The organism is Janthinobacterium kumbetense, assembly GCF_023703445.1.
Lineage (GTDB): Bacteria > Pseudomonadota > Gammaproteobacteria > Burkholderiales > Burkholderiaceae_D > Janthinobacterium > Janthinobacterium kumbetense.
In genome coordinates this window covers 56,891-169,205 of record NZ_JAMQGR010000009.1, presented here as the reverse complement: position 1 = coordinate 169,205, position 112,315 = coordinate 56,891, and the positions used below count along the sequence as shown (strand labels likewise).

Annotated in this window: 107 protein-coding genes and 2 tRNA genes (2 of these 109 cut by a window edge); 57 read left to right on the top strand and 52 right to left on the bottom strand. The window is 64.8% G+C overall.

Annotated elements, in window-relative coordinates; all coding sequences use genetic code 11:
• Positions 1-49, top strand: partial view of a hypothetical protein gene (locus NCG91_RS22250; protein ID WP_099664484.1) — the end only. It extends 164 nt beyond the left edge of the window; 49 of the gene's 213 nt are visible here — the last part of the coding sequence; the start codon falls outside the window, past its left edge; the stop codon is at positions 47-49.
• A 63-nt stretch (positions 50-112) separates the two neighbouring features.
• Here the strand turns inward: NCG91_RS22250 and cydX are convergent, their stop codons facing one another.
• From cydX to cydD, 5 genes are all read right to left on the bottom strand, one after another.
• Positions 113-238 (bottom strand): cytochrome bd-I oxidase subunit CydX, encoded by a 126-nt coding sequence (cydX, locus tag NCG91_RS22245; RefSeq protein ID WP_077402854.1) that lies wholly within the window; start codon positions 236-238, stop codon positions 113-115.
• A gap of 22 nt (positions 239-260) precedes the next feature.
• Entirely contained in the window at positions 261-1,415 is a 1,155-nt protein-coding gene (cydB, locus tag NCG91_RS22240) for a cytochrome d ubiquinol oxidase subunit II (protein ID WP_099664485.1), read from the bottom strand.
• Between the two features lie 13 nt (positions 1,416-1,428).
• Positions 1,429-3,006: a cytochrome ubiquinol oxidase subunit I gene (locus tag NCG91_RS22235; protein ID WP_099664486.1), complete on the bottom strand. Its 1,578-nt coding sequence runs from the start codon at positions 3,004-3,006 to the stop codon at positions 1,429-1,431.
• Between the two features lie 114 nt (positions 3,007-3,120).
• A complete protein-coding gene (locus NCG91_RS22230; RefSeq protein ID WP_251351230.1) occupies positions 3,121-4,803 on the bottom strand; it encodes an amino acid ABC transporter ATP-binding/permease protein in 1,683 nt (560 codons plus the stop codon).
• Positions 4,800-6,488 carry a thiol reductant ABC exporter subunit CydD gene (gene cydD, locus NCG91_RS22225; RefSeq protein ID WP_251351229.1) on the bottom strand — a complete coding sequence of 563 codons (1,689 nt, stop codon included), beginning with the start codon at positions 6,486-6,488 and terminating at the stop codon, positions 4,800-4,802. The genes NCG91_RS22230 and cydD overlap by 4 nt, the downstream gene beginning before the upstream one ends.
• 138 nt (positions 6,489-6,626) lie before the next feature.
• Here cydD and NCG91_RS22220 point away from each other — a divergent pair, with 138 nt between their 5' ends.
• The 3 genes from NCG91_RS22220 to NCG91_RS22210 all read left to right on the top strand — a co-directional run bounded on the left by NCG91_RS22220 (position 6,627) and on the right by NCG91_RS22210 (position 8,359).
• On the top strand, positions 6,627-7,178 hold the full coding sequence (locus NCG91_RS22220; RefSeq protein WP_170909696.1) for a GbsR/MarR family transcriptional regulator: 552 nt from the start codon (positions 6,627-6,629) through the stop codon (positions 7,176-7,178).
• A gap of 289 nt (positions 7,179-7,467) precedes the next feature.
• Positions 7,468-8,034, top strand: a complete 567-nt coding sequence (locus NCG91_RS22215; protein ID WP_251351228.1) for a PEP-CTERM sorting domain-containing protein — start codon at positions 7,468-7,470, stop codon at positions 8,032-8,034.
• Between the two features lie 145 nt (positions 8,035-8,179).
• Positions 8,180-8,359 carry a hypothetical protein gene (locus tag NCG91_RS22210; RefSeq protein ID WP_251351227.1) on the top strand — a complete coding sequence of 60 codons (180 nt, stop codon included), beginning with the start codon at positions 8,180-8,182 and terminating at the stop codon, positions 8,357-8,359.
• A gap of 89 nt (positions 8,360-8,448) precedes the next feature.
• On the opposite strand, the gene NCG91_RS22205 is transcribed toward NCG91_RS22210, so the two are convergent.
• The 6 genes from NCG91_RS22205 to NCG91_RS22180 form a co-directional block, all read right to left on the bottom strand.
• Positions 8,449-8,523: transfer RNA gene (locus NCG91_RS22205), tRNA-Arg, on the bottom strand.
• 94 nt (positions 8,524-8,617) lie between these two features.
• Positions 8,618-8,694 (bottom strand) — tRNA-Pro (locus NCG91_RS22200).
• 81 nt (positions 8,695-8,775) lie between these two features.
• Positions 8,776-10,113 carry a phosphoglucosamine mutase gene (gene glmM, locus NCG91_RS22195; protein ID WP_099664491.1) on the bottom strand — a complete coding sequence of 446 codons (1,338 nt, stop codon included), beginning with the start codon at positions 10,111-10,113 and terminating at the stop codon, positions 8,776-8,778.
• 40 nt (positions 10,114-10,153) lie between these two features.
• Positions 10,154-10,987: a dihydropteroate synthase gene (gene folP, locus NCG91_RS22190; protein ID WP_251351226.1), complete on the bottom strand. Its 834-nt coding sequence runs from the start codon at positions 10,985-10,987 to the stop codon at positions 10,154-10,156.
• Between the two features lie 105 nt (positions 10,988-11,092).
• Positions 11,093-12,973, bottom strand: a complete 1,881-nt coding sequence (ftsH, locus tag NCG91_RS22185) for an ATP-dependent zinc metalloprotease FtsH (protein ID WP_035817778.1) — start codon at positions 12,971-12,973, stop codon at positions 11,093-11,095.
• Positions 12,974-13,175: 202 nt separating this feature from the next.
• A complete protein-coding gene (locus tag NCG91_RS22180) occupies positions 13,176-13,859 on the bottom strand; it encodes an RlmE family RNA methyltransferase (RefSeq protein ID WP_034757436.1) in 684 nt (227 codons plus the stop codon).
• A gap of 42 nt (positions 13,860-13,901) precedes the next feature.
• On the opposite strand from NCG91_RS22180, the gene NCG91_RS22175 reads away from it, so the two are divergent.
• A complete protein-coding gene (locus NCG91_RS22175; RefSeq protein WP_010397237.1) occupies positions 13,902-14,372 on the top strand; it encodes a YhbY family RNA-binding protein in 471 nt (156 codons plus the stop codon).
• Positions 14,373-14,470: 98 nt separating this feature from the next.
• On the opposite strand, the gene NCG91_RS22170 is transcribed toward NCG91_RS22175, so the two are convergent.
• The 6 genes from NCG91_RS22170 to NCG91_RS22145 all read right to left on the bottom strand — a co-directional run bounded on the left by NCG91_RS22170 (position 14,471) and on the right by NCG91_RS22145 (position 21,630).
• Positions 14,471-14,914 (bottom strand): DUF4149 domain-containing protein, encoded by a 444-nt coding sequence (locus NCG91_RS22170; RefSeq protein ID WP_251351225.1) that lies wholly within the window; start codon positions 14,912-14,914, stop codon positions 14,471-14,473.
• Positions 14,914-15,390, bottom strand: a complete 477-nt coding sequence (greA, locus tag NCG91_RS22165) for a transcription elongation factor GreA (protein WP_034757428.1) — start codon at positions 15,388-15,390, stop codon at positions 14,914-14,916. Before greA ends, NCG91_RS22170 begins: the two co-directional genes overlap by 1 nt.
• A 163-nt stretch (positions 15,391-15,553) precedes the next feature.
• Complete coding sequence (carB, locus tag NCG91_RS22160) at positions 15,554-18,784, bottom strand: carbamoyl-phosphate synthase large subunit (protein ID WP_034786033.1); 3,231 nt, start codon at positions 18,782-18,784, stop codon at positions 15,554-15,556.
• On the bottom strand, positions 18,777-19,955 hold the full coding sequence (gene carA, locus NCG91_RS22155) for a glutamine-hydrolyzing carbamoyl-phosphate synthase small subunit (protein ID WP_251351224.1): 1,179 nt from the start codon (positions 19,953-19,955) through the stop codon (positions 18,777-18,779). Before carA ends, carB begins: the two co-directional genes overlap by 8 nt.
• Before the next feature lie 295 nt (positions 19,956-20,250).
• Positions 20,251-20,658, bottom strand: a complete 408-nt coding sequence (locus NCG91_RS22150) for a GlcG/HbpS family heme-binding protein (RefSeq protein ID WP_034786036.1) — start codon at positions 20,656-20,658, stop codon at positions 20,251-20,253.
• 60 nt (positions 20,659-20,718) lie between these two features.
• Entirely contained in the window at positions 20,719-21,630 is a 912-nt protein-coding gene (locus tag NCG91_RS22145; RefSeq protein WP_251351223.1) for a patatin-like phospholipase family protein, read from the bottom strand.
• Between the two features lie 238 nt (positions 21,631-21,868).
• On the opposite strand from NCG91_RS22145, the gene NCG91_RS22140 reads away from it, so the two are divergent.
• The 5 genes from NCG91_RS22140 (at position 21,869) to NCG91_RS22120 (ending at position 27,206) form a co-directional block, all read left to right on the top strand.
• Positions 21,869-22,312: a hypothetical protein gene (locus NCG91_RS22140; protein WP_251351222.1), complete on the top strand. Its 444-nt coding sequence runs from the start codon at positions 21,869-21,871 to the stop codon at positions 22,310-22,312.
• 119 nt (positions 22,313-22,431) lie between these two features.
• Positions 22,432-23,094 carry a hypothetical protein gene (locus NCG91_RS22135; RefSeq protein ID WP_251351221.1) on the top strand — a complete coding sequence of 221 codons (663 nt, stop codon included), beginning with the start codon at positions 22,432-22,434 and terminating at the stop codon, positions 23,092-23,094.
• Positions 23,095-23,108: 14 nt separating this feature from the next.
• A complete protein-coding gene (locus tag NCG91_RS22130; protein ID WP_251351220.1) occupies positions 23,109-23,378 on the top strand; it encodes a barstar family protein in 270 nt (89 codons plus the stop codon).
• Positions 23,379-23,730: 352 nt separating this feature from the next.
• Positions 23,731-25,437: a 2-isopropylmalate synthase gene (gene leuA / locus NCG91_RS22125; RefSeq protein ID WP_099664506.1), complete on the top strand. Its 1,707-nt coding sequence runs from the start codon at positions 23,731-23,733 to the stop codon at positions 25,435-25,437.
• A gap of 167 nt (positions 25,438-25,604) precedes the next feature.
• Positions 25,605-27,206, top strand: coding sequence for a methyl-accepting chemotaxis protein (locus tag NCG91_RS22120; RefSeq protein ID WP_251351219.1), 1,602 nt, complete (start codon positions 25,605-25,607; stop codon positions 27,204-27,206).
• Between the two features lie 5 nt (positions 27,207-27,211).
• Here NCG91_RS22120 and egtB read toward each other — a convergent pair whose 3' ends face one another.
• Both egtB and egtD read right to left on the bottom strand, forming a co-directional pair.
• A complete protein-coding gene (gene egtB, locus NCG91_RS22115; protein ID WP_251351218.1) occupies positions 27,212-28,453 on the bottom strand; it encodes an ergothioneine biosynthesis protein EgtB in 1,242 nt (413 codons plus the stop codon).
• Between the two features lie 9 nt (positions 28,454-28,462).
• A complete protein-coding gene (gene egtD, locus NCG91_RS22110; protein WP_251351217.1) occupies positions 28,463-29,455 on the bottom strand; it encodes an L-histidine N(alpha)-methyltransferase in 993 nt (330 codons plus the stop codon).
• A 322-nt stretch (positions 29,456-29,777) separates the two neighbouring features.
• On the opposite strand from egtD, the gene NCG91_RS22105 reads away from it, so the two are divergent.
• The 3 genes from NCG91_RS22105 to NCG91_RS28065 all read left to right on the top strand — a co-directional run bounded on the left by NCG91_RS22105 (position 29,778) and on the right by NCG91_RS28065 (position 36,663).
• Positions 29,778-30,470 (top strand): ABC transporter ATP-binding protein, encoded by a 693-nt coding sequence (locus NCG91_RS22105; protein WP_034757401.1) that lies wholly within the window; start codon positions 29,778-29,780, stop codon positions 30,468-30,470.
• Positions 30,471-30,651: 181 nt separating this feature from the next.
• Positions 30,652-30,939, top strand: coding sequence for a hypothetical protein (locus tag NCG91_RS22100; protein WP_034786045.1), 288 nt, complete (start codon positions 30,652-30,654; stop codon positions 30,937-30,939).
• Positions 30,940-31,200: 261 nt separating this feature from the next.
• Positions 31,201-36,663, top strand: coding sequence for a CHAT domain-containing protein (locus NCG91_RS28065; protein WP_285817202.1), 5,463 nt, complete (start codon positions 31,201-31,203; stop codon positions 36,661-36,663).
• Here the strand turns inward: NCG91_RS28065 and NCG91_RS22090 are convergent.
• Positions 36,596-37,357: a GNAT family N-acetyltransferase gene (locus NCG91_RS22090; RefSeq protein ID WP_099664512.1), complete on the bottom strand. Its 762-nt coding sequence runs from the start codon at positions 37,355-37,357 to the stop codon at positions 36,596-36,598. The genes NCG91_RS28065 and NCG91_RS22090 overlap by 68 nt on opposite strands.
• A gap of 145 nt (positions 37,358-37,502) precedes the next feature.
• Here NCG91_RS22090 and NCG91_RS22085 point away from each other — a divergent pair, with 145 nt between their 5' ends.
• Complete coding sequence (locus tag NCG91_RS22085) at positions 37,503-39,827, top strand: FdhF/YdeP family oxidoreductase (protein WP_251351216.1); 2,325 nt, start codon at positions 37,503-37,505, stop codon at positions 39,825-39,827.
• Here NCG91_RS22085 and fdhD read toward each other — a convergent pair.
• The 4 genes from fdhD to NCG91_RS22065 all read right to left on the bottom strand — a co-directional run bounded on the left by fdhD (position 39,803) and on the right by NCG91_RS22065 (position 44,173).
• Positions 39,803-40,630, bottom strand: coding sequence for a formate dehydrogenase accessory sulfurtransferase FdhD (gene fdhD, locus NCG91_RS22080; RefSeq protein ID WP_251351215.1), 828 nt, complete (start codon positions 40,628-40,630; stop codon positions 39,803-39,805). The two genes, NCG91_RS22085 and fdhD, sit on opposite strands and share 25 nt — an antisense overlap.
• A 67-nt stretch (positions 40,631-40,697) precedes the next feature.
• Entirely contained in the window at positions 40,698-41,375 is a 678-nt protein-coding gene (locus tag NCG91_RS22075) for a hypothetical protein (RefSeq protein WP_251351214.1), read from the bottom strand.
• Positions 41,376-41,468: 93 nt separating this feature from the next.
• Positions 41,469-42,926, bottom strand: coding sequence for a Ppx/GppA phosphatase family protein (locus NCG91_RS22070; protein ID WP_251351278.1), 1,458 nt, complete (start codon positions 42,924-42,926; stop codon positions 41,469-41,471).
• 164 nt (positions 42,927-43,090) lie between these two features.
• On the bottom strand, positions 43,091-44,173 hold the full coding sequence (locus tag NCG91_RS22065) for a calcium:cation antiporter (protein ID WP_099664517.1): 1,083 nt from the start codon (positions 44,171-44,173) through the stop codon (positions 43,091-43,093).
• 295 nt (positions 44,174-44,468) lie between these two features.
• On the opposite strand from NCG91_RS22065, the gene NCG91_RS22060 reads away from it, so the two are divergent.
• Positions 44,469-44,798 carry a hypothetical protein gene (locus NCG91_RS22060; protein WP_251351213.1) on the top strand — a complete coding sequence of 110 codons (330 nt, stop codon included), beginning with the start codon at positions 44,469-44,471 and terminating at the stop codon, positions 44,796-44,798.
• Between the two features lie 6 nt (positions 44,799-44,804).
• Here NCG91_RS22060 and NCG91_RS22055 read toward each other — a convergent pair whose 3' ends face one another.
• Both NCG91_RS22055 and NCG91_RS22050 read right to left on the bottom strand, forming a co-directional pair.
• The gene (locus NCG91_RS22055; RefSeq protein WP_251351212.1) at positions 44,805-45,956 is read right to left on the bottom strand and encodes a GGDEF domain-containing protein; all 1,152 of its coding nucleotides are present in this window, start codon (positions 45,954-45,956) and stop codon (positions 44,805-44,807) included.
• Between the two features lie 37 nt (positions 45,957-45,993).
• The gene (locus NCG91_RS22050; protein WP_034757372.1) at positions 45,994-46,269 is read right to left on the bottom strand and encodes a hypothetical protein; all 276 of its coding nucleotides are present in this window, start codon (positions 46,267-46,269) and stop codon (positions 45,994-45,996) included.
• A gap of 154 nt (positions 46,270-46,423) precedes the next feature.
• Between NCG91_RS22050 and NCG91_RS22045 the strand changes: the two genes are divergently transcribed.
• Positions 46,424-47,194 carry a spermine/spermidine synthase domain-containing protein gene (locus tag NCG91_RS22045; protein ID WP_251351211.1) on the top strand — a complete coding sequence of 257 codons (771 nt, stop codon included), beginning with the start codon at positions 46,424-46,426 and terminating at the stop codon, positions 47,192-47,194.
• Between the two features lie 154 nt (positions 47,195-47,348).
• Positions 47,349-50,228 (top strand): bifunctional diguanylate cyclase/phosphodiesterase, encoded by a 2,880-nt coding sequence (locus NCG91_RS22040; protein WP_251351210.1) that lies wholly within the window; start codon positions 47,349-47,351, stop codon positions 50,226-50,228.
• On the opposite strand, the gene NCG91_RS22035 is transcribed toward NCG91_RS22040, so the two are convergent.
• From NCG91_RS22035 to NCG91_RS22015, 5 genes are all read right to left on the bottom strand, one after another.
• Complete coding sequence (locus tag NCG91_RS22035; protein ID WP_251351209.1) at positions 50,218-50,466, bottom strand: hypothetical protein; 249 nt, start codon at positions 50,464-50,466, stop codon at positions 50,218-50,220. The two genes, NCG91_RS22040 and NCG91_RS22035, sit on opposite strands and share 11 nt — an antisense overlap.
• A gap of 9 nt (positions 50,467-50,475) precedes the next feature.
• Positions 50,476-51,357: a LysR family transcriptional regulator gene (locus NCG91_RS22030; RefSeq protein ID WP_251351208.1), complete on the bottom strand. Its 882-nt coding sequence runs from the start codon at positions 51,355-51,357 to the stop codon at positions 50,476-50,478.
• A gap of 91 nt (positions 51,358-51,448) precedes the next feature.
• On the bottom strand, positions 51,449-52,066 hold the full coding sequence (trhA, locus tag NCG91_RS22025; RefSeq protein ID WP_251351207.1) for a PAQR family membrane homeostasis protein TrhA: 618 nt from the start codon (positions 52,064-52,066) through the stop codon (positions 51,449-51,451).
• A gap of 135 nt (positions 52,067-52,201) precedes the next feature.
• The gene (locus NCG91_RS22020; protein ID WP_251351206.1) at positions 52,202-53,713 is read right to left on the bottom strand and encodes an NYN domain-containing protein; all 1,512 of its coding nucleotides are present in this window, start codon (positions 53,711-53,713) and stop codon (positions 52,202-52,204) included.
• Positions 53,714-53,824: 111 nt separating this feature from the next.
• Entirely contained in the window at positions 53,825-55,012 is a 1,188-nt protein-coding gene (locus tag NCG91_RS22015; RefSeq protein ID WP_251351205.1) for a dienelactone hydrolase family protein, read from the bottom strand.
• A 168-nt stretch (positions 55,013-55,180) separates the two neighbouring features.
• On the opposite strand from NCG91_RS22015, the gene NCG91_RS22010 reads away from it, so the two are divergent.
• The gene (locus NCG91_RS22010; RefSeq protein WP_251351204.1) at positions 55,181-55,552 is read left to right on the top strand and encodes a flagellar basal body protein; all 372 of its coding nucleotides are present in this window, start codon (positions 55,181-55,183) and stop codon (positions 55,550-55,552) included.
• Between the two features lie 37 nt (positions 55,553-55,589).
• Here the strand turns inward: NCG91_RS22010 and NCG91_RS22005 are convergent, their stop codons facing one another.
• A complete protein-coding gene (locus tag NCG91_RS22005; RefSeq protein ID WP_099668135.1) occupies positions 55,590-56,189 on the bottom strand; it encodes a TetR/AcrR family transcriptional regulator in 600 nt (199 codons plus the stop codon).
• 139 nt (positions 56,190-56,328) lie between these two features.
• On the opposite strand from NCG91_RS22005, the gene NCG91_RS22000 reads away from it, so the two are divergent.
• Genes NCG91_RS22000 through NCG91_RS21990 form a run of 3 tightly spaced genes read left to right on the top strand, consistent with a single transcriptional unit; the run spans position 56,329 to position 59,224 of the window.
• Positions 56,329-57,390, top strand: a complete 1,062-nt coding sequence (locus NCG91_RS22000) for a sugar phosphate isomerase/epimerase family protein (protein ID WP_099664526.1) — start codon at positions 56,329-56,331, stop codon at positions 57,388-57,390.
• Between the two features lie 41 nt (positions 57,391-57,431).
• Positions 57,432-58,298, top strand: a complete 867-nt coding sequence (locus tag NCG91_RS21995; protein WP_251351203.1) for an alpha/beta fold hydrolase — start codon at positions 57,432-57,434, stop codon at positions 58,296-58,298.
• Positions 58,295-59,224, top strand: coding sequence for an alpha/beta hydrolase (locus tag NCG91_RS21990; protein WP_251351202.1), 930 nt, complete (start codon positions 58,295-58,297; stop codon positions 59,222-59,224). Before NCG91_RS21995 ends, NCG91_RS21990 begins: the two co-directional genes overlap by 4 nt.
• Positions 59,225-59,275: 51 nt before the next feature.
• On the opposite strand, the gene NCG91_RS21985 is transcribed toward NCG91_RS21990, so the two are convergent.
• Together NCG91_RS21985 and NCG91_RS21980 are read right to left on the bottom strand one after the other, a co-directional pair.
• Positions 59,276-59,815, bottom strand: coding sequence for a molybdopterin-dependent oxidoreductase (locus NCG91_RS21985; RefSeq protein ID WP_251351201.1), 540 nt, complete (start codon positions 59,813-59,815; stop codon positions 59,276-59,278).
• Positions 59,816-59,845: 30 nt separating this feature from the next.
• Positions 59,846-61,843 (bottom strand): TonB-dependent receptor plug domain-containing protein, encoded by a 1,998-nt coding sequence (locus NCG91_RS21980; RefSeq protein WP_251351200.1) that lies wholly within the window; start codon positions 61,841-61,843, stop codon positions 59,846-59,848.
• A 289-nt stretch (positions 61,844-62,132) separates the two neighbouring features.
• On the opposite strand from NCG91_RS21980, the gene NCG91_RS21975 reads away from it, so the two are divergent.
• The 8 genes from NCG91_RS21975 to NCG91_RS21940 all read left to right on the top strand — a co-directional run bounded on the left by NCG91_RS21975 (position 62,133) and on the right by NCG91_RS21940 (position 70,268).
• Complete coding sequence (locus NCG91_RS21975; protein ID WP_251351199.1) at positions 62,133-62,957, top strand: IclR family transcriptional regulator; 825 nt, start codon at positions 62,133-62,135, stop codon at positions 62,955-62,957.
• A gap of 39 nt (positions 62,958-62,996) precedes the next feature.
• A complete protein-coding gene (locus NCG91_RS21970; RefSeq protein ID WP_251351198.1) occupies positions 62,997-64,151 on the top strand; it encodes an acyl-CoA dehydrogenase family protein in 1,155 nt (384 codons plus the stop codon).
• A gap of 11 nt (positions 64,152-64,162) precedes the next feature.
• Positions 64,163-65,704, top strand: coding sequence for a class I adenylate-forming enzyme family protein (locus tag NCG91_RS21965; RefSeq protein WP_251351197.1), 1,542 nt, complete (start codon positions 64,163-64,165; stop codon positions 65,702-65,704).
• 60 nt (positions 65,705-65,764) lie between these two features.
• A complete protein-coding gene (locus NCG91_RS21960) occupies positions 65,765-66,931 on the top strand; it encodes an ABC transporter substrate-binding protein (RefSeq protein WP_251351196.1) in 1,167 nt (388 codons plus the stop codon).
• 105 nt (positions 66,932-67,036) lie between these two features.
• Positions 67,037-67,909 (top strand): branched-chain amino acid ABC transporter permease, encoded by an 873-nt coding sequence (locus NCG91_RS21955; protein WP_035817692.1) that lies wholly within the window; start codon positions 67,037-67,039, stop codon positions 67,907-67,909.
• Positions 67,906-68,868, top strand: a complete 963-nt coding sequence (locus NCG91_RS21950; protein ID WP_251351195.1) for a branched-chain amino acid ABC transporter permease — start codon at positions 67,906-67,908, stop codon at positions 68,866-68,868. Before NCG91_RS21955 ends, NCG91_RS21950 begins: the two co-directional genes overlap by 4 nt.
• On the top strand, positions 68,861-69,574 hold the full coding sequence (locus tag NCG91_RS21945) for an ABC transporter ATP-binding protein (protein WP_251351194.1): 714 nt from the start codon (positions 68,861-68,863) through the stop codon (positions 69,572-69,574). The genes NCG91_RS21950 and NCG91_RS21945 overlap by 8 nt, the downstream gene beginning before the upstream one ends.
• Positions 69,567-70,268 carry an ABC transporter ATP-binding protein gene (locus NCG91_RS21940; protein WP_251351193.1) on the top strand — a complete coding sequence of 234 codons (702 nt, stop codon included), beginning with the start codon at positions 69,567-69,569 and terminating at the stop codon, positions 70,266-70,268. Before NCG91_RS21945 ends, NCG91_RS21940 begins: the two co-directional genes overlap by 8 nt.
• Here the strand turns inward: NCG91_RS21940 and NCG91_RS21935 are convergent.
• Together NCG91_RS21935 and NCG91_RS21930 are read right to left on the bottom strand one after the other, a co-directional pair.
• Positions 70,265-71,533 (bottom strand): alpha/beta hydrolase, encoded by a 1,269-nt coding sequence (locus NCG91_RS21935; protein ID WP_251351192.1) that lies wholly within the window; start codon positions 71,531-71,533, stop codon positions 70,265-70,267. The two genes, NCG91_RS21940 and NCG91_RS21935, sit on opposite strands and share 4 nt — an antisense overlap.
• A gap of 300 nt (positions 71,534-71,833) precedes the next feature.
• Positions 71,834-72,751, bottom strand: coding sequence for an HDOD domain-containing protein (locus NCG91_RS21930; protein ID WP_251351191.1), 918 nt, complete (start codon positions 72,749-72,751; stop codon positions 71,834-71,836).
• Between the two features lie 236 nt (positions 72,752-72,987).
• Here NCG91_RS21930 and NCG91_RS21925 point away from each other — a divergent pair, with 236 nt between their 5' ends.
• Positions 72,988-73,572: a DinB family protein gene (locus tag NCG91_RS21925; RefSeq protein ID WP_251351190.1), complete on the top strand. Its 585-nt coding sequence runs from the start codon at positions 72,988-72,990 to the stop codon at positions 73,570-73,572.
• A gap of 213 nt (positions 73,573-73,785) precedes the next feature.
• On the opposite strand, the gene NCG91_RS21920 is transcribed toward NCG91_RS21925, so the two are convergent.
• Positions 73,786-74,388 (bottom strand): DUF5710 domain-containing protein, encoded by a 603-nt coding sequence (locus NCG91_RS21920; RefSeq protein ID WP_251351189.1) that lies wholly within the window; start codon positions 74,386-74,388, stop codon positions 73,786-73,788.
• A gap of 415 nt (positions 74,389-74,803) precedes the next feature.
• Positions 74,804-75,196, bottom strand: a complete 393-nt coding sequence (locus tag NCG91_RS21915; RefSeq protein ID WP_251351188.1) for a VOC family protein — start codon at positions 75,194-75,196, stop codon at positions 74,804-74,806.
• Between the two features lie 81 nt (positions 75,197-75,277).
• On the opposite strand from NCG91_RS21915, the gene NCG91_RS21910 reads away from it, so the two are divergent.
• The 8 genes from NCG91_RS21910 (at position 75,278) to fghA (ending at position 81,377) form a co-directional block, all read left to right on the top strand.
• Entirely contained in the window at positions 75,278-75,817 is a 540-nt protein-coding gene (locus NCG91_RS21910; RefSeq protein WP_180278577.1) for a GNAT family N-acetyltransferase, read from the top strand.
• Between the two features lie 80 nt (positions 75,818-75,897).
• Complete coding sequence (locus NCG91_RS21905) at positions 75,898-77,526, top strand: oleate hydratase (protein WP_354004633.1); 1,629 nt, start codon at positions 75,898-75,900, stop codon at positions 77,524-77,526.
• Positions 77,527-77,652: 126 nt separating this feature from the next.
• Positions 77,653-77,907, top strand: coding sequence for a hypothetical protein (locus NCG91_RS21900; RefSeq protein WP_251351186.1), 255 nt, complete (start codon positions 77,653-77,655; stop codon positions 77,905-77,907).
• A complete protein-coding gene (locus NCG91_RS21895; protein ID WP_251351185.1) occupies positions 77,904-78,149 on the top strand; it encodes a hypothetical protein in 246 nt (81 codons plus the stop codon). The genes NCG91_RS21900 and NCG91_RS21895 overlap by 4 nt, the downstream gene beginning before the upstream one ends.
• Positions 78,150-78,309: 160 nt before the next feature.
• A complete protein-coding gene (gene lepB, locus NCG91_RS21890) occupies positions 78,310-78,981 on the top strand; it encodes a signal peptidase I (RefSeq protein ID WP_251351184.1) in 672 nt (223 codons plus the stop codon).
• A gap of 48 nt (positions 78,982-79,029) precedes the next feature.
• Entirely contained in the window at positions 79,030-79,893 is an 864-nt protein-coding gene (locus tag NCG91_RS21885; protein ID WP_251351183.1) for an NAD-dependent protein deacetylase, read from the top strand.
• 35 nt (positions 79,894-79,928) lie between these two features.
• Positions 79,929-80,438, top strand: coding sequence for a hypothetical protein (locus NCG91_RS21880; protein WP_251351182.1), 510 nt, complete (start codon positions 79,929-79,931; stop codon positions 80,436-80,438).
• A 72-nt stretch (positions 80,439-80,510) separates the two neighbouring features.
• Positions 80,511-81,377, top strand: coding sequence for an S-formylglutathione hydrolase (gene fghA, locus NCG91_RS21875; RefSeq protein ID WP_285817200.1), 867 nt, complete (start codon positions 80,511-80,513; stop codon positions 81,375-81,377).
• A gap of 9 nt (positions 81,378-81,386) precedes the next feature.
• Here fghA and NCG91_RS21870 read toward each other — a convergent pair whose 3' ends face one another.
• The 4 genes from NCG91_RS21870 to NCG91_RS21855 form a co-directional block, all read right to left on the bottom strand.
• Positions 81,387-82,052: a dienelactone hydrolase family protein gene (locus tag NCG91_RS21870; protein WP_077402643.1), complete on the bottom strand. Its 666-nt coding sequence runs from the start codon at positions 82,050-82,052 to the stop codon at positions 81,387-81,389.
• 177 nt (positions 82,053-82,229) lie between these two features.
• Entirely contained in the window at positions 82,230-84,548 is a 2,319-nt protein-coding gene (locus NCG91_RS21865; RefSeq protein WP_251351181.1) for a xanthine dehydrogenase family protein molybdopterin-binding subunit, read from the bottom strand.
• A complete protein-coding gene (locus NCG91_RS21860; RefSeq protein WP_034782880.1) occupies positions 84,541-85,008 on the bottom strand; it encodes a (2Fe-2S)-binding protein in 468 nt (155 codons plus the stop codon). The genes NCG91_RS21865 and NCG91_RS21860 overlap by 8 nt, the downstream gene beginning before the upstream one ends.
• Positions 85,009-85,024: 16 nt before the next feature.
• The gene (locus NCG91_RS21855) at positions 85,025-86,323 is read right to left on the bottom strand and encodes a cytochrome c (RefSeq protein WP_251351180.1); all 1,299 of its coding nucleotides are present in this window, start codon (positions 86,321-86,323) and stop codon (positions 85,025-85,027) included.
• Between the two features lie 194 nt (positions 86,324-86,517).
• On the opposite strand from NCG91_RS21855, the gene NCG91_RS21850 reads away from it, so the two are divergent.
• The 9 genes from NCG91_RS21850 to NCG91_RS21810 all read left to right on the top strand — a co-directional run bounded on the left by NCG91_RS21850 (position 86,518) and on the right by NCG91_RS21810 (position 93,365).
• Positions 86,518-88,170 carry a Na+/H+ antiporter gene (locus NCG91_RS21850; RefSeq protein WP_077402630.1) on the top strand — a complete coding sequence of 551 codons (1,653 nt, stop codon included), beginning with the start codon at positions 86,518-86,520 and terminating at the stop codon, positions 88,168-88,170.
• Between the two features lie 195 nt (positions 88,171-88,365).
• Positions 88,366-88,947, top strand: a complete 582-nt coding sequence (gene yfiR, locus NCG91_RS21845; protein ID WP_251351179.1) for a regulatory sequestration protein YfiR — start codon at positions 88,366-88,368, stop codon at positions 88,945-88,947.
• 8 nt (positions 88,948-88,955) lie between these two features.
• The gene (gene dgcN, locus NCG91_RS21840) at positions 88,956-90,215 is read left to right on the top strand and encodes a diguanylate cyclase DgcN/YfiN (RefSeq protein WP_251351178.1); all 1,260 of its coding nucleotides are present in this window, start codon (positions 88,956-88,958) and stop codon (positions 90,213-90,215) included.
• Positions 90,216-90,231: 16 nt separating this feature from the next.
• Complete coding sequence (gene yfiB, locus NCG91_RS21835) at positions 90,232-90,735, top strand: outer membrane lipoprotein YfiB (protein ID WP_251351177.1); 504 nt, start codon at positions 90,232-90,234, stop codon at positions 90,733-90,735.
• A gap of 38 nt (positions 90,736-90,773) precedes the next feature.
• The gene (locus tag NCG91_RS21830; protein WP_251351276.1) at positions 90,774-91,244 is read left to right on the top strand and encodes a gluconokinase; all 471 of its coding nucleotides are present in this window, start codon (positions 90,774-90,776) and stop codon (positions 91,242-91,244) included.
• Positions 91,245-91,315: 71 nt separating this feature from the next.
• Complete coding sequence (locus NCG91_RS21825) at positions 91,316-91,633, top strand: DUF3144 domain-containing protein (protein WP_092712778.1); 318 nt, start codon at positions 91,316-91,318, stop codon at positions 91,631-91,633.
• Positions 91,633-92,553: an acyl-CoA desaturase gene (locus NCG91_RS21820; protein ID WP_251351176.1), complete on the top strand. Its 921-nt coding sequence runs from the start codon at positions 91,633-91,635 to the stop codon at positions 92,551-92,553. The genes NCG91_RS21825 and NCG91_RS21820 overlap by 1 nt, the downstream gene beginning before the upstream one ends.
• 75 nt (positions 92,554-92,628) lie before the next feature.
• Positions 92,629-93,024 carry a helix-turn-helix domain-containing protein gene (locus tag NCG91_RS21815; RefSeq protein WP_251351175.1) on the top strand — a complete coding sequence of 132 codons (396 nt, stop codon included), beginning with the start codon at positions 92,629-92,631 and terminating at the stop codon, positions 93,022-93,024.
• Positions 93,006-93,365, top strand: coding sequence for a hypothetical protein (locus tag NCG91_RS21810; protein WP_251351174.1), 360 nt, complete (start codon positions 93,006-93,008; stop codon positions 93,363-93,365). Before NCG91_RS21815 ends, NCG91_RS21810 begins: the two co-directional genes overlap by 19 nt.
• Positions 93,366-93,369: 4 nt before the next feature.
• On the opposite strand, the gene NCG91_RS21805 is transcribed toward NCG91_RS21810, so the two are convergent.
• The 5 genes from NCG91_RS21805 to NCG91_RS21785 form a co-directional block, all read right to left on the bottom strand.
• Positions 93,370-93,909 carry a gamma carbonic anhydrase family protein gene (locus NCG91_RS21805; RefSeq protein WP_251351173.1) on the bottom strand — a complete coding sequence of 180 codons (540 nt, stop codon included), beginning with the start codon at positions 93,907-93,909 and terminating at the stop codon, positions 93,370-93,372.
• Between the two features lie 35 nt (positions 93,910-93,944).
• Complete coding sequence (locus tag NCG91_RS21800) at positions 93,945-94,676, bottom strand: CPBP family intramembrane glutamic endopeptidase (RefSeq protein ID WP_251351172.1); 732 nt, start codon at positions 94,674-94,676, stop codon at positions 93,945-93,947.
• A gap of 99 nt (positions 94,677-94,775) precedes the next feature.
• Positions 94,776-95,912: a benzoate/H(+) symporter BenE family transporter gene (locus NCG91_RS21795; RefSeq protein WP_251351275.1), complete on the bottom strand. Its 1,137-nt coding sequence runs from the start codon at positions 95,910-95,912 to the stop codon at positions 94,776-94,778.
• Positions 95,913-96,089: 177 nt separating this feature from the next.
• On the bottom strand, positions 96,090-97,565 hold the full coding sequence (pdxR, locus tag NCG91_RS21790; protein ID WP_251351171.1) for a MocR-like pyridoxine biosynthesis transcription factor PdxR: 1,476 nt from the start codon (positions 97,563-97,565) through the stop codon (positions 96,090-96,092).
• Entirely contained in the window at positions 97,562-98,512 is a 951-nt protein-coding gene (locus tag NCG91_RS21785) for a hypothetical protein (protein WP_251351170.1), read from the bottom strand. Before NCG91_RS21785 ends, pdxR begins: the two co-directional genes overlap by 4 nt.
• A 150-nt stretch (positions 98,513-98,662) precedes the next feature.
• Here NCG91_RS21785 and NCG91_RS21780 point away from each other — a divergent pair, with 150 nt between their 5' ends.
• Both NCG91_RS21780 and NCG91_RS21775 read left to right on the top strand, forming a co-directional pair.
• Positions 98,663-99,118 (top strand): META domain-containing protein, encoded by a 456-nt coding sequence (locus tag NCG91_RS21780; RefSeq protein WP_099664560.1) that lies wholly within the window; start codon positions 98,663-98,665, stop codon positions 99,116-99,118.
• A gap of 55 nt (positions 99,119-99,173) precedes the next feature.
• Positions 99,174-99,896 carry an HAD-IA family hydrolase gene (locus NCG91_RS21775; protein ID WP_251351169.1) on the top strand — a complete coding sequence of 241 codons (723 nt, stop codon included), beginning with the start codon at positions 99,174-99,176 and terminating at the stop codon, positions 99,894-99,896.
• On the opposite strand, the gene NCG91_RS21770 is transcribed toward NCG91_RS21775, so the two are convergent.
• Genes NCG91_RS21770 through ssuE form a run of 5 tightly spaced genes read right to left on the bottom strand, consistent with a single transcriptional unit; the run spans position 99,841 to position 104,322 of the window.
• A complete protein-coding gene (locus NCG91_RS21770) occupies positions 99,841-100,683 on the bottom strand; it encodes an ATP-binding cassette domain-containing protein (RefSeq protein WP_251351168.1) in 843 nt (280 codons plus the stop codon). The genes NCG91_RS21775 and NCG91_RS21770 overlap by 56 nt on opposite strands.
• 25 nt (positions 100,684-100,708) lie before the next feature.
• A complete protein-coding gene (gene ssuC / locus NCG91_RS21765; protein ID WP_251351167.1) occupies positions 100,709-101,500 on the bottom strand; it encodes an aliphatic sulfonate ABC transporter permease SsuC in 792 nt (263 codons plus the stop codon).
• A gap of 1 nt (position 101,501) precedes the next feature.
• The gene (gene ssuD / locus NCG91_RS21760; protein ID WP_251351166.1) at positions 101,502-102,662 is read right to left on the bottom strand and encodes an FMNH2-dependent alkanesulfonate monooxygenase; all 1,161 of its coding nucleotides are present in this window, start codon (positions 102,660-102,662) and stop codon (positions 101,502-101,504) included.
• Positions 102,663-102,678: 16 nt separating this feature from the next.
• Positions 102,679-103,677 (bottom strand): sulfonate ABC transporter substrate-binding protein, encoded by a 999-nt coding sequence (locus NCG91_RS21755; protein WP_251351165.1) that lies wholly within the window; start codon positions 103,675-103,677, stop codon positions 102,679-102,681.
• 24 nt (positions 103,678-103,701) lie between these two features.
• A complete protein-coding gene (gene ssuE, locus NCG91_RS21750; protein ID WP_099664566.1) occupies positions 103,702-104,322 on the bottom strand; it encodes an NADPH-dependent FMN reductase in 621 nt (206 codons plus the stop codon).
• A 253-nt stretch (positions 104,323-104,575) separates the two neighbouring features.
• On the opposite strand from ssuE, the gene NCG91_RS21745 reads away from it, so the two are divergent.
• The 8 genes from NCG91_RS21745 to bla all read left to right on the top strand — a co-directional run.
• Positions 104,576-105,790, top strand: coding sequence for an acyl-CoA dehydrogenase family protein (locus NCG91_RS21745; protein ID WP_251351164.1), 1,215 nt, complete (start codon positions 104,576-104,578; stop codon positions 105,788-105,790).
• Positions 105,791-105,898: 108 nt separating this feature from the next.
• Positions 105,899-106,726: a MetQ/NlpA family ABC transporter substrate-binding protein gene (locus NCG91_RS21740; protein ID WP_251351163.1), complete on the top strand. Its 828-nt coding sequence runs from the start codon at positions 105,899-105,901 to the stop codon at positions 106,724-106,726.
• Between the two features lie 3 nt (positions 106,727-106,729).
• Positions 106,730-108,121, top strand: a complete 1,392-nt coding sequence (locus NCG91_RS21735) for an LLM class flavin-dependent oxidoreductase (RefSeq protein ID WP_251351162.1) — start codon at positions 106,730-106,732, stop codon at positions 108,119-108,121.
• Between the two features lie 28 nt (positions 108,122-108,149).
• A complete protein-coding gene (locus NCG91_RS21730; protein ID WP_251351161.1) occupies positions 108,150-109,139 on the top strand; it encodes an aliphatic sulfonate ABC transporter substrate-binding protein in 990 nt (329 codons plus the stop codon).
• A gap of 6 nt (positions 109,140-109,145) precedes the next feature.
• The gene (locus tag NCG91_RS21725) at positions 109,146-109,976 is read left to right on the top strand and encodes an ABC transporter permease (protein ID WP_251351160.1); all 831 of its coding nucleotides are present in this window, start codon (positions 109,146-109,148) and stop codon (positions 109,974-109,976) included.
• Positions 109,977-109,991: 15 nt separating this feature from the next.
• Entirely contained in the window at positions 109,992-110,726 is a 735-nt protein-coding gene (locus NCG91_RS21720) for an ABC transporter ATP-binding protein (RefSeq protein WP_251351159.1), read from the top strand.
• A 76-nt stretch (positions 110,727-110,802) separates the two neighbouring features.
• Positions 110,803-111,588 (top strand): hypothetical protein, encoded by a 786-nt coding sequence (locus NCG91_RS21715; RefSeq protein WP_251351158.1) that lies wholly within the window; start codon positions 110,803-110,805, stop codon positions 111,586-111,588.
• Between the two features lie 64 nt (positions 111,589-111,652).
• Positions 111,653-112,315 carry the 5' portion of a subclass B3 metallo-beta-lactamase gene (gene bla / locus NCG91_RS21710; protein ID WP_251351157.1) on the top strand. The gene runs 243 nt beyond the window's last position, so 663 of the gene's 906 nt are visible here — the first part of the coding sequence; its start codon is at positions 111,653-111,655; the stop codon falls past the right edge of the window.

The following is a 112,315-nucleotide window of genomic DNA, read 5'->3' as shown; positions in this document are numbered from 1 at the left end:
GCCGCGCGGCATGAAGCTGCGCATCCGCGGCGAATTCATCCTGCTTTGATCCAAAACAAAAGCCCCGCCCGGTGCATGCGCACGGGGCGGGGCCAGTCAAGCCGACACCTTCCTAATCGGACGTGTCGCGGTACTGCTCGGGCGTCGTGTCGCCATCGGCGACTTCATACCACATCGCATTGAGCACGGCGAAGGTCGCCGCCAGCGGAAGACCCAGTATCCAGGCGAAATACCACATAGTTATATCCTTTCGTTGATTCTTAGTAGGCGTGACCGCTGTCATCCTTGATTGCTTTTGCATCAACCTTGCCCCACAGCACTTTATACACCCACGTCGTGTACGCCACGATGAGGGGAATGAAGACGGCCGTGACGACCAGCATGATGAACAGGGTCATGTGGCTGGACGAGGAATCCCACACCGTCAGGCTGGCGCGCGGGTCGATCGACGATGGCAGGATGAACGGGAACATGGCCGCGCCCACGCCGAGGATGATGCCGGCGATGCCGGCCGCGCTGGCCAGCAAGGCGGGCACTTCGCGGCGCGCGCGCTGGAAGGCAAAGGCCAGCAGCGGGCAAAGCAGGCCCAGCGCAGGGGCGATCCAGGTCCAGGGATGGGCGGCAAAGTTGAGGAACCAGGCGCCCACGTGCACTTCCGCCGTTTTCAGCATCGGGTTCGACGGACCGTCGACCACCACCGTGCTGCTGATGCGGTAGCCATCGACCCACAGCCACAGGGCCACGCCGGCCAGCGCATACAGCACGACGGTGGCAAGCGCCGCCACGCTGCCGTAGCGGCGCGCCCGTTCGGCAACCGGGCCGTCCGTTTTCAGCTGCAGCCAGGTGGCGCCGTGCATCACCAGCATGGCCACCGAGACAAGGCCGCACAGCAGCGCGAACGGGTTGAGCAGCGCAAAGAAGCTGCCGTCATAGAAGATGTGCATGTCTGGCGAGAAACGGAACGGCACGCCCTGCAGCACGTTGCCGATGGCCACGCCGCAAATCAGGGCCGGCACGAAGCCGCCCACGAACAGGGCCGCATCCCAGCGGGCGCGCCAGCGCGGGTCTTCGCGCTTGCTGCGGAACTTGAAGGCCACGGGGCGCACGATCAGCGCCACGAGGATGACGAACATGGCCAGGTAAAAGCCCGAGAATGACACGGCGTACAGCTGCGGCCAGGCGGCAAAGATGGCGCCGCCGCCGAGGATCAGCCACACCTGGTTGCCTTCCCACACGGGACCGATACTGTTGATGACGACCCTGCGCTCGAGGTCCGTCTTGCCGACGAAAGGCAGCAGGATACCCGTGCCCAGGTCGAAGCCGTCCGTGATGGCAAAGCCCACCAGCAAGATGCCGATCAGCAGCCACCAGATCAGGCGCAGTGTTTCGTAAGAAATCATTTCATGCAAAATCATGGTCTGGCCCTCCTTAGGCGCGTTGAGTCTGAATGGCAGCGGGGGCTGGCACGGGGGCCGGCGCCTTCTCTTCCGGCCCCTTGCGGATGGCCTTGAGCATGAGCTTCATTTCAATCATCAACAGCACCGTGTAGATGGCGGCAAAGCCGGCAATCGTGATCAGGAGGGTCGAAGCGCCCAGATTCGAGACGGCCACGGCCGTCGGCAGCACGCCTTCGATGACCCACGGCTGGCGGCCCACTTCGGCCACGATCCAGCCCGCTTCAATGGCCACCCACGGCAGCGGGATGGCGAACACGGCCAGCTTCAGCAGCCAGCGGTGCTTGTCCAGGGTGCGGCGCGTCGACAGCAGGAAGAACGTGCCGGTCAGCAAGATAAAGAACATGCCCAGGCCCACCATCACGCGGAAGGACCAGAACAGGGGCGCCACGGGCGGCACGGTATCGAGCGCGGCCTTGCGAATTTGCTCGGGCGTGGCCTGGCGCGGGTCGTCGACATAGCGTTTCAGCAGCAAGGCATAGCCCATGGACTGGCCTTTCGACTCGAACATGTCCTTCGCGTCCTGCGGCACGGGGCTGCCCGGCGCCACGCTGCGGATGGTTTGCAGCGCGTCATACGCCTTGATGCCATCCTTGATCAGCAGTTCGCCGCGGTCGACCAATTGCTCGATGCCGGGGATTTCCGTCGTCAGCGAGCGCGTGCCGATCAAGCCCATCACCATCGGAATGTGCACGGCGTAATGCGTCTCGCGCGCTTTCGCGTCGGGGAAGCCGAAGGCCGTGAAGGCGGCCGGGGCCGGCTCCGTGGTCCACATGGCCTCGATCGCGGCCAGCTTCATCTTTTGGTGTTCCGACGACAGGTAGCCGCTTTCATCGCCCAGTACCACCACCGACAGCGAGGCGGCCAGGCCGAACGACGCGGCGACCGTCATCGAGCGCTTGGCCAGCTGCACGTGGCGGCCCTTCAGCAGATACCAGGCGGAAATACCCAGCACGAACACGGCTGCGGCCGTATAGCCGGCCGACACCGTGTGCACGAATTTCGCCTGTGCCACGGGATTCGTCAGCACGGCGCCGAAATCCGTCACTTCCATGCGCATGGTTTGCGGATTGAAGGCCGCGCCGACGGGATTTTGCATCCAGCCGTTGGCGATCAGGATCCACAGGGCCGAGAAGTTCGAACCGATGGCCACCAGCCAGGTCGTGACCAGGTGGCCACGCTTCGACAGCTTGTCCCAGCCGAAGAAGAACAGGCCGACGAAGGTCGCTTCCAGGAAGAAGGCCATCAAGCCCTCGATGGCCAGCGGTGCGCCGAAAATGTCGCCCACATAATGGCTGTAGTAGCTCCAGTTCATGCCGAACTGGAATTCCATGACGATGCCCGTCGCCACGCCCATGGCGAAGTTGATGCCGAACAAGACACCCCAGAACTTGGTCATGTCGCGCCAGATGGGGCGGTTCGTCATCACGTAAACCGTCTCCATGATGGCGAGGATCACTGACAGGCCTATCGTCAGCGGAACGAATATAAAGTGGTACAGGGCTGTCAGCGCAAACTGCAGTCTGGATAAAGCGACAATATCGAAGTCCATATGATTTCCTTGGTGTTTCCCTACTGTAATTGTAAACTTGGTATCTATCTGATGCGATTCGATTGGTTCCGCCGCCTTCGGGCTGGCGTGCGGCACCGCCTGTCTCCGTTCTTGTCAATCCCCCCGCAAACCCGCCAGGGCCGCTTCGAAGCCATCCGTGCCGCGCCGCAGCTCTTCGACGATGCGGCCGTCGCGGATGCGCAGCAGCCGGTCCGCCAGCGCCGCTTCGCGCCGCAAGTGGGTTGCGATCAGCAAGCTGCGCCCTTCGCAGCGCGCGCGCAAACGCTGCAGGACGTCGCTTGCCGTCCCCGCATTCAGCGCTTCCGTCGCTTCGTCGAGCAGCCACAAGGTCGATTCGTGCAGAAACAGCCGCGCCAGCGCCAAACGCCGCGCCTGGCCGCCCGACAAGCCCAGGCCGCCCTCGCCCAGCATGGTGTCGAGGCCGCCCGCCAGGGCGCGCACCTCGTCGTCCAGGCCGGCCGCCTGCAGCGCCGCCCACAGCTGCGCATCGCTGGCGGCGGGGTCGGCCAGGCGCAGGTTGTCGCGCAAGCTGTCCTGGAACAATTCCGTCTTCTGCGTGAACAGGCAGGCGCGCGGCGCGCTCACCTTGCCCGACAATGGCACCAGCTCGCGCGCGGCCAGGGCCAGCAAGGTGGACTTGCCCGCGCCGCTGGGGCCGATCAAGGCCACGCGCTCGCCGGCGGCGATGTGCAGCGATACGTCATGCAGGATGGCCACATGGCTGCCCGCATGCGCGGCGCTGACGCGTTCCAGGCGCAAGCCCGGTGCGGCATCCAGGGGCAGCGTGGCGACATCCTGCTGCTCCAGGCGCGGCGCCAGGCGGCGCATCGCCAGCAGCATGCGCCCCGCTTCCAGCGCGCCGCGGCGCAATCCCGCAAACGGTTCCACGGCCGTCAGGGCGATCAGCAGGGCCAGCGCCGCGGCCGGCACGCTCAGCGCCTGCTGCTGCACCAGCGCGGCGACGGCCAGCAGCACCCCGGCCAGGGTCGCGCTGCCGGCCACGCCATATGCGGCGCCCGCCGCCGTTTCCAGGCGCAGCAGGGCGAAATCGGCTTGCGCCAGCGAGCGGTCGATCCGCGCCAGCGCCGCGCACTGGGCGTCGATGCGGCCCGCCATCACCAGGTCCGTCTGGCCGGCCACCAGGTCGATGGCGCCGGAACGCAGTTTTTCGATGGCGCGCGAGCGCAGGATGGCCGGGCGGCGGGCGCGGCGCGCCACGCTCCAGCTGATGCCGCCGCCGGCGGCCAGCAGCCACGCGGCCAGTCCCAGGCCCAGCTGCCACTGCATCACGCCCAGCGCCACGCCCGCCAGCAAGGCCGCGCACAGGGCCGTGAAGGCGGGCACCAGCAGGCGCAGGTACAGCGATTCGAGCGCATCGATATCGGCCGTCAGGCGGAACAGCAGCTTGGCAGGCTGGCGCAGCAGCCGGCTGGCCGCTTCCGGGCGCGACCAGCCGCGAAACAGTTGCACGCGGATGCTGGCCAGCGCGGCGAACGTGGCGTCGTGCGTGACGAGGCGCTCCGCATAGCGCGAACCCGTGCGGCCGATGGCCAGCAGGCGGATGCCGGCCGACGGGCCGAACACGTCGAACAGGATGGCCGTCGAGGCGTGCAGGCCGGCAATCGAGGTGGCCGTGATGAACCAGCCGGACAAGCCCAATAAGGCCATGCCGGACACCGCCGTCAGGGCCGCCAGCAAGGCGCCCCCGATCAGCTTGCCTGGTTGGGCCAGCAGCAATTGCCGCAGGACGGGATTCGAGATCAATGTGGTGTTCATGCGCGCAACTCCTGTGCCTGCGCCCGGGCATCGACCTGCACCGTGCGCTGCAGGCGCCCGGCCAGCACGGGGTCGTGCGTGGCGACGATCATCGTCTTGCCTTTCGCCAATTCCAGCAAGGTGTCCGTCACGCGCTCCGCCGTTTCGCTGTCCAGGTGGGCCGTCGGTTCATCGACCAGCAGCAAGTCCGCGTGCGGATGCAGGGCCACGCGGGCCAAGGCCAGGCGCACGGCTTCGCCGCCGGACAAGCCCTGCCCGCCATCGCTGAGCATGACGGCCGGCTGCGCCTGCGCCACGGCAGCCAGGTCGGCCAGGTGCAGCGCCTGCGTCACTTGCGCGGCATGCGCGCCCACGCGGCCCAGGGTCACGTTCTGGCTGACGGAGGCGGCAAACACGTGGGGACGCTGGCCCATCCACGCCATGCGTTGGCGCAAGGTATTCACGGTGCCGTCGTTCAGGCGCACGCCGCCGATGCGGATCTCGCCGCCGCTGGCGGGCAGCAAGCCGGCCAGCAAGGACAGCAAGGTGGTCTTGCCGGCGCCGCTGGCGCCCAGCAGGGCGACATGTTCGCCGGCGCGCACGGTCAGGTCGAAGCCGTCGAAGACGGGCGCCTCGCCGGGATGGGCAAAGCGCAGTTGATGGATTTCGATAGCGGGCGGCGGCGCCACGGCCATGGCGGCGGCGGAGACGGCAGCGGCTGCCACGCCGGCGCCGGGCAGGGGCACGCCCTCCCCCGCCAGGTCGTGCAGGCCGGCCAGGCCCGCTTCGCCGGCCGCCTTGTCATGCCAGACGGCGGCCAGTTCGCGCAAGGGTTCGAAAAACGCGGGCGCCAGCAGCAGGATGAACAAGCCCTGCCCCAGGCTCAGTTCGCGGCCCCAGGTGCCGAAATTGATGCTGCCCAGCAAGGAGAAACCGATAAACGCGGCCACCATGGCGACACCGAGCGCGGAAAACAGTTCCAGCACGGCGGACGACAGGAAGGCGATACGCAGCACCACCATCGTGCGCCGGCGCACGGATTGCGACGAGGCATCCAGGCGTTCGGCCGTGGCATCGACGGCGTCGAGCGCGCGCAGGGTAGCCAGGCCGCGCAGGCGGTCCAGCAGAAACGCGTTCATGCTGCCCATTTCCACCATCTGCGCGCGGCTGGCCGCTTGCGCGCCCATGCCCACGAGGGCCATGAAGACGGGAATCAGGGGCGCGGCGATGAGCAGGATCAGGGCGGCGATCCACGACAGGGGCGTCACCACGGCGAGGATCACGAGCGGCACGAGCATGACTTTCCAGCGCGCGGGCTTGTAGCGCACCAGGTAGGGCACGATGGCTTCGGCCTGTTCGGCGATGACGCTGGCCGCCTGCCCCGACTGGGCGCGCTGGCGGTCCAGCGGCGAACGGTGCGCCAGCGCTTGCGCCACTTGCGCGCGCAAGGTGGACAGGTGGTCGCGCGCCGCCGCATACATGCGCCGCGCGCCCCACGCTTCGCCGCCGGCGCGCAGCACGCCCAGCAGCAGCACGCCGGCGGCCGGCAACAGGGCCGCGCGCCACGGTGCGCCGGCCAGCATGGCTTGCACGGCCCAGGCCAGCAAGGCCGCTTGTGGCAGCCACAGCAAGGCGGCGCCGCCCTGCGCCAGGCTGGCGGCACGGGGAAGGATAAAGCGGGGCAAGGACAGCGGCGTGGTAGGCATATCTATACTTTTTGAGTTTTCAGAATTTTCTGTAAATTCGATATTTTGTATAATACTGCGAAACATGACATATATCAATTGACCCTGCGGGTGTGGCGTGAAAAAATTCAGATAATTATGAAAACTCAACATATCCAAATGACGCCGCTGATCCTGACCTTCGTCAGCCATTTCGGCGAGATGGGCAGCCGCTGGGGCTTTAACCGGACAGTGGGGCAAGTGTACGCCTTGTTGTTTGTCGCAGAGCATCCTTTACACGCGGATGAAATCGCGGAACACCTGAGTTTTTCACGCTCGAACGTGAGCATCGGCTTGAAGGAATTGCAGGGCTGGGGCTTGATCCGCCAGTCGCGCATCCCCGGCGACCGGCGCGAGTATTTTTCCTCGCTGGGCGATGTGTGGCAAATCTTCCGCGTGGTGGCCGCCGAGCGCCGCCGCCGCGAGGTGGCGCCCACCTTGACGGTGCTGCGCGAATCGCTGCTGGCGCCGGCCACGGAACCCGTCGACCAGTATGCGCAGGAGCGCATGCGCGAAATGTATGAACTGGTCGACCTGGCCAACACCTGGTTCGACGACTTGCAGCGCCTGTCGCCCGAATCGATGGCGCAGCTGATGAAAATGGGCGCCAAAGTACAAAAATTGCTCAACGCCAAGGATCGCCTGTTCGGCGTCAGCAATAACAGCGACTGAAACCCGCCTCCCCTCCCCCTAATCAAGGCATTGCTAGCACAAGCTGGCATGCCTTGTCACGCCATTTCCGCTCGCCGTGCAGGCATTCGCCAGCACAGCCATACATAGCCGTATGCGATGTTGTCAAGCATGCCAATAGCATTATTTAAATTGTATTAATTTACATCAAGACTAAGCTTGCATATGCGTACTCACGCAAAGGCGACCGGGCGACAAGTCGACCTCCCTGACCGGATGGCGCGCACCCTGAAGCAGTGAAATGTCTGCAATAAAATAAAAGGGGATTTTCATGAAAAGCATAACAAGCATTGCCATACGGGCATCCATGCTGGCCGCCCTGACGGCCTGCATGGGTGTGGCACAGGCTGCCACATGGGTCGATGTGGGACCGGCCAGCGGTTTCAGCATCGAAGGCAGCACCGTCACTTACTCGCCGTCACCTGCCCTCATGGTGAAATACTATGACGACAATCTCGTGCCGCAGAGTCCCACCGACATCCAGGGCTATATCAACGGCGTTTTCGGCACCAGCCTGGGTGCGGCCGTCTCGTTTTGCGACAATGCCACCTCAGGCTGCACCGCGGGCACCACGGCAGGCGCCAGCGGCGGGGTGAATTCCTTCACGAGTGCGGCGGACTATGATTACCTGGCCATCCATTTCGGCCAGGGCGAACTGGTCTTCCACTGGGCAGCGCCCGTCGCAGCCGGCACGACCTTCACGGTGGAAGGCTTGCCCAAGGACCTGAGCAATTACCGCGCCTACGTTTCCGCCATCCCTGAACCGGAAACCTATGCCATGCTGCTCGCCGGCCTGGGCCTGCTCGGCGTCCTGGCGCGCCGCCGCCAGGCAAAATAAGAGCATCGGGCAAGACCCGCAACACGGCGCCGGCGCACCCATGTTTACAGCGCGCTTGCGCCGCGCCGCTCACTCTTTACACCGTCTTTATGCCCCTCCCGCTATGCTGACCGGCATCTTCAGTCATCGTTGCGAGGGAGCCCACATGCATGAATCCCCATTCCAGCCGCGCGCGCGCCATGCGCTGCGCCAGCACTTGCCCGTGCGCGAACGGCTGCGCCTGGCACGCCTGGCCAGCAAGAAAGTGCTGTCGCTGTGTTCCGCGCTGCTGTGCGCGGCGCCGCTGCTGTATTTGCTGAGCTTAGTGCTGGGCGCGCAGCCCTGAACAGCTGCGCGAAAACCGGATGTGGGGGAAAGATGGGGTGCGTAGCGTTGCGGCAGCTTGGCGCCGCATGATCGTGGCCAGTATGAAACTGGTCCGCCCAGAGGGAATCGAACCCCCATTCACGGTTTAGAAGACCGTTGTCCTATCCGTTGAACGATGGGCGGAGAGGTGCAGTATTTTAATCCATGCGCGCCAGCAATGAAATGCCAGCGCGGAATAGAAAACGGGCTGTCATTTCTGACAGCCCGCTTATGACTTTGGTCGGAGTACAAGGATTCGAACCTTGGACCCCCTGGTCCCAAACCAGGTGCGCTACCGGGCTGCGCCACACTCCGAAGACAAGATAATAACGCCCCCACCCAATTTCGTCAATTGCCATAGACGAATTAGATGGAAATAACTATCGGCGCCTGCCTTTACACAGCCACTTTATCCGCAATGCGGCGCGCCATCGACTCGGCCTTTTCCTTATCTTTCGCCTCGACCATCACGCGGATCAGCGGCTCGGTGCCGGAAGCGCGGATCAGCACGCGGCCCGTGTCGCCCAGCTCGGCCTCGACCAGTTCTTTCTCGGCCACCATGGCGGCATTTTTTTGCCAGTCGAAACCGGGCGCCACGCGCAGGTTGATCAGGGTTTGCGGGAACAGCACCAGTTCGGCCAGGCATTGCTGCAGGCTCTGGCCGCTGCGCTTGAGGGCGGACAATACTTGCAGCGCGGAAACGATGCCGTCGCCCGTCGTGTGCTTGTCCAGGCACAGCAGATGGCCGGAACCTTCGCCACCCAGTATCCAGCCCTTTTCCTTCATGACTTCCAGCACGTAGCGGTCGCCCACCTTGGCGCGCGCAAAGCCGATGCCCTGCTGCTTGAACAACACTTCCAGCGCCATATTCGTCATCAGGGTACCGACGGCGCCGGCCACGGGGCCTGTCGCCAGGCGGTCCTTGACCATGACGTACAACAACTCGTCGCCGTTATACAGGCGGCCCGTGGCATCGCACATGATCAGGCGGTCGGCGTCGCCATCGAGGGCGATGCCCAGGTCGGCGCCGTGCTCGACGACGGCTTCGGCCATGGCCTTGGTTGCCGTGGCGCCGAAGCCAGCATTGATGTTGAAACCGTCCGGCTTGTTGCCGATGGCGATGACTTCCGCGCCCAGCTCATGGAACACGTGCGGCGCGATATGGTAGGCGGCGCCATGCGCGCAATCGACGACGATCTTCAGGCCGCGCAAGTCCAGCTCGTTCGGGAAGGTGCCCTTGCAAAATTCGATGTAGCGGCCCTGGGCATCGTCCAGGCGCTTGGCGCGGCCCAGCTTGTCCGACGGCACGCAAGCCATGGGCTCGTCGAGTGCCGCCTCGATTTCCAGTTCCACGCTGTCGGGCAGCTTGGTGCCCTGGCCGGAAAAGAACTTGATGCCATTGTCGTGGTACGGGTTGTGCGAAGCGGAAATGACGACGCCGGCCGACAGGCGCAGCGCCCGCGTCAGGTAGGCGATTGCCGGGGTCGGCATGGGGCCGGCCAGCATCACATCCACGCCGGCGGCCGACAGGCCCGCTTCCAGCGCCGCTTCCAGCATGTAGCCGGAAATGCGCGTGTCCTTGCCGATCAGCACCGTCGGTCGCGTCTTGCCGCCTTGCGACTTGGCCAGCACCTTGCCGGCAGCATAGCCGAGGCGCATGACGAAGTCGGGGGTGATCGGAGCCGTGCCCACCAGGCCGCGGATGCCATCCGTGCCAAAATATTTACGCGTCATAGTATTTCTCTTTTTGTTGTTTATGATAAATCTTACAGGCTCAGTGTGCCATGCGCCAGACCTTCAGTGCATCGACGGTTTCAGCTACATCATGCACACGGATAATTTCCGCACCTTGCGCTACCGCAGCAAGTGCACCGGCGACACTGCCGGCCAGGCGCTGCTCGACGGGACGCCCCGTGACGGCGCCGATCATCGACTTGCGCGACAGCCCGGCCAGCACAGGCAGGCCCAGTTCGCTGCGCAACTGGCGCGTGGCGCGCAATAAGGCGTAGTTCTGCTCCACCGTCTTGCCGAAGCCAAAGCCAGGATCGACGCACAGGCGCTCGCGGGCGATGCCGGCCGCCGTCATCGTGTCGATGCGCTCGCGCAGGAAGTCGATGACTTCGCGCACCACGTCTTCGTACTGCGGCTGGGCTTGCATAGTTTCCGGCACGTTTTGCATGTGCATGATGCACAACGCGCAATCGCTGTCCCGCACGGCGTCGATGGCGCCCGGCGCGCGGAAACCGTTGATATCGTTGATCATGTCTGCGCCCGCCAGGATGGCTTCGCGCATCACTTCCGGCTTGTAGGTGTCGACGGACAGGGGCTTGCCGCAGTCGCGCAAGGCGTACAGCACCGGCATGACGCGCTGCAACTCATCTTGCAGCGGCAGCGGCGGCGCGCCGGGACGGCTCGATTCGCCGCCGATGTCGATGATGTCGACACCGTCCATGATCATCTGCTCGGCGCGGGAAATGGCAAATTCCAGGTGCTGGTACTGGCCCGCATCGGAAAACGAGTCGGGCGTGATGTTCAGGATGCCCATCACCAGCGCCTGCGTGCCCTGCAGGTTGAAGCCGAAACGGCCGAATTGCAAATAGTGTCGCATGTGAATCTTTGTAGTCGTCAGGAAAAAACTGCTGCGGCAACGAAAAAGGGCAAGGATTGCTCCTTACCCTTCTCTTGCATGCCACTAATCAGGCAGTGGTCGCTATCAGGCTGGCGCCGTCACGTTAGGCGAGATGCCGCCCGTGCCGCTGTCGCCCGCATTGCGGCGTGGCGGGATGACTTTCGGTGGACGCGGCTCCAGGCCGGCCATGATGTCATTGATTTGCTCTGCATCAATGGTTTCCCATTCCAGCAAGGCTTTGGTCATCATTTCGACCTTGTCGCGGTTGCCTTCCAGCAAGGTGCGCGCCAAAGCATATTGCTTGTCGAGAATGTTGCGGATTTCAGCATCGACCTTTTGCTGCGTCGCTTCCGAGATCGTCTTCGTGGCGCCACCGAAGAAACCTTCGTTTTCGCTGTCTTCGTAGACCATCACGCCCATGCTGTCGGACATGCCGAAGCGGGTCACCATGGAACGGGCCAGCTTGGTGGCACGCGAAAAGTCGTTCGACGCACCCGTGGACATTTGTCCCACGAAAATCTCTTCGGCGATACGGCCACCGAACAGGATGGAAATTTCTTCCAGCATCTTGTCCTTGTAGGCGGACAGATTGTCGTGTTCCGGCAACTGCCACGTCAGGCCCAGGGCCCAGCCGCGCGGCATGATCGTTACCTTGTGCACGGGATCGGCCTTCGGCAGCAGCTTGGCGACGACGGCGTGACCGGACTCATGGTAAGCCGTATTGCGACGCTCTTCCTCGCGGATGATCATCGATTTACGCTCGGGACCCATGTAGATCTTGTCTTTCGCATCTTCGAAGTCCGCCATTTCCACCAGGCGCTTGCTGCGGCGCGCGGCGAACAGGGCTGCCTCGTTGACCAGGTTGGCCAGGTCCGCGCCCGAGAAACCGGGGGTGCCGCGGGCCAGGATATCGGCTTTCACGTCGGTACCGATAGGCACTTTGCGCATGTGCACGTTCAAGATCTGCTCGCGGCCGCGGATATCGGGCAAGCCGACGGACACCTGGCGGTCGAAACGCCCCGGACGCAGCAGCGCTTTGTCGAGCACGTCGGCGCGGTTGGTGGCGGCCACGACGATCACGCCGGAGTTCGCTTCAAAACCGTCCATCTCGACCAGCAACTGGTTCAGGGTCTGTTCGCGCTCGTCATTGCCGCCGCCCATGCCGGCGCCGCGGTGACGGCCGACAGCGTCGATCTCGTCGATGAAGATGATGCATGGCGAATGCTTTTTCGCGTTTTCGAACATGTCGCGCACGCGGCTGGCGCCGACGCCGACGAACATTTCCACGAAGTCGGAACCGGAAATTGAGAAGAACGGCACCTTGGCTTCGCCGGCGATGGCGCGCGCCAGCAGGGTTTTACCCGTGCCCGGAGGACCGACCATCAGCACGCCGCGGGGAATGCGGCCGCCCAGTTTCTGGAATTTGCTCGGATCCTTGAGGAAGTCGACCACTTCGTTGACTTCTTCTTTCGCTTCGTCGCAACCGGCGACATCGGCGAAGGTGACGGTGTTGCTGGCTTCATCCATCATGCGCGCCTTCGACTTGCCGAACGAGAATGCCCCGCCCTTGCCGCCGCCTTGCATCTGACGCATGAAGAAGACCCAGACGCCGATCAACAGCAGCATGGGGAACCAGGAAACAAAAATAGTTTGCAGGAAAGACGCTTCCTCGGGCGGACGCACATCGAAATGCACGCCATTATCGCGCAAGTCGCCGATCAAGCCCTTGTCGAGGCTGGTGGCGGTGGTACGCACCTTAGTGTCGTCCATCAGCTTGGCGGTGATCGACGAACCTTCGATCACGACATCCTTGACGCGCTTGGCTTTGACTTCATCCAGCAAATCGGAATAAGCGATGGCCTTGCTGCCGCCTGTGGCGCCATGACTGTCGAATTGCTTGAACAGCATGAACAACAGCAGCAATACGACTACCCAGATGGCAGATTTGGAAAACATGTTATTCACGAAGACTCCTTGGATGCAGTGCGCATCTCTTTACCTATAGCTAGAAACACGATTTTACTCGCAATAAGCGGGCCGTGCCAAAGCCCGCCGATCCGTGCGCGCGAAAAAATCGCGTTCACGCAAAAAAATGCAGTATAAACAATTTAGGCTTTTATGCCATCAGACGCTACTGCACTTCTCGTTCCCATGTGCGGATTCCCTCTTAAATATCAAGGGCGGAATCATCTTCTTCCACGGCATTTTTCAGCGGATTCTTGATTCCACGGCCCATCAGGAAGATTTCCGACGATTTATCGCGGCTGGCCTTGGGCTTTTTCTGCACGACGACCTTGAATTCGGCGCGGAATTTCTCCACGATCTGACTGAAACCCATGTCCTTGAAGCATTTCACCAGCAGCACGCCAGACGGCTTCAGGTGCAATTGCGAGAATTCGATGGCCAGGTCGATCAAGTGTTCCATGCGCGCGGCATCCGCCGTGGCGATGCCCGACAGGTTGGGCGCCATGTCCGACAGGACCAGGTCGACCTTGCGGCCCTGCAACACCACTTCCAGCTGGCGCAGCACGCGCGCTTCGCGGAAGTCGCCCTGGATGAAGTGGAAATCGGCAATCGGCTCCATTTCCAGCATGTCCAGGCCAATCAGGGTACCATTGACCCCGCCGCCGTCCTTGCCAGCCAGCTTGCGCCGCGTGTACTGGGCCCAGCTGCCAGGAGTGCAACCCAGGTCGACGATCACCTGGCCAGGTTTGATCAGTTTCTCGTCTTCATCGATTTCTTTCAGCTTGTATGCTGCCCGGGCGCGGTAGCCCTCTTTTTGCGCCAACTTCACATAAGGATCATTTATGTGGTCGTGCAACCAGTTTTTGTTTAATTTCTTCTTTGCCATTCGCGTAGAATACTGCTTTTAAGGGAATTACTAAATATTATTATGCTAAAACTTACACCCGTAGAGCGCAGCGCACTGCGCGCCGAAGCACACGCGCTGAAGCCTATCGTCATTATTGGCGAAGCGGGCTTGACACCTGCTGTCCTCAAAGAGATCGACCTTGGCCTGGATTCGCACGGTCTGATTAAAGTCCGCGTGTTCGGCGACGACCGCGAAGCCCGCGTCGGAATGTACGATACGATTTGCGGCAATCTCGGCGCCGCCCCGGTACAACATATTGGCAAACTGCTGGTAATCTACCGTCCGAAAAAAGAAGTGGTTAAGGAGAAGGTCAGCGCCGGCAAAGGCATGCGCGAAGTGACCATCGTCAAGGCCAGCGCCAGCGGCACCAAGCGCCCGAGCGTGACGAAAGTCATGATCAAGGGCAATGAGCGCGTTACCGAAGGCGGTTCCATCAAGCGTGCCAAGCCACGTCAGAAAAGCGCCAAGAAAAGCGCACTGGGCAGCAAGTAAGCCTGTTCACCCGGCCACCGCAAGGCGGCCGGGCTTGAAACAAGAAGCGGAGCACGGGATATTCCCTGCTCCGCTTTTTTATTGCTGCTGATTCAAGATTACTGCTGTTTCCAGATCAGCACGCCCGCCAGCAGGCTCTGCACAGCAAAGATCAGGGTCGACACGCCATGCAGCATGCCGAAGCGGCTGCGCATGGCCTCGTCCATGAGGCCCGACGGCGCTTGCGCCTTGATTTCGGCCATCAGGGGCGAAATGCCGAAATGGCTGAGCAGCGCGCACACCAGCATCGATAGTACCAATGCGGCCAGCAAGCGCCGGCGCTTCAGTTCCAGCGCGCCCGCGCCCCATTGCAACAGGGCCAGCAGCACCAGCGCACAGGCGATGGACAGCCAGGCCTCGGCGCGGAACATGCTGCCGGCGATATTGCCCGCCAGCACGCGGTCACTGAGGGTGCCGAACAGGGTGGGCGCCACGATGAAGCCGATGGTCCACAGGCTGCCGGCCCACAGGGTGGCAACGAGGAGGCGCACGCGCGTCAGCATCAGATGTACAGCACTTCCAGGATTTCGTATTCGCGCGGGCCGGACGGCGCCTGCACTTCCACCACGTCGCCGGCGTACTTGCCGATCAGCGCGCGGGCGATCGGGGACGTCACGGAAACCTTGTTCATTTTCAAGTCGGCTTCATCGAGGCCGACGATCTGATACGTGACTTTCTGGCCCGATTCCAGGTCTTCCAGGTTCACGGTCGAGGCAAACACCACGCGGCCTTCCGCGTCGAGCGCGGTCGGGTCGATGATTTGCGCTGCACCCAGCTTGCCTTCGAGCTCGGCGATGCGGCCTTCGACGAAGGCCTGGCGTTCCTTGGCGGCATCGTACTCGGCGTTTTCCGACAAATCTCCGTGCGAACGCGCTTCGGCGATCGCATCGATGACGATGCGGCGTTCCTTGGTCTTCAAATGATGCAGCTCTTCCTTCAAGAGTTCTGCGCCGTATTTGGTCAATGGGACTGAGGTCATGTTATCTCTACTATCTGCTAGTTATCGGCGCCGCTGTCCGTGTTTTGCCACGGTTAACGGACTTACCAAGTGAAAACCACAGAGGCCGCGCGCTGCTCTGCACGGAACTCTGTGGTTGATAAGCATGCAGTGTACCGCCTAACGGCGGCCACTGCAAACGCACTTAGTTCAAGGTCTTGTGCAGACCTTGCAAATCGTACACACGCAGCTCATCCAGGTGGCGGATGCCTTCGACGGCCGCTTCCGCGCCGGCGATGGTGGTGTAGGTCGTCACGCGCGACGCCAGGGCCGACGTGCGGATGGCCCGCGAATCGACGATGGCGCTGCGTTTTTCTTCCACGGTGTTGATCACCAGCACGATTTCATGGTTCTTGATCATGTCGACCACGTGCGGACGGCCTTCGATCACCTTGTTCACTGGCGTGACGGCGATGCCGGCAGCAGCGATCACGGCGGCGGTACCCTTGGTGGCGACCACGGTGAAGCCGGACTCGACCAGGTCACGCGCCACTTGCACGGCGCGCGGCTTGTCCGACGCTTTCACGCTGATGAAGACCTTGCCCGATTTTGGCAGGTTCACGCCGGCGCCCAGTTGCGATTTCACAAACGCTTCGCCGAACGTCAGGCCCACGCCCATGACTTCGCCCGTCGATTTCATTTCAGGGCCCAGGATGGTGTCCACGCCAGGGAACTTGACGAACGGGAACACGGCTTCCTTGACGCTGAAATACGGCGGCACGACTTCCTGCGTGATGCCTTGCGATGCCAGCGACTGGCCCACCATGCAGCGCGCGGCGATCTTCGCCAGTTGCAGGCCCGTGGCTTTCGAGACGAAAGGCACGGTGCGCGAAGCGCGTGGATTGACTTCCAGCACGAAGACGACGTCTTTCATTTCGCCGTCGATCTCTTGCTTCTGGATCGCGAACTGCACGTTCATCAGGCCGACCACGTTCAAGCCCTTGGCCATCAGCGCCGTCTGGCGTTTCAGTTCTTCAATGGTTTCCGGCGCCAGCGAATATGGTGGCAGCGAGCAAGCCGAGTCGCCCGAGTGGACGCCAGCCTGTTCGATGTGTTCCATCACGCCGCCGATGAACGTCGTTTCGCCGTCGGAGATGCAATCGACGTCGCACTCGATGGCGTCGTTCAGGAAGCGGTCCAGCAGCACCGGCGAATCGTGCGAGACCTTGACGGCTTCGCGCATGTAGCGCTCGAGGTCGCGTTGCTCGTGGACGATTTCCATGGCGCGGCCGCCCAGCACGTACGAAGGACGCACGACCAGCGGGTAGCCGATTTCCTGCGCCAGCGCCAGGGCGTCGGCTTCCGTGCGCGCGGTGCGGTTAGGCGGCTGGCGCAGTTCCAGCTTGTGCAGCATTTGCTGGAAACGCTCGCGGTCTTCGGCCGCATCGATCATGTCGGGCGACGTGCCGATGATAGGCACGCCATTGGCTTCCAGGTCCAGCGCCAGTTTCAATGGCGTCTGGCCGCCGTACTGCACGATCACGCCAACCGGTTTTTCGATGGCGACGATTTCCAGCACGTCTTCCAAGGTCAAGGATTCGAAGTACAGGCGGTCCGAGGTATCGTAGTCGGTTGAAACCGTTTCTGGGTTGCAATTGACCATGATGGTTTCGTAGCCGTCTTCGCGCATGGCGAGGGCCGCGTGGACGCAGCAATAGTCAAATTCGATACCCTGGCCGATACGGTTCGGGCCACCGCCCAGCACCATGATCTTTTTCTTGTCGGTCGGATTCGATTCGCACTCTTCGTCGTACGTGGAATACATGTACGCCGTGTCGGTCGAGAATTCCGCCGCGCAGGTATCGACGCGCTTGTAGACGGGACGGATGTTGAGCGCATGGCGCTGCTGGCGCACGGCCGTGTCGGTCGTCTGCAGCAGGAAGCCCAGGCGGCGGTCCGAGAAGCCCTTCTGTTTCAACTTGTACAGGGTGTTCTTGTCCAGGTTTTCCAGCTTCTGCGTGTCCAGCCACAGTTCCAGGTCGACGATTTCCTTGATCTGGATCAGGAACCATGGGTCGATCTTGGTGAGTTGGTGCACTTCTTCCAGGGTGAAACCCTGGGCAAACGCGTCGCCCACGTACCAGATGCGCTCAGGACCAGGCTCGCCCAGTTCTTCTTCGATCTTTTCGCGGTCCTTGGTCTTTTCGTTCATGCCATCCACGCCCACTTCCAGGCCGCGCAAGGCTTTCTGGAACGATTCCTGGAAGGTACGGCCGATGGCCATCACTTCGCCGACGGATTTCATCTGCGTCGTCAGGTGGTGGTCGGCGGTCGGGAACTTCTCGAACGTAAAACGGGGAATCTTCGTGACGACGTAATCGATCGACGGCTCGAACGATGCCGGCGTGGCGCCGCCCGTGATTTCATTGCGCAGCTCGTCCAGGGTGAAGCCGACGGCCAGCTTGGCGGCGATTTTTGCGATCGGGAAACCAGTCGCTTTCGATGCCAGGGCCGACGAACGCGATACGCGCGGGTTCATCTCGATGACGATCATGCGGCCATCGACGGGGTTGATCGAGAATTGCACGTTCGAGCCACCGGTGTCGACGCCGATCTCGCGCAGCACTGCCAGGGAGGCATTGCGCATGATCTGGTATTCCTTGTCCGTCAGCGTTTGCGCTGGCGCCACCGTGATGGAGTCGCCCGTGTGCACGCCCATCGGGTCGAGGTTTTCGATCGAGCAAATGATGATGCAGTTGTCCGCCTTGTCGCGCACCACTTCCATCTCGTACTCTTTCCAGCCCAGCAAAGATTCTTCGATCAGCAGCTCTTTCGTCGGCGATGCTTCCAGGCCGCGCTTGCAGATGGTTTCGAATTCTTCTTCGTTGTAGGCGATGCCGCCGCCGGAACCGCCCATGGTGAACGATGGACGGATGATGGTCGGGAAGCCCAGCGTGCGCTGCACGGCCCACGATTCTTCCATCGAGTGCGCCACGCCGGAACGGGCCGAACCGAGGCCGATCTTGGTCATCGCGTCCTTGAACTTGGAACGGTCTTCCGCCTTGTCGATGGCTTCCGGCGATGCGCCGATCAGCTCGACGTTATATTTTGCCAGCACGCCATTGTTGAACAGGTCCAGCGCGCAGTTCAGCGCCGTCTGGCCGCCCATCGTCGGCAGGATGGCGTCTGGACGCTCCTTGGCGATGATGCGTTCAACGACCGACCAGGTGATCGGTTCGATATAGGTCACGTCGGCCATTTCCGGATCCGTCATGATGGTCGCAGGATTGCTGTTGACCAGGATGACTTTGTAGCCCTCTTCGCGCAGGGCCTTGCACGCTTGCGCGCCGGAATAATCGAATTCGCAGGCCTGGCCGATCACGATCGGGCCAGCGCCAATAATCAGAATACTTTTGATATCTAAACGTTTAGGCATTTTTCTTTTTCTCCTCCGCAGCCATCAAGTTGATGAAGCGGTCAAACAGGTAAGCAACATCCATCGGGCCCGGCGACGCTTCAGGGTGGCCCTGGAAGCAGAAGGCCGGCTTGTCCGTGCGGGCAAAGCCCTGCAGGGAGCCGTCGAACAGCGATTCATGGGTCACGCGGCAGTTCGCGGGCAAGGTTGCCGCGTCGACTGCGAAACCGTGGTTTTGCGAGGTGATCAAGACCTGTTTCGTTTCCAGGTCTTGCACCGGGTGGTTGGCGCCGTGGTGGCCGAACTTCATCTTCAGCGTTTTCGCGCCGGAAGCGATCGCCATGATCTGGTGGCCGAGGCAGATGCCGAAGGTCGGGATGCCCTTCTCAATCAATTCCTTGGTCGCCGCGATGGCGTAGTCGCACGGTTCCGGGTCGCCGGGGCCGTTCGACAGGAAGATGCCGTCCGGATTGAGCGCCAGGGCGTCGGCAGCCGTCGCTTGCGCGGGCAGCACGGTGACTTTGCAGCCGCGCGCCGTCAGCATGCGCAGGATATTGCGCTTGACGCCGTAGTCGAAGGCGACCACGTGGTATTTCGCGTCCGCGTCGGCCAGCTGGCCGTAGCCTTCGCCCAAGGTCCATTCCGTTTCGCGGTACTCGTAGGCGTCCTTGCTGGACACGACCTTGGCCAGGTCCATGCCGGCCAGGCCGGGGAAGGAACGGGCCAGTTCCAGCGCTTGCGCGGCGGATGGCTCGTTGCCTTGCGTACCGACGAGGATGGCGCCGCCCTGCGCACCTTTTTCACGCAGGATGCGCGTGAGCTTGCGAGTATCGATGCCGGCGATGGCGACGATATTTTCAGCTTTCAGGTAATCGGACAGGGAGAGGGTGGAACGGAAACTGGATGCCAGCAATGGCAGATCGCGGATGATGAGGCCAGCGGCGTGAACCTTGGAAGATTCGACGTCTTCCGGATTGACGCCCGTATTGCCGATATGCGGATAGGTCAGGGTGACCATCTGGCGGCAATAGCTTGGGTCGGTAAGGATTTCCTGATACCCGGTCATCGAGGTGTTGAAAACAACCTCGCCCGTGGTATGACCGGCGGCACCGATCGAAAAACCTTTAAAGATCGTTCCATCAGCAAGCGCTAATATGGCTGGAACGGCAGGGCCAGAAAAAAATGGCGGCAAGGGCAACTCCTGATAAAGTTACCGTAGCTGCGCCACGTCAGACCGACCGCCTAGATACCCGAGCCAGATGCACTCAGGGTGTTTCAACGGTCATTTTGAATGAGGGGATGGGTAGTCGCTACGGTATATGTGTGATTGGCTAAACCTTTGAATTATAACCAAAAGGAAGCTTTTCCACAAGGAAGAAAACTCGGAATCGGCGGCATTTTTTTGCGCAGCAGCATAAATCCCCCGCCCCATGAAAAAAGCCGCCCGGCTTGCGCGGGGCGGCTCATTCTGCAATTGCGGCTACTACTTAGGCCGTCAGGGCGGCAATGCCCGCTTTCGCGATTTGCGCGTCCTCGGCGGACTTGACGCCCGAGACGCCGACGGCGCCCACGTAGTGGCCGTCGAACACGATGGGCACGCCGCCTTCCAGCAAGCCGTCGATTTCCGGTGCGCTCAGGAACGAGACGCGGCCGCCGTTGATCATCTCTTCATAGATGCGCGATTCGCGGCGGCCCAGCGCGGCCGTCTTGGCTTTCGATGGGGCGATGTGCGACGAGATGGGCGCCACGCCATCCATGCGCTGCAGCCACAGCAGGTGGCCGCCGTCGTCGACGATGGCGATCGTGACCGCCCAGTTATTCTTGACCGCTTCCGCTTCGGCGGCGGCAGCGATTTTCTTTACGTCGTCCAGGGTCAAAATCGGTTTCGATTGCATGGTGCATCCTTGTTATGTTGAATCAAAATTGTATACGAAATGCGGGGCCAGAATAACGACTTACTGCTCGCGCTTGGCTTTCAGCTTTTGCTTGAGCTGCGCCATCACGGCAAAGGTCGCCTGCTCGCCCGCCAGGATCGCCTGGTTGCGGCTGTTGAAATCGTTGCCCTTCATGGTGCCCAGGCTGGGCTGGATCACCACGTCCGCATCCTTCAATTCGAACTGGTTGATGCGCTGGCCCATGATGGCGAAGGTCTGCATCAGCACTTCCATCGAGCTGATGGCCTTTTGCGTATCCGTTTGCGACGAGATATTCACGGCAATGATGAAATCGGCGCCCATGTCGCGCGCAAAGCGCACGGGCACGGGAGCGACGAGGCCGCCATCGACATAGGTGTGGCCCGCGATCGTCACGGGCTGGAACACGCCCGGCACGGCCGACGAGGCGCGCACGGCCATGCCGGTGTTGCCGCGCTGGAACAGGATCGGCTGGCCATTTTTCAGGTCGGTCGCCACCACGCCAAACGGAATTTTCAGTTTTTCCAGCGGCACGCCGCCCACGGCCTTGTTGACATAGCTTTGCAGCGCTTCACCCTTCAGCACGCCGGACGACTTGCCGAACAGGGGCAAGGCCCAGTCGGAAATGGCCGCCTCGTCCATGTCGAACGCCATCTTTTGCAGGGCGAAGCCGGAATTGCCCGCCGCATACATGGCGCCCACCACGCTGCCCGCGCTGGTGCCCGTGACGATGTCCGCGTTGATGCCCTGCGATTCGAGCGCCTTGATCACGCCGATGTGCGCGAACCCGCGCGCCGCGCCGCCGCCCAGGGCCAGGCCGATCTTGATCTTGCGCGGCGTGACGACGATGGGCTCGGGTGGCGTCAATACCTGGACGGGTTTCGGGGCGGTAGTTTCGCAGCCGGCCAGCGCAAAGGCGGCCAGGGCAAGCAGGGTCAGGCGTTTAGGGAACATGGTGGAGAATGAGAACCGCGCGCGGCAGTGGCAACAAAGGAGAGCCGATTGTAGCGCAAGCGGGGCCGCCCGCACTGAAGGCCGCCTTAAATGTTAATAAATAACAAGATTCTGAATCGTGCGCGCCACTGCGGCTGCTAGACTGGCGCCTGGCTTACCGCATCATTAATGTTGTTTTTAATATAATCAATTGCGCGCACCAGCCTGGCGCCGCAAGCCAACCTATATTGATCGGCTTATGAAAACAGACCTGTTACGCCTCATCGCCCATCCATGCCTGCTCGTTGCCGCCCTGCTGGGTGCGGCAGGCGCCAACGCCGTCGCGGCGACGCAGGGCGCCAATAACATCGCGGAGAAAATGGCGGGCTTTACCTGCACGGGGAACTTGCAGATGCCCATGGATCCGGGGGAGCACACGATAGCGCTCAGCTTTGACGCCCCCGACCAGCACGGGGCGCAAGGCACCCTCATGGTTGACGAGCGCGGCAAGGCGAGCAACTTCTACGACTGCCGGCAAAGCGGCGACAACCTGGCGTGCACGTATGACGCGGGACCGGCCAGCGGCCCTCTGACCATGCGCTTTAGCGGCAAATTGAAGGAAGTAAAGGGCGAGATCAATTCCCCGTTTGAAAACAGCGCCACCATGCACTTTTCCGCGCGCTGCCAAAAATCGGCGCAGTAGCCGCCAACCCTCCGGCGTCGCAGCGTCCTGTGTATTGCTCAACCCTGCTTGCTCAACCCTGCCCCTGGCCTGGCAGGCAGTCAACCTATAAACTCTTCTCACTCGCCGAATCACAGAACATGTCCGACGCATATCAATTTTCCGACAACCGCGCCCTGAGCGACCCGTTTGCCCAACAGCTATCACAGCAGCCGCCCGACGGCGCCCTCGCCTGGCTGACCGCCATCCTCGCCACGCAGGCGCCCGCGCTGCGCTCGTCGAACGCCACCTTGCTGGCCTACACGGGCAATCCGGACGCCCTCGCCTGGATCGACGCCAATGTGGGCTCGCCCGTGGCGGGACAATGGGGCGTGGCGGCGGCGCTGCTGGGCACGCCGTGGCCGCGCATCCTGGACTGGCTGCGGCGCGGCGGCCCGCACCGGCTGATGGCGCTCGACACCTTGCTCGCCTACCGCAAGCCGGCCGTCAATATGTCGCCGCTGGAACAGATCGCCGCCCCCGTGCTGCCGCAGGCGCCCGCGCGCGCCGACCTCGACGCCGCGCTGGCCGCCTGCCTGGCCGCCTCGGCGACGCCGCGCATCCAGGCGGCCGTCAACTCGATCCAGCAGCATGCGGACGACATCCTGCGCGGCGGCCCGCGCGGCGTGGCCGTGGCCGACTTGCCGCGCCTGTATCTGGACCCGGCGCCATTCCAGGATGCGTCCGCTATCCTGGAACGGCACGAAACGGTGGTCGCCGGCATGCGTGCAAACCTGCAGAACTTACTCAAGGGAATAGTGTGAAGAGACCAACCCTTGTGTCAATCGACTTGAGCGATATCAACTCGCCGCGCCAGCTGCACGCGGCGCTGGCCGCCGCACTGGGTTTTCCTTCCTTCTATGGCATGAACTGGGATGCTTTCCACGATGCCATCACGGGCCTGGTAGACATGCCGCAACAACTGGAGCTGCGCGGCTGGCCAGCCTTCGCCGCGCGCCTGCCCGACGAAGCGGCCATCCTGCAGCGCATCCTGGCGCGCATGGCGCAAGATGCGCCGGACGGGGCGGCGCACGTGCATTACGTGTAGAACGGAAACGCTTGACAGCCCCGCCCAATTTCCCGTACATTAAGTGCATGTCCTCCTTCAAACATTCCTCCCCTTCCCTGCTGTCGCTATCGCGACTACTACTAGCACGCGCATAAGTTTGCCGCATTGCTTCGCCTGGCCACACGCCGGCGTGTTTCAAAAACCCTGGAAGGTTTGATGATGTTTGCACCATCCCCATTCGTACACGTAATCCCCACTGCGACCGCCCCCGCTGGCATCGTCGCTGCACTGCTATCGCTACCGATCGCTTGCCTGGCCTAGTGTTGCGTGGCCGCCCGGCAAGCTTGCGCCACAACCATTGATTTCCCCCTATCTTCAGGAGTACCCGATCATGATGTTGCAAAACCCAGCTTCCAAATACCGCGCCTTTCCTCCCGTCAAATTGACCGACCGTCAATGGCCGAACCAGATCATCAGCAAACCGCCTATCTGGATGAGCACCGACTTGCGCGACGGCAACCAGTCGTTGATCGAGCCGATGAGCGCGGAAAAGAAGCTGCGGTTCTTCGACATGCTGATCGCCATCGGCTTGAAGGAAATCGAAGTGGGTTTCCCATCGGCATCGCAGACGGATTTCGATTTCGTGCGCAAGCTCGTCGATGAAGGCCGCATCCCGGACGACGTCACCATCATCGTGCTGACCCAGTCGCGCGAAGAGCTGATCCGCCGCACGGTGGAATCCGTCGTTGGCGCCAAGCGCGCCATCGTCCACCTGTACAACTCCGTGGCGCCCGTGTTCCGCAAGGTCGTGTTCGGCATGTCGCGCGAAGAAATCACGAATATCGCCACCACCGGCACCACGCTCGTGAAGCAATTGGTGGCGCAGCATCCGGAAACGGAATGGGGTTTTGAATACACGCCGGAATCGTTTTCCACCACGGAACTCGATTTCTCCAAGCATATCTGCGACGCCGTCAGCGCCATCTGGAAGCCGACGCCGGCCAACAAGATGATCATCAACCTGCCATCGACCGTGGAATGCAGCACGCCCAACGTGTATGCGGACCAGATCGAATGGATGTCCCGCAAGCTGGCGCGCCGCGATTCCATCATCATCAGCGTGCACCCGCATAACGACCGCGGCACGGCCGTCGCGTCGGCCGAGCTGGCCGTGATGGCGGGCGCCGACCGCGTGGAAGGCTGTTTGTTCGGCAATGGCGAGCGCACCGGCAACGTCGACCTGGTCACCCTGGCGATGAATCTGTACACGCAAGGCGTGCATCCGGGCCTGGATTTCTCCGACATCGATACCGTGCGCAAGTGCGTGGAAGAGTGCAACCAGTTGCCCGTCCACCCGCGCCACCCGTATGCGGGCGACCTGGTCTTCACGGCCTTCTCCGGTTCGCACCAGGATGCGATCAAGAAAGGTTTCGCCAAGCAAGAAGCCGGCGCCATCTGGGAAGTGCCGTACCTGCCGATCGATCCGGCCGACCTGGGCCGCAGCTATGACGCCGTGATCCGCGTCAACAGCCAGTCCGGCAAGGGCGGCATGGCGTACTTGCTGGAACAGGAATACGGCCTGGTCTTGCCGCGCCGCCTGCAGATCGAATTCTCGCGCGCCGTGCAAGCCGTGGCCGACGCCACGGGCCGCGAAATCGCCGCGCAGGATATCCACGACATCTTCCAGCGCGAATACCTGGAGCAGACGGCGCCGTACGCCTACGCTTCGCACCGCATGGTGGAAGACACGAGCAGCGACGAATCCGTGCAGATCGACATCAGCCTGTCGCACCGCCAGACGCCGCTGGCCCTGCAAGGCGGCGGCAACGGTCCCATCGACGCCTTCGTCAATGCGCTGGGCTTGGACATCAAGCTGATGGATTACCATGAGCATTCGATCGGCTCCGGCGCCAATGCGCAAGCGGCTTGCTACGTGGAATTGCGCCTCGACAACGGCCCAACCCTGTTCGGCGCCGCCATCGACAGCAATATCGTCACCGCCTCGTTCAAGGCCGTGCTGTCCGCCGTGAACCGCCGCATCGGGCAAACGGAAGCCGAAAAAACAACAGCGGCCGACGTGGCTGCCAGCGCCGCCTAAGCAATTTCGGCGCGCTCCAGAGGGAGAAAAAGCGGTACGGCTTGATCGCCGTGCCGCTTTTTCATTTCTATAGGGCAATTAGTAGTGCAAATCAGGTATCACCCGCCGTATAATTGTTTCATAACAAGACCACCGGAGACAGATCATTAGCTACCGAGGGAATCAGTATGAAATTAACGGATATGAAGATAGGCGTGCGCCTGGGTGCCGGTTTTGGCGTGGTGCTGCTGCTGATGGCAGTGCTGGTGGGCACGGGCCTGCTGCGCCTGGATAAGATCGGTGCGCTCAGCGAAGCCATCATCGAGAAAGACTGGGCCAAGGCCGACGCCATCGCCACCATCCGCAGTACCACGCGTTCGAACGCGGCACTGGTGCTGGAACTGTTCATCCATGAAGATCCGGCCCGCGCCAACGCCATCCACAGCGAAATCGACGCCAACAAGGCCACCATCACCGATGCGCTGGTCGTGCTCGACCGCCTGATCGTGCTGCCTGAAGGCAAGGAACTGCTGGCCACCCTGAAGCAGCAGCGCAAGGCCTATGTCGTGTCGTTCAGCCAGGCCGACAAGCTGCTGGTGGCGGGACAGCGCGCGGAAGCGGCCGTGCACGTGCGCGACGATACCCTGCCCGCCCTGAACCAGTTGCAAAAGACGGTCAACCGCCTGAATGAAATCCAGCGCGGCGTGGTCGTGCATGGCGGCCAGCAAATCAAGCAGAATATTTCCGCCGCCAATGTGCTGATGGCCAGCCTGGGCACGGCCGCCCTGCTGCTGGGCGTGCTCTTTGCCTGGTGGGTCACGCGCTCGATCACCACGCCGATCGCGTATGCCTTGCGTGTGGCGCAAGCCGTGGCCGGAGGCGACCTGAGCAGTAAAATCGTGGCCGACGGCAAGGATGAAGCGGGCCAGCTGCTGCAGGCGCTGCGCGACATGAACACCAACCTGGCCACCCTGGTGGGCCAGGTGCGCGGCGGCACGGGCACGATCGCCGTGGCGTCGAGCCAGATTGCCAGCGGCAATGCCGACCTGTCGGCCCGCACGGAAGCGCAGGCGAGCGCGCTGGAAGAGACGGCCTCGTCGATGATCGAGATGACGGGTACCGTGCGCAGCAACAGCGACAATGCGCGCCAGGCCGACAGCCTGGCCCGCTCGGCATCGGCCATCGCGCAACGCGGCGGTTCGGCCATGGCGGAAGTGATCGGCACCATGGACGCCATCAATGCCTCGTCGCGCAAGATCGTCGACATCATCGCCGTCATCGACGGCATCGCCTTCCAGACGAATATCCTGGCCCTGAACGCGGCCGTCGAGGCGGCACGGGCCGGCGAACAGGGACGGGGCTTCGCCGTCGTGGCTTCCGAAGTGCGCAACCTGGCGCAGCGCTCGGCGGCGGCCGCCAAGGAAATCAAGGAACTCATTGCCGACTCCGTCAGCCGGGTCGACCAGGGCGCACAGCTGGTCAGCCAGGCGGGCGCGACGATGGATGAAGTGGTGGCCAGCGTGGGCCGGGTCAGCGCCATCGTCGGTGAAATCAGCGTCGCCAACCACGAGCAAAGCGAAGGCATCGAGCAAATCAATGCCGCCATCATGCAGATGGATCAGACGACGCAGCAAAACGCGGCCCTCGTCGAGGAAGCGGCTGCTGCGGCAGCGGCCATGCATGAACAGGCGGGCGACCTGGAAACCCTCGTCAGCCAGTTCAAGCTGGAACAGAGCGCTGGAGGCCAGGCACCAGGCCGCCCTGCCCCGTCCGTTCCGCGCCTGCACTAAGCCGCTTATTCCACCTGGCGCGCCAGGCGGATGCCGGAAAATTGCCAGCGCGCACTGGCCGGGAAGAAATTGCGGTAGCTGGCGCGCGCATGGCCGGCCGGCGTGGCGCACGACGAGCCGCGCAACACGTATTGATTCAGCATGAACTTGCCGTTGTATTCGCCGAGCGCCCCGGGCGCCGTGCGGTAGCCCGGATACGGCGCGTAGCTGCTGCTGGTCCACTGCCAGCAGTGGCCGAACATTTGCCGCAAGCCTGCGCCCGGCGCACCGGCGGCCGGATGCAGCCGGCCCGTTTCCACGGCGACGCCTTGCGCCGCCACTTCCCACTCCGCTTCCGTCGGCAGGCGCGCGCCAGCCCAGTGCGCATAGGCGTCCGCCTCGAACAGCGATACATGCGTGGCCGGCGCCTGGAGATCGAGCGGCCGCAAGCCGAACAAGGTGAATTCCTGCCAGCGGCCGGCGTCATCGCGCTGCCAGTACAGCGGGCATTGCAACTGCCCGCTGCGCACCCAGTCCCAGCCTTCAGCCAGCCACAGGTGCGCCGTGCGGTAGCCGCCCGCCTCGATGAAGGCGAGATAGTCGCCATTCGTCACCAGCGCGCTGGCCAGTTCAAAGGGTGCCACGTATTGCGGATGGCGCGGCAATTCATTGTCGAAGCAAAAACCGTCTCCCGCATGACCGATCTGCGCCAGGCCACCGTCGAAGGCGAGCCAGGCAGTGGGCTGCGCGTGTTCTTGCGCTGGCGCAAGCCCACTGTCCCCGCGCTCCAGGTAAGCGGGAAACAGGGCGCTCTGCGCCAGCAGATGCTTGACATCCGTCAACAGCAACTCCTGATGCTGCTGCTCGTGCTCGAGCCCCAGCGCCAGCAGCATGGTCAGCCGTTCGCGCTCGTCGCGCGCCAGTTCGCCCGCCAGCAGGCGCGCGATGCGCGCATCGACATTGGCCCGGTAGGCGCGCACGACATCCATGCCGGGGCGCGTCAGCAAGCCCCGCTGGGCGCGCGGGTGCTTCTCGCCCACGCCGTTGTAATACGAATTGAACAGCACGCGGAAGGCCGGATGGAAAGGCGCGAACGCCGCTTCCATGCTTTCCAGGATAAACGTTTCGAAAAACCAGGTGGTATGCGCGAGGTGCCATTTCACGGGACTGGCGTCCGGCATCGATTGCGCGCCGCAATCCTCGTCGGACAGGGGTTCGGCCAGCCGCAGAGAATGCTGGCGCACTTGATGGTAATGATCGATCAGCATCGTCGCCTTTTAGTCGCGAATCACGCGTGCGTAAATGACGGCAAACCACTGCTGCGGGTCCGTCCAGACTTGCACGGTGGAAAATCCTGCCTGCTCCAGCAAGCCGACGAAAGTGGCGCGCGTGTATTTGTAGCTGTCTTCCGTATGGATGCGCTCGCCTTTCGCGAAGCGCCGCTGGCCACCTTTCCAATGGACAACTTGTTCGCTGCGCGCTTCCAGGTGCATTTCGACGCGGCGCTCGTCGGCATTGAAAAAGCCGTGGTGCTGCCACGCGCGCACGTCGAAATCGGCGCCGATCAGCCCGTTCACGTGGCGCAGCATGTTCAGATTGAAGGCGGCCGTGACGCCCAGCGCATCGTCATAGGCGGCGTCGAGGATGGCGTCGTCCTTGATCAGGTCGACACCGATCAGCAGGCCGCCATCGCCATCCGCATTCGCGCGCAGGCGGCGCAGGAAGGCGGTCGCTTGCTCTGGAGCAAAATTGCCGATCGACGAGCCGGGATAGAAGAACAATCGCCGCGCCTCGCGCACGCTGTCGGGCAAGTCCAGGCGGCTGGAAAAATCCAGGCCCAGGCCCGTCATCTCGATGTGCGGAAAGCGCTGCTGCAGCCGGCTCAGCGATTCACTGAGGAAATCGTAGGAAATATCCACGGCCACGTACTGTGCCGGATGCAGCAGCGGGAACAGGCTGGCGGCCTTGGCGCAATTGCCGGCGCCCAGGTCGATCAGGGTGCTGCCCGGCCCCACGGCATGCGCGATCTCGGCGCCGTGGCGGGCGAAGATGGCCGCTTCCGTGCGCGTCGGATAGTACTCGGGCAAGGCGCAGATGGCTTCGAACAGTTTCGAACCGAGCGCGTCGTACAGGTACTTGGGCGAGGTCCAGGCCTGGCGCGCCAGCAGGCCGCTGCTGATCTCGGCTATCGTGGCAGGAGTGGCGCTGGCCGCGGCGGCGTGGCTGGCGGGGCGGAAATCGGACTGCTGTTGCGCAAGTGGCATGGTCATGGGCTGGCGTCGTCAATGTTAGGTTCACTAGTTTCACGAAAGGCTTGCACGGTCGGCCACCGGGCGCGCCGCCCCTGCCGTAGTGCTTGGCGGGCGCCTTGCCGATGACTTTTTTCCATCATAACGGAATCCGCGCAAGCCAGCCGTGCGGCAGGTAACTTAGGGTCCATATCGGCGGCGTGCACGCAAAAGTGGTATTGCCAAGCAAAAAGCATAAGCCTGTCGTATACTACACATTGCCGGCCAAACAATCCGCGCCCCTTTGCAGTTCCCAGGCCCCCCTCTCCCCCGCGTGCCTCCCTTTACGATAGCCGTTAACACCATGCTCGAATTGCGCCATCTGTCGAAGTCCTATGCCAATGCCCGTCCCGTGCTGGCCAATATTTCCTGCCGTTTCAAGGCGGGAGAATTCATCGCCATCATGGGCGACTCGGGCGTGGGCAAGTCGACCTTGCTGAACCTGATCGCCGGCCTCGATACGCCCGACGCGGGTGCCGAAGCGCACCCTATCCTGGTGGACGGCATTGCCATGTCCAGCCTCGATGACGCCGCCGCCACCCGGCTGCGTCGCGCCCGCATGGGCTTTATTTTCCAGGCTTTCCACGTCTTGCCGCACCTGACCCTGCTGCAAAACGTGGCCCTGCCGCTGCTGCTCAACGGACTGCCCCAGGAGCGTGCCGCCAGCATGCTCGAGGCGGTCGGCCTGGGCGGACGCGGCGGCGACTTTCCGCAGCAATTGTCCGGCGGCGAAATGCAGCGCGTGGCCATTGCCCGCGCGCTCGTGCACAAGCCGGCGCTGGTGCTGGCCGACGAGCCTACCGGCAACCTCGACCCGGACACGGCGCACAGCATCCTGCAATTGCTGCGCGCCGAAATCAAGGCCAACGGCAGTTGCGCGATCATGGTCACGCATTCGCTGGCCGCCGCCGAAATGGCGGACAGAACCATGATATTGACCAAAAGCGGACTACAAAATACAACAATCGTCAACCAAATTGATCAAACAATCAGTTAATTTAACTGACCATCTGTCACAAGTTTTGTTATCGTAGTATTATTGAAAACACTTGCCTGGTTATCAATGTTTTAACGCGAATGTTGTACTACGTCACCCAGACAGCCGTACTGCGATGACGAACTATAGCCGGGACCACCCAAAGTGGTCTCGTCCCTTGCATAACCTGAAGGAGGAGTAAATGAACGTTCGGCAAAAGAAGCTGGAAATGATTGAAGCGATGAACCGGGCGCGTGCGCTCGAACCATCGAGTTTTGTGCCCAACAAGCTGCTCGACACCCTGATCGAGAAGATGAACCTGAAAAATGATGCGGAACTGTGCCGTGTACTGGAAGTACAGCCTCCCATCATCAGCAAGATTCGTCACGGCAAACTGTCGGTCGGTGCAACGATTTTATTGCGCATGCATGAAAAATCGGACATCACCATCCGCGAACTGAAGGAACTGTCCGCCACGCCAGTCCATTGAGTTACCCGCTGTTGTAATGCCATGCCAGGCACCCAGGTTCCCGGCGCCATGAACTTTTGCCATACAATTCGCGTAGTTCGTTCACCGCACCGCATCCGGACACGATAGCGAAGAGACCCAGCCCAAACCATGCTGACCGTTTCTCTGCCTTCCAGCGCCCTCCCCGCTTCTCCCCTGCATTTCCACTCAAACTTGATCTGACACAACACGCATGGTCCGCGCAGGCATCAAGGTCAGCTTTTAACCAGCGATCCCAACCGCATGTCCAGCGATCCCCTTGCGCCGCCCGTGCTGCGCCTGACGCTCACGCGCGATCCCCTCGCCAGCGCCGGCGATTGCCCCGCCGCGCCCGGCTGGCATAGCCAGACCCACGTGCTGTCCGGCGCGCGCGGCATCGGCAGTTGCCGCATCGCCCTCGATATCGGCCCGGACGACGTCGTGCAACTGCTGCTGTGCGACGGCAGTTCGCTGCTCGCCGGCAGCCTGGATCTGCCACGCTACCTGGGGCCGGCCACGCTGGCGCGCGACGGCGCGCCCGCCAGCATCGAAGTGGGACTGGCCTTGCGCCCGCAGGCGGCGCACCCGCCGCCGGGCGCCAGCCGCGACGGCCTGGGCGCCTGGATGCTGCGGGCCGTGCGCGTGTACCGCTGCGGCGGCGCCGCCATGACGGCGCTGGCGGCGGCGGGCGCCTTCCAGGACCGCCAGCTGGAACAACGCCTGGGCCTGTACCGCTGCGGCATCGAGGCGGGCAGCATGACGGCCGTCGCCAGCCTGCCCGCCGGGCCGGAACCGCTGCTGCTGCTGTTGCACGGCACGGCTTCGTCGACCCAGCGCAGCTTTGCCGGCCTGTGGCGCAATGGCCTGGCGCCGCAACTGGCGGCGCAATACGGCAACCGCATCTATGGCTATGAGCATCGCAGCCTCAGCGACAGCCCCATCGAGAACGCGCTGGCCCTCGTGCGCCAGTTGCCGCACGGCGCCGTGCTGCACCTGCTGAGCCATTCGCGCGGCGGCCTGGTGGGCGAATTGCTGGCGCGGGCGCAGCGCATCGACAGCCGCGGCGCCGTCGACCTGGCAGGCGACGGCCTCGAGCGGCTGAGCGAGAACACGGTGGGCGGCGAAGCGTTCAACAGCCACGATATCGACCACTTCACGGCGCAGGCGCGGCTGGGCGGACGCGGCGGCTACGACGGGGATGCGGCGCGCCTGCGCGACTTGAGCATGGAACTGAAGACGCGCGCCATCCGCATCGCCCGCTTCGTGCGCGTGGCTTGCCCGGCGCGCGGCACCACCTTGATGTCGGGCCGCCTCGACCGCTGGGCCAGCGCAATGTTCAACCTGCTGCTCCACGGCGGCCTGCCCGATGGCGCCATGGCCTTCCTGCTGGCCGTGGTGCAGCAGCGCTGCGACGCGCGCATCCTGCCGGGCCTGGAAGCGATGATGCCCGACTCGCCCCTGGTGGCGCTGCTCAATGCGCCCGACGTGCGCGTGGCCAGCCCGCTGCATGTGCTGGCCGGCGCGTGCAGCGGCGATGGCCTGCTGGGCTGGCTGGGCGACTGCCTCGACGACCAGCTATATGGCGGGCAGAACGACCTGGTGGTCAATTGCGCCTCGATGGCCGGCGGCGCCACGCGCAGCACGCCCGTGCGGCAACTGCTGCTGCGCGGGCCGCACGCGCACCACCTCAACTATTTCGAGCGCGCGCCGTCCGGCCTGGCCGCCGTGCAGGCGCTCACCGGCGACGAGACCGCCTACCTGCCGCTGCCCGGCATCGAGCACGGCCCCCTGGCGCGCGGCGGCGAAGTGCCGAAGCGGCGCGCGCACGCGCCCATCGTGCTGCTGCTGCCCGACATCATGGGCAGCCACCTGCAAGTGTGCAGCAACCGCATCTGGTTCGACCCCGTCAACCTGGTCGAAGGGCGCATCGAACGCCTGGCCGTGGGCCAGCCGCACATCGTCAGCGCCGGCTGGGTCGAATCCTGCTATGAACCGTTTGCCCGCTTTCTCGCGCAAAGCCAGGAAGTGCGGCCCTTTGCCTATGACTGGCGCTTGTCGCTGCAGCACTCCGGCAACGCCTTCCTGCCCGTGCTCGACGAGGCCATGCGCGACGCCGAACAGCGCGGCCAGCCGCTGCGCATCGTTGCCCACGGCATGGGCGGGCTGGTGGCGCGCCTGGCCCTGAAAGACCGCTGGCAGCGCTTCGGCGCCCTGCCCGGCAGCCGCCTGCTGCAGGTGGGCACGGCCAACCGCGGCACGCAGGCGATGGTGCAAGTGCTGCTGGGGCGCGACCGGCTGGTGCAGATGCTGGCGTGCTGGATAGGCTGGAAGCACACGCGGCGCCAGTTTCTCGGCTTCGTGCGCGCCTTTCCCGGCGTGCTGGACATGCTGCCGTGGCCGCAGGCGGGCGGCATCGATTATTTCGACGCCGGCGCCTGGGCGCAGCTGGCCGCCGGCGACGCGCAGGCGGGCCTGCCCGGCGGCTGGCAGGCGCCCGAGGCCCAGGCGCTGGCCGCGGCGCGCGCCACCGTGGCCCTGCTTGAAGCGGCCCCGCCCGACGCCCGCCATTGCAGCTACCTGGCCGGCTGCGCCGACACGCCGGTGGCCCTGCGCCTGCGCGACGGCGGCATCGAGACAGCCTGGTCGCCGGACGGCGATGGCCGCACGGCCTGGCAAGGCGCGGTGCCGGACGGCGTGGCGGCCTGCTACCTGCCGGTGGCGCACGGCGACCTGCTGCTGCAAAAGGAGTACTACCCGGCCATCGCGCAACTGCTCGACAGCGGCCAAGGCACGGGCCTGCCGCGGCACCCGCCGCACGCGCCTGGCGGCGCCCCGCCCCGCTTCCATCCGTACGCCCCCGACGCCACGCCGCTGTACCCGCAGCCGCAGGAACTGCTCGACGCCGCCCTCGGCGCCGCCGGCCCCGCCATCGCGCCGGAGCGCCGCGCGCCGCAGCTGAGCCTATCCATCATCCACGGCAGCATGGCCTCGGCCGACGCGCCCGTCATGAGCGGCTGCTACGCCGCCGAATCGCTGCGCGGCAGCATGAGTTTTCTCGACCGCCTGCTGGCGGGCAAGCTGCAGGAAATCCACGCGCTGGGACGCTTTCCGCAGCGCCCCGACTCCGCCCTGGTGGTGCTGCAGCCCGATGCGGCGCGCCGGCCCGGCGGCGCCATCGTCATCGGACTGGGCGCGCTGGGCGAGCTGACGCCGGGCGAACTGGCGCGCGCCTTTGCCGGCGGCTTGCTCGAATACGCGTGCGTCTGCCTGCAGGTGCGCGCCGCCGGCCATGCGGCCGCGCCGCCGATGGGCGAGCACGGCCTGCGCGTGGCCAGCCTGCTGTCCGGCTCCGGCTATGGCGGCTTGAGCATCGCCCTGTGCGCTCGGGCCCTGCTCGACGGCGCGCGCAGCGCCAACCGGCGCCTGGAAGACGCGGGCATGGCTTGCCGCATCGGCCATATCGCCATCTACGAACAGTCGGAGGCGCGCGCCATCGCGGCCGCCATGGCCATCGAGCAGATCATGGCCGAGGCGCGCTACCAGGGCAGCTTCACTTTCGAGCAGCGCATCCGCCACAGCCCCGGCGGCTACCGGCGCATCTTGCCCAGCCTGAGCGGCGACAATGGCTGGCGCCGCGTGCAGATCGTCGCCGCCGACCTGTCCGGCGCCCTGCGCTTCACCGTGCTGACGGACCGCGCCCACAACAGCGTCGACGAAGAGCCGAACCAGCGGCAAGCCGTCGATGGCCTGATCATGGACGCCACCGACAACACCACCGACCAGCCGGGCCTGTCGCGCGCGCTGTACGAACTGATGCTGCCCAATGGCCTGAAGGCGGCCATCCCCGAGATGCGCGGCCTGATCCTGGCCGTCGACCAGAGCGCCGCCATCTATCCGTGGGAGCTGATGCGCGACGAGGCGGGCAGCGAGGAAAGCCCCCTGTCGACGCGCATCGGCATGGTTCGCCAGCTGGCCAGCCTGCGCGAGCAGCCATCGGCCGTCAGCCCGCCCAGCAACAGCGTGCTGGTGATCGGCGACACCGATTCCGGCCTGCCCGAGCTGCCCGCCGCGCAGGCCGAGGCGCAGGACGTGGCGCGCATGTTCGGCGCGTACGGCTACCAGGTGCGCGAGCTGCTGCGCCCGCAGGCGCAGCGCGTGCTGGTGCATCTGTTCGACGAGCGCTATTTCGCCATCCACCTGGCCGGCCACGGCGAAGTGGCCGGCCCCGGCATCGCCCATACGGGCCTGGTGCTGGGGCCGAAGACGCGGCTGACGGCGGCGCAGGTGGGTAAATTGAAGCGCGTGCCGCAATTCGTCTTCATCAATTGCTGCCACCTGGGCGACATGCGCCCGGACGCCATCGCGCCGTGGTCGAAACTGGCCGCCAGCCTGGCCACGGCCTTCATTGAAATGGGTTCGCAGGCGGTGATCGCGGCCGGCTGGCGCATCGACGACCAGGCGGCCAGCATCTTCGCGCACAGCTTTTATCACGCCATGCTGAGCGGCGAATATTTCGGCGACGCCGTGCGCCTGGCGCGCGAGGCGGCGTACCTGCAGTTCCCGGCCTCAAACACCTGGGGCGCCTACCAGGCGTATGGCGACGACCGCTACCGCTTCCCGAACACGCAGAGCCGGCCCTGGCAAGCGCCCGACTACCACTACCACGGCCACCTGCTGGCCGACCTGGAAACCCTGCACGCGCGCCTGGCGGGCGCCGATGCGGCGCGCCGCGCGGCCATCGAGGAAAAGCTGGGCAGCATCGAGGAAGCCGTGCGCGCCCGCTTCTTCGGCTGCGCCGACATCCGCGAAAACATGGCCGCCACGCGGGCCGGCCTCGGTGGCCTGGAGAACACCCTGCGCGCCATCGAACACTACCGGGCGGCGCACAGCGCGGCCGACGGCAAGGTGGGCTTGCGCGCGCTGGCGCACTGGGCGGAACTGGAAATACGCCAGGGCGCGGCCCTGTGCGGCCTCGATGCGGGCGCCGGCATCGAGGTGCCGGCCGTGCCCGATCTGGCGCAGGGACGGCAGTTGCTACAGGATGGAAAACAACATATCGACCTACTGGTGGCGCTGGCGCCCACGGCGCAGCGCCTGGCCCTGCTGGGCCGCTACTGGGCCTTGCAGGCGCGCCTGGCCTGCCGCGCTGGAAGCTCCGGCGCGCCGGCCCTGCGCGCCATGACGGATGCCTGCCTGGCCGCGCTGGAAGAAGCGCGGCGGCGCAGCGGCGTGGCCGACTGCGACCTGATTTTCCAGGTGCTGGCGGGCGCCCTGCTGTTGAAAGCCCATGGCGACAGCGGCCCCTGGCGCGCGCTCGATCCGCAGCTGGGCGACCTGCTGCACGACGCCATCGCCTATGCGCGCCAGCGCCACGCGGACGAACACCGCGCCATCGACGCCGGCGCCCCCGTGCGCGCCGCCCTGCTGGCGGCCCTGTGGCAGGCGCCGGACGGCCAGCCTTTCGACGCGGCCGCGCGCACCGCATTCCTGGCCCTGTACCACGACGCCGTGCGGCGCCACGGCAGCATCGGCGAACCCGAGGCGATCACGGCGCCGCTGCGCTTCCTGCTCGAACTGCTGCCGCCCGACGCCGCGGAGACCGGCTTGCGCAGCGCCGTGCAGGCGCTGGCCAGCCAGCTGCAGTCCTCACTTCCCGCTCTTAGCCAGGCACCACGCCATAATGGCGCGCATAGCGCTCATCCAGATTCGCCAGCGGCATCATCATGAACATGTCGGCGCTTTCGAAATCAGGGTCCCACGCCGGTTCGCCGCAAATCCAGGCGCCCGAACGCAGATAGCCCTTGATCAGCGGCGGCACCTGCGGCTTGTGCGCCGCTTCCACCTGGTGGATGGGGAAAGGCAGGTGCGGCGTGACGCGGTATTCGCTTGGGGCCATGTGCTTTTCGGCCAGCGCCTGGTACACGGCGACGGCGTTATGGCCGCCATCGGCCAGGCTGATGCTGGCGCAGCCGACCAGGTAGTCGCAGCGCTCGCGGCGCATGTACTCGGCCAGGCCGGACCACAGCAGCATGATCACGCTGCCGCCCCGGTATTTCGGGTGAATGCAGGCGCGGCCCGCTTCGACCATGCGTCCGCGCAGGTTCTTCAGGCGGCTCAGGTCGAACTCGTTTTCCGAATACAGGCGGCCGATCTTGGCCGCCTTGGCCGCGCTCAGCACGCGGTAGGTGCCCACCACTTTCAGGGTATCGGCGTCGCGCACGATCAGATGATCGCAGTGCGCGTCGAATTCGTCGCTGTCGAGACCATCGGCGTTGGCCAGCGACGTCAAGCCCATGGTCTCGATAAACACCTTGTAACGCAAACGTTGGACTTCGCGCAATTCCGCAGCGGTCGTGGCCTGGCTCAGCACCAGTTGGACCGGCCGGGCCTTGGCTTCGTTTGATGCGACTATGTTCTGCATGGTTTCATCCCCTGTGATCAAGACGACTCCAGCGTACTTGTCTAATATGTCAGGAAAATGACAGCCGAATGTCATTTCCATGACGCAAGTCAATGTCATCCGGGGATCGTGCATAATTACCACACTCGCCCAGCCGAAAGAGCCCATGAAAGACCAGGACGCACCGCACATCACGCCCTACACCAGGCCGGCCGCCGGCTGGGACGCCTTGAAACACGTGGCCATCAGCCTGCGCCAGGAGCGCGTCGCGCCCGGCAATCTGAAGGCGCTGCTGGCGCAAAACCAGCCGGACGGCTTCGATTGCCCCGGCTGCGCCTGGCCCGACCGCGACCACGCTTCCACGTTTGCCTTTTGCGAAAACGGCGCCAAGGCCGTCGCCGCCGAGGCGACCAGCCGCCGCGCCGGACCTGAACTGTTCGCCAGCCATACCGTCACGCAGCTGCTGGCACAGTCGGACTACGCGCTAGAACAGCATGGCCGCCTGACGGAGCCGATGGTGTACGACGCCGCCAGCGACCGCTACGTGCCGATCTCCTGGGATGACGCCTGCGCCCTCGTGGGCCGCCACCTGCGCGCCCTGGCCGACCCGAACCAGGCCGCGTTCTATACGTCGGGCCGCGCCAGCAACGAAGCGGCCTTCCTGTACCAGCTGATGGCGCGCCTGTACGGCACCAACAACTTCCCCGACTGCTCCAACATGTGCCACGAGGCCACCAGCCGCGGCTTGCCGGCCACCGTGGGCATCGGCAAGGGCACGGTGACCCTGGCCGACTTCGAACTGGCCGACACCATTCTCATCTTCGGCCAGAATCCCGCCACCAACCACCCGCGCATGCTGGGTGAATTACGCGACTGCGCGCGCCGCGGCGGCAGCATCGTTTCCATCAATCCCCTGCGCGAGCGGGGCTTGCAGCGCTTCATGGACCCGCAAAGCGCGCTGGAAATGGCGACCCTGGGCAGCACGCGCCTGGCCGGCCTGTTCGTGCAGCCGACCCTGGGCGGCGACTTCGCCCTGATCAAGGCCGTCGCCAAGCGCGTCGTCGAGCATGACGATGCGGCGCTGGCGGCGGGCGCGCCCGCCGTCATCGACCACGCCTTCATCCTGGAACACTGCAGCGGCTTCGAGGCGTTTTGCGACGACCTGCGCGCAGAAAGCTGGGAACTGCTGGAGCGGGAATCGGGCGTGGCGCGCGCGCAGATCGAGGCATTGACGGACATCTTCGTCAAGGGCCAGCGCATCATCGCCACCTGGGGCATGGGCTTGACGCAGCACAAGCACAGCGTGACGGCCATCCGCATGCTGTCGAACCTGATGATGTTGCGCGGGCAGATCGGCAAACCGGGCGCCGGCCTGTGCCCCGTGCGCGGCCACTCGAACGTGCAGGGCGACCGCACGGTGGGCATCGAGGAAAAGCCGGCCAAGGCCTTCCTCGACCGCCTGGGCCAGGTGTATGGATTCGAGCCGCCGCGCGCGCATGGCCACGACGTGGTGGCCACCATCGAAGCCATGCAGCGCGGCGACGTCAAGGTATTCATCGCGCTGGGCGGCAATTTCGCCGCCGCCACGCCGGACACGCCGCTGACCTTTGCCGCCCTGCGCCAGTGCGCGCTGACGGTCCAGGTGGCCACCAAGCTCAATCGCAGCCACCTGGTCATCGGCAAGGAAGCCTTGCTGCTGCCCACCTTGGGACGCACGGAAATCGACTTGCAGGGCGGCGTGGCGCAGGGCGTGACGGTGGAAGACTCGATGAGCATGGTGCATATCTCGTACGGCCGCAATGCGCCCGCTTCACCGCAGCTGCGCTCGGAAGTGGCCATCGTGGCCGGCATGGCCGAAGCGACGGTGGGGAGCAGTCTGGTGGACTGGCGCGCCTATGCGGCCGACTATGCGCGCATCCGCGACGATATCGAAAAGGTGTTCGACGATTTTTACGACTACAACGCCAGGGTGGCGCAGCCGGGCGGCTTTCACCTGACGGTGGCGTCGCGCGAGCGCGTGTGGAAGACAGCCAGCGGCAAGGCCAGCTTCCTCGTCGCCCCGCTGGACCTCGATACGCCGCTGCACCGCGCGAAACAGCGCCATGGCGAGCGCCTGATGGTCTTGATGAGCACCCGCTCGCACGACCAGTACAACACCACCATCTACGGCATGGATGACCGCTACCGCGGCGTGTACGGCACGCGCAAGGTGGTCTTCGCCAACGAGGAAGATATCGCCATGCTGGGCTTTGCCGATGGCGAACTGGTGGACCTGATCGGCGCCTGGGACGATGGCGTGGCGCGCCGCGCCGACGGCTTCCGTCTCGTCGCCTACGACATCCCGCGCGGCTGCCTGGGCGCGTACTACCCGGAAACGAATGCGCTGGTGCCGCTGGCCAGCACGGCGGACGGCGCCGGCACGCCCACGTCGAAGTCCGTGCCAGTTTTGCTGGAGCGCAGTGGAAGCTACAAGGTGATGCCGGGCGTGTAATCGACGTACGCATCCTGGCGGCAGAAACCCACCAGCTTCATGCCCGCCTGCGTGGCGATGGAAATGGCCAGCGAGCTGGGGGCGGAAATCGTCGCCAGCAACGGTATCTGCATGCGCGCCGCCTTGCGCGCCAGCTCGTAGCTGCCGCGGCTGGACAGGAAGACGAAGCCGCGCCGCATGTCCGCCCCGCTCAGTGCCAAATGGCCGATCAGTTTATCCAGGCCATTGTGGCGGCCGACATCCTCGAAGACGTGCACGATATCGCCATCGGGCGTGCACCACGCGGCCGCATGCACGCCGCCCGTTTCGCGCATCAGCGCCTGGTGCGCGCGCAAGCCGGCGGAGGCACGCGCCAGGGCGGCCGGCAGGTCGACATGGATCAGGGCCGGCGGCAGCGCCTGCGGCTGCAAGTCCAGCATCTCGATGCTGTCGATGCCGCACACGCCGCAGCCCGTGCGGCCCGTCAACTGGCGCCGCCGGTCCTTCAGGCGCACGAAATCCTCCTGGGCGATGCTCAAAGCCACTTCGGCGGAGTCGGGACGCAGGAACACTTCGCAATCGAAGATGGCGCCGGCGGAAGCGACCACGCCTTCCGTCAGCGCGAAGCCGTAGGCAAACGCTTCCAGGTCGCGCGGGGTGGCCATCATGACGACGTGGGAAATGCCATTGAAGACCAGCGCGACGGGGACTTCCTCGGCGACGTGGTCGATGGCTGGGGTAGAGACGCCCGCCTGGTGGCGGACGATGGCGCGCTCGACGAAGCCGGCGCGTTCGATATCTGTATCTTCTGACATGGTAACCATGGGGGAACTATCACAGGCCCCATGGTAAACCAGAATGGACAGGCAGGGGCGGCCCCTGCCCGCGCCATCAATCCTTCTTCGGGCGGCCCGTTTTCAGCTGCGGCAGGCCAGCCAGCACGTTTTGCAGGGTCGCCAGGTCGATCTGGCTGATCAGCGCCACGCCGATGCGCAGCAATTCGCTTTTCTTGATCTCGAAACCGGCCTTCAAGCAGGCTTTCTTGACCTGGCCCAGGACTTCGTATTCCGCTTCCGGCATGGTGAAGCTGTCGCGCACCAGTTTCGGCTTGCGGGCTTTTTCCTTGACGGCGGCGACCTTGGCAACCGGCGCCTTTTTCGCTGGCGCAGGCTTGGCGGCCGCCTTGGCTACCGGTTTGACGGCGGCTTTCGCGGCCGGCTTGGCGACGGTTTTCACTGCAGGCTTGGCCGCCGGCTTGGCGACAGCTTTCACGGCTGGCTTGGCTGCCGGTTTGACGGCGGCTTTGACGACGGCTTTGGCCGCAGGCTTGGCAACGGCGGCCTTCGCTGCCGGCTTGGCGGCTGGCGCCTTGGCCGCCGCTGGTTTGGCTGCCGCCGGCTTGGCGACTGCCGGCTTGACGGCGGCTTTTGCCACAGGCTTGGCGGCTGGTTTAGCGGCGGGCTTGGCAGCCGGGGCGGCCTTGGCCGCTGCCGCATTGATCGAAGCGCTGGTAGGGAACATCGATACGGGCGCGCTGTCGGCTTTTTTCGCTGGGACGGTTTTGGTCATGGATTTTCCAATCTAGTAATTAATATAAACAATATATACTGTTTTTTGAAATCTTGCTTGCTGCACATCAAGTCATGCGCAAGGCATGACCTTCTAGGCGCTGGCGCGGATGGTGAAATCGACCCCGACCTCATCCCAGAATTCCTGCTCCTTCTCGATCCAGAACGACACGGTGGGATGGTGCGCCACCCAGCCGCGCTTGATATCGAGTTCGATGCGGTTCTTCATGCGCAGGCGCAGTTCGCTGAAATCGGCTTCGATGCGCGCATGCATGAGCAGGATCGACAGGCGCAGCGCCAGCACGGCCTTGGCAAAATCGGGGTCGGACAGCACTTCGCCGATCTTGCGCAAGTTGCCCTTCTGCGCCAGGATCAGCCGGCTCATGGTCTTCTGTTCGCGCGTGGTAAAACCGGGCAAATCCGCGTTCTCCACGATGTAGGAAGCGTGCTTGTGGTAGCCCGTCTGCGACACGGCCAGTCCCACTTCGTGCAGCAGGCTGCTCCAGCGCAGGGATTTCACCAGGGCGTCGGACGTGGGCTTGAGCTGCGCATACATGGCCAGCGCCTGCTCGGCAACCCGGCCGGCGCGCTGCTGGTCGATATGGAATTTCTCCATGCAGCCCTGCACCGACTGTTCGCGGCGGTCGCGCTTGGTCGAGCGCAGGTACAAATCCCACATCACGCCCATGCGCAGACCCGCCTCGATCGGCGTCATGACGGGAATCGCCAGTTCGCGGAACAGGCCGATCAAGATGGCCAGGCCGCCGACGATGGTGCTGGCGCGGTCGGGGCGCAAGCCGGGCATGTCGATGCGGCTGGTGTGACCGAGTTCGATGAAGCGGCGCGCCAGTGCGTCGAGGCTGGCGCTCGTGAGCAGGCCGTCGCCCAGCTTGTTGCGGGCGATGATGTCGGCGATGGTGCGGATGGTGCCGGAAGAGCCGTAGGCCGTCTTCCAGTGCTGCGGGCGGTACGGCGGCGCGGCATCCTCGAAATGGCTGCGCGCCGACAGGATGGCCGCCTCGAACGACGGCGCATCGATGCGCCCGCCGATGAAGAACGACAGGCTTTGCTTGACGGTGCCCAGGCTGAAGGACTCGACGCGCTCGATATCGTTGCCGCGCCCCAGTATCAGTTCGGTCGAGCCGCCGCCGATATCCATCACCAGCCGGCGTTCGCCGGGAATGGCCAGCGCATTGGCCACACCCATGTAGATCAAGCGCCCTTCTTCCTCGCCCGAAATGATCTCGATCGGATGGCCGATGGCTTGTTCGGCCAGCGGCAGGAAGACGGCGCCGTTGCGCGCCACGCGCATGGCCGACGTGGCCACCACGCGCACGGCATCGAGTTCGAAGCCGGCGAGAATGGCGCGAAAGCGCTGCAGGCAGGCCAGCGCGCCCTGCATGGCCGCCTCGGTCAGGTCGCCATTGGCATCCAGGCCGGCAGCCAGGCGTATCGGGTCGCGCACGCTCTTGACCACGCGGATCGTGTCGCCATCATGCTTGCCGACGTGTAAACGAAAACTGTTGGACCCCAGGTCCACCGCTGCATACATACTGGCCTCTTGTCTTGTCATTACTGTGCCGACTGAAAAAGTTGGCAAAATCAGTTACTAAACTATATAAATCATTTAAACGATTTAAAAATCCTACCACACTACCCTCATCGTATGACAGCGGCGTGACAGGATTGTGACAAAACGGCGGCCAGCCGTGGCGCTTACGGCACGATGGTGGTAAATAAATAAACGGCGAAAATCACCAGGTGCACCGTACCCTGCATGACCGTGGTGCGGCCCGTGCCCAGCGACAGGGTGGCCACCATCAGCGACAGCAGCAGCAGCACCGTCGACTTGATATCGAGACCCAGGGTAATCGTCAGGCCCGTGGCCAGCGACACCACCACCACAGCCGGAATAGTCAGGCCGATGCTGGCCAGCGCGGAGCCGAGCGCCAGGTTCAAGCTCGTTTGCAGGCGATTCGCGCGCGCCGCACGTACGGCGGCCAGGCCTTCGGGCAGCAGCACGATGGCGGCGATGACGATGCCGACCAGGGTTTTCGGCGCGCCCATGGCGGCAATCGCCGTCTCCAGCGCGGGCGCCAGCGACTTGGCCAGCAACACCACGGCGCCCAGGCACACCAGCAGCGCGCCGGCGCTGACCCAGGCGACGGTGGGCGTGGGCGGCGCCGCATGCACCTCTTCATCTCCGACGGCTTCCTTGGGCAGGAAGTAATCGCGGTGGCGCACCGTCTGCACCAGCACGAAGGTGCCGTACAGGACCAGGGAAATGACGGCGATGAAGATCAGCTGGCTGGAATTGTAGAAGGGGCCGGCGGCGCTCGAGGTGTAGTTCGGCAGCACCAGGGTCAGAACGGCGATGGCCGCCAGGGTGGCCAGCGAAGCGCTCACGCCCAGCAGGCCGAAGCTCTGCTCGCGGTGGCGCCCGGCGCCCAGCAACAGGCAGATGCCGACGATGCCGTTCAGGATGATCATGATGGCGGCAAACACGGTATCGCGCGCCAGGCCCGTCGTTTCCGGTCCGCCGGCCAGCATCAGCGAAACGATCAGCGCCACCTCGATCAGGGTCACGGCCAACGCCAGCACCAGGGTGCCATACGGCTCGCCGATGCGGTGCGCCACCACTTCCGCGTGGTACACGGCGGCCAGCACGCTGCCGATCAGGCCAGCCACCAGCAGGATCTGGTAGGCGCCGCCGACATTGAAGGTGGAACCGAACAGGAACAGCCAGCCGGCAACGGGGGCGGCAAGCGGCCATACAGGCAGGGATTTGAGCATTTTCATTATGGGCCTGGCAAGAGTAAGAAAGAGGAACTGCGGTGCGGACGGCACAGGGCAGCCTGGCGTGCGCTCGATAGCATAACTTGCTTAGCTTAAATGAAAGTTAGGGAATGCACACGTTCGGGCAGCGGCGACCCGCGCCTTGCTCACCGTTCGAGCGCCTTGCTGTGATGCACCTGCTTGCTACCAGTAACTATAGTCCCTTTGGTAACATGCCGTTGCAATTTTCTTGTGTTTTTGCTTCCGGCTGGCATCATAATGCAAGGCCCGCCCTCGCGGCACCGACCAAGGACAGACCATGATTTCCGTAAACAGCGCCGCCATGCGTGCGTTCATCCTCGCGGGCAGCTTGCTGAGCGCCGCCGCACACGCGGACACACCGCCAGCGCAGGTCGACGCGAACTGGGCCACCGCGCCCGCGCCCGCCGCAGAGCCAAGGTGGCAAGACAGCCTGCCGCCCGCGCCGCCCGTGGAACCACGCGAAGAAAAGATCCTGCCCAAGAGCGAATGGCTGACCGTCGAACCGATGAAGGCGCCTGACCATCGCTGCGATCCCGGCCTCGATGCCTTGTTCTTGCCCAAGGAATGCGGCAAGGAACCCAGCTGGCTCGGCTCGCGCAAGAAGTAAGCGGGCTTACACGTCCAGCGTACTGGCGCCTTGCGCCTCGACGACCCTGTTGCGGCCCGCCTGCTTGGCCGCCTGCAACGCCTCGTCGGCCCGCTTGAACAGGCTGACGGTGCTGTCTTCGGCACGGATGGTGGTCACGCCCAGGCTGGCCGTCAGTTGCAGCACGGCGCGCTCCGTCTTGACGGGCAGCACTTCGACGGCGGCGCGGATGCGCTCGGCCACCATCAGCGCATCGGCCAGGGTCGTGCGCGGCAGCTGGATGGCGAATTCGGCGCCGCCCAGGCGGCCCATCAGGTCGCTGTCGCGCAGCTGCTGGCGGCAGGTGTCGACGATGGTTTTCAGCACCGCGTCGCCAACCGGATGACCGTAGCTGTCATTGACTCTTTTAAAGTGGTCGATATTGAGCACCACCAGCGCCGTCGGCAAGCCAGGCCGGCGCGCCAGCGCCATCCACGGCGCCAGCGCCTGGTAAAAGCCGCGCCGGTTCGGCACGCCCGTGGCCGCGTCGAGCACTTCCAGGCGCGCCAATTCGCCGCCCAGCTTTTCACGCGACAGCAGCAGATAGCCGAAAGCGTTCGTCAGCATCATCAAGTACAGGGCGCCGAAGCCGGCCAGCTGCATCAATTCCGCATCGAAACCGGGCACGGCGGCGGCCAGCACGCCGCGCGCGGCGATCAGCAGCGACAAAATACCCATGCTGACGACGAGGAAGCGGCGCAGCATGCTTGCCTCGCGCCATTTCAGGCACAAGGCCGCCACGCCGGCGAGGAAAAAGCCGGCCACGATCAGCGAACCACCGGCGCTGCGCAGCAGCGGCGCCACGTCGAACAGATAGCAGGCGGCGAACAACGTCACCGACAGCCCCAGCGCCGGCAGCACGGTGCGGCGCCAGCCGCTGCGCCCGGCCGCCTGCCACAGTGCGCCCGCATCGAGCGCCATGCCAGCAAACAGCAGGCTGTTGCCCAGCAAGATGGAGAGAAAATCGGGCAGCACGCCGCGGAAATACAGCAGGCACCAGGCCACGGCCTGGCACTGCTTGGCCACCGCCCAGGTGGACATGCTGAGCGACTTCTTGCGCTCATACTCGAAAAAGAACAGGGCCGCGCACAGGCTCAGGTTGCCGAGCGCCAAGGCCAGTACCAGGGTCTTGATATCCATGGGCTACGCCGTTGCCGCGCAGGCGCGGCGGGCCAGGTCAGATTTCGTGTTCGACATTGGTGCTGCCGTCGCCGATCTTGCTGGCCCACGCCTGCACGAAATACTGTTTTTCCACCTCGCTGGGCGCCTCGTGCCAGAAGACGATGAGGGTGCCCTTGTGGTCGTGGATTTGCGCCACTTTTTCAATGAAGCCGACGTTGGCGGCCTGGTCGGCCAGCGCCGCCGCGTAGCCGTACACGCGCGTCAAGCGCTCGATGCGGTCGGGCTCCGTAAAACTGTTCGTCGCCGTAATGATGGGGTGATCCAAAAACATGCTTGTCTCCATGGTGCCCGACTGCGCGGCCGTGCCGCCGCGCGCCGATATACGCATGCTCGGCGCGGATTAATCGGGTATGCTCACGGGAGCTTATCAGATTTCTCTGAATGCAACAAAGCATCTCCCCCAGTCCACTCAGCGAAGTCGTCCCATGCCGGAAAACAGAAGCACCACCCCGCTTGCCCCGCAGGTGCATACCTGTGGCGACCGGCGCCGCCTGGAATTCCAGCCCGGCATGATCCAGAGCGAAATGCTGCTGTCGCGCCCCGACCATCTGCTGCTGCGCTATGCGCGCGCCATGATGTGCTTTACCCTGTTCGTGCCCCGTCCCCGCCACATCCTGATGGTGGGACTGGGCGGCGGTTCGCTGCTGAAATTCTGCCACCGGCACCTGCCCGACACCCGCATCACGGTGCTGGAACTGCGCGCCGACGTGATTGCCCTGCGCGAGCAATTCATGCTGCCGCCCGACGACGCTCGCCTGCGCATCATCGAGACGGACGCCGTCAGCTATATCCGCCAGCATCCGGGCTGCGCCGACGTGCTGCTGCTCGACGGCTATGACGAAACGGGCTTGCCGCCGGCACTGGGCAGCGCGCGCTTCTATGCGGACTGCCTGCGCGCCCTGCTGCCCGGCGGCGTGCTGGTGGCCAACCTGTTCAGTTATGACGAACACTACCCCGCCATGCTGGCGCGCCTGATGCTCACCTTCCGCGGCGCCGTGTGCCACTTCGACGGCATCGCCGGCAATAACCGCATCATCTTCGCCGCCAGGCCCGGGCAAGGCGCCGACGGCCGCGCCGTGCGCGTGGTGCGCCTGGTGCGCTGGCGCCGGGTATGCGGCCTGGCGTTCCTGAACCGCTGGCTGCCGGCATGGCAGTTGTGGCGCTTGCGCCGCCAGTCAGGCGCGGGCAGCGACTGAAAGTCGTCTTCCCCGGTCATAGATATTGTTGCTTATTAGCAGTAATTTGGTGCAAAATCCGCATGATGGATGTGGTTTATGACAAACTACCGCCTGCGTGGGGCCGGCAGGCGCCGCCGAACCCAAGTGTCCATGAAGTGAGATAGGAAAAACCATGCTGCGTGGCCGCCTGCCATTGTCGATTTCCGCCGCGGCCGCGCTGACATTTGCCTGCGGCGTCAGCGTGACGGCCGTGCTGTTTGCCGCCATCAGCCAGCTCGAATACGACAAGATGGGCCTGAGCCTGCAGCAGCGCGCCGGCGCCAGGGTGGCCGCCATCGAGCAGGGGCTCGACGACGCGGTCGAGGTGCTGACGACAACAAACCAGCTGTTTGCCGCCGTCGTGCCCGTCACCCGGGAACAGTTCCACGACTTCACCACGCCGCTGCTGCAGCGCCATCCGTTCATCCAGGCCTTCAATTTCCACCGCATCGTGCCGCATGCGCAGCGCGCCGCCTTCGAGACGGAACTGCGGCGCATCGTGCCCGACTACACCATGACGGAAATGCGCGACGGCGTCGTCGTGCCAGCGACGACGCGCGCCAGCTACCTGGTGGTCGACTACCTCGAACCCCTGCAGGGCAACCGCCCCGCCTTCGGCCTGAACGTCAGCCCGAGCGGCGTGCTGGCGCGCGCGCTGGAACAGGCGATCGTCAGCGGCCAGACCACCGCCACCGGCCTGCTGGCCCTGGCGCAAGGGCCGCAACGGGGCTTCGTCATCGTGCGCCCCGTGTACCGCCACGGCGTGCCCCTGCAAACGATACAGCAGCGGCGCGCGGCGCTGATCGGCGATACGGCCGTCATCGTGCGCGCCGGGGAACTGGTGCAGAAAATCCTCGCCGGCGCCGACCTGCTGGGCGACTCGCAGCTTGAACTCAGCGTCTACGCGGACGCCGGCGCCGACCCGCACCAATTGATCTTCCGGCATGGCCAGGCGCCTGCCGACGAACCGGGCGGCGCCTGGGAATCGCTGCCCCGCTGGCTGCACTTTGCCTACCACAGCCATTACGACCGGGCCTTCGTTTCCGCCGGCCGGCCCTGGCATGTGCGCGTGGTGGCCCATCCGCGCCCCTTCCTGGCCGACCATCTGGGCTCCCTGTTCACCCTGATCACGGGTTTGCTGTTCAGCGTACTGACGGCCGCCTTCGTGCAATCGCTGACGCAGCGCTCGCGCCGCGTGCAATTGCTGGTGGAGCAGCGCACGGCCGACCTGAAACGCAGCAATGAGCTGCTCAGCGCCGACGTGCGGGCGCGCCAGCGCACGGAGCGCGCCTTGCAGGAAAGCGAAAAGCGCTTCCGCCGTCTGCTGGCCCTGTCTTCGGACTGGTACTGGGAACAGGACGCCAACTTCTGCTTCACCCACATCACCAGCGGTTTCACGGACAAGTCGAACATGCCGCTGGAACGCTTCATCGGCATGACGCGCTGGGACAACAACCCGGAAATGCGCAATTCGCGCTGGGGCAAGCAGCATATCGCCAACCTGGAAGCCCACCTGCCCTTTTCCAACCTCGAATATGCGATGCACGACCGCGATGGCCAGCTGCGCTGGTTCAGCATCAATGGCGAGCCGCTGTTCAACGAGCTGGGCGACTTTCGCGGCTACCGGGGCACGGGGTCCGAAATCACGGAACGCAAGCTGGCCGAGCAGCAAATCCAGCACATCGCCCACCACGACGTGCTGACAGGCTTGCCCAACCGCGCCCTGCTGCGCGACCGCCTGGCGCAAGCGATGGCCCTGTCGCGCCGCAAGAACCGCGCATTATGGGTGCTGTTGATCGACCTGGACCGGTTCAAGTTCGTCAACGACAGCCTCGGTCACAAGGCGGGCGACCTGCTGCTGAAAACCATCGCCACGCGCTTGCAGTCCAGTCTGCGCGAAAGCGACACGGTGGCGCGCCTGTCCGGCGATGAATTCGTCGCCATCCTGTGCGAGCAGGCCGACGAAGTGCTCAGCGGCGCCATCGTGCAGCGCGTGATGGATGCCGTGGCGCAGCCTGTGCTATTGGATGGCAAGGAATTCTTCGTCACCTGCAGCATCGGCGTGGCCGTCTACGACATGTCGCGCTACGACGCGCCCGGCGACGTGACCCTGAATGGCGAGACGCAGAACCTGATCGAGCAGGCCGACATCGCCATGTACTGCGCCAAGAAACAGGGCCGCAACAACATCAAGTTCTACACGACGGCCATGAACCAGGCCACCCTGGAGCGCCTGCGTATCGAGACGGCGCTGCGCAACGCCCTGGAACGCGAGCAGTTCGTGCTGCATTACCAGCCGCAGGTGGACCTGGCCAGCGGGCGCATCGTCGGCGTGGAAGCGCTGCTGCGCTGGCAGCATCCGGACCTGGGCATGGTGGCGCCGCAGCGCTTCATCGCGCTGGCGGAGGATACGGGCCTGATCGTGCCGATCGGCGCCTGGGTCATGCGCGAAGCGTGCGCGCAGGTGAAGCGCTGGCATGCGGCGGGGCTGGACACCTTGCGCCTGGCCGTGAACCTGTCGGCGCGCCAGTTCAACGAGCCGAACCTGGTCGCGTCGATCGCCGACGTGCTGCTGGAAACGGGCTTGCCGCCCGCCTGCCTGGAACTGGAACTGACGGAGAGCCTGTTCATGCACGACGTGGCGCTGGCCGTCAGCCAGCTGCACGACATGAAGGCGCTGGGGGTGCAGCTGTCGATCGACGACTTCGGCACCGGCTATTCCAGCTTCGCCTACCTGCGCACCTTCCCCATCGACGTGCTGAAGATCGACCGCAGTTTCGTCGGCGACGTGGCGCGCGACGCGGACGACGCAGCCATCGTCGTCTCCATCATCGCCCTGGCGCACAATTTGAAGCTGCGCGTGGTGGCCGAAGGCGTGGAAACGGCGGAGCAGCTCGATTACCTGCGCCGCCATGGCTGCGACGAGGCGCAGGGCTATTATTTCAGCCGGCCGCTGCCCGCCCATGAAGTGGAAGCCCTGCTGCGGGCGGAAGAATCGCACGTCATGCTGTAGGCGACGGCGGCACCCTTGCCCCGAGTTCGAGCTCGTCCCAGTCGTCGTCCAGGCCGGATTGCGCCAGCAGGGAAGCCACATCCGTGGCATGCGCCGGATCAATGTCCTGCTCCGGATGCGGCCACACGAAATCGCATTCCGTGCAGACGATCACTTGCTGGCCCGTCTGGCGGACCGTGGCGTGCACCAGGTCGCCATATTCGTCGCAGGTGGGGCACTGCATGCCATGTGCGCTCATGTCCGGGCCTTACAGTTTCTGTTGCAGGAATTCGAGGAAGCAGCTGATGCGCTGCGCCAGCTGCGTGTTGCGGTAGTAGACGGCGTGGATCTGCTGGCGGTAGCCCGTGTAAAACGGCTGCAGCACCCGCACCAGCCGGCCGGCCGCGATGTCGTCCTTCGTCATGAAGTCGGACAGGCAGACGATGCCCTGGTCGTGCAACGCCAGCTGGCGCAGGGTTTCGCCGCTGGACGCGGCCAGCGCCGGCACGATCTGCAGGCTGTTGCCCGCTTCGTGGCGCAGCGGCCAGTTATTCCCCAGCTCATATTGCGCAAAACCCAGCAGCGCATGGCCGGACAGCGCTTCCGGCGTAGCCGGGGTGCCGTGGCGCGCCAGGTAGGCGGGCGTGGCCAGCACGTGCAGCGGACTGGCGCTGAGCGGGCGCGCATGCAGGGTCGAATCGACCAGGGCGCCAATGCGGATGGCGATATCGGTGCGGTGCTCGAGCAGGTCGGCGATCTGGTCGTTGCTGGTCAGCTCCAGGCGGATGTCCGGGTACATGGCGCGAAATTCCGCCACGTGGGGCACCACGCAATGGAGCATGAAGGGCGAGGCGGCATCAACGGACAGCCGCCCGGCCGGCTTCTGGCGGCGGATGCGGATCGACTCTTCCACGTCTTCCATCGACGCGAGGATGGCGCGCGCCTTGTCCAGGAACAGCTGCCCCTCTTCCGTCAGCTCCATGCGGCGCGTGGTGCGCGTCAGCAGCGACGTGGCCAGCTTGTCTTCCAGGCGCGACAGGGCGCGGCTGACACCCGAAGTGGTTTGTCCCAGGTGCACAGCGGCCGCGCTCAGGGTGCCGCTGTCGATGACGGTGACGAAGATTTTCAGGTCGTCCGAATTGATATCCATTGTTGCCTTATTATTGCCGCATTGTTGCGCTATTTTCACATATCGCGCCATTATAATGGAATCATGGCAACAGTGATGGCAAGGGATAACGTCAGGCAACGTAGAACAAAATGGCGATAAAATGACAGCTACTGCCGGCCAGCACGAACAGGTGCCAGATGCCGTGGCCATGGCGCAGCTTGTGGTCGGTGGCATAGAAAGCGATGCCGCCCGTGTAGCACAGCCCGCCTGCCACCAGCCACAGGAAGCCGTTCCACTCGAGCGCCGCCAGCAGCGGCTTGATGCCGATGACGATCAGCCAGCCCATGGCCACGTAAATCACCAGCGACAGGATGCGCGCGCCTTTCGCGTACACGTATTCCTGCACGATGCCAAGCAAGGCCAGGCCCCAGACGACGCCGAACAGCGACCAGCCCCACGGCCCGCGCAGGGTCACCAGCATGAAGGGCGTGTAGGTGCCCGCGATGAGCAGGTAGATGGCGCAGTGGTCGAGCCGCTGCAGCATGGCCTTGGCCTTGCCGCGCACGCTGTGGTACAGGGTGGAAGTGAGGTAGAGCGTGAGCAGCATGGCCGCATACACGCTGCAGCTGACGATTTTCCAGGGATCGCCCGTGCGGGCCGCCGCGACGATCAGGATGACGCCGCCGATGGCCGCCAGCGCGGCGCCCACCGTATGGGAAATGCTGTTGAACCGTTCACCGTGGTACATGCTTGACCGCCCGCCGCGTTAAAAACAGGCTCATCGTACACGCTTGGGGAGATCGGGGTGCGCGGTTTGCGCAAGGCAGGGACCGGAAAGCGGGGGCGCATGCGATTGCCGCCCCGCTTGTTGCCGCTCAGGCTATCAGGCAGCTTCCGCCTTCTTGCGCGCAGGACGGCGCGCCGGCGTCTTGCGCGGCGCCTTGGCCGGCTTGTCTTCCGCCACGGCAGCCACTTCCACCGGCGCCGCTTCAACGACAGGCGCAGCTTCCACCACAGCTTCGGCCGCCTTCTTGGCCGGTTTCTTCGCCGCAGCCGCCTTGCGGGCCGGCGTGCGCGGCTTGGCCTTTGGCTTGGCTTCGGCGGCGGCTTCCACCGGCACTTCGGCTACCGGCTCAGGCGCAGGCGCAGGCACGGCTTCCGCCACCGGCGCCACCTCGACGGCGACGACTTCGGCGCGCGCTTCGCGGGCGTCATCGCCATTCTTGCGGCCACCGCGGCCATTGCGGCGCGAACCGCGCTTGGCGTTGCCCTCTTCTGCAACCACCTCGGCCACCGCTTCGGCGGCGGCTTCGGCCACTTCATGCTGCACTTCCGGCTGCGGCGCCGGCGCATACTGCTCGACGATGACGGCTTCGGCGTCAGCCACCGGCACGAAGGCCTGTGGCGCGGACTCGCCGCGGCGTTGCTCGTTCTGCTTGCGGCCGCCACGGCCATTGCGGCGCGAATCGCGGCGGCTGCCGCCTTCGCGGTGATTGCCCTCTTCCGCCGCCACGCCGGTCTCGCCGCTGACCTCATTGGCTGTATCCGCGTTCGCGGCGGCCGGCACGGCCACCAGGCCGCTGCTGCGGTAGACATAGGCGCCCGATTTTTCATCGCGGCCAAATTCCAGCAAGCCGCGCGTCTGCGCCTCTTCCAGCAGGTTGCCGAAGGTGCGGAAACCGTAATAGGACTCGCTGAAGTCCGGCTTGCGGCGCTTGATCGCTTCCTTCAGCATCGAGGCCCAGATCTTGCCGCTGTCGCCGCGCTCGGACACCAGCGCGTCGAAAGTCTCGACAGCCATTTCGATCGCTTCCGTCTTGCGCGACTCGTATTTTTCCTTGCGGCGCACTTCCTCGTCCGGCGAGCGCTTGGCGGCAGGCGTGTCGCGCGCGTCGCGCTTGGCGGCCGTGCGGCGGCTTTCGCGCACCAGGTCATCGTAGAAAATGAATTCGTCGCAGTTGGCCACCAGCAGGTCGGACGTCGACTGCTTGACGCCCACGCCGATCACCTGCTTGGCGTTTTCGCGCAGTTTCGACACGAGCGGCGAAAAGTCGGAATCGCCGCTGATGATGACGAAGGTGTTGACGTGGGCCTTGGTGTAGCACAGGTCCAGCGCATCGACCACCAGGCGGATGTCGGCCGAATTCTTGCCCGACTGGCGCACGTGGGGAATTTCGATCAGTTCGAAGTTCGCTTCATGCATGGTGCCCTTGAAACTTTTATAACGGTCCCAGTCGCAATATGCCTTCTTGACAACAATACTGCCCTTGAGCAGCAAGCGTTCCAGGATGGGCTTGATATCGAATTTTTCGTAATTTGCATCTCGCACGCCGAGCGCGACGTTCTCGAAGTCGCAAAACACGGCCATGCTGAGGTTTTCTGGGGATGACGCCATAAGGGTGAATTCTCGCTGATGATAAGGGCGGACGGGAAGCGCAACGCCTCCCTTTTCGCCTAGTATATTCGCCCATCCCCCGTTTCGGCGACAACTATCGTGCGCGGCGGCCTATTGCGCGCCGCCGGCGGCGCTTGCGCTGGCGCCGGCGAGCGGCCAAACGACGCTTTCATCGACCGAATACAGCTGGCACGGCAGGCTGCTGCGCCGCTGGCACGAGGCCAGTGCGCGCACATCGGGACTTTCGCCCTCCTCGGCCCAGCCCCAGGCGCCGCTGGCCGACAGGGCAAAGGCGCGCGGCGCGGCTTTCTCCAGGAAGACGCGGTAGGCGGCGCGCCCCTGCTCTTCCAGGTAGGGCACGGCGGCGATATCGTCCTGCAGCGCGAAATGCGTGGCGGGCGGCGACGGCGCATCGGCCACGCGGTAGACCTGGCGCACCGGCATGCCGATTTTCTGCAGGAAGCGCTCGGTGGCGGGCAACCACACGGCCACGCCGTCGCGGCTGCCCAGGGTCAGGTGCGCGTCGCGCTTGAACGGGCCATAGGCGAGCAATTGCGCCCGGCCGCCCGAACCGGTAAAGGAATTGAACAGCCGCCGCGCCAGCGCCGGCGAAAAATACGAGTCGTTCGCGCCATACAGCCACAGGCTGGGGATGTGGTTGTAGGCGCCCAGGGTGGCAAAGGACTTGGCCAGCGCCCCTTGCCAGTCGCAGCCGGGCATGTCGACGCGCAGGCCGCCGGAAAAATTGAGCACGCCCCGCACGCCAGGCAACACCCGGGTGGCCAGCGCCAGCGCCGCCATGCCGCCGTACGACTGGCCCGCGACGACGATGCGTTCCGGGTCGACCCAGCTCTGGCGCCGCGCATACGCGAGCGCGGCCAGCACGTCGCGCGCCTGGCCCTGGGCGTTGCCCAGCATGTCGCAGCCGAAATCGCGGTAGGCGCCCGTGGAGCGCGCAAACCCGGCGCGCATGGGCAACATCACCACATAGCCGCGGCGCACGAATTCGGCGGCCATATAAATGAAGCGCTCGCGCGCCTGCAGTTTCGCCGGCCCGGCCTGCTTGCCGTGATTCATCAGCAACAGGGGAAACGGGCCGGGGCCGGCGGGACGGAACACCGTCGTCTCCAATGTCTCGCGCAAGCCGTCGCCGGCCGGCACCATGATGATTTGCTCGTTCAAGCGCGCATCGAGCGGCAATGAGGCAGAAGCAGGCTGAGCTTGCAGGGTCAGGCAAGGCCAGCTGAGCAGTAAAGCCAGGCAAAGGCGGCGTACGAGGGGAGAAATGGCAGGCTCCATGCGAGATTTCCCAGCCAGTCTAGGCAGTGAAAGGGCGCAGGACAATATTAAAACATTATGGATGGGTAACTTTTTTTGCAGTCATCGACGGCGCGGAAAAATGTTGCCTTGCACCAACCACATAGCGCCTGCATGGGAGTAAACTAGGAGCCTTCTGAAGGAGTTGCCATGTCCATATCCGCCCTCACCACCGGTACCTCGGGGCTGACCGCCAACCAGCGCGCGCTGGATGTGGCCGCCAATAACATCGCCAATGCGAATACGCCCGGCTTCCAGCCGCAACAAGCCGAGTTCCAGGAGTCCAGCCCGGCCGGCACGGGCGTCACCCTCTCCGTCGAAGGACGCAAGCTGGCCGCCGGCGAAAGCGTCAGCGGCGCCAATGCGAATGCGGCCAAGGCGGCCGAAAGCCGGCCGAACGGCGTCGGCCTGGCGTCAGAACTGACGGATAACCTCGTCTACAAGGCCGGTTTTAATTTGTCGGCGAATGTCGTCAAGGCGGCCGACCAGGCCCTGGGCAGCCTGATCGACGTCAAGACTTGAAGCAGCAAACATCCACGGCGACTATCGGCAAGATAGTCTAATTTTTCATTTCCAGCGCCAAGGGCGCCATCGCCGGTTGAATCAGCGCCAGCAGCCGTTCGGCGGGAATGCCGTCGCGCGCCTGCACCGACAAGCCATGCAGCAGCGCCGCATAATAGTCGCCCAGCGCCTGCACGTCCGCTTCCTCTTTCAATTCTCCCGCCAACTGCGCCGCGCGCAGGCGCTCGATGACGGCCTGCGTGCGTGCGCGGCGGTGCTGCGCCAGCCAGTCGGCGATGCCCGCGTTGTCCGCGCTCGTATTCGTGGCGGCCGTGACCACCATGCAGCCCTGCGGCTGGCCGCTGCGCGTATATAGCAGCACGGCTTCTTCCAGCATGCGCGCCACGGCGTCGCGCACATTCAGGCTGGCCGCCAGCGCATGCACGGCAAACGCGCCCTCGCCCGTTTCATACAGTTCCACGGCTTCGCGGAACAGCTGCTCCTTCGAGCCGAACGCCGCATAGATGCGCGCCGAGGCGATGCCCAGCGCCGCCACCAGGTCGGCCATCGATACGCCTTCATAGCCGCGCGTCCAGAACGCGTCGCGCGCTTTTGCCAGCGCCAGCGCGCGGTCAAATTCCCTCGGTCTTCCTGCCATTTTCATCCTCTGCTTGCAAACTGGCGGCCAGTATAACGCTTGCAAGCCATACCGATTCCGCATTTATTTTGCATCACGGCCTTGACCGCGCAGAAAATTTCGCCTATTCTTTGTCGATCGACAAACAATAGGAGCCGATATGAAAACCATCCAAGGACCAAGCCTGCACCTGGCACAATTCGCCGCCGATACGGCGCCCTTCAACACCCTGCCCGCCATCGCCGAGTGGGCGGCCGGCATGGGCTTCAAGGCCCTGCAGATCCCCGCCTGGGATGCACGCCTGTTCGACGTGGCGCAAGCGGCCCACAGCCAGCAATACTGCGACGACCTCGTCGCCATGCTGGCCAGCCATGGCCTCGTCATCAGCGAACTGACGACGCACATCCTCGGCCAGCTGGTCGCCGTGCACCCGGCCTACGACGCGCTGTGCGACAGCTTTGCGCCGGCACACCTGCACGGCCAGCCGGCGGCGCGCACCGAGTGGGCCATCGAGCAAGTGAAACTGGCGGCCATGGCCTCGAAGCGCCTGGGCCTGACCGACATGGGCACGTTCTCCGGCTCGTTCGCCTGGCCCTACCTGTTCCCGTTCCCGCAGCGCCCGCCCGGCCTGATCGAGGCGGCCTTCGACGAACTGGCGCGCCGCTGGCTGCCCATCCTCGACGTGTGCGAAGAACAGGGCATCAACCTGTGCTACGAAATCCACCCGAGCGAAGACCTGCATGACGGCATCAGCTTCGAGATGTTCTACGAGCGCGTGGGCCGCCACCCGCGCTGCAAGATGCTGTTCGATCCGAGCCACTTCGTGCTGCAGCAGCTGAACTACCTGGAATTCATCGACATCTACAAGGACCATATCCGCATGTTCCATGTGAAGGATGCGGAATTCAATCCGACGGGACGGCAAGGCATCTACGGCGGCTACCAGTCGTGGGAAAACCGCGCCGGACGCTTCCGTTCGCTGGGCGACGGCCAGGTCGACTTCAAGGCCATCTTCTCGAAGATGGCGCAAAACGACTACGCGGGCTGGGCCACGCTGGAATGGGAATGCTGCCTGAAGGACCAGGAGGTGGGTGCGCGCGAAGGCGTGGCGTTCATCAACGCCCACATCATTCCCGTGACCGACAAGATCTTCGACGATTTCGCCGGCGCCCCCGTCAGCGCGCAGCAGATCAATACCCTGCTCGGCATCACGCACAACTAATCAACTGAATCAACGCAATCGAATCAATACAAGGACTTGCCATGCATCAGAATGAAGACAGCTACACCCACGACTACGTGCGCATCGACGGCCAGCGCCTGCATTGCGTCATCGCCGGCGAAGGCAAACCCGTGCTGCTGATCCCCGGCTGGCCGCAAACCTGGTACGCCTGGCGCCACGTGATGGCGGCGCTGGCCGCCAACGGCTACCAGGCGATCGCCATCGATCCGCCCGGCAGCGGCCACTCGGAACGTCCGGCCGGCGGCTACGACACGGGCGCCGTTGCCGCCACCCTGCACCGCGCCATGCTGGCCCTGGGCCATGCGCAGTACGACGTGGTGGGCCACGACATCGGCATGTGGGTCGGCTATGCGCTGGCCAGCGACTTCCCGCAGGCAGTGACGAAACTGGCGCTGACGGAAGCCGTGATACCGGGCCTGGCGCCAGCGCCGCCGATTTTTGTCGCGCCGTCCGACAACATCTTCCTGTGGCACTTCATGTTCAACCAGGTGCTCGATTTGCCCGAGATGCTCACGGCCGGCAAGGAGCGCGAATACATCCGCTTCATCCTGGACCGCTGGTCGTACCGCCGCGACAAGGTGGCCGTCGACGTGTATGCGGACGCCTATGCCACGCCGGGCGCCCTGCGCGCGGGCTTCGCCTACTACCGCGCCATTCCGGAAACCATCCGGCAAAACCTGGAGCGGGCGAAAAAGAGCCTGGCCATGCCCGTGCTGGCCATCGGCGCCGACCATGCGACGAATGACGCGCCCCTGCTGACCATGCAGGGCAAGGCGGACATCCTGAAAGGCGCCATCGTCGCCGAATGCGGCCACTTCATCATGGAAGAACAGCCGGAAGCGTTCATCGCCCACCTGCTGCCGTTCCTGGCCGGAGACGCCGCATGAGCCTCGATCCGCAAGTAGCGGCCTTCCTGGCGCTGGCAAACGATGCGCCGCCGCCCGCCTCGCTGGCGGACCTGCGCGCCGCCACGGAAACGGGGCTGCGCCAGTTGCACGGGCCGCTGGAAGACGTCGCCTCGATCAGGGACTACGTGCTGCCTGGCGAGCATGCGCTGACCGTGCGCGCCTACGTGCCCGCCGGCGCGGACACAGGCAAGCCCCTGCCGGCCATCGTCTTTGCGCATGGGGGCGGCTGGTGCCTGTGCTCGCTGGACCTGTACGACAATCCATGCCGTGCGCTAGCCAACGCCACCGGCTGCGTGATCTTTTCCGTCGACTACCGGCTGGCGCCCGAGCACAAGTTCCCCGTGCCGCTGAACGATTTTTACTCGGCGCTGTGCTGGGTCGCCCAGCATGGGGCGGCGCTGGGCATCGACGTGAACCGGCTGGCCGTGGGCGGCGACAGCGCGGGCGGCAACCTGGCGGCGGCAGCGGCCCTGATGGCGCGCGACCAGGCCGGTCCCGCGCTGGCGCACCAGCTGCTGCTGTACCCGGCGCTCGATTTCGCCTTCGACACGCCGTCCTACCAGCGCTATGCGGAAGGCCATTCGCTGACGCGGGAAGCCATGCGCTTTTGCTGGTCGGCCTACCTGAACGAGCCGGCTGACGGCGCGCAGCCCTACGCGGCGCCCCTGCGGTCAACGTCGCTCAAGGACTTGCCGCCGGCGACCGTGCTGGTATGCGAATACGACCCGCTGCACGACGAAGGCGAAGCCTATGCGCGGTATTTGCGCGACGACGGCGTGGCGGCGCAATGCGTGCAGCTCGACGGCATGATCCACGCGTCGATGCACATGCTGGGCCTGACGCCAGCGGCGCGCGGCCTGTTCGACGTGGCGGGCAAGGCCATGCGGCAAGCGCTGGCAGCATAAAAAAACGCGCCGGGGATGGCTCCACGGCGCGTTTTTTTCATCAGCTGCGCGTCATTCCACCAGCTTGCGCACTTCGATACCGTTCAGCCACTTCACGTGGCGCGGACCCGTGCGGATGTCCTTTGCCGAAATGAGGGCGATCTCGCCATCGTTGTCGTCGAGCGCCTTGCCGTTTTTTTCGTAGTAGACGATCACGCCCTCGCCGGCCGGCGCGTTATACAGCTCGCCCCAGGAAAACACCACGGCATAGCCGTCGGTGGCCGTGGCGATGATGGCGAGCTTCTTGACGTCGTTGTGACCCGGCGCATCGAGCACCGCCTTGTCGAGAATGTCGCGCAGGCGCACGCCGCGATAGCTGGTGATGGTTTCGGCCTTCTCGCCGTTATGGCGCGTGACGGCGATTTCGCCGCCGTTGGCCGGCGGCAGCTGGCGCAGGTCGGCCACTTTCAGCGTCAACGGCGTTTCCACCACGCCCGTCACGGCCAGCGCGTGGCTCATGTTGTCGCGCGCCGGCGCAGGCGCGGCAGACCACGCGGGTGCCGCGGCCAGCAGCGCGGCCGAGGCGAAACCGGCGGCTATTTTCTTGAACATGCTGTGTCCTTTCATTGAACAGTCAAACAATCAGAACTGGTACTGCGCATTGGCCAGCCAGGTGCGTCCCGCGCTGGGAAAACCGTCGGACAGCGCGTAATTGCGGTCGCCCAGGTTCGCCACGCCCGCTTCCAGGCTCAAGGCCGGCAAGGGACGGTACACAGCCTTCAGGTTCACGGTCGTAAAGCCGCCGAGTTCCAGGGTGTTCGACACCCAGCGTCCGCTGTTCGATTCGGCGATGGCCACCACGTCGACCTGGCGCGCCGCATGCAGCACGGCGTGCGCCGTCAGCTTGTGGCGCGGCACGTCCGTCAGGCGGATGGCGCGGTCGCTGACGTTCTTCATGTCCGTGTAGGTATAGTTGCCGCCGAAGTCCAGCCAGGCGCCGGCGCTGCCGCGCAAGCCCAGCTCCACGCCGCTGATGTGCGCCCTGCCCGCGTTCTGCATCTGCGCGCGCACGCCCGAGACGTTCGCCACGCTCTGGATCTTGTCCTTCACGTCGCTGTAGAACAGCGCCGCTTCCAGCGCCACGCCCTGCAAGTTTCCTTGATACCCCAGCTCATAATTGATCGCCTCTTCCGCGCGCAGGGCCGGGTTTTCGATATACGTACCCAGGCGCTGCGAGTAGCGGTCCTTCAGGGTCGGCAGGCGCGACTTGCGCGCCACGGTGGCGTACACGCGCGCACCGGCGCCGACCTTGCGGAACAGGCCCGCCTGCAGGTCGGTGGCCGATTGATTGTCGGGCAGGGTATAGGCATTGCCGGCGCTGTAGACGGTGTCCGGGCGCAGCGCGTTGCGCGAGACGCCCAGCGACAGTTCCGTCGCCCCGTTCAGGGCGATGCTGTCTTCCGCGCCCAGGGTCCACAGGGCATCCTTGTACCAGGTGGTGCGCACGCCCTTGGCATCGAGTTCCTGGTGTTCGTCGGCCTTGTAGCTGGCCACGAAACGCAGGCTGTGCGCGGCCAGGCGGAACGATTCGAGTTCCACCGCGCCGCCATTCGTGCGGTCGTTGTAGATGCTGCGCCCGCCGCTGACGCTGCCCTGGCCGCTGGTTTTCAGGGTCGTGTAGCTGCCGTTCGTATAGGACGTGATTTCATTGTCGTAGCTGTCGTGGTACAGCCGCAGTTTCAGGCGCTCGGCCTCGCCCAGGCGCGTCTGCGAGACGAAATACACGCTTTCCTTGTTCCAGTACGGCCATTGCCAGTAGCGCGCGCCGACGGGATTGACCGATGGCGGCTGGCCTTTTTCGCCATGCTGCTTGTAGTAGCTGAGCACGTATTCATCGCCTGCCTGCGCGCCATCGGGCGTGTAGCCCACCTTGAACGACAGTTTATGGTCCTTGCGATACGAGTTGTTGCGCATGCCGCCGTCTTCCGTCGCGGTCGGGCGGAAATCCGACGACAGGGGGAAACCGTCGCTGTCGATGTACGACACGCCCGCCTGCAGATACCACAGGCCCTGGTTGCTGCCCACGTTGGCCGACACCTGGCGCTCGCTGCCCGAGCCGAAACCGACGGAAGTGTCGCCTTCCAGGCGCGCCACGGGTTTGCGTGACACCAGGTTAATGGCGCCGCCCAGGGTATTGGCGCCATAGGCCACGGAGCTGAAACCCTTGGCCACCTGGATGGCGGCCAGGTCGCTGGTCGTGAAGCGGTTGAAATCGACGTAGCCGTCATACGGCACGTAGACGGGAATGCCGTCGATATACAGCGGCACCTGGCGCGCATCGAAGCCCCGGATGGCGACGGTCTTTTCGTTGCGCGAGTTGGTCGACAGCGATACGCCCGACAGCAAATTGAGGGCGTCGCCCACGTTGTCGCGGTTAAAGCGGCGCATCTCGGCGCGGCTCACTTGCGCGCCCACCTGCTGTTCCGCCTGGCCTGCCTGCTCGCGCTGGCCGATCACCGTCACCGTGCCCAGCACGAACGGCGCCGCCGCCTCCGCGTCATCCCTGCTCCCTGTTTGCTGCGCCTGCGCCATCTGCGCCAGCGCCAGCATCACGGCGCCTGCCATTACCTGTTTCAACATCGTCTAGATCTTTCCACTCTCGTTATATATCGTCTTATATAGCGATACTCAAAAAAGCGGCCATCCCTGCGGCGGCCGTCACCCAACAGCGCAATATACAGACGTATATAGCGATGCTCAAGCGACAAGGCGGGAAACCCCTGCCCAAGTCAATTTTCGAGGCAAATTTCATGCATTGTTTCATGCACTGCAGCATTTCGCTGTGCGAACGAATGTTTCACAAAACGGTTGACATGCGGGAGCCGGCTAGGCAAACTGATTTCCAGGGAGCCTGAAAATGAATGCAAATATGACAAATATTCAGACCGCAGCAGATCCGGAACTCATCGTCTTCAGCGATGACGACGAAGGCAAGGACCGCCAGTTCGTCAACGCGCTGGCGCGGGGCCTGGAAGTGCTGCGCTGCTTCCGCCCTGGCGAAGTATTCCTGTCGAACGCGGACATGGCCAAGCGCACGGGCATCCCGAAACCGACGATTTCGCGCCTCACCTATACCCTCACCAAGCTGGGCTACCTCAATTATTCGGACAGCCTGGGCAAGTACCAGCTGGGCGCCGGCGTGCTGGCCCTCGGCTACCGCATGCTGTCGAACCTCGACGTGCGCAAGATGGCGCGCCCCCTGATGGAAGAACTGGCCGAACATGCGCAGGCGTCCGTCTCGCTGGGCACGCGCGACCGCCTCAGCATGGTGTACGTGGAAACGTGCCGCAGCAGCGCCAACGTCACCCTGCGCCTCGACGTCGGTTCGCGCATCCCATTGATGACGACGGCCATGGGCAAGGCCCTGCTGTGCATCCTGCCGCAGGCCGAACGCGACTACCTGATGGACCATGCGCGCGTGCACGAGACGGAACGCTGGCCGCGCATCAAGGCCGGCATCGAGCAAGGCTTCAAGGATTACCAGGACCGGGGCTTTTGCATCTCGGCCGGCGAGTGGCAGAACGACGTGCACGCGGTGGGCGTGCCCATGCTGGGTGCCGATGGCGAACAGGTGATGGCCTTCAATTGCGGCGGCCCCGCCTTCCTGCTGTCGCGCGAAAAACTCGAAGGTGACCTGGGACCGCGCCTGGTCGCCCTCATCAAGACGGTAGAAAAAAACCTGGGACGCGGTTAGAATGCGCGCCCCCTCACAATGACAGCTCCGAGGACCCTGATGATACGCGACGAAGAAACCCTGAACATCCTGCTCGACAGCATCGCCCGTTTCGTGCGCGAAGTGCTGGTGCCGAACGAGGCGCTGGTGGCCGAAACGGACACCATCCCGCCCGCCATCGTGGCGCAGATGCGCGAACTGGGCCTGTTCGGCCTGTCGATCCCGGAAGCCTACGGCGGCCTGGAACTGAGCATGGAAGAAGAAGTGCGCGTGGCGTTTGAAATCGCCCGCACCTCGCCCGCCTTCCGCTCGCTGATCGGCACGAACAACGGCATCGGCTCGCAGGGCATCGTCATCGACGGCACGGAAGCACAAAAACAATACTATCTGCCCAAGCTGGCGGCCGGCGAAATCATCGGCTCGTTCGCGCTGACGGAAGCGGGCTCCGGCTCCGACGCCGCGTCGCTGCGCACGACGGCCGTGCGCGACGGCGACTTCTATATCCTCAACGGCAGCAAGCGCTACATCACCAACGCACCCGAAGCGAGCATTTTTACCGTGATGGCGCGCACGGACCCCGTCAAGCGAGGCGCCTCGGCCATCTCCGCCTTCATCGTGGAAAAGGACACGCCCGGCCTCTCGCTGGGCAAGATCGACAAGAAGATGGGCCAGCAAGGCGCGCATACCTGCGACGTGATTTTCGAGAACTGCCGCGTCCCTGGCGCAAACCTCATCGGCGGCAAGGAAGGCGTAGGCTTCAAGACGGCCATGAAGGTGCTCGACAAGGGCCGGCTGCACATCGCCGCCGTCTGCGTGGGCGCGGCCGAGCGCATGCTGGCCGACGCCCTCGCGTATGCGATGGAACGCCAGCAGTTCGGCCAGCCCATCGCCGAATTCCAGCTGATCCAGGCCATGCTGGCCGACAGCAAGGCCGAGATCTACGCGGCGCGCAGCATGGTGCTCGACGCCGCGCGCCGGCGCGACAACAAGGAAGACATTTCGACGGAAGCGTCGTGCTGCAAGCTGTTCGCTTCCGAAATGTGCGGCCGCGTGGCCGACCGCTCCGTGCAGATCCACGGCGGCGCCGGCTACATCAGCGAATACGCGGCCGAGCGCTTCTACCGCGACGTGCGCCTGTTCCGCATCTACGAAGGCACGACGCAGATCCAGCAGATCGTCATCGCCCGCAACATGATCAAGGCAGCACAAAAGTGAAGGAGGCCGCGATGGACATTCCAGCCCTGCTGGCCGGCTTGCCGGCGCGCCTGTCGGCCATCCCGGCACACTGGGCGGCGCGCGCGCCGGACGCGCCCGCGCTGCATGAAGGTGGCCGCAGCTGGACCTATGCGCAGCTGCAGCACAGTGTCGAGAGCGCCGCGCAGCTGCTGCGCGATTTGCAGGTGCGCGCCGGCGACCGCCTGATGGTGGTGGGCGAAAACGGCGCGCTGCAGGTGGCGCTGATCTTCGCGGCGGCCAGCATCGACGCGTGGATCGTCAACGTCAATGCACGCCTGTCGGCACGCGAGATCGACACCATCGCCGAGCATTCCGGCGCGCGGCGGCTGCTGTTCCTGGCCGGCGCCTCGCCGGAAGCGGCCGCGCACGCGGCACGTCGGGGCGCGGCCGGCGCCGTCACCGTTGACGGCATGGGCGAGCTGCTGGCGGGCGCATTGAACGACGCCGCCATCGCGGAAGCCTGCGTGCCCGGCAACGAACAGGTGGCCGCGCTGATCTACACGACGGGCACCACGGGCCAGTCGAAAGGCGTGATGCTCACGCACCGCAACCTGCTGTTCATCGCCGCCGTCTCCAGCACCTTGCGGGGATTGACGCGCAGCGACCGCGCCTACGGCGTGCTGCCCATTTCGCACGTGTATGGCCTGGCCTCCGTTGCCCTGGGCACCCTGTATGCGGGCGCCGCGCTGTACCTGGTGCCGCGCTTTTCCGTCGACGGCCTGCTCTCGGCCCTGAAGGACGACGGGCTGACCATCGTGCAGGGCGTGCCCGCCATGTACGCGAAACTGCTGCAAACGCTGGGCGGCGCCGGGACGCCGCTGCCCACCCGGCTGCGCTTTGCGTATGCGGGCGGCTCGCCGCTGGCGCCGTCGCTCAAGCACGAGGTGGAAAAGCTGCTGGGCACCGCGCTGCATAATGGCTACGGCATGACGGAAAGCGCGCCCACCATCAGCCAGACGCGGCTCGACGCGCCGCGCCACGACAGCTCCGTCGGCACGCCGATTCCCGGCGTGGAAGTGCGCGTGGTGGACGTGGCGGGCACGGACGTGGCGCCGGGCGAAGCGGGCGAACTGTGGATACGCGGGCCGAACGTCATGGCCGGCTATTACCGCGAACCGGCCATGACGGCAGCCACCATGCGCGACGGCGGCTGGCTCAATACGGGCGACATGGCGCGCCAGGATCCCGACGGCGCCCTGTTCATCGTGGGACGCACCAAGGAACTGATCATCCGCTCCGGCTTCAATGTGTATCCGCTGGAAGTGGAAACGGCGCTGAACGCCCACCCGTCCGTGGTGCAGTCGGCCGTGGTGGGACGCACCGTGGCCGATGGCAACGAGGACGTCATCGCCTACGTGGAGCTGGACCCGCGCCAGCCCGCCAGCGTGGCACAATTGCAGGCCTGGCTGGCGCAGACCCTGTCGCCGTACAAATGCCCGTCCGCCATCATCGTCATGGACGCGCTGCCGGCCGCCGCCACGGGCAAGATTTTAAAGGGGCAGCTGCGGCAAATGGCGCAGAATGCACGATAAGTTGACCATGTATTACCAGAACCGACAATAAAACCAAGCCACATCACCGGAGGAGACACGATGAAACGCACCTACACACGCATCGCCATGGCAGCACTGGTTGCCAGCGCCTGGATGACGCAGGCCAGCGCCGACGAATTCCTGGTCGGCGCGGAAATCCCGCTGACGGGCAACCTGGCGCGCGTCGGCGCCGGCATGCAGGAAGGCATCATGGTCGCGGCCGAAGTCTTCAACAAGACCAACGGCAAGCACACCATCAAGATCATCACCGTCGACGACGAATCGGCACCCGCCAAGGCCATCGCCGCCGTGGAAAAGCTGGCCAGCCAGGGCGTGGTGGCCATCACGGGCGGCTATGGCTCGAACAATATATCGCCCGCCTCGGACACGGCGAACAAACTGGGCCTCGTCTACATCACCTCGGGCGGCGTGGACGACAGCCTGGTGTCCAGCGGGCGCAAGAATTTTTTCCGCATCAATAACACGGCCGGCTACGAAAAAGCCATGCTGGGACTGCTGCAAGACGTGGGCGCCAAGTCCGTCTCCATCGTGTACTCGACCAAGGACGCCACCACGGGCCTGGCGAAGGACGTGGAAAAAGCCCTGGCAGCCAAGGGCGTGAAAGTGACGACGCACTCGTTCGACCCGGCGATTACGGACTTCAAGCCCATCATCAACAAGATCAAGCTGCAGGACAAATCGGAAGTGGTGGCCATGGTCGGCTATGAAAACGACTACGTGGGCATCATCCGCGCCGCCCGCGTGCTGAAGCCGAAGATCAAGGCCATGGTGGGCGTGTGGTCGCTGGCCACGCCAAAAATGGCGGCCGACTTCCCCGACCTGATGCCGAACGTCTTCGGCACGGCCCTGCTGCCCTTCCCTACCGAATTCAAGACGGCCGACGGCAAGGCGTTCAGCGACGCCTACAAGCAGCTGTACAAGAAGGAACCGGACTACCTGGGCCAGTTCGGCTATGTGCAGTCGATGCTGCTGTTCGAAGCCATCGCGCGCGCGGCCGACAAGGGCACCATCAAGAAAGGCGGCGTGGCCGAGGAAATGCGCAAGACGGACCGCGAAACCCTGATCGGCCGGGTGCAGTTCGCCGCCAACGGCGACAACCAGAACTTCGTGCACCGCATGGCGCAGCACCAGGACAAGAAAGTGGTGATCGTCTGGCCGAAGGACCACGCCACGGGCAAGCTGGCCTATCCAGCCCTGCCCTGGTAGGCAGCCTCCCGCTGCGCACGCGCGCGTCCGCCCGGGCGCGCACCGATGAACGGCAGCCCTGGCGCATCCTCGCGATGCTCGTCGGCTGCCTGACGGGATGACGACATGACAGAATTAATCTTGCAAGCCCTGTATTCGGGCTTGCTGCAGGGCGGCTCCTACGCCCTGATCGCACTGGGACTGGCGCTGGTCTTCGGCACCATGAAAGTGATCAACCTGGCGCACGGCGAACTGGTGCTGCTGGCCGCCTACATCGCCTACAGCGTCGAATCGGGCCTGGGACTCGGTCCCATGTTCGCCATTCCCATCGCACTGGTGATCGTCAGCCTGACGTCCGTGGGCGTCTACCTGATCGTCAGCCGCATCAAAAAGGACCGCGAAATCAATTCGCTGATCCTTACCTACGGCATCGGCGTCATCCTCACCAATTTCATCCTGCTCGTGTGGAAGGCCGACATCCGCTCGACGTCGTCCAGCTGGCTGCAGGAAGGGTTTGAAATCGGCCCGTTTTTCAGCATGCGCAGCGAAGTGATTTTCTTTGGCGTCAGCCTGGTGCTGATGGCGGCGCTGTGGCGCTGGCTGTCCACCAGCTGGTATGGCCGCGCCGTGCGCGCCGTCTCCAGCAACCGCGACGCGGCCAAGCTGATGGGCATCGACCCGGGCCGCACGGAACTGGTGTCCTTCCTGGTCGCCGGTATCCTGGCCGCCTTCGCCGGCGTCGCCTTGTTCAGCTATGGCGTGATCCAGCCGGCCTACGGCGGCGCGCTGACGGTGAAAGCCTTCATCATCACGGTATTGGCCGGCATCGGTTCCATCCCCGGCGTGCTGCTGGCCGCCGTGCTGCTGGGCGTGGCCGAGGCGCTGACCGTCACCCTCGCCAGCTCCGCGCTGCAGGAATTGTCCGGCATGGTGCTGTTCCTGCTGGTGCTGTTCATCATGCCGAACGGCTTGTTCGGCGCACAACGGAGGCGCGGATGAAGCGCTCGACACTGATTTCCACGGCGGCCCTGCTGCTGGCCGCGTATATCGTCGTGCCGCTGGCCCTGGGCGCCAACCAGTATGTGATGAGCATGGTGGTGGCGGCCCTGATCATCGGCGGCGTGGCCATGTCCTGGGCCCTGCTGGGCAACTTGGGCGGCATGGTCAGCTTCGGCCACGCAGCCTTCTTCGGCGTAGGCGCGTATGTCTCCGCGCTGGCCACCGTAAAACTGGGCTTGCCCGTGTTTGCCGCCATGCTGCTGGGCGGCGCGGGCGCGGCCATCGCCGCCGTCATCATGCTGCCCGTGCTGCGCCTGCGCGGTCCGTATTTTGCGCTGGCCATCCTCGCCTACGCCCACATCTTCCGCATCCTGGCCACGGAATGGAGTTCCGTCACGGGCGGCGCCGGCGGCATCAACAATATCCCGGCCTTGCCTACCGTCTTCGGCTTCGACCTGGCCAGCAAGACAGGCGCCTACCTGGTGGTGCTAACCTTGGTGGTGGCGTGCGCGTTTGCCTACAGCCGCATCCGCGCCAGCCACTACGGCATCGCCCTGCGCGCCATGCACGACAGCGAAGACGCCACGCGCGTCGTCGGCGTCAACAGCACCCTGCTGAAAGGCGCCATGCTGCTCGTGTCGGCCTTCATGGCGGGCCTGTTCGGCGCCTTCAACGCCCACTACATCAATTTCCTGGAACCGGATTACGCCTTCAACAGCCTGTGGGTGACCTTGCCGATCGTGGCGGCCATCTTCGGCGGCTACCGTACGATACTCGGCCCCGTGCTGGGCGCCGTGGTGGTCTACCTGGTCGACCAGCTGATTTTCAAGTCGCTGATCCCCACGGGCCACCAGCTGGTGCTGGGCGTGCTGCTGGTGGCGATGATCGTCTTCAGTCCGAACGGCTTGCTGCCGCTGCTGCGCAAACTCGTCAAAGCGAAGGAAAAAGCACATGCTTGAACTCGATAATGTGTCCGTGCGCTTCGGCGGCCTGACAGCCGTCGATTCCGTCACCCTGAAGGTGGGCAGCCACGATGTGATCGGCCTGGTGGGCGCGAACGGCGCCGGCAAGACCACCCTGTTCAACGCCATTTCCGGCCTGGTGCGCCCCACCAGCGGCGGCATCCGCTTCGAAGGGCTCGACATCATGGCCACGCCCATGTATCAGCGCGCGCGCCTGGGGCTGGGCCGCACCTTCCAGATCCCGCAGCCCATGCATGAATTGACGGTGCGCGAAAACCTCGTCGTGGCGCAGCGTTTCGGCACCGGCAAGGTGGATATGCGCAAGATCGATGAAATCCTCGATTTCACGAGCCTCGCGGACAAGGCGCAGCGCGACGCGGCCAGCGAACTGGCGCTGACGGAATTGAAGGCGCTGGAAGTGGCCAAGGCGCTGGCGACGAACCCGAAACTGCTGCTGCTCGACGAAGTGCTGGCGGGACTGGAAACGAATGGCAAGCGCCGTTTCATGGGCATGCTGAAGGATTTGCATGCCGCCTTTGGCGTGGGCATCGTCATGATCGAGCACGATATCGAAACCATCAGCAATCTGTGCCAGCGCGTGGCCGTGCTCAATTTCGGCCAGCTGATCGCCGACGGCACGCCCGATGCGGTCTTCCGCAACCCGGCCGTCATCGAAAGCTACACGGGAGCCGCGCATGCTTAACATAGAGAATCTGCGCGCCGGCTATGGCGCCATCAATGTGCTGTGGGATGTGTCGCTGTCCATCCAGAAGGGCAAGCTGACCACCATCATCGGCCCGAACGGGGCCGGCAAGACCACCCTGCTGCGCGCCATCATGGGCTTGCTGCCCGTGGGTGCAGGCAGCATCGCGCTCGATGGCACGCCCATCAACGGCACGCCGACGTGGAAGATGAGCGACGCGAGGGTCACGATGATCCCCGAGGGGCGCATGACGTTCCGCGACATGAGCGTGGAAGAAAACCTGATCATGGGCGCCTTTCCGAAGGAGCACCGCAGCCACATGCCCGCGCGCCTGGCGGAAGCCTACGCCATGTTCCCGCGCCTGCACGAGCGCCGCAGGCAGCTGGCAGGGTCCCTGTCCGGCGGCGAGGCGCAGATGCTGGCCATGGCGCGGGGCTTGATGTCGGATCCATCGCTGCTGATCATCGACGAACCGTCGCTGGGCCTGGCGCCACTGGTAGTCAACGAACTGTTCGACATCCTCGCGCGCCTGAACGACGGCAAGCGCACCATCATCCTCGTCGAGCAGAACACGGCGCGCGCCGTCGGCGTGGCCGATCACGTCTACCTGATGCAAAGCGGCAAAGTGGCGCTGTCGCAGGCTGCTGCCGAGGTCGACCTCGATCACCTGCATGCGCTGTACTTTGCGCGCTAATCGGCGGCAAACACCAGCCCTGGCATCTTCGCCACGCAATCGAGGTTCAAGGGTGCGCGCGGGTCACGCAGGAATGCCAGTGTCAGCTGTCCGCCGCAGCGGTTGAACATGGCGCCATGCGCCTGGCCCGGTATCTGCACGAAGCGCGCGTTGGGCATGCTGCGCAGCAGGCGCCGGCCCCAGGCTGGCGGCGTCACGGGATCGAATTCGCCGGCCAGGATCAGGACCGGCACGTCGCTTTTCACGGCATCGTTTGCCTGCGCCGCAGCCGCTGCAACGCGCCAGGCGCCGCACATCCCGGGCGTCGCCGTGCGGTTATCCACGCCGCCCAGCCCCAGAGCCGGCGCCACCTGCGCGGCCATGCGGCCGGACTGCTCGAACGGCATCTCCTCGCCGCACCAGATCGACAGGCGCAGTCCCCAGTTGAAGCTGGAAGGAGCGCTGCGCAGCAATGGCAGCAAGCCTTGCGGACGGCCCTGCCCCGCTTCGCTGATCAGGCGAGGCAAGGCGGGGATCAGCGCGGGCTGCTGCAAGCCCTCGGCCAGGGCATTGACGATGTCGCGCCGGCGCAGCACGCGCCCGGGCGCCGCGATGCCGTCGCGGTCCGCGCGCGCAAGCAGCGCGTCCAAGCGTCCGCGCAGGTCCGGATAGCGCACGTCGCACGCAGGCTCCGTCGCGCAACCGTCGAGGACCAAGTCGATGGCGCGCCGCAGCGGCGCGGCGGCCATTTCGTCATAGTTGATGTCAACAGGCAGCACGGAATCGAGCACCACGCTGCGCACGCCCTCGGGATGGCGCGCCAGCACCGTCTGCGCCAGGCGGGTGCCGTAGGAGTAGCCGATCAGGTTCCACTGCGCGATGCCGAGCAGGCGGCGCAGATCGTCGAGGTCGTCCGCCGATTCCGCCGAGGTGTAGCCATCGAGGTCGATGCCGGCCGCCACCAGCCCGGCACGGCAGCGTGCAACGGCCTCGGTCTGCGCGGCCGGCGTGGCCTCCGCCGCCCGCAGCGCGTTCAGCTCAGGACAGGCGAGCGAAGGCTGCGCATGCTTGTTGCCGCGTCCTTCCAGCAATATCTGGTCGCGTTCCAGCAGGAAGGGATTGCCTTTGCCGCTGCTGCGCCCGTCGATGCTGCTCAAGCCCGGCCCGCCCGGGAGATACACGACGGGATCGGCGGCGGGCGTGGCCGCGCCTCTACGGAAAATCATGACCGGCAAGGCGATGGCGCGGCTGTCGGCCTTGCCCCGATGTTCGGGTACGGTCAGCATGCCGCACTCTATCTTTTCGCCCGGCAGCACCTGCACTGCACAGGCGGACGGTGTAAAGGCCGGTTTGACGGGCAGTGTGTCCGGCGCGGCGGCGCAGGGCTGCGCCGCTGTTACCAAACACGCGGCGGCAAGCATGGAACGGCGAAATGGAAGCAAGGAACCTCCTCGGCAGCATGGGCATACGACAGGATGGAGTGGTACATTGGCCACTCATTTAGTTGCCAGATTACCACGCAATCGCGGCCCTGGCCGCAAGACTCTGTTACCGGGCCGGGGCGCAGTTCGACCGGCCTGCGGCCATCACTCGTCGTCCTCGTCCTCGTCGTCGGCCAGCTTGTCAAACACCTGCAGCTCGGCCTTGCTCAGTCCCGTCATCACGAAGGGATCATCGGCAGGAAAGCGGCCAGTATCGACCAGCATGCGCAGCTTGCTCAAGCGGTCGCCCAGCGCCAGCGCTTGCGCCTGCGGATCGGCGTGGTCATCGGCGCCGGCCTGCCCGATCGCGCGGGTCACGGACTCGGGAAACTCCCATAATTCGGCGATCCGTACCGACAAGATGCGCGCTTGCGCAAACACCTGGGCAATGAAGGCGTCCGATTGCGGGAAGGCATCGGGCGCGTGCATCTGGTCGATCAGGCGGAACGCCACCACCAGGCCCACATTGGCCATCAGCCCCGCCAGATAGGCGTCGAAGGCGTTGGCCTGCATTGCGGGCGCGACCAGGTTGGCCGCCAGCGCACATTTCTCGGACTGGCGCCAGATCAGCGGCGCCGTGCGTATGGTCAACCCGCCACTCTGCATGCTGACGATGGGGCGGAAGGCGACGCGGGCGAGCAGCATGCGCATGCCGTTTTGCCCGAGCAGCATGATGGCGCCTTCCATATTGTTGATCGACGGGCTGGCGTTGTAGCGCGAATGGTAGCGGGGCCGGTTCGCTTCGCGGTAGACCTCGGCGACCAGCGGCACGTCCTGGGCCAGCTGGCGCGACAGCTCGGCCGCGCTCATGTTTTCATTTTGCAAGGTACGCATCAACTGCGGAATGATGGCGGGAATGCGCGGCACCAGCGCGGCGCCGGCGATCGGTTCACTGGCCAGGCGCGTCAATTCGTCCAGAATCTGCTGTTCGGCCTGCGCTGTCGCCTGCGCCGAACCGGCGGCCGCCAGCCAGCGGTAGTAGATGGCATCGATTTCGGCGATGGTGGCTGGCTGCCGTGTCATCTCGGGCGCCGCCGCTGCCGTGACTGGCGCAAGCTTGCTTTTTTCGCCGCCGTTCAGTAATTTTCCTATCCAACCCATTGCTTTTCCAGCCCTATATGCATCACTATCGCGACATCCGCTGCGCGATTTTACTTGATGACAGCCGTGCCGGTGCGGCGGGCGTGGCCGCCTTGGTCCACCTGCCGCAAAGTGCTACAGTGGCGCTCTCGCAGTTTCCCCTCCTTGCAAGGTAAATCATGAGCAACATGCTGGCCCGCTACGTCACCACCCAGGCGTACAACAACGCCTGGAGCAACCACCGCCTGCTGAAAGCCTGCGGCGAGCTAAATCTGGCCGAATTCCAGGCGACGCGCGTCAGTTTTTTCCCCACCATCCAGTTCACCCTGAACCACATCCTCACATGCGACTGGTTTTATCTCGACGCGCTGGAGCGCGAGCTGCGCGGCGAGGCGCCGCATGCCGACTGCTATGCCTTCTTTGAACAGGACGAGCCATTTACCGACTGCACCACGCTGCAGGCGGCCCAGCATACATCCGACGCGCGCCTGATCGCCCACTGCCGCAGCCTGTGCGATGCCGACCTGGCGCGGCCCGTGACGATCCTGCGCGACACGCCGCAAGTCGACACGCGCCAGCGCATGCTCGCGCACTTGTTCCAGCACCAGATCCACCACCGGGGGCAAGTGCACGCCATGCTGGCCGGCACGCGCATCGCGCCGCCCCAGCTCGACGAATTCTATTGCGCCGGCGAAGCGGGCGAGCGAGCGCAGGATTTTGCGGAACTGGGCTGGACGGAAGACGACGTGTGGGGGCCACGCTGAATGCAAACATGAGAAAACTTCTTAGATGCAATTGAAATAAGAGAAATCGCAGCTAACGATAGTGCTAGAGCAGCAAGTTGTTGATCGGAATACCCACTACAAGTCTTGAACAATGCTACGTATGCAATCCTCGATACCATTGTCGCGGGAAACTTCACTGTTGGGTTGCAGCGAAATATGACCTACTTTGGCGCGGATACCAGCCACGAATCGTCAGTTGTCTTCGAATAGTCCGCCATACGCGGCATCTCCATTACAGCAAAATGGCTCATGCACAGATTGAAGTGAAATCTTTGAAGTGGCATACTCGTCCATCGGAAAGAAAGCGCCCCCAGGCTCACAATATATCGCGAAATCGCCTTGTTTCATACCGCAGTTTTCACAGTGGTTCATCCAATATGAGCTGTTGGTAGTTTTGCTGAAGTCCACGTAATAGTGACGTGTTATCAGTTTAAGACGAGCGATAACGGTAGGTGGAAGATCAGTAACGTAAAGAGCCATCGCCGAACTATCGTGCTCATACCATTCATCGACACCGTCCTCGTCCTGTTCTACCGTCTGATGCCCTGGTGGCAAAACAAATCCATATACTCGCGTCAACTCGTCGCACTTCCAGCAAACTGTCTCTGTTTGAGCGATACCATAACGCTGTGATCGAATATTAACGTCCGGTACCGTCGGCAGCCAACGACCAAAAGCACTGAAGTCCACACCGTCAGGCACAAACCAAACCTTCAGGGTAGCATCCCATCGAGCTCCAAGTTGCTTGGCTTCGTCTTTCTCAGAAAACGGTACGTTGAGATTAATACGTGCCATACGGTTCCTCCTCACCTTTTATTAGTCGTCAATAATAAAATTGATTGGCGTCACCACAACACTGACTTCGCACAACCGAATATCCTTGAATTATATAACGAGCCAGTGCCAGGTAAATTCCGCTTCCGAACAATTCTTGCTTTTTAAATGCATCAATTAACCGCAACAATATTCTCGGCCTCAAAAAACCAATGGATAAGAAACTCGGATTCCAGAGGCTGCTTATCGCAGATGCAAAATCTTCTTATTTTTAAAATTCATCATCCCAAACAATAATTTTTCAAATGCAAATTAGCTGTAGTTTGATGACCAAACCAAGTCTAACTTTTCTAATGAGGAAATGTATTTGAGGACGAAGTATGCTTTTGTTTGACGAATGTAGAAGCTTCATCTGATGGTTTACTAGCGGCCGGAATTATTCCCCGGCGTGGCAGCACACGCACAGCTTGTTACCATCGAGGTCGCGGAAGTAGGCGCCATAGTAATGGGCGTGGTAATGGGGCCGCAGGCCGGGTGGCCCTTCGCACACGGCGCCCAGCGCCAGCGCGGCCCGGTGGCAGCGGTCCACCTGCGCGCGGCTGGCCGCCAGCAAGGCCGTCATCTGGCCATTGCCGGGAGCCGCCGGCAAGCCGTCGTGCGGCGCCGTCAGCACGAACAAGGGCCGCGGCGCATCCTGCGCCATCCAGCCCGCCCAGGGCTTGTCCCGGTCATGGAATTTTTCGATCAAGCCCAGCTCTCCCAGCAGGGCAGTGTAGAACGCGTAAGCGCGGGGAAAGTCGTTGGTGCCGAGACAGATATGGGACAGCATGCTGCTCCTTCATGAATTCATGCATGTGCGGCGAGATGCGCGAGCTGATTATAATGGCGCATCGCATTCCCACACGATCCCATGCCAGACCTCGACCGCCTTCAGTTGTTCGCCCCCTCCAGCGCCGACCTTCCCGCCTTGCTGGCCTTCGAACTGGAAAACCGCGCGTACTTTGAAAGCTGGGTCACGGCGCGCGCGCCATCCTATTACCACCAGGAAGCCATCGCCGCCGCCATCGAGCAGGCGCAGCGCGAACGCCAGCAGGATCTCGCCTACCAGTATCTGGCCAAACTGGATGGGCAAATCATCGGCCGGGTCAACTTGACGGCCGTCACGCGCCCCTATTTCAACAAGGCGACGCTCGGCTACCGCATCGGCGAACGGTTCGGCGGACGCGGCTACGCCACGCGCGTGGTGGCCCTGCTGCTGGAAGAGGCTTTCGGCACGCTGGACCTGTGGCGCGTGGAAGCGACGGCGCGGCCGCAAAACCTGGGCTCGGTCGCCGTCATGCAGCGCAACGGCTTTCACCAGTATGGCCGTTCGGAAAAAGCCATGCGCTTCCAGGATGCCTGGTCGGACTTGCTGTACTTTGAACGGCGCAAGGAACACGCGGGCGCCTGAAAAAACCGAGCAACTGCTCCATAAAGCAGGCGATCCTCACCTGATGTTGTAAAATAGGCAAATATGGCGCAGCGTCGGCCATGTCGCTTGCCAGCCTTTCGCGCACGCGGATGCACTCACACTCAGGGAACAACATGCGCAATACAGACAAGAAAGCCTACCTCGTCGGCGGCGGCATCGGCTCGCTGGCCGCGGCCGCCTTCATGATACGCGACGGCGGCATGCAAGGCAGCAACATCACCATTTTCGAAGCGTCGCCCGTGACCGGGGGCAGCCTCGACGGCGGCGGCAATGCCGAAGATGGCTATACCCTGCGCGGCGGGCGCATGCTGACCACCGACAATTACGAGTGCACCTGGGACTTGTTCAAGAGTATCCCCTCGCTCGAGCATGCGGGCCAGAGCGTCTACGACGAAACCATCGCCTTCAACGACCTGCACCTTCCCCACTCGCGCGCGCGCCTGGTCGACCGCAACCGTTTCAAGGTCGACGTCAGCAGCATGGGCTTTTCCATGCAGGACAGGCTGGAACTGCTGAAGCTGACGGAAGCGGACGAAGACACGCTGGGCAGCAGCTCCATCACGGACTGGCTCTCGCCCGCATTCTTCGACACCCGGTTCTGGACCATGTGGGCCACCACGTTCGCCTTCCAGCCCTGGCACAGCGCCGTCGAGTTCAAGCGCTACCTGCACCGCTTCATGCTGGAGTTTTCGCGCATCGAAACCCTGGCCGGCGTCAAGCGCACCGTCTACAACCAGTACGATTCGCTGGTGCGCCCGCTGGTCGCCTGGCTGCAGGCGCAAGGCGTGAACCTCATCATGGATTGCACGGTGACCGATATCGAGGTGCAAGAATCCGATGGCCGCCTGAGCGCCACCGCCATTGCCTGCCAGCGCCGCGGCTTGGCCGACGTGGTCCCCGTCTCCGCGGGCGACCTGGTGTTTTTCCAGAATGCATCGATGACGGATGCGTCCAGCTATGGCAGCATGCACCGCGCGCCCGCCAGGCGCACGAAGCACGACAGCCATGGCTGGCGCCTGTGGGAAAAGCTGGCCGAGGGACGCCCGCAACTGGGCCGTCCCGCCGCCTTCAACAGCAGCATCCCCGAATCCTACTGGGCCTCGTACACGGTCACCTTGAAGGACAGCGCCTTCTTTGACAGGATGGAGCGCTTCACGGGCAACAGCGCGGGCACGGGCGGCCTCGTCACATTCAAGGACAGCAACTGGCTCATGTCCATCGTGCTGGCGCACCAGCCCCATTTCGCCGGCCAGCCCGCGGGCGTGCAAGTATTCTGGGGCTATGCGCTGCACCCTGACCGCATCGGCAACTTCGTCGCCAAGCCCATGTCCGACTGCAGCGGCGAAGATATCCTGCGCGAGCTGTGCGGCCACCTGAACTTCGACCTCGAGCTCATGGCCACGGCGAACTGCATTCCCTGCCGCATGCCGTACATCACCAGCATGTTCATGCCCCGCGCAAAGAGCGACCGTCCCCTGCCCGTGCCGGCCAACTCCGTCAACCTGGCCTTCGTCAGCCAGTTCGTGGAAATCGCCGACGATGTCGTCTTCACCGTGGAATACTCGGTGCGCGCGGCGCAGACGGCCGTCTACCAGTTGCTGAGCGTGCAGCGCGCAGTGCCGCCCATCCACGCGCACGACAAGTCGCTGAAGGTCAAGCTGGACGCCGTCATCAAGGCGTTCAAATAGCCGTATTTTGCGGGCTCAAGGCCGTTTTCAGGCTATCGGCCGCGACTTTGTGGCAGCGCAAGGCACCGTGATAATGGACTGATAACGTCAAGGTTCGGGAATCTTATCTATCTTGCAAAGTCCAACATGAAAGTGCGGCTACGCCTGTTCGAACATGTGCTGCTGGTGCTGGCATTGGCCGTCGTCATCTTTGCCGCCGCCATCGTGCTGGCACGCATGACGCAGTGGGCGGAAGCGCAGGAATTGCCCGTCTACCTCGTGCAGGGCATGCACCTGGTGGGCAAGGTGCTGTTTTTCCTGGATGGCTGCATCGTCATCGCCGTCAGCAGCAGCATTCTGGCCGCCCGGCTGTTCCGCCTGCTCACCAAGGAGGATTTATGAACGACCTTCACTACCTGTTCACGCTCCGGCATCCGCGCCGCTTCTGGTGCAGCGCCATCGTCATCGCCGTGGCCTCGGCCATCCTGCTGGGTCCCTGGCTCGACAGTATTCCCTGGCTGGTGGCGATCCCCTTCGTGGCTGGCGGCTTGCTGGTGGCGCTCGGCGAGCTGTGGGACGAGATGCACGGCAAGCGCCGGCGCAACGGCGACGACGACGCGCATGCGCCGTGCCGGCATCCCTGAAACCGGCGTAGTGATGCGTGCACGCAACAATGGTCACGCCATCGGCCGCGCCTGCGTTGATTTAAGACTGGCTTCAGCCTTGCCGTGCATCGTGATATGGCGCCAGCAGCAATGGCGCTTCCCTTCACCCTCACGGGCACTGCCCAGCGAAAGAGCCGACATGAGCACATGGATGCGCGCCAACAAAGGTTTTTTGATGTTCCTCCTGCTGTTCGGCGTGTTCCGCACGGCCGTGGCGGACTGGAATCCCATCCCGTCGGCGTCGATGCGCCCCAACCTGCTCGAAGGCGACGTGGTCTTCGTCAATCGCCTCGCCTTCAACCTGAAAGTGCCGCTCACCGATATCGTGCTGCAGCGCCTGGGCGAACCGCAGCGGGGCGACATCGTTACCTTTTCCTCGCCGAAAGACGGCACGCGCCTGATCAAGCGCATCGTCGCCCTGCCCGGCGACACGGTGGAAATGCGCGATGAGCAGCTGGTCATCAATGGCCAGCCCGCCCAGTACACGGCGCTCGACACGGCCCCTGAAACCATCGCCCACGTGGGCCAGCTGACGGCGCAACGCATCCGCGAACGCAACCAGACCGAACAGCACAGCATCCAGGTCTTGCCGCAAATCGCGGGCGCGGCGCGCAGCTTTGGCCCCGTGACGGTGCCGGCCGACCATTTTCTCATGCTGGGCGATAACCGCGACAACAGCGCCGATTCGCGCTACTTCGGCTTCGTGCCGCGCGCGTTGCTGATCGGCAAGGCCGAGCGCATCCTCGTGTCGGCCAATATCCAGGAGCATTGGCAGCCGCGGCTGCAGCGCTTCGGCATGAAGCTGGAATAAACATCCCTCCTGCAACGGCGCCATGCTTTTCGGTTAGCATGGCGCATCATGCAAAATTTTTCCTCAGCCAGCCTGCGGTCCGCCAGCGACGATCTTGCCCTCGAGCAACTGGCGCAGTTCCTGCGGCGCCATCCCGACGTGCTGCTGCTGACGGGCGCCGGCATCAGCACGGCGTCCGGCATACCCGATTACCGCGACACGCAAGGCGTGCGGCGTGGCAATGCGCCCGTGCAAGGCCCCGATTTTCGCCGCCAGGAAGCCGTGCGCCGCCGCTACTGGGCGCGCAGCATGGTGGGCTGGCCAACCCTGGCGCGCGCTACGCCGAATCCCGGCCACCTGGCCATCGCGCAACTGGCCCGGCGCCAGAGAATAGGCGGCCTGGTCACGCAAAACGTGGATGGCCTGCATCAGCAAGCGGGCAGTCCGGCAGTCACGGAGTTGCACGGCAGCATACATGGCGTGGTCTGCCTCGATTGCCATACCCGCCACACGCGCCGCCTGATCCAGGATCAGCTCGAACACGACAATCCGCAGTTGCTGGGTGCCACGGCCACGCCGGCGCCTGACGGCGACGCCTTGCTGGAGCCATCGCAGCTGGCCACCTTCCACCTGCCCGTCTGTCCCCGCTGCGGCGGTACCCTGCAGCCGGACGTGGTGTTTTTCGGCGATGGCGTACCCGCCGCCTGCGCGGCTGAAGCCGAGCGCAAAATGATGGAAGCTGGCGCCCTGCTGGTGGTGGGCTCGTCCGTCATGGTGTATTCCAGCTTTCGCCTGTGCCGCATGGCGGCCGAAACGGGCAAGCCCGTGGCCGCCATCAACCTGGGCAAGACGCGCGCCGACCATTTGCTGGCCTTCAAGACGGAAGCGCCGGCGCAAGATACCCTGCCGCTCCTCGCGGCCATGCTGGATTGATGCGGTCCCTGCCGCTGCCACGCGGATCGGCACGCATGCTGGCCGGTGCCGGCATCGCCGTGCTGCTGCATGTGCTGCTGTGGCAAGTACTGCGTTCAAACAAGCTGCCGGCCCCCCCTTTGCTGCCGCAGCGCAGCACGCAAATGCTGTTTTTGGCCCCCGTAGCGCGGCCTGCGCGCCCCCTGCCGCCAGCCGTCTCAAAAAGCCAGGCGCGTCCCCGGCATATCGTGGCCATCACGCCAGCGCCAGCGCCAGCAGCAATGCCCGCGCCCGCTGCCGACGCCGCAGCATTGCCGCCGCCCGCTGCGCTCGATCTTGACGCCTTGAAACGCCAGGCCAGGGAAGCGGCGCGCCAGGAGGGGCCATCCCTTGCCGGGCCAGCATTGACAACCAGCAACAAGACGGCGCAAGCCATCGCCAGCGCCGCGCGGCCCAGGTGCGACAACGATTACAAGCCGCGGCTGGGCAATGTGGAATTCACCGGCCTGGCCAAGCTGCCCTTCCTGCTGAAAGGCGCGACGGGCGACAGCGGCTGCAAGTGGTGACGCGCCTCCGGCGCCCGCCCATGACAGCGCTCCCCCACTCTGGCTATACTGTGAGATTAACGAGGAGAATTCATGCTGGAACTGTTGAGTGAACACGCCTGTTTTGGCGGAGTACAACGCTTTTATCGCCACGACGCGCAAGCCATCGGCTTGCCCATGCGCTTCTCGGCCTTCATTCCCGATACGGCGCCAGGCAGCGTGGCCGCCACCAAACGCCCCGCCCTGTTTTACCTGGCGGGTCTGACTTGCACGGAAGAAACGTTCATGATCAAAGGCGGCGCGCAGCGCGTGGCCGCGGAAGAAGGCTTGATCCTGATCACCCCCGACACCAGCCCCCGTGGCGCGAACGTCGCGGGCGAGAGCGAATCCTGGGATTTCGGCGTGGGCGCCGGCTTTTACGTGGACGCCACCGAGGCGCCGTGGAGCAGCCACTACCGCATGTACAGCTACATCCTGGAATTGCGCGCCTTGCTGGAGCAGGAACTGGCCATCGATGCGCAACGCACGGGCATTTTCGGCCACTCGATGGGCGGCCACGGCGCGCTGGTGCTGGCCTTGCGCAACCCGGACCTGTTCCGCTCCGTTTCCGCCTTCGCCCCCATCGCCGCACCGAGCCAATGTCCGTGGGGCAAGAAAGCGTTCACGGGCTACCTGGGCAGCGACGAGGCCAGCTGGCAGCAATACGACGCCAGCGCGCTGATGCACGGCCTGCAGGGCCAGCCGCCACTGTTCCCCGAAGGCATCTTGATCGACCAGGGCCTGGCCGACAAGTTCCTTCCCGAGCAACTGTTCCCCGACGTCTTCGAAGCGGCATGCCGCGACGCTGGCCAGCCCCTGCAGCTGCGCCGCCATGCCGGCTACGACCATGGCTATTACTTCATCGCCAGCTTCATGGAAGAGCACGTGCGCTTCCATGCGAAGAACTTGCGCGCCGCCTGATCTGCTGCGCTACTGCGCCGTGCTGGTATGCCCGTTGAAATGGCGCGTGTACCAGTCCGTCGCCAGCAAGGCGGCCTGGTGGCGCGTGTCGGGGCCGCCAGGGGCGGCGATCTGTTCCAGTTGTTTGTCGCAGCGCAAGGTGGCGAACGCCATGCGGTTCAGGCCAGCCACGTCGGGGTCGCGCCCGCCCACGATCAGCAGGGACGGCACGCGCACGTTTTCCAGCGCCGCCTTGCCGGCCATTTCCACCTGGCCATCGCACACAGCCAGCGCGGCGATTTCCGCGCTGCGCCAGGCCGCCAGCTGCATCACGACGGCCGCGCTGGTGCCATAGCCATACAGGCCGCAGGGCAAGCGCCGCGTGGACGGGTCGAGCTGCAGCCAGCCCAGGGCTTTTTCCAGCTGGCGCGCCAGCAGCACGATATCGCTGCGCACGAAATACGCGTGGCCATTGCTGCCGCCGCCAGGCTCGACGCCGCCTTGGTCGAAGCGCAGGGTGGCGATGCCCGCTCGCAAAAAATCCTGGGAAGTGGCGTGACTGGAAGCGCCCAGGTAGTCGCTGTCGGCGCCTGCGCCGTGGGCAAACAGGACGATGCCCACCGGCCGTTCGGGCATTTCAAGCACGCCATCCATTTGAAGTTCATCGGCCGTAATGCTGACAAATTGTTCTTGCATGGTTGCCTCCGCAATCGAGCTGGGATCAAGCTAAAGCTGAAGTCAAGCTGTACGCTGATTTTACGCTGATCTTGCCGGGCCGGGGACAGCCTGCGTGCCCCGGGCGGCTAACTTCAGTGTAGCAGCCCGCGGCCATTCCTGCGCAGCCGTTCGCGCATCGTCACCGGCAAGGCAGGACTATACGGCGCCGTGCCGGTCCAGCCCCTTCAGCACGGCTTCCGGGCGGATCGGCAAATGCCGCACGCGCGACGCCACGGCGGCGAAGATGGCGTTGCCGATGGCCGGCGCCACGGCCGTCGTGGGCGGTTCGCCCATGCCCGTCGCCGTATGCGTGCTGGCAACGAATTCGATGTCGAGCTCGGGCACATCGGCCATGCGCAGGGGCGTGTAGGTATTCAGGTTGGTATCCTTCACTTCGCCGTTCAGGAAAGCCGTGCCTTCATGCAAGGCCATGCTCACGCCCCACAGGGCGCCCCCTTCCGCCTGCGCCAGCGCGCCATCGGGGTCGACGATGCTGCCCGCATCGATCACCATGAACAATTTTTCGACTTTCACCATGCAAGTGCTGCGGTCCACCTTGACCCGGGCGACGCACGCCGTCCAGGTGGGCATGTCGCGTTCCTGGCCGAACGTGGCGGCGATGCCCAGGCCCGTGTCGGGCGGCATGGCCTTGCCCCAGCCCGCCTTGTCCGCCACGCGCTGCAGCACGTGGGCCAGGCGCGCAGCGCCGCCGACGGCGTTCGGCGCACTGCCCCCATTGCGGCCCGACGCCTGCAGCAAGGACAGGCGGAACGCCAGCGGATCGACCTTGGCCGCCTGCGCCGCCTCGTCCATGAAACTTTCCACAGCCCAATTCGTCCAGCCGGGGCCCACGGAGCGCAGCCAGCCGGGGCGGAAACTGCTGTTGGCCAGGTCGTTCGACACGGCCCGCACGCGCTGCGCGCCCACCGCATACCAGTGGTCGGCGCCGGCGATGGCGAACGGGTCATACGGATGGCCCTGCTTATCCTTGGCCAGGAAGGCGGGAATCATGGCTTGCGTGGGCCAGCCCGCGCTGGCCTCGTGCACCATCGCCGACACCTTGCCCGCGTCGTCGAACGCCATGCGCACATGCTGCACGGACGGCGAACGGGGCGAATCGAAGCGGGCATCGTCGGCCCGCGTGCAGATCATCTTGACGGGGCGCCCCACGGCTTGCGCCGCCAGCGCGGCCGGCACGCAATAATCGCCATTCAGACGCCGCCCGAAACCGCCGCCCAGCAGATAGGTGTGCAGCATGACCTTGCTCTCCGGCACCTTCAGCGCCTGCGCCAGCACGGGCAGGATCAACGATTGCCACTGGTTGCCTGCATGAATGTGCCAGACGCCGTCGATTTCCTGCGCCAGGGCATTCACGGGTTCCAGCTGGAAATGCAGCACGGTGCTGGTCGTGTAGCGGCGCTCCAGTTGCAGGCTGGCATCCTTGAACGCTTGCTCCACGCCATCGTCATCGACCACGCGCGCGCCCAGGCTGGCATCGGCCAGCTGCTTGGTGGCGTAATTGAGGATATCCTGCTCCGCCACGTGGGCCGCCGCGCCGGCCCGCCATTTCACTTGCACCAGGTCGGCCGCGCGCACGGCGGCCGCATACGTTTCGGCCACCACCATGACCCAGCCGGGCACCGTGCCGCTGGGATCTTGCAAGGCGAACGAACGCAGGTAGCCCTTGACCTTTTTCGCGGCCGCATCATCGATGGACACCACTTTCGCGCCGTAGCGCGTGGGCGGAATCTTCGGGCGCGCATACAGCATGCCCTCGACCTGCGCATCGATGCCGTACACGGCCGCGCCATTGATTTTCGCGGGAATGTCCAGCGCCTGCACGTGCTGGCCGATCAGGCTGCGCTGCTGCGGCGTTTTCAGCACGATGGCTTTCAATTGTTCCGGCGTGTACTGGCGCGCCAGCTTGCCACGGCGCACGATGTCGCCATAGCTGATCGACCGTCCCCGGCCGTGCACGACGCCCAGCCTGGCGTGGCAGGCGGACACGGGCACGCGCAGCAGGCGCGCGCCCTCCTCGACCAGCGCCAGGCGCCCGGCCGCGCCAGCACGGCTGAGCGGGTCGAAATTCTGCCAGACGGACCAGCTGCCGCCCGTCACCATCAAGCCCCATTTCGGGTCCGTGTCCACATAATGCAGGCGTACCTTGCTCCAGTCCGCTTCCAGTTCCTCGGCAACGATGCGCGCCAGGGCCGTACCGATATGCTGGCCCATTTCCGCCTTGGCGATATTGACGGTGATCATGCCATCGCGGCCGATCTGGAACCAGATACTGGGGTCGAACACGGGCGCGGCCGGCTTGGCGGGCGGCACGCGTGCCACCTTGCTGTCGGCCAAGGAACTGTCGGCGCGCAGGAAGGCCAAAGTAAACCCCGTGCCGGCGGCGGCGATCAGGAAACCGCGCCGGCCCAGCGAGCTGGGACGGGCAGCAGAATTTTCTTTCGGCAACTTAAACACCAGGCGCCTCCTGCATGCCGGCCGCCAGCTTGATGGCCTTGCGGATACGCACATACGCCATGCAGCGACACAGGTTGCCGCTCATGACGGCATCGATATTCGCATCCGTCGGTTGCGGATAATCTTTCAACAAGGTGGCCGCCTGCATGATCTGGCCCGACTGGCAATAGCCGCACTGGGGCGCCTGCGTGGCCAGCCACGCCCGCTGCAAAGGATGCGTGCCATCGGGCGAGAGGCCTTCGATGGTGGTGATGGCGCAGCCGGCCACGGCGGCAATCGGCGTAATGCACGAACGCATGGCGCGGCCATCCACGTGCACGGTGCAGGCGCCGCACATGCCGATGCCGCAGCCAAACTTCGTGCCCTTCAAGTTGACTTCATCGCGCAGCACCCACAGCAGGGGCGTCTCGGCGTCGGTCTCGGTGCCGAAGGGCTGGCCATTCACGGTAATGTTATACATAAGAAACTTTCAAGAATTACTTGCCGGCGCGCGTGCGCGCCACGGCCGCTTCCAGGTTCGTCCAGGCCGGCTGGTGGCTGCGGCTGCGGCGCAGATAGGCGGCCAGCTGGGCCACGTCATTGTCCGTCAGCGAGGCGGCAAAGCCGGGCATCAGCACGCCGGGCATGGCCGCATCCTTGCTGATGCCGTGCAATATCACCTGGATCAGGTTGGCGGGATCGGGCGCGCTGACGGCGCTGTTCAGGCTCAGTTCCGGGCGCAGAGCCACGGGCCGGCCATCGCTGTTCGAGTGGCACGACGCGCAGGCGGCCACGTACAGGCTGGCGCCACGGTCGTTGTCGACCAGGCTGACCCTCTGCGAGCGGGCGATGCCGGCCTTGACCACGGCATCCGTATCGACCTGGTGTTGTTCAGCGCCGGCCACGCCGGCAAAATATACGGACAGCGCGCGGATATCGCTATCGGGCGAGGCGCCCATGCCTTCGTGCACGACGGCCGACATGGGCCCTGCCGCCACGCCGTGCAGGGCCGTCGCGCCCGTGCGCAGGAAGGCGTACAGCTCGTCCTGCGTCCATGGCAAGGGGGCCGTGTTGGCGCTGGTCAAGGCCGGCGCATACCAGTGGTCGATGGCCGCGCCCAGATAGGGCGAACCGGCCAGCTCGGCGCCCAGCGCATTGCGCGGCGTGTGGCAGGCGGCGCAATGGGCCAGGCCTTCGGCCAGGTAGCGGCCCCGGTTCCAGTCCAGTCCTTGCGCAGGATCAAGCTGGAAAGGCGCTGGCTTGAAAAACAGCAGTTTCCAGCCTGCCTGCAAGGGGCGCAGGTTCAGGGGAAACGGCACGCTGTTGGCGGGCGCCATCGCATACACGGGCGGGCGCGTCATGAAATACGCGTACAAGGCCGTCAGGTCAGCCTCCGAGACGAGGTTGAAATGGGTGTACGGAAAAACGGGGTACAAATGGGCGCCATCGCGGCCCACGCCTTCGCGCATGGCCCGCTGGAAGGCGGCCAGCGACCAGCGGCCGATGCCCGTTTGCCGGTCGGGCGTGATATTCGTCGCGTAGATCGTGCCGAACGGCGTGGCCAGGCCGTGGCCGCCCGCGTAATCGGCGCCGTCCCTGGCCGTATGGCAGGCGGCGCAATTGCCCATGCCCGCCAGGATGCGGCCCCGCTCCACCACTTGCGGGGAAAATGCCGTGGCGGCAGGCGGATCGATGGGCGCCAGCGCGGGGCGCCAGTAATACAGATACGCGGCCAGGGCCGCCACGATGAGCAATGCCAGCGACAACAGCAGGCCGGTGAAGATTTTCTTGAGCAAAACAGGAACCAGTGAAAAGTAAAGGCCAGGGTGTAAGCAAGGCGCACGGGCCGCCGGCCAACGGCGGCGGCAACAGGGCCACAGTGACAATCTTACCGCGATTGTGACTTGTTGTATGTACGCAATGACACGCAGGCAACGCCGCAGGCGGGCTGCGCCTTATAATCAGCGTTTCAGCACGCCGCCGCTCCTTCATGCATACCGTTACCATCATCCTCATCCTCGTCCTGACCGTCGTCCTGTGCGGCTTTCTCGCCCGCTCGCGCTGGGTCAGGCTGCCGCTGCCCCTGATCCAGATCGCCGGCGGCACGGGTTTGGCCTTGTTTGGCGTGCAAGTGCCGCTCGATCCCGACATTTTCTTCCTGCTCTTCATCCCGCCGCTGCTGTTTCTCGACGGCTGGCGCATCCCCAAGGGCGCCTTCTTTTCCGACGCGCGCTCGATCCTGATGCTGGCCATCGGCCTGGTACTGTTTACCGTGCTGGGCATGGGCTTTTTCATCGACTGGCTCATCCCCAGCGTGCCGCTGGCCGTCGCCTTCGCGCTGGGCGCCATCCTGTCGCCGACGGATCCCGTGGCCGTCTCGGCGATCGCCGCCGGCAACCCGATCCCGCCGCGCCTGATGCACATCCTCGAAGGCGAATCGCTGCTGAACGACGCTTCGGGCCTCGTCTGCTTCACGTTTGCCGTGGGCGCCATGATGACGGGCGGCTTTTCCATCGGCGCCGCCTCGCTGAGTTTCCTGCAGGAAGCGGGCGGCGGCATCGTCATCGGCCTGGCCATCTCGTGGGGCGTGGGCCTGGCGAATAAATGGCTGGTGAGCAAGGTGGGCGAAGAGCCGGGCCTGCAAATCCTCATCAGCATACTGATTCCGTTCGCCGCCTACCTGGGCGCCGAGCAAATCCACGGTTCCGGCATCCTGGCCGCCGCCACGGCGGGCGTGTCCATGCATTACGCCGACCTGATCGGCCGTCCGCTGGCCGCCACGCGCACCCAGCGCAAGGCCGTGTGGGATACCGTGCAACTGGTCTTGAACGGCGTGATCTTCGTCATGCTGGGCGCGCAGCTGCCCGCCACCGTGGCCGGCTTGCCGGCCGCCTCCGCCGAAATCGGCGCCGGCAGCGCCTGGAAGCTGCCCCTGTTCGTCATCGCCATCACGGTGGGGCTGACCTTCATGCGTTTCCTCTGGGTCTTCATTTCCATGAAACTGACCCTGTTCAAGCACCACAAGAAAATCGCGGGCGAACCGAAGGATGCGGCGCTGCTGGCGCGCCCCAGCCTGCGCCTGCTGCTGGTGGCGTCGTTCGCGGGCGTGCGCGGCGCGCTGACCCTGGCCGGCATCCTGACCCTGCCCCTGTTCTTGCCCGATGGCAATCGTTTCCCGGCGCGCGACCTCGTCATCTTCCTGGCCATGGGCGTGATCCTGCTGTCGCTGCTGCTGGCCAGCGTCACCCTGCCCCTGCTGACCAAGGGCCTGGTGTTCGCGCCGCCCGCGCGCCGTTCGACGGAAGAGCGCAATGCCCGCGCCGCAGCCGCCGAAGCGGCCATCGCGCGGCTGGAAAAAGTGTGCGAAGGCATCGACAAGAATGACAAGCAGCAAGTCGTCACGGAAGCGGCCAACCGCCTGATCGAAGCCTACCGGCGCCGCCTCGCGTATGGCGAAAGCAGCAACGACGAGGCGATGCGCTTGCAGGAACTGGCCAAGGCCGAGCGCGCGCTGCGCCTGGAAGCGCTGAATGCGGAGCGCGATGAACTGTTCCGCCGCCGCATTTCTGGCGAACTGGACGACACCATCCATTTGCGCCTGCTGCGCGAAATCGACTTGCTGGAAGCGACACTGGAAGAATAGCAACACTCTGGCGTGCCACGGCAGTGTTGACAAGTAATTCTCATGGCAAAGAATGCAAGTTTTCACATTCGTGTTTATAATGCAAGGTTGTATGGCGTAGCGCCGTGATTTACTTTCAACCGGGACTTCCGTAGAGTCTGTGTTGCTGAGTAACAGTATAAGTAGCCACCCGACCCGAATAAAGACACCGACGCCGTGCCCTCCTCCCCCCGCCACCGGCAGCGCTCCGCGCCGCCAGCCCTGTTTGCTGTCGTGCTGCTGGCTTCGCTGCTCGCCGGCACCGCGCTGGCGCCGTCTGCGGCGTGGGCGCAAGCGGGCGCGGCGGCCGACGCCAGGCGTCCCGCCGAGGTGGCCCAGGTCCTGTTTGGCATCGTCAGCTATGTGCGCTGGCCCGTGGCGCGCCAGGAAGTGCGCGTCTGCATGGTCGGTGCACCCCGCTATGGCGCGGCCATCGTCGACACGCCCGCCTCCAGCCTGGGCCAGCGCATCCGCGTGAAAATCCCGGCGCTGGCAAGCGCGGCCAGCGAATGCGACGTCGTCTACCTGGGCAGCTTGCCCGAGGGAGAGCGCGAGCACTTGCTGGCGCAGCTCATCGGCAAGCCGATTTTATCGGTCGCCGAACCCGGCACGTCGTGCACCGTAGGCACCATGTTCTGCCTGCGCCTGAACGAGGCGCAGATCGGCTTTGACGTCAACCTCGACGCCATCGCCCGCAGCGGCCTGCGCGTGCATCCGAACGCCTTGCAAATTGCACGTCGCAAGGGACCGCCGCCATGAGCGCCCGCATGAGCACCAAGCCTGCCCGCACGCCCCGCCCTACGCTCGACAGCGTGCTGCGGCGCGCCCACCTGAGCGTGTCGCTGATCGCCGTGCTGGCGGCCGGCCTGACCCTGACGGCCGTGGCGCTGCTGGCCCTGCGCGTGTATTCGGACCAGAACCTGCGCCTGGTGGCCCGCTCGATGAGCTACACGGTGGAAGGGGCCGTCGTCTTTGGCGATTCCCAGGCCGCCAGGGAAGCGCTGGCCTTGATCGGCGTCAATGAAGATATTGACCAGGCGCAAGTGAGCGACACGGCCGGCAAGGTGCTGGCCCGCTGGGAACGGGGGCAACATGGCACGCGCTACTACATCGAACGCGCGCTGACGGGCTGGATGCTGCCCGATTCGCTGACTTTCCCCATCACGCGCAATGACCAGGCCATCGGCAACATCACTCTGGTGCCGCACAGCCGCAGCCTGCTGCCCTTCCTGCTCAGCGGCCTGGCCTGCCTGCTCGCCTGCCTGGTGCTCAGCCTGGCCGTCGCCGTGCGCCTGTCGCGCCGCATGGAAACGGAAATCACGTCGCCCCTGCGCCACCTGGCGGAAACGGCCCACCGCGTGCGGCGCGACCGCTCGTTCGAATTGCGCGTGCCGCCAGCCAATATTGCCGAGTTGAACCAGATCAATGACGACTTCAACGCCCTGCTCGACGAACTGGAAGCATGGCAGAGCCATCTGCAAAAGGAAAACGCCTCGCTGTCGCACCGCGCCAACCATGACAGCCTGACGGGCCTGTCGAACCGCGCCTTCATGGAAGCGGAGCTGGAACGCGCCATCCTCGAAGCGCGGGTCGGCAATGGCAAGGTGGCCGTGCTGTTCCTCGACAGCGACCGCTTCAAATACATCAACGATACCTTCGGCCATGCCTCGGGCGACCGGGTGCTGGTGACGATCGCCGCGCGCATCAAGCAGCAATTGCGCGAGGGCGACCTGGTGGCGCGCCTGGGCGGCGACGAATTCGCCATCCTGCTCAAGCCGCTGCGCAACAGCAGCGACGCCATGCACATCGCCGACAACATCATCGCCGCCATGGCGCAAGCCATTGAATTGCCCACTGGCAACAGTATCGTCAGCTCGCTGACCATCGGCGTAGCCGTCTTCCCCGACCACGCCATCGACGCCGTCTCGCTGGTGGGCGCGGCGGATGAAGCCATGTACCGCGCCAAGCAGGCGCAGCGCGGCACGCGCCAGGTGGCGCGCCTGCCGCAACCCCATATTCATCCCTGAACCAAGGAGCAACACCATGCAATTTCTCTACACACAATTACGCCGCGGCGTCCTCGGTCTGTTCATGCTGGGCCTGCTGGCCGCCTGCCAGAGCACGCCAGAAATCAAACCGCTGTTCAACGCCGAGCAAGTCGCCACCTTGAAGGAGCAAGGCTTCAACCAGACCGACGAAGGCTGGGAACTGAGCTTTACGGACAAGCTGCTGTTTGAGTTCGACGCCGCCAAGCTGACGGCACCGAGCCGCAACGCCATCCAGAAAATCAGCGCCGCCCTGCTGAAAGTGGGCATTACCCACATGCGCGTGGAAGGCCATACGGATAACGAAGGCACGGAAGCGTACAACAACAAGCTGTCGCTGGCGCGCGCCAACGTGGTGGCCGACGCCATGAGTGCATCGGGCATTCCGCGCGACAACATCACCGTCAAGGGCCTGGGCATGAGCAAACCGGTCGCCTCGAACGCCAGCAAGACGGGCAAGGCGGAAAACCGCCGCGTCACCGTCATCGTCTCGGCGCCTTGACCTTGAACCTGGACGTGCCCGCCGTGCGCTGGGTCGTGATGGGCGTGTCCGGCTGCGGCAAGAGCGCCGTCGGCAGCCTGCTGGCCGACGCCCTGCACGTGCCCTACGTGGAAGGCGACGACGTGCATTCCCCGCAAAACGTGGCGAAGATGGCGGCTGGCATCCCGCTCGACGATGCCGACCGGGCCGGCTGGCTGGCCGCCCTGCGCGAACGCATCGCTGCGGCGCGCGCGCAAGGCAGCGGCCTCGTCGTCTCTTGCTCGGCCCTGAAGCGCACCTACCGCGACGTGCTGCGCGCAGGCGATCCGGCCCTGCGCTTTGTCCACCTGGACGGCCCGCGCGCCGTGCTGGAAAGCCGCTTGCAGCGCCCGGGCCACTTCATGCCCGCCAGCCTGCTCGACAGCCAGCTTGCCACCCTGCAACCGCTGCAGGCGGACGAGGCCGGCATCGTGCTCGATATCCGCCAGCCTCTGGCCGCGCTGCTCGAACGGATCCTGCAAACGCCCTGACTGGCAGCCGTGCGGCTGGACAGCCCGCGGCCCCCTGTGTAGACTGGCGCGCACTTTCATGAGGGATTTCTATGAGCACACCAACGACAAAACCAGCACCGGGCCCGGAATTCTGGGAACGCGCCGACCAGGTCATCGCCCTGGCCAATGAGCAATGCATGCACAGCGGCGGCAATGAAGTGGCCACCTCGCTGCTGTACGCGGCAGCCCGCTTCAACGCCTTCCTCGTCGCCAGCAAGAGCAACGACGTGGCCAAGATGCAGGCAGAGAAGGAAGGCGCCGTGGCCTTCTTCACGGAACAGTACAAGCGCATGCTGACCGACAACTTCAACGATTACATCACCAACTTCGACAAGTACACGCAACCGTCGTCGGCCCCCAAGGGCTGATGCCAACGGCCAGCCTGGACAGTCACCGCGTCCGCGCCAGCCACGCTGGCGAAGTGCTGGACGGCGTGGTGCGCTACGCACCGCTGCCATCGCTGTGGCTGACGGCCATGCTGGCCGGCGCCGTGACTGGCGCCCTGTTCTTCTTCAGCTGGACGGGCGTGGCGCTGTTTATCGTCAGTACGGCCATCGTCCTGCTGTTCGGCCACTCGCTGGGCAGCCACCGCAAACTGATCCACGACAGCTTCGCATGCCCGCAATGGCTGGAATATGTACTCGTCTACCTGGGCGTGCTGGTGGGCCTGAGCGGCCCGCTGGGCCTGCTGCGCCAGCACGAACTGCGCGACTATGCGCAGCGCTTGCCCGATTGCCACCCGTATCTGCGCCACGGCGCCGGCTTCTGGCGCGATGCCTGGTGGCAACTCCACTGCCGCCTGGACCTCACCCACCCGCCGCGCATCGCCATCGAGCCGCGCATCGCGCACGACCGCTTTTATCGTTTCCTGGAAAAAACCTGGATGCTGCAGCAACTGCCGTGGGCCATGCTGTTCTACGCCTGGGGCGGCTGGGGCTACGTCTGCTGGGGCGTCTGCGCGCGGGTCAGCGCCGGTGTGCTGGGCCACTGGCTGATCGGCTACTTCGCCCACAACCATGGGCAAATGCACTTTCATGTCGACGGCGCCGCCGTGCAAGGTCGGAATATCCGCCTGACCTCGCTGCTGACCATGGGCGAATGCTGGCACAACAACCATCACGCGTATCCGGGTTCAGCCAGGCTGGGCCTGCTGCCGGGCGAATGGGACCCGGGCTGGTGGATGCTGCTGCTGTTGCGGCGCCTGGGCCTCGTCTCCGGCCTGCGCCTGCCGCATGACCTGGCGCCGCGGCCGGAACTGCGCCAACGGTTGCCCACTGATAGTTATTGACCAATCGTTCACCAATGCCTATAGTGTAAGCAGATACGGGACATCCCGCCCCGCCGCACGCATTGCTTACGTACCATGGCCAGACCGCGCAACTTCGACGAAACGACCGTCATCAGCCAGGCTGCCGCCGTCTTTGGCAGCCTGGGCTACAACGCCGCATCGATCGATGACCTGGTCAAGGCGACCGGTTTGCTGCGCGGCAGCCTGTACAAGGCATTCGGCTCCAAGCGCCATCTGTTCGAGCGCGTGCTGGCGCAGGCGCTGCAGCCTGGCTGGCCGGCGCGGGAAGAAGCGGTCGACTTGCTGATCATCGCCTTGAAGGAACTGGCGCCCTCCGACGCCGCCATCACGGCGCTGTGCCGCACCGCCGTGCAGGACACGGGCGCCGGGACGGCCCGCCTGCTGGGCGAACGCCTGTTAAGCCATCTGGATCAACCACCAAAGGAGACACCATGCCTGTCCTCGAATTGAACGACGATGCACTGACCATCAGCCTGGCCCTGTGGGAAAAGCTGGCCTCCTTTCACGGCAACCTGCGTATTCCCCTGCAGCATGTGCGGGGCGCCACCGACGATGACGGCTTTCGCGGCACGGCCCTGGGCTTGCGCGCCCCGGGCACCAACCTGCCTGGCGTCATTTCGGCGGGCACCTACCACAAGGGGGGCGACCGCCAGTTTGTCTTCATGACGCGCGGCACGCAGCCGCTGGTCATCGAATTGCAGGGCGAAAAGTGGGCGCGCCTGGTACTGGGCGTGCCTGACGCGCGCGCCATGGCGGCGCGCATCAATGCGCTGGCCACGGCGCCAGCTTGACGCATCAGCCCGGCTCGCCCGCCAGGTAATTGTTCTTCACGCGCACGTAGTGCTCGGCCGAATAGCGCAGGTAGGCGATCTCGGCCTCGGTCAGTGCGCGCACCTTGGCGGCGGGACGGCCCACGTACAAATGGCCGCTTTCCAGCACCTTGCCCGGCGACACCAGGCTGCCCGCACCCAGCATCACGTGTTTTTCCACCACCACGTCATCCATGACGATGCTGCCCATGCCGATCAGGCACGCGTCGCCGATGGTGCAGCCGTGCAAGATCACGGAATGGCCGATGGTGACGTACTTGCCGATGGTCAACGGTGAACCGTCGGGCTTGGCCGCATTCCTGTGCGACACGTGGCCCATGGAAAAGTCCTGGATATTGCTGCCTTCGCCGATGACGATGCGGTTGACATCGCCGCGCAGCACGCTGTTGCACCAGATGGAACAGTCGTCGCCGATCTGCACGTCGCCAATCACTTGCGCCGTGTCATGCAGGTAGACGCGCTCGCCCAGCACGGGACGGGTATTCAGGTAAGAGCTTACAGGCATTGTCTTCTCGTTTCTTTAACATTAAACAACAGGTTTCACACCCAGCCGGCGGCCAGCGCAAAAATCGCCAGCCCATGCGCGAGGGATGCGCCCAGCAAGCCGGCACGGCAATATACCAGCCCCGCCACCACGCCTTCGATCACGGTGAACACAAGGATGGGCGCGCCCACCTGCGTGACGGTGGTGGCGAGAAAAGCGTGGCACAGGCCAAACAGCAGGCCAGACACCAGCGCCGCGCGCCAGGCCGGCAGCCAGGCGCGCAATTGCTGCTGCAGCAAGCCGCGAAACAGCAATTCCTCATAACAGTTGGCCGCCAGCGCAAAGCCCAGCAGCAAGGGCAGCGCGGATGGCGCGACGGGTGCCAGGGACGGCAAGCCGGACAGGGCTTTCAAGCCCGTCGCCAGGGCAATGATCACGCACGCGCCTGCCACGCCCAGCAACACGGACAGGACCGGCCGCATGCCCAGCCAGCGGATCTGGCGGCGCGCCTCGCTTTCCAGCCAGCAAGTACTCGCCACCAGGCCCAGCGACATGGCCCCCAGCGCCAGCAAGACCGGCGGCGGCGCCGTGAAACGCAAGCCGCCCGCCGCCACTTGCCAATAGCCGTGCGCCGTCATCGCGTCGCGCGCCAGCACGAAAAACAGCATGTGCACGAGCACGCGCAGCAGCGGCACCGTCCGGGGAACGGCCAGCAGCAAGGCGGCGCAGACGAGGAAGGCGGGCGTGATCGCCAGCAGATACTGCGCCAGGGAAGTGATCTCGGGCATCGTTCAATCGTTCAATCGTTCGATAGTGCCAACGGGCACGGGCGCAGCAATTGTATGCGGCGGCCGGCAACATGGGCAAGCTGTCCGGCAATGCCGCCGTCATGCCGCCTTGCGCCAGCCATGCATCAGCCCATGCGCCGCCAGCCCGGCCGCCAGTCCCCACAGGGCACCGCCCACGCCCAGCAGGGTCACGTTCGCGGCCGTGGCCAGGAAGGTGATCAGCGCCGTTTCGCGCATGCGCACGTCCGCCATCGCCTGCGCCAGGCTGTTGCCGATGGCGCCCAGCAAGGCCAGGCCCGCCAGCGCCGTGATGAAGGGGCGCGGCAAGACCATGAACAGGCTGGCCAGGGTGACGCCGAAGATGCCCACCAGAATGTACAGCACGCCGCACGCCAGGCCCGCGACATAACGCTTCGACGGGTCCGCATGCGCATCCTTGCCCGTGCAGATGGCGGCCGTGATGGCGGCCACGTTGAAGGCGTGCGCGCCGAATGGCGCCATGAGCAGCGATCCGAGGCCCGTCACCGTCAAAATGGGATTGGCGCTGACCTGGTAACCGTCATTGCGCAACACCAGCATGCCGGGCATGTATTGCCCCGTCAGGGTGATCAGGAACAGGGGCAGCGCCACGCCCAGCAGCGACGCCACGGAAAAGCGCGGCATCTCGAACACGGGCGCGGCCAGGGCCAGTGCTATGCCTTGCGTATCGATGCGCCCCTGCGCCAGCAGCAGGGCCAGGCCGGTCAGCATGATGCCCACCACGGCAAAGCGCGCCGTGAAACGGCGCAGCACGGCGTACGACAGCAGCAATACCGCCACCAGCAGCGGATCGGCGCTGGCGCCGCCGAACGCGTTCACGCCGAATTGCAGCAGGATTCCGGCCAGCAAGCCGGCGGCGATGCCGCCCGGTATCAGGCGCACCAGGCGCTCGAAGGCGCCGGACATGCCCAGCAAGATGAAGGCGATGGCAGACACGATATAGGCGCCGATCACCTCGGCATATGGCGTATGCGGCATGACGGTGGCCAGGAAGGCCACGCCGGGCGTGGACCAGGCCGTGATGATGGGTGCGCGGTAGCGGTAGCTGAGCCAGATGCCCGTCACGCCCACGCCGATGCTCAGCGACCAGACCCAGGACGCCGTCTGCGCTGCGCTCAGCTGGGCCAGCTGGGCCGCCTGGAATACCAGCACGAAGGTGCCGCCATAGTTGACGAGGACGGAGATGAAGGCCGCCATGGTGGGGGACGCCAGGTCGCGCCAGCGCGCCCGTGTCGTGTTGTCGATCGACGCCGATGATGTGGAACTGGTCTGCATGCGTGTGCCCTTGCCTGAGGTTCAAAAGGGGCATCTTAACGGCCGTATGGACTGCTCAGGCAGGCCACTTTACGCATGCACAACAGACCACTTGAGCGCTCACCCCAGCGCGCGGGCCAGGCGGACGATGCCGCTGTCGATCTCGTGCGGCGTGAGCGCGGCAAAGCCCAGCAGCCAGCCGCCCCGCTCCGGCGGCCTCGCGTACAGCCGGCTCAGGCCCGGCAGCACGATGCCCGCCTGTGCCGCCAGGCGTATCGTTTCCAGCTCGTCCCTGCCCCCGTGCAGCAGACACGGCATCTGCAAGCCGCCCGGCGGCAGCTGCGCCGCGACCACGTGCGGCAAATGCCGCTGCACGGCCTGCGCCATCGCATCGCGGCGCACGGCGTAGACCTTGCGCATGGCGCGCACATGGGCCGCGAAATGGCCATCGGCGATGAAACGGGCCAGTGTCAGCTGGTCCAGCTGCGGCGTATGCCCGTCGAGGATGCTGCGCGCATACGTCATCGGCTTGACCAGCGTGGGCGGCAGCACCATGTAGCCGAGGCGCAGCCCCGGATACAGCGATTTGGCAAAGGTGCCCAGGTAGATCGTGCGCTGCTGCGTGTCCAGCCCCTGCACGCAAGCCGTCGGCAAGCCCGCGTAATGAAACTGGCTGTCGTAATCGTCCTCGACGATCCAGCCCTGGCGCTCGGCGGCCCAGGCAGTCAGGGCCAGGCGGCGCTCGAGCGCCAGGGTGGCGCCCGTCGGATATTGATGCGAGGGCGTGACGTAAATCGTGTTGGCTCCGCTGCGGTCCGCCCGCAGGTGCTCGATGGACAAGCCATGCGCATCGACAGGCACGGGCACGACCCGCAATTGCGCCATCTCAAACGCCTTGCGCGCGCCGAAATAGCCGGGGTCTTCCATCAGGATGGGACCGTGCGCGTCGGCCAGCACTTGCGCGCACAGGTACAGGGCCTGGCGCGTGCTGCTCAGCACCAGCACCTGGTCCGCCGTGGCCCGCGCGCCCCGCTCCAGGTTCACATAGTCGGCGATGGCCTGGCGCAAAGGCCCGGCCCCTTGCGGGTCGCCGTGCAGCAGCACGCCGGCACTGTGTTCGCCGGCGGCCTGGCGCCGCAAGCGCTCCCACACGTCGAGCGGAAAGGCCCGCGTTTCCGGCAAGCCCGTGGCGAAGGCCTTCACGCTCTGCTGGTCGGCCACGCCGCCGCTGGCGAAAATCTGCGCGCCACGCGCGCTGAGGGCCACCGGCAGCGCGGACAAGGGCGGCAACGCAGTCGCAGGCTTGCCCAGCAAGCTCGCGCCTATCGTCGGCGAGACAAAACTGCCCGATCCCGCCTGCCGCCGCACATAACCATCGAGGCGCAGCTGCGCATACGCCATTTCCACCGTCTCGCGCGACACGCCCAGCGACTGCGCCAGCGCGCGCGTGGCCGGCAGGCGCAGGCCGGGCGCCAGCACGCCGTCGAGTATCAGCTGGCGCAGCGCGCGCTGCACCCGCACGCGCAAGTCGAGCGCCGCCAGTTCAGGCGCGGCGATGCGGATTTTCAGGGTGTCGAGTTCGAACTGCGGCGTCATAGGGCCTTGGCGCGGGCCGCATCCACGGCGGCCATGCTGCTGGCCAGCGAAAACCCATGCTGCTGCAGCACCGCCACCAGCTGCTCGCCGGCGCAGCCCAAACGCAGGTTTTCCGCCACCCAGTCATGCCAGGCAGCGCCGATCTCCGGCATGGGTTCTTCTTCCAGCGTGAGACCGAGTATGCAGCTGGCCAGCAAACCGTTGATGCGCTTCGTGTCGATCAGGTGCTGCACCACCGCATGGCCCGACTGGGGATACGGGTGCAGGGTGCAGCGGCCGAATGCGGCCAGGCGCTGCGCGTGCATGGCGTCGAGGTTCACCGATTCGCTGGCAATGGCGCCCGCATTGGCGACGTCGGGCCGGGCCACGTCAGGCCGCGTGCCGAACACCAGGTGCAGCTGCGTATCGGCCGTCGCCCTGGCGCGGCACAGGGCGGCCAGGTCATAGTAGCCAGACGGTGGCGGGTCTTGCGCCAGCGACTCCATCACGGGCAGCCAGCGCAGCTCGTGGTACAGGCGCGCCTGCTGCACGTCCAGAAAAGACAAGGATCCGAAGGCGACGATCTGCTGCGCCTCGAGCAGCAAGCCATACATGACGGCCGCGTACGCGCCCATGGACTGGCCAAGGGTGGAGACTTGACTCGGTGCGATGCGGCGCACCAGCTCGCGCAGGGCTTGCGCCGTTTCATCCACATGATTACCCAGGCCCGCGATGCGGCGGTGGTACCAGGCGTTGCCCGAATCGCGCACGAGGATCTTGTTCAGGTGCTGTCCGCTGGCCTGCTCCAGCTTGCGCAGGCGCCCGTAAAAATCGAAGGCGGGACGCGTCGTCCACGAAACAAAGCCAAAGGCGATCACCAGCGGCGCGCCCGGCACGATGCGGTCGACCAGCACGTCGTCGGCACTGGTGGCGACCAGTCGATTATCCAGCGCTTGCGCTTGCAGCATCGGCCCGGCTCCCGATCAAGGTTGAAACAGCAGAAAGCATGAGTGTAATGCCAGTACTGGCAAAATGAAAACATTCGCCGCTGCGGTACGCCAGCAGATACGGGAAAACTGCTAATCTTGCGGCTATACACCTTGATACTGGAGCGCCCCATGCTGCATCGCCTCACATACCTGTCCCTCGCCGCAGCCATCGCCATGACCGGCGGCTGCGCCGCCACGCCCGACAGCGCCAAGCCGGACACCGGCCTGACGCCCAGCTACAGCCTGACGAATACCTACTGGAAGCTGACGGAACTCGATGGCGCCCCGGTGACGATGGCGCCGCAGCAGGAGCGCGAAGTGCGCATCACCCTCACCGACGATGGCAAGGTCCATGGTTTCACGGGCTGCAACCAGGTTATGGGCGGCTACACGCTGGCCGGCACGGCCCTGCGCTTCACGCAGCTGGCCGGCACGCGCATGGCCTGCCCGCCGCCCCTGATGCAGCTGGAAAGCGCCGTGCTGGCCAACTTGAACAGCGTGACGGGTTACCGTTTCGAAGGCGAGTACCTGATCCTGCTCAAGGATGGCGCACCCGTGGCCAGGTTTGAATCGGTCTACCTGTGAAATAAAAATCGACTGCCGTTACAATGGCTTCCAGCCCATCATCCGGAAGGAAGCCATGTCCGCACTGCCCTCGCCGTCTTCATCCCCGACACCATCGGCCGCCGGCCGCTACCGGGCTTTTCTGTTCGACATGGACGGCACCGTCATCAATTCCATCGCCGCCGCCGAACGCATCTGGGGCACCTGGGCGCAGCGTCAGGGCCTCGACGTGGCAGCCTTCCTGCCCACCATCCACGGCGCGCGCTCGGTCGACACCATCGCCAAACTGCGCTTGCCCGGCGTCGACGCGCAGCGCGAATCGCAGGGCATCACGGATGCCGAAATCATCGATGTGGAAGGAATTATTGAAATCGCGGGCGCGCTGCGCTTTTTGCAATCGCTGCCGCCCGCGCAATGGGCCATCGTCACGTCGGCGCCGCGCGCGCTGGCCACGGCCCGCCTGAAGGCGGCCGGCATGCCGATACCGGCCATCATGGTGACGGCGGAAGACGTCAAGGCGGGCAAACCCCGGCCCGATTGCTATTTGCTGGCGGCGGAAAAACTGGGCGTGGCGCCCTCCGATTGCCTGGTGTTCGAGGATGCCTCCGTCGGCATCGAGGCGGGCGAAGCGGCTGGCGCAAAGGTCATCGTCGTCACCGCCACGCATGCGCACCCGCTGGCCACCCGCCACCCGGCCATCGACAATTATGAAGCCATCGTCGCGACGGTCGATGCTGACGGATTCATCGTGCTGGCGCAGTTATCTGACCCTGCGGTTGCAGCACGCGCGACAAGATAGCCTGCTCCAGCGCGGCGAACGCCGCATGGCCGCGCTGGCGCGGGCGCGGCAAGTCCACCGGCACGTCCATGGTGACCTGCCCATCCTCGATCAGCAGCACCCGGTCGGCCAGGGCCACGGCCTCGGCCACGTCGTGCGTCACCAGCACGGCCGTAAAGCCGCGCGCCAGCCACAGCGACTCGATCAGCTGCTGCATCTCGATGCGCGTGAGGGCGTCGAGCGCGCCAAGCGGCTCGTCGAGCAGCAGCAGTTGCGGCTCGTGCACGAGGGCGCGGGCCAGCGCCACGCGCTGTTTCTGCCCGCCCGACAGCGCTGACGGCCAATCGTCCGCCCGCTCGGCCAGGCCCACCGTCCACAACGAGGCGGCCGCCGCGCCGACGGAACGGGGCAAGCCCAGGGCCACGTTGTCGAGCACCGTCTTCCACGGCAGCAGCCGCGATTCCTGGAACATGATGCGGATATCGGGCGCGCCCACGCCGCTGCCGATGGCGATGCTGCCCTCGTCGACGCTTTCCAGGCCCGCGATCGAGCGCAGCAAGGTGCTCTTGCCGCAGCCGCTGCGTCCCACGATGGCGACAAATTCGCCCGCTTCCAGCTGCAGGTCGACGTTTTTCAGGACCGGACGTTCGCCATAGGCTTTGCTCAATTGCGTCAAGGCCAGCGGCACGCCGCGGCGCGCCAGAGGGGCCTGCGGGGCGGCCTTGGCCTGCGGCGGCGCGCTGGCCGGATCGTACTGCACGAAGTGCGACAGGAAATCCGTTTCGATCTGGATGGGGGCGAGCAGCATGGTATTTTCTTTCCTCATTTCGTCACTATCGGTAGGCGGGATTCCAGCGCAGGCAGTGGCGTTCCAGCCGGCGCGAGAACAAATCGGCCAGCTTGCCCAGCAAGGCGTACAGCAAAATCCCCACCAGCACCACGTCCGTTTGCAGGAATTCGCGGGCATTCATGGTCATGTAGCCGATGCCGGCCTGCGCCGAGATGGTTTCGGCGACGATCAGCAGCACCCACACGAGACCGAGCGAAAAACGCACGCCGACCAGGATCGACGGCATGGCGGCCGGCAGGATCACGTCGCGGTACAGGGGCCAGCCCGACAGACCATAGCTTTTCGCCATTTCGATCAGCCCCTGGTCCGCCGAGCGGAGGCCGTGGAAGGTGTTCAGGTAGACGGGAAAGAAGACGCCGACGGCCAGCAGGAACAGTTTCGCCGTCTCGTCGATGCCGAACCACAGGATCACCAGCGGGATCAGGGCCAGGGCCGGGATGTTGCGCACCATTTGCAGGGTCGTGTCGAGCAGGGTTTCCGCGTGGCGGAAGCTGCCCGTCAAGAGTCCCAGCAGCAAGCCCAGTCCCGCGCCGACGGTAAAACCGACCGTGGCGCGCCACAAGCTCGTTTTCAGGTGCAGCCACAATTCGCCCGACACGGCCAGGTGCCAGAAGGCTTTCGCCACGGCCCACGGCTCGGGCAAGATGCGGCTCGACAGCCAGCCCCACTGCGCCGCCAGTTGCCAGGCCAGCAGCAGCGCCACGGGCAAGGCCCACGGCGCCAGCGCATTGCGCCACGGCGTGCCGGGCAGACCTTTGACGGTGGCCGTCGCCATCTCAGGCCGCCTTTTTCTGCGGCGCGGCCGGCACGATATTGCTGGCCATGACTTCGCCGAACGGTCCCGTCAGTGACTGCTCACCCACAGCCTTGCCCTTGCCCAGCAACGGGAATACCAGTTCGGCGAAGCGGTACGACTCTTCCAGGTGCGGGTAGCCGGAGAAAATGAAGGTGTCGATGCCCAGGTCCGCGTATTCCTGCATGCGCGCCACCACCGTCGGGCCATCGCCCACCAAGGCCGTGCCCGCGCCGCCGCGCACCAGGCCCACGCCGGCCCACAGATTCGGCGACACTTCGAGCTTGTCGCGCCGCCCGCCATGCAGGGCCGCCATCCGTTGCTGGCCCACGGAATCCATCTTGCCGAACGCCGCCTGCGCCTTGGCGATGATGTCGTCGTCCAGGTGGCTGATCAGTTCATCGGCCGCGCGCCAGGCCGCCTCGTTGGTTTCGCGCACGATCACGTGCAGGCGGATGCCGAAGCGCACCGTGCGGCCTTTTTTCGCGGCGCGCGCGCGGATGTCCGCGATTTTCTCGGCAACCGCGGCGGGCGGCTCGCCCCACGTCAGGTACACGTCCATCTGCTCGGCCGCCAGTTCATGCGCGGGCTCCGACGAGCCGCCGAAGTACAGCGGCGGATACGGTTTCTGCACGGGCGGATACAAGGTTTTCGCGCCCTTCACCTGGATATGCTTGCCCTCGAAATCGTAGCCGGCCGCGCCGCCCTCGCCCGCCAGGGTAGCGCGCCACACCTTGATGAATTCGTCAGAGATTTCATAGCGCTTGGCGTGGTCGGCAAACAGACCGTCCGCTTCCAGCTCGCCCTGGTCGCCACCCGTGACGACGTTGATCAGCAGGCGCCCGTTCGACAGGCGGTCGAAGGTGGACGCCATGCGCACGGCCAGGCCGGATGTGGACAGGCCGGGACGGATGGCCACGAGGAATTTGAGCTTTTGCGTCACGCTGATCAAGGACGAAGCCACCACCCACGCATCTTCGCAGGAGCGGCCCGTGGGCAGCAGCACGCCGTCGTAGCCGAGCGTGTCGGCGGCCACGGCCACCTGGCGCAGATAATCGGCATCGACGGGGCGCGCGCCCTGTGACGTGCCCAGGTAGCGGCTATCGCCGTGGGTAGGGATGAACCAGAAGACATTCAGTGACATGGTGTGTATTCCTTGATTATTTGTTGCTGGTGGCCAGCTGGCGCGCCGGCAGCAGCGCGTCCTTGACGACGATCGGTTTCGGGATCAGTTTCAGGCTGGAAAACGCATCGGCCACCCTTTGCTGCGACGCGATGACGTCGACCGACACCGGTTTGACGCCATACGCATAGCGCGAGGCGGCCAGCGCCACGACATCCTTGCCCAGCCCCGTCTGCGCCGACAGGATCGTCGCCACTTCTTCCGGGTTGTTGCGGCCCCAGTCATCGACCTTGGCCACTTCATCGAGCACGATGCGCAGGATTTCCGGGTTTTTCTCGGCATACGTGCGCGAGGCGAGATAGAACTGGTAGTTCGCCACCAGACCCTTGCCATCGGCCAGCACGCGGGCACCCAGCTGCTTTTCGGCGGCCGCCAGGAACGGGTCCCAGATGGCCCAGGCGTCCACGCTGCCCCGCTCGAAGGCGGCGCGCGCATCGGCCGGCGGCAGGAACACGGGATGGATGTCGGCGTAGGCAACGCCGGCCTTTTCCAGCGCTTTGAGTAACAGGTAATGCACGTTCGAGCCCTTGTTCAGGGCGACTTTCTTGCCCTTCAAGTCGGCCAGCGTGCGCAGGCCGGAACCCTTGGGCACGACGATGGCTTCGCTGGCGGGCGACGCCGGCTCATTACCGACGTACACCAGGTTGGCGCCGGCCGCCTGGGCAAAGATCGGCGGCGCCTCGCCCACCGTGCCGAAGTCGATGCTGCCCACGTTCAGGCCTTCCAGCAGCACGGGACCGGCCGGGAACTCCGTCCACTTCACGCCCACGCCCTGCTCGGCCAGGCGTTTTTCCAGGGTGCCGCGCCCCTTGAGCAAGGTCAATGTGCCGTATTTCTGGTAGCCGATGCGCACCTCGCCCTTAGCTTGCGCCTGCGCCGCGACCGGCATGCCGGCCGCCATCACGCCGGCGACGGCAGAAAACAGCAAACCCAGGGTGGTACGGCGCGAAAGTCGTTGTGCGTGGCGGTGTGTCATGGCAGTTCCTTGGTCGGTGAATAATCAGGCGGCTTGATACTGCGGCGCGTAAGGCTGGTCTTGCAGCGAACGCACGGGGACAGAAATATCGGCGGGCGCGGGCGGGCGCTGCCCCTGCAGCACGAACAGGCCGGTGGAGAGTTCCTCGATGCCCGCCTGCACGCGTTCGGCAATCGGCGCATCCAGGCTCAGGCCCCGTTCCTCGTGCCACGCCAGTTGCTGCGCATTCGCGTAGATGCTGGTGAAGACTTGCTTGGCGCCCAGCGCATGCAGCACGGGGCGTAACGCGTAGTCGAGCGCCAGGGTGTGGGCATGGCCGCCGCCCGTGGCCAGCGGCAGCACCAGCTTGCCGGCCAGGCCATCTTGCGGCAGCAGGTCGAGGAAGGCTTTCAGCAACCCTGTATACGAGGCCTTGTAGATGGGTGTGGCGATCACGATGGCGTCGGCGTCGGCCACGGCGCGCACGGCGCGGGCAATCGCCGCATCGTCGTAGTCGGCCAGCAGCAAGGCGCGCGCCGGCAAATCGCGCACATGCAGCTTGGCGTAGCTGTGGCCCTGCAGCGCCAGCTGTTCGCCGATATGCAGCAGCAGACGGCTGGAACTCGATGGGAGTTGCGGGCTACCGCCCAATAACAAGATGCTCATGTGATGCCCGTCCCTGTAGGTTGTCGGATTGGAGTTGCTCGGATGCTTGCAGCCTATCGCCATCAGCAGTCCGGCAAAACGAATGCTTTCGCGCTTCGATATGCGTTTTTCGACTATCCGGGCCTGACGCCCCGCAAGCGGAGGCGCCGGCTTCCGCGCGGCTTTTTTCGCATATCCATGCGCGGTTTTCTTCGTGTACGGCGCACGCCTGGCGGTGCAATATCGGCGTCATCGTCTTTCTGGAATGTCACTCATGTCTAGCGTTTTTCTCCATGCCGCCCGTCCCCAGCCGCCTGTGCCGGAACCCCTGCAGGACGCCATCCGCATCGCAACAAAGCTGGCCGCGCGCCTGGCCGAAACGGCCAATGCCCGCGACCAGGCCGGCGGGCACGCGGCGCAGGAACGCGAATGGCTGCGCGATTCGGGCCTGCTGACTTTGTCGATTCCCGTGGAATTCGGCGGCCAAGGCGCGTCCTGGCCCCTCGTGTACCAGGTGATCCGCATCCTGGCGCGGGCCGACAGCGCGCTGGCGCATGTCTTCGGCTTCCACCATCTGCAGCTGGCCGGCCTGCAGCTGTATGGCAGCGCGCAGCAACAGCGCCGCCTGCTCACCTTGACCGTCGACGAGCGCCTGTTCTGGGGCAATGCCTTGAATCCCCTCGACAAACGGGTCACCGCGGCCGACAGCGACGACGGTTTCACCCTCGACGGCATCAAGAGCTTTTCTTCCGGTTCGGTCGGTTCCGACTGGCTGACCGTCTCGGCCTGGCACGCGCCCACACAGACGGCGCTGATCGCCGCCCTGCCCACGCGCCAGGATGGCGTGACCGTGCAGGCGGATTGGGACGCCTTCGGCCAACGCCAGACGGACAGCGGCAATGTGCATTTCCAGGCGGTGGCCCTGCCGCGCGAACTGGTGCTGCAGGCGCCCGCGCAGGCCGCCACGCCGCAAGCCACCGTGCGCTCGCAGATCGCGCAGCTGATCATGGCCAACCTGTACCTTGGCATCGCCGAAGGCGCATTCGAGGCGGCGCGCCGCTACACGGACGAACAGGCGAAAGCCTGGTTTACCTCGGGCGTGGCCAAGGCAACGGAAGATCCTCTGGTACAGCACCGCTATGGCCAGCTGTGGCTCTTGCTGCGCCCCGCGCAAGTGCTGGCCGACGCGGCGGCGCAGGAACTGGAAAAAGTATTCCGCAAGGGCGCGCTGGTAACGGCGCGCGAACGGGGCTTGCTGGCCGTCGCCGTGGCCGAAGCCAAGTGCCTGGCGCACAAGGCGGGACTGGAGATCAGCAGCCAGATGTTCGAACTGACGGGCGCCCGCTCCACCTCGGCCCAATACGGCTTCGACCGCTACTGGCGCAACGTGCGCGTGCATACCCTGCACGACCCCATCGACTACAAGCTGCGCGACCTGGGACGCTTTGCCTTGACCGGCACCGTGCCCGAACCGACGGCTTACTCGTAAAACCACGGCCTGGGCGAATCGATACATTTACGCCGCAGGCAATTTAGCGGACTTCCGGGGTCAGACCCGGCGGGTCTGACCCCAGTTCTTCACTAAGCAGGAGTTAACATGACCATCGCCCGCCGCAGCATCCTCCTCACCGCCCTGACCCTGGCACTGGCCAGCAGCTTCGTCCACGCCAAGGACCCGAAGGACATCACCATCGGCACCAGCGCCGGGCCGTACGCGGACCAGATCAAGCTGGGCATCAAGCCTATCCTGGAAAAGCAGGGCTACAAGGTCAAGCTGGTGGAATTCAACGACTACATCCAGCCGAACTTCGCGCTGGCCGAGGGTTCGCTGGACGCCAACGTCTTCCAGCACATCGTCTACCTGAAGAAATTCGCGCTGGAGCACAAGCTGGCCCTGACGGACCTGATCACGATCCCCACGGCGCCGATCGCCATCTACAGCAAGAAGCACAAGACCCTGGACGACGTGAAGGAGGGCACGACGGTGGGCTTGCCGAACGATCCGACCAACCAGGCGCGCGCGCTGGTGCTGCTCGACCAGCTGGGGTGGATCAAGCTGCGCGCCAGCTTCGACCCCGTGCGCGCATCGGAAAAGGATATCGCCGTCAACACGAAGAAAATCAAGCTGCTGCCGCTGGAAGCGGCGCAACTGCCACGCTCGCTGGGCGACACCGACTACTCCTTCATCAACGGCAATTACGCGCTGGCGTCAGGGCTGAAGCTGACGGATGCGCTGGTGGCCGAGAAAATCTCGCCCAACTACATCAACCTGGTGGCCATCCGCACAGCGGACAAGGACAAGCAGTTCGCGAAAGACCTGGCGGCCGCCTACCGTTCGCGCGAATTCCTCGACATCACGAACAAGCACTTTGCCGGCTACTCGAAACCCGATTACCAGCAAGCCTTGCAGACGGCGGCCAAATAAGCCATGGCCAAGTCGATACGCTTCAACGCGTTCCAGATGAATACCGTCGGCCACCAGTCGCCAGGGCTGTGGACGCATGCGCGCGACCGCAGCCACCGCTATACCGATCCCGAACACTGGACCGAACTGGCGCAACTGCTGGAAGCGGGCCTGTTCGACGCAGTTTTCCTCGCCGACGTGCTGGGCGTGTATGACGTGTACCGGGGCAGCCTCGATGCGGCCCTGGAACACGGCGTGCAGGTGCCGCTGAACGACCCGCTGGCGCTCGTGCCCATCATGGCGCAGGCCACCACGCACCTGGGTTTCGGCGTCACCTGCGCCCTCACCTACGAGCACCCGTACACGTTCGCGCGCCGCATCTCCACCCTCGATCACCTGACGAAAGGGCGCATCGGCTGGAATATCGTCACCGGCTATCTCGATAGCGCGGCGCGCAACCTGGGCTTGAGCCAGCAGCTGGGCCACGACGAACGCTACGACCTGGCCGACGAATACCTGGACGTCGTCTACAAACTGTGGGAAAAAAGCTGGGACGACGACGCCGTCGTCAACGACAAGGCGCGCGGCATCTATGCCGATCCGGCCCGCGTGCATCCGATCAACCATGCCGGGCGCCACTACCAGGTGCCCGGCATCCATTTGTGCGAGCCGTCGCCGCAGCGCACGCCGCTGCTGTACCAGGCGGGCACCTCGCCGCGCGGCACGCGCTTCGCGGCGCGCCATGCGGAAGCTACCTTTGTCAGTGGCCCCAGCAAGACAGTCGTCAAGCGTTATGCCGATGACTTGCGCGCCGCCGTGCGGCAAAGCGGGCGCGATGGCGACGCATTGCTGATCTACGCGCAAGCGCTGGTCATCACGGGCGCCACGGAAGAAGAAGCGCGCGCCAAGCATGCCGATTACCTGCGCCACGTGAATATCGAGGCGGCCCTCGTGCTGCTGTCCGGCTGGACGGGCGTCGATTTCAGCCGCTACCCGCTTGACGCCACCATCGAGTACATCGATTCACCGGCCGGCCGCTCGGCGCTGGCCTCGTTCAGCCAGGCCGACCCGGACCGCCGCTGGACGGTGCGCGAAGCGGCCGAATACATCGGCCTGGGCGGACGCGGCCCAGTCATGGTCGGCGACGCGCGCCAGGTGGCAGACCAGCTGGAAAGCTGGCTCGATGAAACGGGCATCGACGGTTTCAATCTGGCCTTCGCCGTGGCCCACGACAGCATGGCCGACGTGGTGCAATACATCGTGCCGGAACTGCAGCGGCGCGGCCGCTACCGCACCCATTACGAGGAAGGCAGCTTGCGCCACAAGGTCTTCGGCCAGGGCCCGCGCCTGCCCGCCGATCACGCGGGCCGCCAGGTCAGCATCGCCCCCGCCGACGCCGCCCTGGCAGCGGCCTGACGCATCAGATTTCCCACTCAAGGACACCATGAAACGCAGAACCATCTTGCAACTGGCCGCCAGCGGCGCCACCATCGCCGCCTTGCCCGGCCTCGCCCGCGCAGCCACGCAAGCGCCCCTGAAGGAGCTGCGCCTCGACTACGCCTATTATTCGCCCACCAGCCTGGTGCTGCGCCGCTTCGGCTGGCTGGAAGACGCGTTCAAGCCGGACGGCACCAGCATCAAGTGGGTGCTCAGCGCGGGCAGCAACCGCGCACTCGAATACCTGAACGCCAACAGCATCGACATCGGTTCGAGCGCGGGCCTGGCCGCCCTGCTGGCGCGCGCCAATGGCAACCCTATCCGCGCGCCGTATATTTTTTCGCGTCCCGAATGGACGGCGCTGGTGGTGCGCAAGGATAGCCCCATCCGCAGTCTCGCCGACTTGAAGGGCAAGAAGGTGGCCGCCACCAAGGGCACCGACCCGTATCTGTTCTTGCTGCGCGCATTGAAGACGGCGGGCCTCAAGCGCGGCGACATCGAACACGTCAGCCTGCAGCATGCCGATGGCCGCGCGGCGCTGGAGCAGGGCAAGGTCGATGCCTGGGCCGGGCTCGATCCCCACATGGCCGCCAGCGAACTGGAAGCGGGGTCGCGCCTGATCTACCGCAACGTGGCCTTCAACACCTACGGCTTCCTGAACGTGCGCGAGGACTTCCTGGCCAGCCGCCCCGCCGAAGTGGGCAAGGTGATACAGGCCTACGAGCGGGCGCGCGCCTGGATACGCGCAAATCCGGCAGAGGCAGCGAAAATCCTGTCGGAAGAAGCCAAGGTCAGCCTGCCGGTGGCGCTGCTGCAGGTGAAACTGCGCAGTGACTTCAGCAATCCGCAGCCGTCGAGCGAACATGTGAAAGCCCTGCTGGTGGCCGCGCCCATCCTCGCCGAGGAAGCGCTGGTCAAACCCGGCGCCGACGTGAACCGCGCCATCGCGGACCTGGTCGACACGCGCTTCGCCGCCCCCTTCATCAACAAGGCGTAGGCGCTCATGGCCAGAGACACGCTCGCCGCGCCGGCACCGGCCCACGACACGGGCGTCCGGCCCAAACTCTTTCGCCCGCCCTTGCCACGCGCGGCGCTGGGCCTGCTGCTGCCCGTACTGGCGCTGCTGGCGGCGGAACTGGGCGTGCGCACGGGCGCCATCCCCGCCAACCTGCTGCCTGCGCCCAGCGACATCGGCGCCACCATCGCCGAACTGGCGCACCAGGGCCTGGCCGGCCATGCGCTGGCCAGCACCGCGCGCGTGGCCATCGGCTTTGCGGGCGGCGCACTGCTGGCCATCGTGCTCGGTGCGGCGGTGGGCTTGAACCGCACTGCGGAGGCGCTGCTCGATCCCACGTTCCAGGCCCTGCGCGCCATTCCCTCGCTGGCCTGGGTGCCCTTGCTGCTGCTGTGGCTAGGCATCGATGAAGCGCCTAAACTGGTCCTGATCGGCATCGGCGCCTTCTTCCCCGTGTACATGGGCGTGGCGTCGGGCATCCGCGACGTGGACCGCAAGCTGATCGACGCGGCCCGTTTATACCGTTTGAGCCGCCCCGCGCTGGCGCGGCGCGTGCTGCTGCCGGCCGCGCTGCCGGCCATTTTCACGGGTTTGCGCAACGGTTTGAGCCTGGCCTGGATGTTCATGGTGGCGGCAGAACTGATCGCCGCCAGCCAGGGCCTCGGCTACCTGCTCAGCGACGGGCGCGAAACAAGCCGCGCCGACATCGTGCTCGCGGCCATCGTGCTGCTGGCCGTGCTGGGCAAGGCCAGCGACAGCCTGATGCAGCGCCTGGAAACCCGCTTGCTCGCCTGGCGCGACAGCTATGCCACTTCCTGACGAAAGCCCCCACGCATGACTGCCCTGCTCGACATTGCCATCCATGACAAAGCCTATGGCCTGCGGCGCGTGCTGCATAACCTGCAATTGCAGCTGCGCCAGGGCGAGATCGTCAGCCTGATCGGCGCCAGCGGCTGCGGCAAGAGCAGCCTGCTGTCCATCGTGGCCGGTCTCGATACGGACTTTCGCGGCACCGTGCGCCTCGACGGCAAGCTGCTGGCGGGAGTGCATGCTGACATCGGCCTGATCTTCCAGGAACCGCGCCTGTTTCCCTGGCTGACAGTGGCGCAAAACATCGCCTTCGGCCTCGGTCCCAAAGGCGAAGACGATCCCAGGGTCGCGCAATTGCTGGAGGAAGTAGGCTTGCAGGGCCATGCGGACAGCCTGCCCAAGCAGCTGTCGGGCGGCCAGGCGCAACGCGCGGCGATTGCCCGCGGCCTGTTTGGCCAGCCCCGCATCCTGCTGCTGGACGAACCATTTTCCGCCGTCGATGCTTTTACGCGCATGAAGCTGCAAGACTTGCTGGCCGCCGTCACCGCGCGCCATGGCCTGAGCGTGCTGCTGGTGACGCACGATATCGATGAAGCGCTGTACCTGAGCGACCGCATCGTCATGCTCGACACGCGCGCCGGACCGCCACGCGCCCAATACGACGTGGCCGCGCCCCGGCCCCGCCTGCGCGCACCAGCGGCGCAGGCGCAATTAAAAGAGGCCATCCTCGGCGAACTACACGCCGCGCACGCGATCTGAGGCTTGCGCGGCGGCGCCAGTGACAAGTCTTGTCATTCATGTTAGCTTGCTATGTTGAAAACATACAGGCGGCGACGTGCACCTTCCTTCCCTTCCCATCCTCGCCATCCTGGCCCTCGGCCACCTCGCGGCGCACGCCGGCACGCAGGCTGACGCGCCAGCCGCGGTGCCGGCGGAGACCGGCCAGTCCATCCACATCAACAGCATCCGCAATCCGGAATTGAAATCGTACCGCGTGATGGCGGCCGGCCTCGATGCCTTCGATGAATACCATGCGCTGGCGCCCGGGGCGCGCGAAGTGCGCTTCAAACTGGTCGCGGGCAGCCGCGCGCCGGCGGACGCCATGCAGGACCTGGCCTTGCGCATCGCCGGCAACGAAACGTCGATTGCGCTGCCCCTGGCCGCCGACGGCAGTTTCACGCTGCCGCGCAGCGCGCAGGCCGACAGCGAGGACGCGGACCTGGTCACCAACAAGAAAAAGGGCAATTACCGCTGGCAGCCATCCATTCACAGCGACGGCGTGCCGGCCGGCATGCGCCGCCTGGGCGACCTGCGCCTGCAATGCCAGGTGACGATTGCCATCGCCAAGAAAGAGATACCGTTCTGGGTACGCACCCTGGTCGGCACCCTGCTGCGCACCACCGACTGGTGCTCCGCCGAGCAGCTCAAGTTGGGCACCCGCAGCGACCAGGCCATCGCCAGCGCCACCCTGCTCGATGGCGAGCGCCGCATCGCCCTGAAGGTGGAAAAGGAAGGCCGCTCCTTCCTGTCGCCCATCGGCGACACCCGCTATGCGGACGATACCCTGATCGAACTGGTCTACCAGCAGGATACCGCCGGCGCGCCGTCCGCCGCCCCTTAGGGTTTGCGTCCAGCCCCGTTCCATGTCAGCATATGCCACCCTGGCACCACGGATAAGGATCGCAATGCCCCCCACTCTTACGCGCGCGCTGGCACTGGCGCTGCTGGCAGGCCATGGCTCCCTGGCATTGGCGCAGGCGCCAGTCACGCCGCCGACGCCTGGCTGCGACATCTGCGCCACCTGGAATGCGGACCAGGCGCCGTTCCGCATCTTCGGCAATACCTATTATGTGGGCGTCAAAGGCCTCAGTTCCGTGCTGGTGACGTCGCCGCAGGGCCACGTGCTGATCGACGGCGGCTTGCCGGAATCGGCGCCCAAGATCATCGCCAATATCGGCACGCTGGGTTTTCGCATCGAGGACGTCAAGCTGATCCTCAATTCGCACGGCCATATCGACCATGCGGGCGGCCTGGCCGAACTGCAGCGACGCAGCAATGCGCTGGTGGCCGCCAGCCCGTCGGCGGCGCTGGACCTGGCGTCGGGCGAAGTGGGGCCGGACGACCCGCAATACCACGCGCTGCCCAAATACCCGCCCGTCAAGGACATGCGCCTGGCGCGCGACGGCGGCCAGTTCAATGTCGGTCCCGTCAACCTGACGGCGCACGCCACGCCTGGCCACACGCCCGGAGGCTTGAGCTGGACGTGGCAATCGTGCGACGGCCCCCGCTGCCTGAACATGGTCTACGCGGACAGCCTCAACGCCGTCTCGCGTCCCGGCTTCAAGTTC

Excerpts from the sequence above, each read along its gene's own strand:
- cydX (WP_077402854.1), bottom strand. The coding sequence starts at position 238 with ATGTGGTATTTCGCCTGGATACTGGGTCTTCCGCTGGCGGCGACCTTC.
- cydB (WP_099664485.1), bottom strand. The coding sequence starts at position 1,415 with ATGATTTTGCATGAAATGATTTCTTACGAAACACTGCGCCTGATCTGG.
- NCG91_RS22235 (WP_099664486.1), bottom strand. The coding sequence starts at position 3,006 with ATGGACTTCGATATTGTCGCTTTATCCAGACTGCAGTTTGCGCTGACA.
- NCG91_RS22230 (WP_251351230.1), bottom strand. The coding sequence starts at position 4,803 with ATGAACACCACATTGATCTCGAATCCCGTCCTGCGGCAATTGCTGCTG.
- cydD (WP_251351229.1), bottom strand. The coding sequence starts at position 6,488 with ATGCCTACCACGCCGCTGTCCTTGCCCCGCTTTATCCTTCCCCGTGCC.
- NCG91_RS22220 (WP_170909696.1), top strand. The coding sequence starts at position 6,627 with ATGACGCCGCTGATCCTGACCTTCGTCAGCCATTTCGGCGAGATGGGC.
- NCG91_RS22215 (WP_251351228.1), top strand. The coding sequence starts at position 7,468 with ATGAAAAGCATAACAAGCATTGCCATACGGGCATCCATGCTGGCCGCC.
- NCG91_RS22210 (WP_251351227.1), top strand. The coding sequence starts at position 8,180 with ATGCATGAATCCCCATTCCAGCCGCGCGCGCGCCATGCGCTGCGCCAG.
- glmM (WP_099664491.1), bottom strand. The coding sequence starts at position 10,113 with ATGACGCGTAAATATTTTGGCACGGATGGCATCCGCGGCCTGGTGGGC.
- folP (WP_251351226.1), bottom strand. The coding sequence starts at position 10,987 with ATGCGACACTATTTGCAATTCGGCCGTTTCGGCTTCAACCTGCAGGGC.
- NCG91_RS22180 (WP_034757436.1), bottom strand. The coding sequence starts at position 13,859 with ATGGCAAAGAAGAAATTAAACAAAAACTGGTTGCACGACCACATAAAT.
- NCG91_RS22175 (WP_010397237.1), top strand. The coding sequence starts at position 13,902 with ATGCTAAAACTTACACCCGTAGAGCGCAGCGCACTGCGCGCCGAAGCA.
- NCG91_RS22170 (WP_251351225.1), bottom strand. The coding sequence starts at position 14,914 with ATGCTGACGCGCGTGCGCCTCCTCGTTGCCACCCTGTGGGCCGGCAGC.
- greA (WP_034757428.1), bottom strand. The coding sequence starts at position 15,390 with ATGACCTCAGTCCCATTGACCAAATACGGCGCAGAACTCTTGAAGGAA.
- carB (WP_034786033.1), bottom strand. The coding sequence starts at position 18,784 with ATGCCTAAACGTTTAGATATCAAAAGTATTCTGATTATTGGCGCTGGC.
- NCG91_RS22150 (WP_034786036.1), bottom strand. The coding sequence starts at position 20,658 with ATGCAATCGAAACCGATTTTGACCCTGGACGACGTAAAGAAAATCGCT.
- NCG91_RS22145 (WP_251351223.1), bottom strand. The coding sequence starts at position 21,630 with ATGTTCCCTAAACGCCTGACCCTGCTTGCCCTGGCCGCCTTTGCGCTG.
- NCG91_RS22140 (WP_251351222.1), top strand. The coding sequence starts at position 21,869 with ATGAAAACAGACCTGTTACGCCTCATCGCCCATCCATGCCTGCTCGTT.
- NCG91_RS22135 (WP_251351221.1), top strand. The coding sequence starts at position 22,432 with ATGTCCGACGCATATCAATTTTCCGACAACCGCGCCCTGAGCGACCCG.
- leuA (WP_099664506.1), top strand. The coding sequence starts at position 23,731 with ATGATGTTGCAAAACCCAGCTTCCAAATACCGCGCCTTTCCTCCCGTC.
- NCG91_RS22120 (WP_251351219.1), top strand. The coding sequence starts at position 25,605 with ATGAAATTAACGGATATGAAGATAGGCGTGCGCCTGGGTGCCGGTTTT.
- egtB (WP_251351218.1), bottom strand. The coding sequence starts at position 28,453 with ATGCTGATCGATCATTACCATCAAGTGCGCCAGCATTCTCTGCGGCTG.
- egtD (WP_251351217.1), bottom strand. The coding sequence starts at position 29,455 with ATGACCATGCCACTTGCGCAACAGCAGTCCGATTTCCGCCCCGCCAGC.
- NCG91_RS22105 (WP_034757401.1), top strand. The coding sequence starts at position 29,778 with ATGCTCGAATTGCGCCATCTGTCGAAGTCCTATGCCAATGCCCGTCCC.
- NCG91_RS22100 (WP_034786045.1), top strand. The coding sequence starts at position 30,652 with ATGAACGTTCGGCAAAAGAAGCTGGAAATGATTGAAGCGATGAACCGG.
- NCG91_RS28065 (WP_285817202.1), top strand. The coding sequence starts at position 31,201 with ATGTCCAGCGATCCCCTTGCGCCGCCCGTGCTGCGCCTGACGCTCACG.
- NCG91_RS22090 (WP_099664512.1), bottom strand. The coding sequence starts at position 37,357 with ATGCAGAACATAGTCGCATCAAACGAAGCCAAGGCCCGGCCGGTCCAA.
- NCG91_RS22085 (WP_251351216.1), top strand. The coding sequence starts at position 37,503 with ATGAAAGACCAGGACGCACCGCACATCACGCCCTACACCAGGCCGGCC.
- fdhD (WP_251351215.1), bottom strand. The coding sequence starts at position 40,630 with ATGGTTACCATGTCAGAAGATACAGATATCGAACGCGCCGGCTTCGTC.
- NCG91_RS22075 (WP_251351214.1), bottom strand. The coding sequence starts at position 41,375 with ATGACCAAAACCGTCCCAGCGAAAAAAGCCGACAGCGCGCCCGTATCG.
- NCG91_RS22070 (WP_251351278.1), bottom strand. The coding sequence starts at position 42,926 with ATGTATGCAGCGGTGGACCTGGGGTCCAACAGTTTTCGTTTACACGTC.
- NCG91_RS22065 (WP_099664517.1), bottom strand. The coding sequence starts at position 44,173 with ATGAAAATGCTCAAATCCCTGCCTGTATGGCCGCTTGCCGCCCCCGTT.
- NCG91_RS22060 (WP_251351213.1), top strand. The coding sequence starts at position 44,469 with ATGATTTCCGTAAACAGCGCCGCCATGCGTGCGTTCATCCTCGCGGGC.
- NCG91_RS22055 (WP_251351212.1), bottom strand. The coding sequence starts at position 45,956 with ATGGATATCAAGACCCTGGTACTGGCCTTGGCGCTCGGCAACCTGAGC.
- NCG91_RS22050 (WP_034757372.1), bottom strand. The coding sequence starts at position 46,269 with ATGTTTTTGGATCACCCCATCATTACGGCGACGAACAGTTTTACGGAG.
- NCG91_RS22045 (WP_251351211.1), top strand. The coding sequence starts at position 46,424 with ATGCCGGAAAACAGAAGCACCACCCCGCTTGCCCCGCAGGTGCATACC.
- NCG91_RS22040 (WP_251351210.1), top strand. The coding sequence starts at position 47,349 with ATGCTGCGTGGCCGCCTGCCATTGTCGATTTCCGCCGCGGCCGCGCTG.
- NCG91_RS22035 (WP_251351209.1), bottom strand. The coding sequence starts at position 50,466 with ATGAGCGCACATGGCATGCAGTGCCCCACCTGCGACGAATATGGCGAC.
- NCG91_RS22030 (WP_251351208.1), bottom strand. The coding sequence starts at position 51,357 with ATGGATATCAATTCGGACGACCTGAAAATCTTCGTCACCGTCATCGAC.
- trhA (WP_251351207.1), bottom strand. The coding sequence starts at position 52,066 with ATGTACCACGGTGAACGGTTCAACAGCATTTCCCATACGGTGGGCGCC.
- NCG91_RS22020 (WP_251351206.1), bottom strand. The coding sequence starts at position 53,713 with ATGGCGTCATCCCCAGAAAACCTCAGCATGGCCGTGTTTTGCGACTTC.
- NCG91_RS22015 (WP_251351205.1), bottom strand. The coding sequence starts at position 55,012 with ATGGAGCCTGCCATTTCTCCCCTCGTACGCCGCCTTTGCCTGGCTTTA.
- NCG91_RS22010 (WP_251351204.1), top strand. The coding sequence starts at position 55,181 with ATGTCCATATCCGCCCTCACCACCGGTACCTCGGGGCTGACCGCCAAC.
- NCG91_RS22005 (WP_099668135.1), bottom strand. The coding sequence starts at position 56,189 with ATGGCAGGAAGACCGAGGGAATTTGACCGCGCGCTGGCGCTGGCAAAA.
- NCG91_RS22000 (WP_099664526.1), top strand. The coding sequence starts at position 56,329 with ATGAAAACCATCCAAGGACCAAGCCTGCACCTGGCACAATTCGCCGCC.
- NCG91_RS21995 (WP_251351203.1), top strand. The coding sequence starts at position 57,432 with ATGCATCAGAATGAAGACAGCTACACCCACGACTACGTGCGCATCGAC.
- NCG91_RS21990 (WP_251351202.1), top strand. The coding sequence starts at position 58,295 with ATGAGCCTCGATCCGCAAGTAGCGGCCTTCCTGGCGCTGGCAAACGAT.
- NCG91_RS21985 (WP_251351201.1), bottom strand. The coding sequence starts at position 59,815 with ATGTTCAAGAAAATAGCCGCCGGTTTCGCCTCGGCCGCGCTGCTGGCC.
- NCG91_RS21980 (WP_251351200.1), bottom strand. The coding sequence starts at position 61,843 with ATGTTGAAACAGGTAATGGCAGGCGCCGTGATGCTGGCGCTGGCGCAG.
- NCG91_RS21975 (WP_251351199.1), top strand. The coding sequence starts at position 62,133 with ATGACAAATATTCAGACCGCAGCAGATCCGGAACTCATCGTCTTCAGC.
- NCG91_RS21970 (WP_251351198.1), top strand. The coding sequence starts at position 62,997 with ATGATACGCGACGAAGAAACCCTGAACATCCTGCTCGACAGCATCGCC.
- NCG91_RS21965 (WP_251351197.1), top strand. The coding sequence starts at position 64,163 with ATGGACATTCCAGCCCTGCTGGCCGGCTTGCCGGCGCGCCTGTCGGCC.
- NCG91_RS21960 (WP_251351196.1), top strand. The coding sequence starts at position 65,765 with ATGAAACGCACCTACACACGCATCGCCATGGCAGCACTGGTTGCCAGC.
- NCG91_RS21955 (WP_035817692.1), top strand. The coding sequence starts at position 67,037 with ATGACAGAATTAATCTTGCAAGCCCTGTATTCGGGCTTGCTGCAGGGC.
- NCG91_RS21950 (WP_251351195.1), top strand. The coding sequence starts at position 67,906 with ATGAAGCGCTCGACACTGATTTCCACGGCGGCCCTGCTGCTGGCCGCG.
- NCG91_RS21945 (WP_251351194.1), top strand. The coding sequence starts at position 68,861 with ATGCTTGAACTCGATAATGTGTCCGTGCGCTTCGGCGGCCTGACAGCC.
- NCG91_RS21940 (WP_251351193.1), top strand. The coding sequence starts at position 69,567 with ATGCTTAACATAGAGAATCTGCGCGCCGGCTATGGCGCCATCAATGTG.
- NCG91_RS21935 (WP_251351192.1), bottom strand. The coding sequence starts at position 71,533 with ATGCTGACCGTACCCGAACATCGGGGCAAGGCCGACAGCCGCGCCATC.
- NCG91_RS21930 (WP_251351191.1), bottom strand. The coding sequence starts at position 72,751 with ATGACACGGCAGCCAGCCACCATCGCCGAAATCGATGCCATCTACTAC.
- NCG91_RS21925 (WP_251351190.1), top strand. The coding sequence starts at position 72,988 with ATGAGCAACATGCTGGCCCGCTACGTCACCACCCAGGCGTACAACAAC.
- NCG91_RS21920 (WP_251351189.1), bottom strand. The coding sequence starts at position 74,388 with ATGGCACGTATTAATCTCAACGTACCGTTTTCTGAGAAAGACGAAGCC.
- NCG91_RS21915 (WP_251351188.1), bottom strand. The coding sequence starts at position 75,196 with ATGCTGTCCCATATCTGTCTCGGCACCAACGACTTTCCCCGCGCTTAC.
- NCG91_RS21910 (WP_180278577.1), top strand. The coding sequence starts at position 75,278 with ATGCCAGACCTCGACCGCCTTCAGTTGTTCGCCCCCTCCAGCGCCGAC.
- NCG91_RS21905 (WP_354004633.1), top strand. The coding sequence starts at position 75,898 with ATGTCGCTTGCCAGCCTTTCGCGCACGCGGATGCACTCACACTCAGGG.
- NCG91_RS21900 (WP_251351186.1), top strand. The coding sequence starts at position 77,653 with ATGAAAGTGCGGCTACGCCTGTTCGAACATGTGCTGCTGGTGCTGGCA.
- NCG91_RS21895 (WP_251351185.1), top strand. The coding sequence starts at position 77,904 with ATGAACGACCTTCACTACCTGTTCACGCTCCGGCATCCGCGCCGCTTC.
- lepB (WP_251351184.1), top strand. The coding sequence starts at position 78,310 with ATGAGCACATGGATGCGCGCCAACAAAGGTTTTTTGATGTTCCTCCTG.
- NCG91_RS21885 (WP_251351183.1), top strand. The coding sequence starts at position 79,030 with ATGCAAAATTTTTCCTCAGCCAGCCTGCGGTCCGCCAGCGACGATCTT.
- NCG91_RS21880 (WP_251351182.1), top strand. The coding sequence starts at position 79,929 with ATGCTGGCCGGTGCCGGCATCGCCGTGCTGCTGCATGTGCTGCTGTGG.
- fghA (WP_285817200.1), top strand. The coding sequence starts at position 80,511 with ATGCTGGAACTGTTGAGTGAACACGCCTGTTTTGGCGGAGTACAACGC.
- NCG91_RS21870 (WP_077402643.1), bottom strand. The coding sequence starts at position 82,052 with ATGCAAGAACAATTTGTCAGCATTACGGCCGATGAACTTCAAATGGAT.
- NCG91_RS21860 (WP_034782880.1), bottom strand. The coding sequence starts at position 85,008 with ATGTATAACATTACCGTGAATGGCCAGCCCTTCGGCACCGAGACCGAC.
- NCG91_RS21850 (WP_077402630.1), top strand. The coding sequence starts at position 86,518 with ATGCATACCGTTACCATCATCCTCATCCTCGTCCTGACCGTCGTCCTG.
- dgcN (WP_251351178.1), top strand. The coding sequence starts at position 88,956 with ATGAGCACCAAGCCTGCCCGCACGCCCCGCCCTACGCTCGACAGCGTG.
- yfiB (WP_251351177.1), top strand. The coding sequence starts at position 90,232 with ATGCAATTTCTCTACACACAATTACGCCGCGGCGTCCTCGGTCTGTTC.
- NCG91_RS21830 (WP_251351276.1), top strand. The coding sequence starts at position 90,774 with ATGGGCGTGTCCGGCTGCGGCAAGAGCGCCGTCGGCAGCCTGCTGGCC.
- NCG91_RS21825 (WP_092712778.1), top strand. The coding sequence starts at position 91,316 with ATGAGCACACCAACGACAAAACCAGCACCGGGCCCGGAATTCTGGGAA.
- NCG91_RS21820 (WP_251351176.1), top strand. The coding sequence starts at position 91,633 with ATGCCAACGGCCAGCCTGGACAGTCACCGCGTCCGCGCCAGCCACGCT.
- NCG91_RS21815 (WP_251351175.1), top strand. The coding sequence starts at position 92,629 with ATGGCCAGACCGCGCAACTTCGACGAAACGACCGTCATCAGCCAGGCT.
- NCG91_RS21810 (WP_251351174.1), top strand. The coding sequence starts at position 93,006 with ATGCCTGTCCTCGAATTGAACGACGATGCACTGACCATCAGCCTGGCC.
- NCG91_RS21805 (WP_251351173.1), bottom strand. The coding sequence starts at position 93,909 with ATGCCTGTAAGCTCTTACCTGAATACCCGTCCCGTGCTGGGCGAGCGC.
- NCG91_RS21800 (WP_251351172.1), bottom strand. The coding sequence starts at position 94,676 with ATGCCCGAGATCACTTCCCTGGCGCAGTATCTGCTGGCGATCACGCCC.
- NCG91_RS21795 (WP_251351275.1), bottom strand. The coding sequence starts at position 95,912 with ATGGCGGCCTTCATCTCCGTCCTCGTCAACTATGGCGGCACCTTCGTG.
- pdxR (WP_251351171.1), bottom strand. The coding sequence starts at position 97,565 with ATGACGCCGCAGTTCGAACTCGACACCCTGAAAATCCGCATCGCCGCG.
- NCG91_RS21785 (WP_251351170.1), bottom strand. The coding sequence starts at position 98,512 with ATGCTGCAAGCGCAAGCGCTGGATAATCGACTGGTCGCCACCAGTGCC.
- NCG91_RS21780 (WP_099664560.1), top strand. The coding sequence starts at position 98,663 with ATGCTGCATCGCCTCACATACCTGTCCCTCGCCGCAGCCATCGCCATG.
- NCG91_RS21775 (WP_251351169.1), top strand. The coding sequence starts at position 99,174 with ATGTCCGCACTGCCCTCGCCGTCTTCATCCCCGACACCATCGGCCGCC.
- NCG91_RS21770 (WP_251351168.1), bottom strand. The coding sequence starts at position 100,683 with ATGCTGCTCGCCCCCATCCAGATCGAAACGGATTTCCTGTCGCACTTC.
- ssuC (WP_251351167.1), bottom strand. The coding sequence starts at position 101,500 with ATGGCGACGGCCACCGTCAAAGGTCTGCCCGGCACGCCGTGGCGCAAT.
- ssuD (WP_251351166.1), bottom strand. The coding sequence starts at position 102,662 with ATGTCACTGAATGTCTTCTGGTTCATCCCTACCCACGGCGATAGCCGC.
- NCG91_RS21755 (WP_251351165.1), bottom strand. The coding sequence starts at position 103,677 with ATGACACACCGCCACGCACAACGACTTTCGCGCCGTACCACCCTGGGT.
- ssuE (WP_099664566.1), bottom strand. The coding sequence starts at position 104,322 with ATGAGCATCTTGTTATTGGGCGGTAGCCCGCAACTCCCATCGAGTTCC.
- NCG91_RS21745 (WP_251351164.1), top strand. The coding sequence starts at position 104,576 with ATGTCTAGCGTTTTTCTCCATGCCGCCCGTCCCCAGCCGCCTGTGCCG.
- NCG91_RS21740 (WP_251351163.1), top strand. The coding sequence starts at position 105,899 with ATGACCATCGCCCGCCGCAGCATCCTCCTCACCGCCCTGACCCTGGCA.
- NCG91_RS21735 (WP_251351162.1), top strand. The coding sequence starts at position 106,730 with ATGGCCAAGTCGATACGCTTCAACGCGTTCCAGATGAATACCGTCGGC.
- NCG91_RS21730 (WP_251351161.1), top strand. The coding sequence starts at position 108,150 with ATGAAACGCAGAACCATCTTGCAACTGGCCGCCAGCGGCGCCACCATC.
- NCG91_RS21725 (WP_251351160.1), top strand. The coding sequence starts at position 109,146 with ATGGCCAGAGACACGCTCGCCGCGCCGGCACCGGCCCACGACACGGGC.
- NCG91_RS21720 (WP_251351159.1), top strand. The coding sequence starts at position 109,992 with ATGACTGCCCTGCTCGACATTGCCATCCATGACAAAGCCTATGGCCTG.